The 114495-nt window shown below is 63.0% G+C and carries 109 protein-coding genes, 1 pseudogene and 1 riboswitch (1 of these 111 only partly in view); of the genes and pseudogenes, 72 read left to right on the top strand and 38 right to left on the bottom strand.

Annotated features, from left to right (window positions below; genetic code table 11):
• From HHL24_RS19030 to rpsU, 4 genes are all read left to right on the top strand, one after another.
• Positions 1-732, top strand: partial view of an ATP-grasp domain-containing protein gene (locus HHL24_RS19030; RefSeq protein WP_169486970.1) — the 3' portion only. The gene continues 510 nt to the left of window position 1, outside the view; 732 of the gene's 1242 nt are visible here — the last part of the coding sequence; the start codon falls outside the window, past its left edge; the stop codon is at positions 730-732.
• A 26-nt stretch (positions 733-758) separates the two neighbouring features.
• A complete protein-coding gene (locus HHL24_RS19025) occupies positions 759-1853 on the top strand; it encodes a phosphoserine transaminase (RefSeq protein ID WP_169486969.1) in 1095 nt (364 codons plus the stop codon).
• A gap of 343 nt (positions 1854-2196) precedes the next feature.
• Positions 2197-3138: an aldo/keto reductase gene (locus tag HHL24_RS19020; protein ID WP_169486968.1), complete on the top strand. Its 942-nt coding sequence runs from the start codon at positions 2197-2199 to the stop codon at positions 3136-3138.
• Between the two features lie 369 nt (positions 3139-3507).
• Positions 3508-3720 (top strand): 30S ribosomal protein S21, encoded by a 213-nt coding sequence (gene rpsU, locus HHL24_RS19015; protein WP_006050883.1) that lies wholly within the window; start codon positions 3508-3510, stop codon positions 3718-3720.
• A gap of 225 nt (positions 3721-3945) precedes the next feature.
• Here rpsU and HHL24_RS19010 read toward each other — a convergent pair whose 3' ends face one another.
• Entirely contained in the window at positions 3946-4545 is a 600-nt protein-coding gene (locus HHL24_RS19010) for a DNA-3-methyladenine glycosylase I (RefSeq protein WP_169486967.1), read from the bottom strand.
• A 140-nt stretch (positions 4546-4685) separates the two neighbouring features.
• Between HHL24_RS19010 and HHL24_RS19005 the strand changes: the two genes are divergently transcribed.
• Together HHL24_RS19005 and HHL24_RS19000 are read left to right on the top strand one after the other, a co-directional pair.
• Positions 4686-5567 carry a BadF/BadG/BcrA/BcrD ATPase family protein gene (locus HHL24_RS19005; RefSeq protein WP_169486966.1) on the top strand — a complete coding sequence of 294 codons (882 nt, stop codon included), beginning with the start codon at positions 4686-4688 and terminating at the stop codon, positions 5565-5567.
• Between the two features lie 87 nt (positions 5568-5654).
• Complete coding sequence (locus HHL24_RS19000) at positions 5655-6476, top strand: Cof-type HAD-IIB family hydrolase (protein WP_169486965.1); 822 nt, start codon at positions 5655-5657, stop codon at positions 6474-6476.
• Between the two features lie 49 nt (positions 6477-6525).
• Here the strand turns inward: HHL24_RS19000 and HHL24_RS18995 are convergent, their stop codons facing one another.
• The 3 genes from HHL24_RS18995 to aqpZ form a co-directional block, all read right to left on the bottom strand.
• On the bottom strand, positions 6526-6816 hold the full coding sequence (locus tag HHL24_RS18995; protein ID WP_169486964.1) for a PXPV repeat protein: 291 nt from the start codon (positions 6814-6816) through the stop codon (positions 6526-6528).
• Between the two features lie 285 nt (positions 6817-7101).
• Positions 7102-7797, bottom strand: a complete 696-nt coding sequence (locus HHL24_RS18990; protein WP_169486963.1) for a histidine phosphatase family protein — start codon at positions 7795-7797, stop codon at positions 7102-7104.
• Positions 7798-7942: 145 nt separating this feature from the next.
• Entirely contained in the window at positions 7943-8683 is a 741-nt protein-coding gene (aqpZ, locus tag HHL24_RS18985; RefSeq protein ID WP_169486962.1) for an aquaporin Z, read from the bottom strand.
• 290 nt (positions 8684-8973) lie between these two features.
• Here aqpZ and HHL24_RS18980 point away from each other — a divergent pair, with 290 nt between their 5' ends.
• Positions 8974-9276 (top strand): H-NS histone family protein, encoded by a 303-nt coding sequence (locus HHL24_RS18980; protein ID WP_093640787.1) that lies wholly within the window; start codon positions 8974-8976, stop codon positions 9274-9276.
• Positions 9277-9567: 291 nt separating this feature from the next.
• On the opposite strand, the gene HHL24_RS18975 is transcribed toward HHL24_RS18980, so the two are convergent.
• Positions 9568-10632, bottom strand: a complete 1065-nt coding sequence (locus HHL24_RS18975) for a glycosyltransferase family 4 protein (RefSeq protein WP_169486961.1) — start codon at positions 10630-10632, stop codon at positions 9568-9570.
• A gap of 706 nt (positions 10633-11338) precedes the next feature.
• Here HHL24_RS18975 and flhD point away from each other — a divergent pair.
• The 20 genes and pseudogenes from flhD to HHL24_RS18875 all read left to right on the top strand — a co-directional run bounded on the left by flhD (position 11339) and on the right by HHL24_RS18875 (position 33468).
• Positions 11339-11659: a flagellar transcriptional regulator FlhD gene (gene flhD, locus HHL24_RS18970; RefSeq protein WP_268966725.1), complete on the top strand. Its 321-nt coding sequence runs from the start codon at positions 11339-11341 to the stop codon at positions 11657-11659.
• Between the two features lie 51 nt (positions 11660-11710).
• Positions 11711-12022, top strand: a pseudogene (locus HHL24_RS18965) (FlhC family transcriptional regulator); the annotation flags it as partial.
• Between the two features lie 183 nt (positions 12023-12205).
• Positions 12206-13066, top strand: coding sequence for a flagellar motor stator protein MotA (gene motA / locus HHL24_RS18960; protein WP_073427790.1), 861 nt, complete (start codon positions 12206-12208; stop codon positions 13064-13066).
• A gap of 21 nt (positions 13067-13087) precedes the next feature.
• Positions 13088-14095, top strand: coding sequence for a flagellar motor protein MotB (motB, locus tag HHL24_RS18955; RefSeq protein ID WP_169486959.1), 1008 nt, complete (start codon positions 13088-13090; stop codon positions 14093-14095).
• A gap of 83 nt (positions 14096-14178) precedes the next feature.
• Positions 14179-14556: a response regulator gene (locus tag HHL24_RS18950; protein WP_169486958.1), complete on the top strand. Its 378-nt coding sequence runs from the start codon at positions 14179-14181 to the stop codon at positions 14554-14556.
• 98 nt (positions 14557-14654) lie between these two features.
• The gene (cheA, locus tag HHL24_RS18945; RefSeq protein WP_169486957.1) at positions 14655-16979 is read left to right on the top strand and encodes a chemotaxis protein CheA; all 2325 of its coding nucleotides are present in this window, start codon (positions 14655-14657) and stop codon (positions 16977-16979) included.
• Between the two features lie 81 nt (positions 16980-17060).
• Complete coding sequence (locus HHL24_RS18940) at positions 17061-17591, top strand: chemotaxis protein CheW (protein WP_028198487.1); 531 nt, start codon at positions 17061-17063, stop codon at positions 17589-17591.
• Between the two features lie 48 nt (positions 17592-17639).
• Complete coding sequence (locus HHL24_RS18935) at positions 17640-19517, top strand: methyl-accepting chemotaxis protein (protein ID WP_169486956.1); 1878 nt, start codon at positions 17640-17642, stop codon at positions 19515-19517.
• A gap of 204 nt (positions 19518-19721) precedes the next feature.
• Complete coding sequence (locus HHL24_RS18930; RefSeq protein WP_169486955.1) at positions 19722-20690, top strand: CheR family methyltransferase; 969 nt, start codon at positions 19722-19724, stop codon at positions 20688-20690.
• Positions 20687-21457 (top strand): chemoreceptor glutamine deamidase CheD, encoded by a 771-nt coding sequence (gene cheD / locus HHL24_RS18925; RefSeq protein WP_169486954.1) that lies wholly within the window; start codon positions 20687-20689, stop codon positions 21455-21457. The genes HHL24_RS18930 and cheD overlap by 4 nt, the downstream gene beginning before the upstream one ends.
• A 5-nt stretch (positions 21458-21462) precedes the next feature.
• Positions 21463-22551, top strand: a complete 1089-nt coding sequence (locus tag HHL24_RS18920) for a protein-glutamate methylesterase/protein-glutamine glutaminase (protein WP_169487014.1) — start codon at positions 21463-21465, stop codon at positions 22549-22551.
• A gap of 64 nt (positions 22552-22615) precedes the next feature.
• On the top strand, positions 22616-23011 hold the full coding sequence (cheY, locus tag HHL24_RS18915) for a chemotaxis response regulator CheY (RefSeq protein WP_007179968.1): 396 nt from the start codon (positions 22616-22618) through the stop codon (positions 23009-23011).
• A gap of 1 nt (position 23012) precedes the next feature.
• Positions 23013-23723, top strand: a complete 711-nt coding sequence (gene cheZ / locus HHL24_RS18910) for a protein phosphatase CheZ (protein WP_169486953.1) — start codon at positions 23013-23015, stop codon at positions 23721-23723.
• Positions 23724-24008: 285 nt separating this feature from the next.
• Positions 24009-24554, top strand: a complete 546-nt coding sequence (locus tag HHL24_RS18905) for a DUF2844 domain-containing protein (RefSeq protein ID WP_169486952.1) — start codon at positions 24009-24011, stop codon at positions 24552-24554.
• 15 nt (positions 24555-24569) lie between these two features.
• Entirely contained in the window at positions 24570-25868 is a 1299-nt protein-coding gene (locus HHL24_RS18900; protein WP_169486951.1) for a DUF3443 domain-containing protein, read from the top strand.
• Between the two features lie 325 nt (positions 25869-26193).
• Positions 26194-27417 (top strand): flagellar biosynthesis protein FlhB, encoded by a 1224-nt coding sequence (flhB, locus tag HHL24_RS18895; RefSeq protein WP_169486950.1) that lies wholly within the window; start codon positions 26194-26196, stop codon positions 27415-27417.
• Positions 27414-29516: a flagellar biosynthesis protein FlhA gene (flhA, locus tag HHL24_RS18890; RefSeq protein ID WP_169486949.1), complete on the top strand. Its 2103-nt coding sequence runs from the start codon at positions 27414-27416 to the stop codon at positions 29514-29516. The genes flhB and flhA overlap by 4 nt, the downstream gene beginning before the upstream one ends.
• Positions 29517-29866: 350 nt before the next feature.
• Entirely contained in the window at positions 29867-31843 is a 1977-nt protein-coding gene (gene flhF / locus HHL24_RS18885) for a flagellar biosynthesis protein FlhF (protein WP_169486948.1), read from the top strand.
• The gene (locus HHL24_RS18880) at positions 31836-32705 is read left to right on the top strand and encodes a nucleotide-binding protein (protein WP_169486947.1); all 870 of its coding nucleotides are present in this window, start codon (positions 31836-31838) and stop codon (positions 32703-32705) included. The genes flhF and HHL24_RS18880 overlap by 8 nt, the downstream gene beginning before the upstream one ends.
• A 28-nt stretch (positions 32706-32733) precedes the next feature.
• Positions 32734-33468: an RNA polymerase sigma factor FliA gene (locus HHL24_RS18875; RefSeq protein WP_063497637.1), complete on the top strand. Its 735-nt coding sequence runs from the start codon at positions 32734-32736 to the stop codon at positions 33466-33468.
• Positions 33469-33519: 51 nt separating this feature from the next.
• Here the strand turns inward: HHL24_RS18875 and HHL24_RS18870 are convergent, their stop codons facing one another.
• From HHL24_RS18870 to flgA, 5 genes are all read right to left on the bottom strand, one after another.
• The gene (locus tag HHL24_RS18870) at positions 33520-33930 is read right to left on the bottom strand and encodes a type II toxin-antitoxin system HicB family antitoxin (protein WP_169486946.1); all 411 of its coding nucleotides are present in this window, start codon (positions 33928-33930) and stop codon (positions 33520-33522) included.
• A complete protein-coding gene (locus HHL24_RS18865) occupies positions 33927-34109 on the bottom strand; it encodes a type II toxin-antitoxin system HicA family toxin (RefSeq protein ID WP_169486945.1) in 183 nt (60 codons plus the stop codon). The genes HHL24_RS18870 and HHL24_RS18865 overlap by 4 nt, the downstream gene beginning before the upstream one ends.
• Positions 34110-34468: 359 nt before the next feature.
• Positions 34469-34915 (bottom strand): flagella synthesis protein FlgN, encoded by a 447-nt coding sequence (locus HHL24_RS18860; RefSeq protein WP_169486944.1) that lies wholly within the window; start codon positions 34913-34915, stop codon positions 34469-34471.
• Positions 34916-35009: 94 nt separating this feature from the next.
• Entirely contained in the window at positions 35010-35363 is a 354-nt protein-coding gene (flgM, locus tag HHL24_RS18855; RefSeq protein ID WP_169486943.1) for a flagellar biosynthesis anti-sigma factor FlgM, read from the bottom strand.
• Between the two features lie 213 nt (positions 35364-35576).
• Positions 35577-37016, bottom strand: a complete 1440-nt coding sequence (gene flgA, locus HHL24_RS18850; RefSeq protein WP_169486942.1) for a flagellar basal body P-ring formation chaperone FlgA — start codon at positions 37014-37016, stop codon at positions 35577-35579.
• 217 nt (positions 37017-37233) lie between these two features.
• On the opposite strand from flgA, the gene flgB reads away from it, so the two are divergent.
• From flgB to flgL, 12 genes are all read left to right on the top strand, one after another.
• Positions 37234-37728 carry a flagellar basal body rod protein FlgB gene (gene flgB, locus HHL24_RS18845; RefSeq protein ID WP_169486941.1) on the top strand — a complete coding sequence of 165 codons (495 nt, stop codon included), beginning with the start codon at positions 37234-37236 and terminating at the stop codon, positions 37726-37728.
• 299 nt (positions 37729-38027) lie between these two features.
• On the top strand, positions 38028-38453 hold the full coding sequence (flgC, locus tag HHL24_RS18840; protein ID WP_169486940.1) for a flagellar basal body rod protein FlgC: 426 nt from the start codon (positions 38028-38030) through the stop codon (positions 38451-38453).
• Positions 38454-38520: 67 nt separating this feature from the next.
• Positions 38521-39189: a flagellar hook assembly protein FlgD gene (locus HHL24_RS18835; RefSeq protein WP_230417510.1), complete on the top strand. Its 669-nt coding sequence runs from the start codon at positions 38521-38523 to the stop codon at positions 39187-39189.
• A gap of 49 nt (positions 39190-39238) precedes the next feature.
• Entirely contained in the window at positions 39239-40774 is a 1536-nt protein-coding gene (locus HHL24_RS18830) for a flagellar hook protein FlgE (protein WP_169486938.1), read from the top strand.
• A 19-nt stretch (positions 40775-40793) separates the two neighbouring features.
• Complete coding sequence (gene flgF / locus HHL24_RS18825; RefSeq protein ID WP_169486937.1) at positions 40794-41552, top strand: flagellar basal-body rod protein FlgF; 759 nt, start codon at positions 40794-40796, stop codon at positions 41550-41552.
• A 43-nt stretch (positions 41553-41595) separates the two neighbouring features.
• Positions 41596-42384, top strand: a complete 789-nt coding sequence (flgG, locus tag HHL24_RS18820; RefSeq protein WP_169486936.1) for a flagellar basal-body rod protein FlgG — start codon at positions 41596-41598, stop codon at positions 42382-42384.
• Between the two features lie 116 nt (positions 42385-42500).
• Entirely contained in the window at positions 42501-43199 is a 699-nt protein-coding gene (flgH, locus tag HHL24_RS18815; protein WP_169486935.1) for a flagellar basal body L-ring protein FlgH, read from the top strand.
• Between the two features lie 2 nt (positions 43200-43201).
• On the top strand, positions 43202-44407 hold the full coding sequence (locus tag HHL24_RS18810; RefSeq protein ID WP_169486934.1) for a flagellar basal body P-ring protein FlgI: 1206 nt from the start codon (positions 43202-43204) through the stop codon (positions 44405-44407).
• A gap of 12 nt (positions 44408-44419) precedes the next feature.
• The gene (gene flgJ, locus HHL24_RS18805; protein WP_169486933.1) at positions 44420-45418 is read left to right on the top strand and encodes a flagellar assembly peptidoglycan hydrolase FlgJ; all 999 of its coding nucleotides are present in this window, start codon (positions 44420-44422) and stop codon (positions 45416-45418) included.
• A 412-nt stretch (positions 45419-45830) separates the two neighbouring features.
• The gene (locus tag HHL24_RS18800; protein WP_206002924.1) at positions 45831-46604 is read left to right on the top strand and encodes a flagellar brake protein; all 774 of its coding nucleotides are present in this window, start codon (positions 45831-45833) and stop codon (positions 46602-46604) included.
• Positions 46605-46760: 156 nt separating this feature from the next.
• Positions 46761-48743: a flagellar hook-associated protein FlgK gene (gene flgK, locus HHL24_RS18795; RefSeq protein ID WP_169486932.1), complete on the top strand. Its 1983-nt coding sequence runs from the start codon at positions 46761-46763 to the stop codon at positions 48741-48743.
• Between the two features lie 10 nt (positions 48744-48753).
• Positions 48754-49983: a flagellar hook-associated protein FlgL gene (gene flgL, locus HHL24_RS18790; protein ID WP_169486931.1), complete on the top strand. Its 1230-nt coding sequence runs from the start codon at positions 48754-48756 to the stop codon at positions 49981-49983.
• Positions 49984-50148: 165 nt separating this feature from the next.
• On the opposite strand, the gene fliR is transcribed toward flgL, so the two are convergent.
• From fliR to fliF, 13 genes are all read right to left on the bottom strand, one after another.
• Positions 50149-50931, bottom strand: a complete 783-nt coding sequence (gene fliR, locus HHL24_RS18785; RefSeq protein WP_169486930.1) for a flagellar biosynthetic protein FliR — start codon at positions 50929-50931, stop codon at positions 50149-50151.
• A gap of 46 nt (positions 50932-50977) precedes the next feature.
• Positions 50978-51247 carry a flagellar biosynthesis protein FliQ gene (gene fliQ / locus HHL24_RS18780; RefSeq protein ID WP_169486929.1) on the bottom strand — a complete coding sequence of 90 codons (270 nt, stop codon included), beginning with the start codon at positions 51245-51247 and terminating at the stop codon, positions 50978-50980.
• 77 nt (positions 51248-51324) lie between these two features.
• Entirely contained in the window at positions 51325-52104 is a 780-nt protein-coding gene (gene fliP, locus HHL24_RS18775) for a flagellar type III secretion system pore protein FliP (RefSeq protein ID WP_169486928.1), read from the bottom strand.
• Between the two features lie 53 nt (positions 52105-52157).
• Complete coding sequence (fliO, locus tag HHL24_RS18770; RefSeq protein ID WP_169487012.1) at positions 52158-52703, bottom strand: flagellar biosynthetic protein FliO; 546 nt, start codon at positions 52701-52703, stop codon at positions 52158-52160.
• A gap of 122 nt (positions 52704-52825) precedes the next feature.
• Positions 52826-53269 carry a flagellar motor switch protein FliN gene (fliN, locus tag HHL24_RS18765; protein WP_169486927.1) on the bottom strand — a complete coding sequence of 148 codons (444 nt, stop codon included), beginning with the start codon at positions 53267-53269 and terminating at the stop codon, positions 52826-52828.
• Entirely contained in the window at positions 53262-54260 is a 999-nt protein-coding gene (gene fliM, locus HHL24_RS18760) for a flagellar motor switch protein FliM (protein ID WP_169486926.1), read from the bottom strand. Before fliM ends, fliN begins: the two co-directional genes overlap by 8 nt.
• A 50-nt stretch (positions 54261-54310) precedes the next feature.
• Positions 54311-54817, bottom strand: coding sequence for a flagellar basal body-associated protein FliL (fliL, locus tag HHL24_RS18755; protein ID WP_169486925.1), 507 nt, complete (start codon positions 54815-54817; stop codon positions 54311-54313).
• 1216 nt (positions 54818-56033) lie between these two features.
• On the bottom strand, positions 56034-57569 hold the full coding sequence (locus tag HHL24_RS18750) for a flagellar hook-length control protein FliK (RefSeq protein WP_169486924.1): 1536 nt from the start codon (positions 57567-57569) through the stop codon (positions 56034-56036).
• Positions 57570-57630: 61 nt separating this feature from the next.
• Positions 57631-58080: a flagellar export protein FliJ gene (gene fliJ, locus HHL24_RS18745; RefSeq protein WP_169486923.1), complete on the bottom strand. Its 450-nt coding sequence runs from the start codon at positions 58078-58080 to the stop codon at positions 57631-57633.
• A gap of 11 nt (positions 58081-58091) precedes the next feature.
• Positions 58092-59813 (bottom strand): flagellar protein export ATPase FliI, encoded by a 1722-nt coding sequence (gene fliI, locus HHL24_RS18740; RefSeq protein WP_169486922.1) that lies wholly within the window; start codon positions 59811-59813, stop codon positions 58092-58094.
• Entirely contained in the window at positions 59807-60496 is a 690-nt protein-coding gene (fliH, locus tag HHL24_RS18735) for a flagellar assembly protein FliH (RefSeq protein ID WP_206002922.1), read from the bottom strand. Before fliH ends, fliI begins: the two co-directional genes overlap by 7 nt.
• Positions 60483-61478 (bottom strand): flagellar motor switch protein FliG, encoded by a 996-nt coding sequence (gene fliG / locus HHL24_RS18730; protein WP_169486920.1) that lies wholly within the window; start codon positions 61476-61478, stop codon positions 60483-60485. The genes fliH and fliG overlap by 14 nt, the downstream gene beginning before the upstream one ends.
• Positions 61468-63264, bottom strand: coding sequence for a flagellar basal-body MS-ring/collar protein FliF (fliF, locus tag HHL24_RS18725; protein WP_169486919.1), 1797 nt, complete (start codon positions 63262-63264; stop codon positions 61468-61470). The genes fliG and fliF overlap by 11 nt, the downstream gene beginning before the upstream one ends.
• 237 nt (positions 63265-63501) lie before the next feature.
• Between fliF and fliE the strand changes: the two genes are divergently transcribed.
• The 5 genes from fliE (at position 63502) to HHL24_RS18700 (ending at position 66744) form a co-directional block, all read left to right on the top strand.
• Positions 63502-63837, top strand: a complete 336-nt coding sequence (fliE, locus tag HHL24_RS18720) for a flagellar hook-basal body complex protein FliE (RefSeq protein ID WP_169486918.1) — start codon at positions 63502-63504, stop codon at positions 63835-63837.
• Between the two features lie 296 nt (positions 63838-64133).
• Positions 64134-64568 carry a flagellar export chaperone FliS gene (fliS, locus tag HHL24_RS18715; protein ID WP_169486917.1) on the top strand — a complete coding sequence of 145 codons (435 nt, stop codon included), beginning with the start codon at positions 64134-64136 and terminating at the stop codon, positions 64566-64568.
• A complete protein-coding gene (locus tag HHL24_RS18710) occupies positions 64565-64891 on the top strand; it encodes a flagellar protein FliT (RefSeq protein WP_169486916.1) in 327 nt (108 codons plus the stop codon). The genes fliS and HHL24_RS18710 overlap by 4 nt, the downstream gene beginning before the upstream one ends.
• Before the next feature lie 81 nt (positions 64892-64972).
• Positions 64973-66379, top strand: a complete 1407-nt coding sequence (gene fliK, locus HHL24_RS18705; protein WP_169486915.1) for a flagellar hook-length control protein FliK — start codon at positions 64973-64975, stop codon at positions 66377-66379.
• Complete coding sequence (locus HHL24_RS18700; RefSeq protein ID WP_169486914.1) at positions 66379-66744, top strand: EscU/YscU/HrcU family type III secretion system export apparatus switch protein; 366 nt, start codon at positions 66379-66381, stop codon at positions 66742-66744. The genes fliK and HHL24_RS18700 overlap by 1 nt, the downstream gene beginning before the upstream one ends.
• A gap of 201 nt (positions 66745-66945) precedes the next feature.
• Here the strand turns inward: HHL24_RS18700 and HHL24_RS18695 are convergent, their stop codons facing one another.
• Together HHL24_RS18695 and HHL24_RS18690 are read right to left on the bottom strand one after the other, a co-directional pair.
• The gene (locus tag HHL24_RS18695) at positions 66946-68364 is read right to left on the bottom strand and encodes a coniferyl aldehyde dehydrogenase (protein ID WP_169486913.1); all 1419 of its coding nucleotides are present in this window, start codon (positions 68362-68364) and stop codon (positions 66946-66948) included.
• 159 nt (positions 68365-68523) lie between these two features.
• Positions 68524-70209: an isovaleryl-CoA dehydrogenase gene (locus tag HHL24_RS18690; protein ID WP_169486912.1), complete on the bottom strand. Its 1686-nt coding sequence runs from the start codon at positions 70207-70209 to the stop codon at positions 68524-68526.
• A 308-nt stretch (positions 70210-70517) separates the two neighbouring features.
• Between HHL24_RS18690 and HHL24_RS18685 the strand changes: the two genes are divergently transcribed.
• Entirely contained in the window at positions 70518-72167 is a 1650-nt protein-coding gene (locus HHL24_RS18685) for a GMC family oxidoreductase (RefSeq protein WP_169486911.1), read from the top strand.
• Between the two features lie 261 nt (positions 72168-72428).
• Positions 72429-74189, top strand: coding sequence for an OmpA family protein (locus HHL24_RS18680; protein ID WP_169486910.1), 1761 nt, complete (start codon positions 72429-72431; stop codon positions 74187-74189).
• A gap of 163 nt (positions 74190-74352) precedes the next feature.
• Here HHL24_RS18680 and HHL24_RS18675 read toward each other — a convergent pair whose 3' ends face one another.
• On the bottom strand, positions 74353-75312 hold the full coding sequence (locus HHL24_RS18675) for a LysR family transcriptional regulator (RefSeq protein ID WP_169486909.1): 960 nt from the start codon (positions 75310-75312) through the stop codon (positions 74353-74355).
• Between the two features lie 222 nt (positions 75313-75534).
• On the opposite strand from HHL24_RS18675, the gene HHL24_RS18670 reads away from it, so the two are divergent.
• From HHL24_RS18670 to HHL24_RS18610, 13 genes are all read left to right on the top strand, one after another.
• Positions 75535-76332: a glycosyltransferase family 2 protein gene (locus HHL24_RS18670; protein WP_169486908.1), complete on the top strand. Its 798-nt coding sequence runs from the start codon at positions 75535-75537 to the stop codon at positions 76330-76332.
• 76 nt (positions 76333-76408) lie between these two features.
• A riboswitch (S-adenosyl-L-homocysteine riboswitch) is annotated at positions 76409-76545 on the top strand.
• Positions 76546-76578: 33 nt separating this feature from the next.
• Positions 76579-77994: an adenosylhomocysteinase gene (gene ahcY / locus HHL24_RS18665; RefSeq protein WP_169486907.1), complete on the top strand. Its 1416-nt coding sequence runs from the start codon at positions 76579-76581 to the stop codon at positions 77992-77994.
• Positions 77995-78123: 129 nt separating this feature from the next.
• A complete protein-coding gene (locus HHL24_RS18660; RefSeq protein ID WP_028198543.1) occupies positions 78124-78477 on the top strand; it encodes a phage holin family protein in 354 nt (117 codons plus the stop codon).
• Positions 78478-78488: 11 nt separating this feature from the next.
• A complete protein-coding gene (gene metF / locus HHL24_RS18655) occupies positions 78489-79319 on the top strand; it encodes a methylenetetrahydrofolate reductase [NAD(P)H] (RefSeq protein WP_169486906.1) in 831 nt (276 codons plus the stop codon).
• Positions 79320-79649: 330 nt separating this feature from the next.
• On the top strand, positions 79650-81293 hold the full coding sequence (locus tag HHL24_RS18650; protein ID WP_169486905.1) for an ABC transporter substrate-binding protein: 1644 nt from the start codon (positions 79650-79652) through the stop codon (positions 81291-81293).
• A gap of 206 nt (positions 81294-81499) precedes the next feature.
• The gene (locus HHL24_RS18645; protein WP_169486904.1) at positions 81500-83128 is read left to right on the top strand and encodes an ABC transporter substrate-binding protein; all 1629 of its coding nucleotides are present in this window, start codon (positions 81500-81502) and stop codon (positions 83126-83128) included.
• 132 nt (positions 83129-83260) lie between these two features.
• Positions 83261-84271, top strand: a complete 1011-nt coding sequence (locus HHL24_RS18640) for an ABC transporter permease subunit (protein WP_169486903.1) — start codon at positions 83261-83263, stop codon at positions 84269-84271.
• Positions 84272-84278: 7 nt separating this feature from the next.
• Positions 84279-85196 (top strand): ABC transporter permease subunit, encoded by a 918-nt coding sequence (locus HHL24_RS18635; RefSeq protein WP_169486902.1) that lies wholly within the window; start codon positions 84279-84281, stop codon positions 85194-85196.
• A gap of 94 nt (positions 85197-85290) precedes the next feature.
• Complete coding sequence (locus tag HHL24_RS18630; protein WP_206002926.1) at positions 85291-86283, top strand: ABC transporter ATP-binding protein; 993 nt, start codon at positions 85291-85293, stop codon at positions 86281-86283.
• Complete coding sequence (locus HHL24_RS18625; RefSeq protein WP_169486901.1) at positions 86280-87299, top strand: peptide ABC transporter ATP-binding protein; 1020 nt, start codon at positions 86280-86282, stop codon at positions 87297-87299. Before HHL24_RS18630 ends, HHL24_RS18625 begins: the two co-directional genes overlap by 4 nt.
• Positions 87292-88443 carry a TraB/GumN family protein gene (locus tag HHL24_RS18620; protein WP_169486900.1) on the top strand — a complete coding sequence of 384 codons (1152 nt, stop codon included), beginning with the start codon at positions 87292-87294 and terminating at the stop codon, positions 88441-88443. Before HHL24_RS18625 ends, HHL24_RS18620 begins: the two co-directional genes overlap by 8 nt.
• A gap of 200 nt (positions 88444-88643) precedes the next feature.
• A complete protein-coding gene (locus tag HHL24_RS18615; RefSeq protein ID WP_169486899.1) occupies positions 88644-88922 on the top strand; it encodes a BrnT family toxin in 279 nt (92 codons plus the stop codon).
• Positions 88923-88964: 42 nt separating this feature from the next.
• Positions 88965-89222: a BrnA antitoxin family protein gene (locus HHL24_RS18610; RefSeq protein ID WP_169486898.1), complete on the top strand. Its 258-nt coding sequence runs from the start codon at positions 88965-88967 to the stop codon at positions 89220-89222.
• An 86-nt stretch (positions 89223-89308) separates the two neighbouring features.
• Here the strand turns inward: HHL24_RS18610 and HHL24_RS18605 are convergent, their stop codons facing one another.
• The 6 genes from HHL24_RS18605 to pxpB all read right to left on the bottom strand — a co-directional run bounded on the left by HHL24_RS18605 (position 89309) and on the right by pxpB (position 95874).
• Entirely contained in the window at positions 89309-91114 is a 1806-nt protein-coding gene (locus tag HHL24_RS18605; protein WP_169486897.1) for a tetratricopeptide repeat protein, read from the bottom strand.
• 218 nt (positions 91115-91332) lie between these two features.
• Positions 91333-92289 carry a DUF979 domain-containing protein gene (locus HHL24_RS18600; RefSeq protein ID WP_169486896.1) on the bottom strand — a complete coding sequence of 319 codons (957 nt, stop codon included), beginning with the start codon at positions 92287-92289 and terminating at the stop codon, positions 91333-91335.
• Positions 92286-93035, bottom strand: a complete 750-nt coding sequence (locus HHL24_RS18595) for a DUF969 domain-containing protein (protein ID WP_169486895.1) — start codon at positions 93033-93035, stop codon at positions 92286-92288. The genes HHL24_RS18600 and HHL24_RS18595 overlap by 4 nt, the downstream gene beginning before the upstream one ends.
• 259 nt (positions 93036-93294) lie before the next feature.
• On the bottom strand, positions 93295-94047 hold the full coding sequence (gene pxpA, locus HHL24_RS18590; RefSeq protein WP_169486894.1) for a 5-oxoprolinase subunit PxpA: 753 nt from the start codon (positions 94045-94047) through the stop codon (positions 93295-93297).
• A gap of 124 nt (positions 94048-94171) precedes the next feature.
• Positions 94172-95224, bottom strand: a complete 1053-nt coding sequence (locus HHL24_RS18585; RefSeq protein ID WP_169486893.1) for a 5-oxoprolinase subunit C family protein — start codon at positions 95222-95224, stop codon at positions 94172-94174.
• Complete coding sequence (pxpB, locus tag HHL24_RS18580; RefSeq protein ID WP_169486892.1) at positions 95221-95874, bottom strand: 5-oxoprolinase subunit PxpB; 654 nt, start codon at positions 95872-95874, stop codon at positions 95221-95223. Before pxpB ends, HHL24_RS18585 begins: the two co-directional genes overlap by 4 nt.
• A gap of 207 nt (positions 95875-96081) precedes the next feature.
• Between pxpB and HHL24_RS18575 the strand changes: the two genes are divergently transcribed.
• The gene (locus tag HHL24_RS18575; RefSeq protein WP_169486891.1) at positions 96082-96594 is read left to right on the top strand and encodes a winged helix DNA-binding protein; all 513 of its coding nucleotides are present in this window, start codon (positions 96082-96084) and stop codon (positions 96592-96594) included.
• 58 nt (positions 96595-96652) lie between these two features.
• Here HHL24_RS18575 and HHL24_RS18570 read toward each other — a convergent pair whose 3' ends face one another.
• Positions 96653-97195: a 5-formyltetrahydrofolate cyclo-ligase gene (locus tag HHL24_RS18570; protein ID WP_230417508.1), complete on the bottom strand. Its 543-nt coding sequence runs from the start codon at positions 97193-97195 to the stop codon at positions 96653-96655.
• A gap of 77 nt (positions 97196-97272) precedes the next feature.
• Between HHL24_RS18570 and HHL24_RS18565 the strand changes: the two genes are divergently transcribed.
• The 4 genes from HHL24_RS18565 to HHL24_RS18550 all read left to right on the top strand — a co-directional run bounded on the left by HHL24_RS18565 (position 97273) and on the right by HHL24_RS18550 (position 102188).
• Positions 97273-99240 carry a lytic transglycosylase domain-containing protein gene (locus HHL24_RS18565; RefSeq protein WP_169486890.1) on the top strand — a complete coding sequence of 656 codons (1968 nt, stop codon included), beginning with the start codon at positions 97273-97275 and terminating at the stop codon, positions 99238-99240.
• A gap of 81 nt (positions 99241-99321) precedes the next feature.
• Positions 99322-100275 carry a complex I NDUFA9 subunit family protein gene (locus HHL24_RS18560; protein WP_169486889.1) on the top strand — a complete coding sequence of 318 codons (954 nt, stop codon included), beginning with the start codon at positions 99322-99324 and terminating at the stop codon, positions 100273-100275.
• Positions 100276-100305: 30 nt separating this feature from the next.
• On the top strand, positions 100306-100959 hold the full coding sequence (locus tag HHL24_RS18555; protein ID WP_169486888.1) for a glutathione S-transferase family protein: 654 nt from the start codon (positions 100306-100308) through the stop codon (positions 100957-100959).
• A complete protein-coding gene (locus tag HHL24_RS18550) occupies positions 100956-102188 on the top strand; it encodes a multifunctional CCA addition/repair protein (protein WP_169486887.1) in 1233 nt (410 codons plus the stop codon). The genes HHL24_RS18555 and HHL24_RS18550 overlap by 4 nt, the downstream gene beginning before the upstream one ends.
• 69 nt (positions 102189-102257) lie before the next feature.
• On the opposite strand, the gene HHL24_RS18545 is transcribed toward HHL24_RS18550, so the two are convergent.
• Together HHL24_RS18545 and HHL24_RS18540 are read right to left on the bottom strand one after the other, a co-directional pair.
• On the bottom strand, positions 102258-102452 hold the full coding sequence (locus HHL24_RS18545) for a DUF2905 domain-containing protein (RefSeq protein WP_169486886.1): 195 nt from the start codon (positions 102450-102452) through the stop codon (positions 102258-102260).
• A gap of 22 nt (positions 102453-102474) precedes the next feature.
• Positions 102475-103665, bottom strand: a complete 1191-nt coding sequence (locus HHL24_RS18540) for a class I SAM-dependent methyltransferase (RefSeq protein ID WP_169486885.1) — start codon at positions 103663-103665, stop codon at positions 102475-102477.
• A gap of 13 nt (positions 103666-103678) precedes the next feature.
• Here HHL24_RS18540 and HHL24_RS18535 point away from each other — a divergent pair, with 13 nt between their 5' ends.
• The 5 genes from HHL24_RS18535 (at position 103679) to glmS (ending at position 109373) form a co-directional block, all read left to right on the top strand.
• Entirely contained in the window at positions 103679-104494 is an 816-nt protein-coding gene (locus HHL24_RS18535; RefSeq protein WP_169486884.1) for an SDR family oxidoreductase, read from the top strand.
• Between the two features lie 88 nt (positions 104495-104582).
• A complete protein-coding gene (locus HHL24_RS18530) occupies positions 104583-104978 on the top strand; it encodes a dihydroneopterin aldolase (RefSeq protein WP_063497570.1) in 396 nt (131 codons plus the stop codon).
• A 3-nt stretch (positions 104979-104981) separates the two neighbouring features.
• Positions 104982-105980, top strand: coding sequence for a tRNA 2-thiocytidine(32) synthetase TtcA (gene ttcA, locus HHL24_RS18525; protein ID WP_169486883.1), 999 nt, complete (start codon positions 104982-104984; stop codon positions 105978-105980).
• A 153-nt stretch (positions 105981-106133) separates the two neighbouring features.
• A complete protein-coding gene (glmU, locus tag HHL24_RS18520) occupies positions 106134-107495 on the top strand; it encodes a bifunctional UDP-N-acetylglucosamine diphosphorylase/glucosamine-1-phosphate N-acetyltransferase GlmU (protein ID WP_169486882.1) in 1362 nt (453 codons plus the stop codon).
• A 60-nt stretch (positions 107496-107555) separates the two neighbouring features.
• Positions 107556-109373 carry a glutamine--fructose-6-phosphate transaminase (isomerizing) gene (glmS, locus tag HHL24_RS18515; RefSeq protein ID WP_169486881.1) on the top strand — a complete coding sequence of 606 codons (1818 nt, stop codon included), beginning with the start codon at positions 107556-107558 and terminating at the stop codon, positions 109371-109373.
• Between the two features lie 169 nt (positions 109374-109542).
• Here glmS and HHL24_RS18510 read toward each other — a convergent pair whose 3' ends face one another.
• The 3 genes from HHL24_RS18510 to HHL24_RS18500 all read right to left on the bottom strand — a co-directional run bounded on the left by HHL24_RS18510 (position 109543) and on the right by HHL24_RS18500 (position 111338).
• A complete protein-coding gene (locus HHL24_RS18510) occupies positions 109543-110133 on the bottom strand; it encodes a hypothetical protein (protein ID WP_169486880.1) in 591 nt (196 codons plus the stop codon).
• A gap of 98 nt (positions 110134-110231) precedes the next feature.
• Positions 110232-110492, bottom strand: a complete 261-nt coding sequence (locus HHL24_RS18505) for a DUF6723 family protein (protein WP_093641155.1) — start codon at positions 110490-110492, stop codon at positions 110232-110234.
• Between the two features lie 195 nt (positions 110493-110687).
• A complete protein-coding gene (locus tag HHL24_RS18500) occupies positions 110688-111338 on the bottom strand; it encodes a glutathione S-transferase family protein (RefSeq protein WP_169486879.1) in 651 nt (216 codons plus the stop codon).
• 101 nt (positions 111339-111439) lie between these two features.
• Between HHL24_RS18500 and HHL24_RS18495 the strand changes: the two genes are divergently transcribed.
• The 3 genes from HHL24_RS18495 to HHL24_RS18485 all read left to right on the top strand — a co-directional run.
• Positions 111440-112423 (top strand): helix-turn-helix transcriptional regulator, encoded by a 984-nt coding sequence (locus tag HHL24_RS18495; protein WP_230417507.1) that lies wholly within the window; start codon positions 111440-111442, stop codon positions 112421-112423.
• 148 nt (positions 112424-112571) lie between these two features.
• Positions 112572-113801, top strand: a complete 1230-nt coding sequence (locus HHL24_RS18490; RefSeq protein ID WP_169486878.1) for an alkaline phosphatase family protein — start codon at positions 112572-112574, stop codon at positions 113799-113801.
• An 8-nt stretch (positions 113802-113809) separates the two neighbouring features.
• Positions 113810-114495: cytochrome-c peroxidase (locus HHL24_RS18485; protein ID WP_206002920.1), on the top strand; the 686-nt coding region annotated here is incomplete at its 3' end.

The following is a 114495-nucleotide window of genomic DNA, read 5'->3' as shown; positions in this document are numbered from 1 at the left end:
GCTGATTGCCGTGTGCTGAACCGGCCCGAGCGCATTTCGCACACAACGCGTGACGCTGCCTATGCGCTGCTGGGCAAGGTTCCCGGGATTTGCATGGCGCACACCGTGCGGCTGTCCCGCGAGCGGATTCTCGAAGCCGCGTCAGGTACGTTCGATCTGTCCGATGTGCTAGACGGACACTACCCGTTCATTGTGAGGCCAGTGGGCTCGCACGCCGGACAAGGGTTGGTGAAAGTGTCTGACGGGCTTGACCTTGCACGTTATGTGAACGGCACGGACGTTCAGGAATATTACGTCGCGCCTTTTATCGACTACAGCAGCGCGGACGGCTTGTTCCGTAAGTACCGGATCGTGATGATTGAGGGGGCGCCTTTCGTGTGCCATATGGGGATTTCGCGCGAATGGATGGTCCACTACCCGTACGTCGAGATGATTGCGCACCCTGAGCGCAGGGAGGAGGAGGCGAACCTGATGGCAAGCTTCGATTCCGACTTTGCTGTGCGTCACCGCGAAGCGCTTCGCATGATTGCTGAAACGACTGATCTGGACTACGTAGGATTCGACTGCGCTGAAACGAGCGATGGCCGTCTGCTCATCTTCGAGATTGCCACCGCGATGGTCGTGCATGACATGGACGATCCAGACACGTTTCCTTATAAGGCCTCGCAAATGCGTCGGGTCTTCGACGCATTTCACCAGATGCTGCGCCGCGCGGCAGCGGGCTCATGTTAATTCAACCGAAGGCTTGTCCACGAACCATGAAATCCAACACATTGAATTTTTCCGGTGGTCCCGGTGCGCTTCCGGAAACCGTGCTGGAGCAAACCCGTGAGGCCGTTGCGCGTCTGCCGGAGACGGGCATATCGGTGCTCGGCATGAGCCATCGATCGGACTGGTTCCTGTCGATACTGAATGAAGTAGAACAGAACCTGCGCAGCCTGCTCGGCATTTCCGATGACTACGCGGTCACATTTCTGCAGGGTGGCAGCAGTCTGCAGTTCGCGATGATTCCAATGAATTTCGCTACGCAGGCCAGCGCACCGCCAGAATACGTGACGTCCGGCTATTGGAGCGGTCGGGCGACCTCGGAAGCGGCCAAAGTGACCGCGAGAAAGGTCGCGTGGGATGGTCGCGCGACGGGCTATCGGCAACTGCCTGACCTCCAGGCGCTGGATGTGTCGAGGTCGGCTGCTTATCTGCACTACGTGTCGAACGAGACCGTGGAGGGCTTGCAATTTCCTAATTGTGAAGATGAGATGCCCGTGCCGCTTATTGCGGATATGTCGTCCGATTTTCTGTCGAAGCCGTTCCGGCCAGATTTATTCTCGATGATGTATGCCCATGCCCAGAAGAACCTGGGTCCTGCAGGGGTGACGGTCGCGATCATCAAACGGTCTCTTCTCGAACGGATTCCGGATGGTCTGCCGGCCATTCTTGACCTTCGCACGCACGTGTCACATGGCTCAAACTACAACACGCCGCCCGTATTCGCGATCTATGTCATGACGTTGATTACGCGTTGGCTGCGCTTCGAGATTGGCGGTTTGCATTCGATGCAAAGCATCAACGAAAGAAAGGCGAAGCGGTTATACGAAACACTGGACGCTTTGGGCGATGCGGTGACGATCCACGCGGATCGCCCGTGGCGCTCGCAGATGAACGTGGCGTTTACGTTTGGCGATGCGCGACTCGACGATGCATTTGTCGAGACGGCGCGGGAACAAGGGATCGTTGGACTGGAGGGCCATCGTTCGATTGGAGGGTTGCGGGCGTCGCTATATAACGCCGTTACGGAGGAGGCGGTCGATATCCTCACGAATGCCCTGACGGAATTTAGTCTGCAACGCGTGTGAGCGCCAACAAGGGGCGGCTGGCAGTCGTGTCTCCCCAGGTTCGTCGCACGCTGCAATTCCGGATTTCAATCGTCTACGACCTGATCAGGACGCTCGACGAGTTAGTGGCTTGACGGGAATCTTGGCAGGCACACCGTCCGGTTGCTGCGGGAACAGCCCGTCGCAGCGAACGGGCGCACGAGCCCGGCCGACTGTACAACGAGGCGGTGCGGCGGCCGGCCGACTGGCTTTCGAGTTGAGGCTCTTCGCCGAAAAGCCGTAGGATTGTCCTGGCGTCGCGCTGCAGGGACTAGCGAGACGGCGTATTCTCTGTTTCTCTCTGGCAAAAAACCGTGGAGGAATTGTGCAAAAGCGCCGTATTGGTCATTCGGAATTACAGGTTGCGCCGCTGATGTTCGGCGGCAATGTATTTGGCTGGACCGCCGATGAGGCGACCTCGTTTGCGATCCTCGATGCGTTCGTCGACGCGGGTCTCGACTTCATCGACACAGCGGATGTGTATTCAGCATGGGTGCCGGGCAATCAGGGCGGCGAATCGGAAACCATCCTCGGCAAGTGGTTCCGCCGCAGCGGCAAACGCGACAGGATTGTGCTCGCCACCAAAGTCGCCAAGCATCCGCAGCGCAAGGGACTGTCAGCGGCCAACATTCAGGCAGCGGTCGAAGACTCGCTGCGACGCCTGCAAACTGATTACATCGACGTCTATTTTTCCCACGACGACGACACCGAAACGCCGCTGGCCGAAACCCTCGGCGCATATCAGAAGCTGATCGAGGCAGGCAAGGTGCGGGTGATCGGCGCGTCGAACTACAGTGGCGTGCGCGTCGAGGAGGCGCTCGCCGTGTCCCGTCAGCACGGGCTGCCCGAATATCAATTGCTGCAGCCGGAGTACAACTTGTACGACCGCGCGGAGTATGAGCGTGACATCGAACCGGTGGCGCTCGCCAATCAGCTCGGCGTGGTGGTGTATTACAGTCTTGCAAGCGGCTTTCTGTCCGGCAAATACCGCTCACGAGCGGATCTGGCCAACAAGGCGCGCGGCAGCCGGGTCGAGAAGTATCTGAACGAGCGCGGATTGCGGATTCTGGACGCGCTCGACCGGGTCGCCGAGCGGCACGGCAGCACGCCGGCCACCGTCGCACTGGCATGGTTGATTGCTCGTCCGAGTGTAACGGCCCCAATTGCCAGCGCGACCTCGGTCGACCAGCTCAAGAGCTTGGCCGCCGCCGTCCACCTGATGTTGACCGGCGACGATATCCGCGAACTGGATGAGGCGAGCGCCTGATCGCGCAGGAGACCTGGCGCGGTCGCTAAACCCCTGGTAGGATGGAGAGTTTCCTGATATCATCGGGAGTGAATTGAGATCTTTGCCTGTTTCGTCAATGTTTTTCATTGATGAAAGGTTGGCGAAATGGCAACAGACGCGGCTTCGGCATTACGTCTGTCCGCGTTCCGCGGTGAACTCCCCACCTCTCTTTTCCGGCCTCCGTGGCCGTTATGCCTCTCGTTTCATTCGTGGTTTGGCCGGGTTCTGCCCGCGTTTGCCTGTTACTGGCCATGAATCGAAACGACCGGAGGGCCGGCGCGTGAGCGGTACCAAAAGCGGTAACCGCCACGCAATTTACCCCTATCAAGTGATTGAGTTAGGAATTACATGACGACGATTCTTCTGAAAGAAAATGAGCCGTTCGAAGTGGCGATTCGCCGCTTTCGTCGGGCAATCGAAAAGAATGGCCTGATCGCTGAACTGCGTGAGCGTCAATCGTACGAAAAGCCGACCACGGCACGTAAGCGCAAGAAGGCTGCTGCTGTGAAGCGCCTGCACAAGCGCCTGCGCAGCCAGATGCTGCCGAAAAAGCTGCACTAAGCACGCTTTTCCGCGCTGCATTTCGCGCATTGCACGCCGAACGGCGGTGTGAGCTTCGAAAGAAGCCACATCGCCGTTTTGCTTTGGGGCGGGGGTTTGCGTTGGGCTGCGGTGGGTTTCTGCGGTTGAGTCGTCGGCTTGCTTCTGCCGTCACGCGGGGTGTGCCACGGTGTGACGCGCGCGTGGCTGGCTGAGCCTTCTGCCATTTCCCTTCAGGTGGCCGCCTCAACCCGCTTTACGATTGCGTCCCTTCTTGCCGAGCGCCGCGCATCGCGCGCGGCACATGCAACTCGCCTCATGGTCGTTCACCATGCCGACTGCCTGCATGAACGCGTAGCAGATCGTCGAGCCGACGAACTTGCAGCCGTAGCGCTTCAATCCCTTGCTGAGCGCGTCCGAAATCTCGGTGGATGCCGGCGCTTGTTTATATGATGCCCAATCGTTCTGGATCGGCGTCTGATCGACGAACGACCATACGAAGTTGGCGAGCGAGCCGTGTTCGGCCTGAATTTGCTGCACGGCGCGAGCGTTGGTAATGGCCGACTCGATCTTGCCGCGATGGCGCACGATACTTTCGTCCAGCACCAGCGCATCGATGTGTTTGGGCGTAAAGCGCGATACCTTGTCGATGTTGAAGTCGGCGAATGCGCGACGATAGCCGGTTCGTTTGTTGAGAATCGTCGACCATGACAAACCCGCCTGCGCGCCTTCCAGCACAAGCAGTTCGAACAAATGCTGATCGTCGCGCGAGGGCACGCCCCATTCGGTGTCGTGGTAGTGTGCGAGCGCTTCGCTCGATACCCAGTTGCATCGCTGCTGTGTCACTGTCGCGCTCCCGCGTTGTCATGTCGCCCGTCAGCATAGCGGAAGCCGTGCGTGCTGCAAGCTGGCCATTCGGCCGATTGCCGGATTGAAACTGACCTGCCACGCTATGCCTTATTCACCACCTGAACTCACTCGATTCGATGAATAAAGACCTCTTTCTGATCGGCATTGACGGCGGCGGCAGCGGTACGCGCGTCGTACTCGGCGACGCGCAGGGCCGCGAACTGGCGCAGGCGGCGAGCGGGCCCTCGGGTCTGGGTCTCGGCGTGGAGCGCGCGTGGCAGGCCATCGAGGCCGGCTGCGCCGATGCGTTTGCACGCGCCGGCGTGCCGCTGGACTGGGCGCGCTGCGTACTCGGTTGCGGGTTGGCAGGGGTTAATAATCGCGACTGGTTGGCCGCGTTTCGCGCGCAGGCGCCAGCGGTAGCAGGGCTCGCGGTGGAAAGCGATGTGTACACCACCTTGCTTGGTGCGCATGGCGGGGCGCACGGCGTGGTCGTCGCGCTTGGCACCGGCAGTCAGGCGGCCGCGTTTGACGGCAATGGCGAGTACCGAGTCGCTGGCGGCTTCGGCTACCCGTCGGGCGACGAAGCGAGCGGCGCCTGGCTCGGGCTGCGGGGCATCGTGCACGCGCAGCAGGCGCTCGACGGGCGTGCGCCCAACGACGATCTCGCGCAGGCGCTGCTTGCCCACACTGGTGCGCATGACCGCGACAGCCTGGTGGTCTGGCTGTGCGAAGCCAATCAGACCACTTATGCGAGGCTCGCACCGATCGTCATCGCGCATCGCACGCATCCGTTCGCTGCGCGTCTGCTCGGCGAGGCCGGCGTGGACGTGGGCAAGATGATTGCCGCGCTCGACCCTTCGGCGACCTTGCCGGTCGCGCTGTGCGGCGGTCTCGGCGCACCCTTGCGCGAGTACGTGCCGCAGATTTATCAGGCCCGTTTGCGCGAGCCGTTGGCGGACTCCGCACACGGCGGTTTGCAGTTGGCGCAGCGCGAAGCGGTTCGCATCGCCGGTTGAGAATCGCCCCGCGCGCGGAGTGCGATCTCACCGAGACGGCGCGCAACGGTAAAATGCGATCTTTGACGCTGCCCGGCTGCTCACACTATGTACAAAGTCATTGCCACTGATCTCGACGGTACGCTGCTCAACGCCGATCACCAGGTGGACCCGTTCACGATCGCCACCGTGCGTAAGCTCGAAAGCGATGGGCTGCACTTCGTGATCGCGACGGGCCGCCACTACTGCGACGTTGCGGGCATTCGCGACCTGCTGGGCATCAACCCGTATCTGATCACGTCGAACGGCGCTCGCATTCACGCGCCGGACAACACAGTGATCCACGCCGATGACCTGCCTCCGGCCATCGTGCAGCGGCTGGTGCAGCCGGAAATCGCCGGCGCGCACGGCCGCGTGATCGTCAACCTGTTCGCCGACCAGGCGTGGTTGATCGACCGGGATGCACCGGACCTGCTGAAATTCCATCAGGATTCCGGCTTCACCTACGAGGTAACCGATCTGCCGAAGCACGACGGCGTCGACATCGCGAAGGTCCTTTACATCGGTGAGCCCGCCGATCTCGCGCACGTCTCGGCCAACCTGGCGCGCGAATTCGGCGACGCACTGTACGTCACTTATTCGCTGCCAGACTGTCTGGAGGTGATGACGTCGAACGTATCGAAGGGGCGTGCGTTGCAAATCGTGCTCGAGCGCCTTGGCGTCGCCGCCTCGCAATGCGTGGCGTTCGGCGACAACATGAACGATATCGATCTGCTGGAGACAGCCGGCCATCCGTTCATGATGAACAACGCCAATCCCGATCTCATCACGCGTCTGCCGAATGTGCCGCGCATCGGCAACAACTTCGAAGCGGGCGTCGCGCACCATCTGCGCAAACTTTTCTCGCTCGACGACGAACTGATGTCCTGAAAACGGGCCGGTTCTTCGCGACCCTACGCGACGCTACCCAACGCTACGATCAGCCGTGCCACCCGCCACGGCGATCGCCACGGTCATCGTGGCCGTTGTGATTCCAGCCGCGGTTATCCCGGTGGTCGTCGCGATAGTAGCCGCCACGGTCGTAGCGATGGTCCCAGCCGCCGTTGCCGTAGTACACCGGCTGAGGCGCTGCATAGACCGGTGCAGGCTGGGCATAAACCGGTGCGCCGAGCGACAGGCCGATGTTCAGATCCGTATGCGCTTGCGCGACACCGCATGCGCCCGCCGCGAGGCCGGCAGCAACCAGCAAGTGAGTGACGATGCGTTTCATGTTGTTCTCCTGTGAGGCGACGTATGTTTGTCGCACAGGACCAATCTACGCATTCCGGGCGTTGGTGACTGCGACGAGATGTTACGGACTGCAAGCATCGTCGCAGGGTTTGAAAGGCTGTAGAAGGAACATTCGACCGCAACACGCGGGATGGGCCTTCGGCTCGAAGCGCCGTCATATAAGGCTTCGCGGCTCCTTGGAACGGATCGGCGCCCAGTTGTCGCCGCCACCTGCAGAAAGCGGACAGCCGCGCCCGTAATCGCGGCTTACATCTGTATTACCCGATTAATCAGCTGAGCCCGCGGAAGCACCCGCCGCAGTAGCAGAAGGGGCGCCCGGCAGCGCCGCGCATGGGCAATCCGCAGCGCGGCCGTTCAGCCCTTGGTGGTCAAGCTTAAAACTCGCGTGGGCCGTGCCGTTTTGCCAGTCGAGGCGAACAATATAGATACTGTCGAAGTCGTCGCTTTGCCAGTTGGGGACATCGGCCGCATTGCCGCCATGCGTGCTCATCATCTGGCGCAGCAACTTCACGATCAGCTTGTGCTCCCACGCAACGACAATCAGCTTGTTGCGATTGGACGGATTGACGAGCGCCGTGCCGAGTTGATCGATCTGGGCAAAGCCGTATGGCGTTTGCACCGGCATCTGGAATTGGATGGCGGTCGGCTCGATGGTCGCAAGCGGCCGAATATAGTAGTAGGAGCGGCCGCTGTCCTCCTTTTGCTGGCCGGGATCGGGCGCGTAGATCGCATCCGGTTTGCCGAACTTGGCGGCGATCACTGCCGGCAAGGCCAGCGCACGGTTGAGCCCCTGGCAATTGAGCTGGCCGTATCCCTTGGCGGGCTTTTCACCGTGGCGCACGAATACGAGCGTTTCGGTATTGCCGTCCGCGGCATGGGCCGCGGGTAGCGCCAGTACGCCTGCACATAAACCGCCGATGGAGAATGCGACGCCTTGCAGGAATCCGCGGAAACGGGTCATCGGTAGCACCTGTGCGAGCTTGGGAAGTCGCACGATTCTAGCAGCGGGCCATTGGCGGGCCACGGGGCCGCTTGCATTCGTGCGCACAAAACAAAGCGGGCGCCGTAGCGCCCGCTTTGACTGCCTCGATACGTGCACTCGCTGATCAGTCGAGCGCCAGTTCCTGTGAATTGCCGCGACGGCTTTCGGCGATGACCGGGTACAGCACGCCTGCGATCACCGCGCCGATAATCGGCGCAACCCAGAACATCCACAGCTGATCCACCGCTGCGCCGCCGACGAATAGCGCCGGGCCAGTGGAGCGGGCCGGGTTGACCGACGTGTTGGTGACCGGAATCGAGATCAGGTGAATCAGCGTCAGGCACAGGCCAATGGCGATTGGCGCGAAACCGGCCGGCGCGCGTCTGTCGGTCGCGCCGAGGATGACGAACAGGAAGAAGCCGGTCATTACCACTTCGCAAATGAAAGCGGCCGCGAGCGAGTAATGGCCCGGCGAGCGCTCACCGTAGCCGTTACTGGCGAAACCACTGGCGACGAGGTCGAAACCCGGTTTGCCCGATGCGATCAACGACAGCACCAACGCACCCAGCACCGCGCCGATCACTTGCGCGACGATGTACGGCAACAGGTCGCGAGCCGGAAAGCGGCCGGCGACGGTCAGGCCGACGCTCACCGCCGGATTCAGGTGGCAGCCGGAGATGTGGCCGATCGCATAAGCCATTGTCAGGACAGTGAGACCGAATGCGAGCGAAACGCCCACGAAGCCGATGCCCAGACCGTGGACCGGGCCGGCGAAGTTAGCGGCGAGGACGGCGCTGCCGCAGCCCCCGAGCACGAGCCAGAAGGTGCCGAACAGCTCGGCAGCAAGGCGTTTTGACAACTGCATGATTGGTAATCCTAAAATGTTTGACGCTTGGAGTGGCATGAATGCTAGGCGCAGGTACATGCCATTGAGCGCGCAATTCTAGGGAAAGACAGCCAGATTAGGTGTCAAGAATTGTCAATGTGGAGTCGCCTTTACCTATTATTTCCAGATAAGGCTCTCGTTTTACAATTCATCGACGCTTAATAATTATCAGATGATTTCTTCCTAAATCGGTATTATTGTCCATTGCGAATTTTTATAATTGCAGCTAGTCTGCGAGCGAATGAGTTCTAAAAAAGGGGAGAACCGAAATGTCTCAATATGCAGACCTCAAGGCGCAGATCGCCAAATTGCAGGCACAGGCAGACGAAGCCCGGCGTACTGAAGTCGATAACGTTGTCGCCGACATCCGCCAAAAGATCGCTGAATACGGTCTAACCGCCCAAGACCTTGGCTTTGCGGTTGCCGCCAAGCGCGGACGCCCGCCGAAGAAGGCGCCACTGCCGGCCAAATACCAGGATCCGAAATCGGGCAATACTTGGAGCGGGCGCGGTAAACCGCCAAAGTGGATTGTCGGTAAGAATCGCGAACGCTTTCTGATTGGTGCGGCTTGAATGCCCTGCCGGTGCCGGCGAAAGCCAACTGAAGGTTGATCGGTGCGCGGTTGTTTATTGCGTTGCGCTAATCCGGGATGGAAGCGCATCCACTCTTGTATTAAAAAAGCCGCCCTTTGGGGGCGGCTTTTCGGTAGTAGAAGCCGGTTAACTCCTGCTAACCGCTCGCGCAAACGATTCACCAGGCAAATTTACTGATGATTGGCTTGCGAATCGAAAAAATGGCATAAGCGGCAGAAGCACGGCTTAAGCGGCTGAGCGCATAAAACGTCAGTTGCTTAAGCACGTTGCTCAACCCACCGCTACCCGGCGCAGCACCGGGCGGCGCGTCGCTTCGATCAGTGCCGAATAGCCGTCAACGTAATTCTGCGCCATCGTTTTCGAGCTGAAGCGGCGTTCGAACTGCGCGCGAATCTCGGAGCGCGACAATTCGTCCAGACGCTGCAGTGCCGCCACCGCGCCTTGCACGTCCTCGACAATGTAGCCGGTCACGCCGTGGTCGATCACTTCCGGTACCGAACCGCGGTTGAACGCGATCACCGGCGTGCCGCAGGCCATGGATTCGATCATCACGAGACCGAACGGCTCCGACCAGTCGATCGGGAACAGCAGTGCCTTGGCGCCTGACAGGAACTCGGGCTTCTGCGCCTCGTTGATTTCGCCGACGAACTCCACGTGCGCCATGGAAAGCAGCGGTTCGATTTCCTTCTTGAAGTATTCCTGGTCGACCTTGTCCACCTTGGCGGCGATCTTCAGCGGCAAACCGCTTTGTGCAGCGATCTTGATAGCCGTATCGACGCGCTTCTCCGGACAGATACGGCCGAGGAACGCCAGGTATTCCGGCTTTTTGTGTGTCTGCGGTGTGAGCAACTGCTCCGGCAGGCCGTGGTAAATCGTGTTCAGCCAGTTGGCCTGCGGCAGCGGCGAGCGCTGCGAATCCGAAATCGACACCACCGGCACGTTCGAGAATGCGTCGAACACCGGTTGCAGTTCCGGCAAGTCCAGACGGCCGTGGAGCGTGGTCACGAACGGCGTGTCCATGGTGGTGAAGAGCGGGAACGGCATGTAGTCGAGGTGAAAGTGCAGCACGTCGAACTCATGCGCGACCTTGCGCACCTTTTCCATCATCAGGACATGCGGAGCCAGCGCATCGCGGATCGTCGGGTCGAGGCGCAGCGCACGCGGCCAGCAGGCATCGAGGTTCGCGGAGGTGACCGAGTCGCCGCTCGCAAACAGAGTGACGTCGTGGCCGAGGTCGACCAGCGCTTCGGTCAGATACGAGACGACACGTTCGGTGCCGCCGTAGAGTTTCGGCGGGACAGCTTCATATAGCGGCGCAATTTGTGCGATTCGCATGCGTTTCTCCTGTTCAAAACGGCTTCGCACAGCGGCGCTCGAGTCGAGCGAGGAGCGAATGCCTGACGGACGGTTGGGCGCGGTAAGCCGCCGCCCGGGGGTGCTCCGAACTTACATCGGGTAATCCCTTAGCTTCATTATCGGGATCGGCCGCGCTAATTCGAGTTATTTTTCAAACGCTTAATGTTGTTACAGCGCGAAACATGATGCGTTACAGGTCGGCAGGAGGCTTGTCCCGATAGTCGGGAGGCACGACTGGGAGGACATCCAAACGCTTGGGAACATGCGCAAGGGACGTTCCCGGGACTGGAGCGCGGCTCCTGGACCCCGTGCGTTGCGCAGAAGTGAAAACGTCTTATAATTCTTTCTCACCGCAGCAAGGTGCGGACCGTGAGCCACTCAGGACTCACCATTTGGTTCATATTTCTGCTGAAGAATCATTCAAAGCGCATCGCGAGTCTTAAGCTGCGCGCCGTTTCGCCTGCTACAGCCTTCTTTCTGGCGCCCGCTTTGTAGGAAAAATTCCTACACGAATGACGGATTAATCCGTCACACAGGCTGGGTGTCTGTCCGATTTTCGTCCGCTCCCCCTTTCGACACAATGCTGGCAAGACCAGAAACGAGCCGATTCGTGCGGTTTAAGCGCGCGCGTTCGAGCAAACGTTTCCGTAACGGCCTGACCAGCCAGATACACCCCGGGGGAATCATGAGCGCGACAAGCGAAATGCTCAATGAGATCAGAGAAATCAACCTGTCTTATCTCCTGCTCGCGCAGCGTCTGCTGCGTGAAGACAAGCCGATGGGCATGTTTCGCATGGGGATTTCGGACCAGTTGGCCGATGTGCTAGCCAATCTGTCTTTGGCGCAGACCGTGAAGCTGGCGGCGTCCAATCAGGTGTTGTGCCGTTTCCGTTTTGATGACCATGCCGTGCTGTCCGCCCTTGCGGACAAAGGCAAAGCCAGCGCCGTGGCTCAGGCGCATTCCGCGATCCTGATGGCAAGCCAGCCAGTCGAGCAACTCGGCTGATGGCAGCTTGTAGTTCAAATAAAGCGATCAGGACGGCGGAAATGCAAGCGGATGGCATATAAAAGTGTTGTGCAGGAAGTCAGGGAAATTACCCTGGCCACCGAGCTGATCGAACTTGGTGCGCGGTTGCAATTGCTGGAAGCTGAAACCAGTCTGTCGCGCGACCGGCTTATCAGGCTGTACAAGGAACTGAAAGGGGTGTCGCCGCCCAAGGGCATGTTGCCGTTTTCGACCGACTGGTTCATGACCTGGCAGCCGAACTTTCACTCATCGCTGTTCTACAACATCTACCGTTTCATGGCCGGCCACGGCGGCGGTCTGACGATCCAGTCGATCGTGAAGAGCTACCGGCTCTATCTGGAGTCTGCAAGCGACATTCGGCGGGCCTTCCGCCCCGATCGGCCGGTACCGGGCCCGGCCTGCCCGGTTTAACCCGCCTCTGGTTTACACCGGAGCGCCGAGCCGCTTTTCCGTCAAAGTTTTCTGCTCCGTTGCCGTAAACCAGATTAACGACGGTCACCGTCGCTTCTTTGTGAGGGCTCGGCAGTGCTGATTTTCGTGGGAACACTCGTGACGCTCTTGTCCGTTTTCGGCGGTTACGCGCTGGAAGGCGGCCATCTCGGCGCGCTGCTGCAGCCTGTCGAAGTGCTGATGATTGTCGGCGCCGGCGTTGGCGCGTTCATTCTCGGTAACGGGATGAAGACGATCAAGGCGACGCTGCGCGTCATTCCAACCCTGTTCAAGGGCGCGAAGTACAACAAGGATGTCTACATGGAGCTGATGGCGCTCCTGTACGTCCTGCTGGCCAAGGCACGCAAGGAAGGCACGCTGACGCTGGAAGCCGACATCGACGACCCGTCGAAGAGCCCGATCTTCACCCAGTATCCGAAGATCCTCGCTGACAAGCACATCATCGAGTTCCTGACCGATTACCTGCGTTTGATGGTCGGCGGCAACATGAACGCGTTCGAGATCGAAAGCCTGATGGACGAGGAGATCGAGACGCATCACCAGGAAGGCGAGGCGCCCGCGCACGCCCTGAACAAGGTCGGCGACGCCATGCCGGCGTTCGGGATTGTGGCCGCGGTGATGGGCGTGGTGCACACCATGGCCTCCGCCGACAAGCCGCCCGCGGTGCTCGGCGAGATGATCGCTCAGGCGCTGGTCGGCACCTTCCTCGGGATTCTGCTTTCGTACGGGCTGATCGGGCCGCTCGCGAGCGTCGCCGAACAGCGCGTGACCGAGTCGACCAAGATGTTCCAGTGCATCAAGGTGACGATTCTCGCCAGCCTGAACGGCTACGCGCCGGCTATTGCCGTCGAATTTGGCCGCAAGGTGCTCTTCTCGACTGAACGCCCGTCGTTCGCCGAGCTGGAAGAGCACGTGCGCCGCGTCAAAGCCAAGTAACGGGCGCCGGGAACCGATTCGATGAGCAAGGATAAAGATCGCGCCATTGTCGTCAAGCGCGCCGCGCCGAAGAAGGCCGGCCACCATGGCGGCGCGTGGAAGCTCGCCTACGCGGACTTCATGACCGCGATGATGGCGTTCTTCCTGCTGATGTGGCTGCTGAGTTCGGCCTCCACCGTGCAGTTGAGAGGCATCGCCGATTACTTCAACCAGCCGCTGAAGATCACGCTGTGGGGCGGCGATCGCAGCGCCGAGGACACGAGCATTCTGAAGGGCGGCGGCCGAGACATTTCGACCGACGCGCAAGGCGTCACACGTTCCACCGATGGTTCGAATAACCGCTCCGAGCGCAGTGTTTCGCATAGCAACGACGACTCGGAAAAGCAGTCGCAGGGCGAGTTGGAACGCCGCGAACAGGTCCGCCTGCACGATCTGCAGGTCAAGCTGATGGCCGCGATCGAAGCGAACCCGGTGCTGCGCCAGTTCAAGCAGCAGATCCGCATCGACTCGACGCTGACCGGCTTGCGTATCGAAATCGTCGACTCGCAGAAGCGGCCGATGTTCGCGACCGCAAGAGACGTGGTTGAACCGTACATGCGCGACATCCTGCGCGAAATCGGTCACACGCTGAACGACGTGCCGAACCGCATCATCGTGCAGGGCCACACCGACGCCGTGCAGTATGCGGGCGGCGAGAAGGGCTACAGCAATTGGGAACTGTCGGCGGACCGCGCCAACGCGTCGCGCCGTGAGCTGGTCGCCGGCGGCATGGACGAAGCGAAGGTGATGCGCGTGCTCGGCCTCGCGTCGACGCAGAACCTGAACAAGGCGGACCCGATGGACCCGGAAAACCGCCGCATCAGCATCATCGTGCTGAACAGGAAGTCGGAGGAGGCGCTTGACCATGACGACTCCACCACGACCACCTTGTCGGACGACGCAGCCGGCTCCAAGCCGCTGCTGCAAAGACTTGCGCAACCGGTGACGGTTGCACCGAAGGTGCCGGCGGTAGCGCCGGCATCCCAGTAACAGATAGCGATCGGCTGGCTGTTCCATGCGCTCGGGTAGCGCGGACGGCCAGCCGGTCCATAGCGTAGTGCAGCGAGGTTTTCATGATCAGGCACATCCTGGCAATCGACGATTCGGCATCGATGCGGCAAATCCTCGCCGCAACGCTGACGACGGCCGGCTACGAAGTGACGCTCGCGGCGGACGGCAATGAAGGGCTCGAAAACGCGCTCGCCATGTCGTTCGACCTCGTGCTGACGGACCAGCACATGCCGGGCAAGACCGGCCTTGATCTGATCACCGCGCTGCGCGGCAATCCGGCCTACCAGGCGACGCCCATCCTCGTCCTCACGACGGAATCGGGCGAGCCGTTCAAGGCGGCGGCGCGGGCCGCGGGGGCGACCGGCTGGATCGAAAAGCCGCTTGACCCCGACTTGCTGACCGAACTGGTGGCGGCGTTAGCCGAACCAGATCAGGCATGAGCGGCCCTTAAGCACCACCTTTACACAAGTTATAGAAGCTCTCGACGCGGCGGCACGGCAGCCCAAGCCTAGACAGGAACTCTCGCGGTGACCCAGGCATGACACTCGACATCACTCAGTTCTATCAGACGTTCTTCGACGAAGCGGACGAACTGCTCGCGCAGATGGAGCAGTTGCTGCTCAATCTGGATATCGCGCACCCGGATCCCGAAGACCTCGCGGCGATTTTCCGCGCGGCGCATTCGATTAAGGGCGGCGCGGCGACGTTCGGCTTTACCGCGCTGACGGAAACGACTCACATCCTCGAATCGCTGCTCGACCGCGCACGCAATAACGAACTCGTGCTGCGCAAGGACATGATCGACACGTTCCTCGAAACCAAGGACGTGTTGTCGGGCCAGCTCGCGGACTACCGTGCGAGCGCCGAGCCGGATGCGGCAGTCGCCAAGGCGATCTGCGCGAAGCTCGAACAGCTGCATCATGAAAGCCTCTTCGACGAAACGCAGGCGGCGACGGCCGCCGAAACAGCAGTAGCGGGCCAAATAACAAAACAGGCAGCAAAACAGGCAGCAGAACAGGGAGTAGAAGAGGGACCCCCGCCTGCGCACGTCGTCGAACAGGCGGTGCAGGTGGCGGGTGAAGAATGGACTGACGGCGAACCGGCACAGACCGGGCAAGCCGCGGGCGCCGGTGAAGAAGCCGGCCCCCATCTGAAAATTACGCTACGGGGCGTAGGTGAGAAGGACCAGGAACTGCTGGCCGAAGAGCTCGGCAACCTGGGCAACATTGTCGGAAAGGTCAAAAGCGGCGGCGAACTGACGCTGTGGCTCCAGACCGATGTGACCTCCGACGACATCATCGCCGTGTGCTGTTTCGTGATCGACGAAAGTCAGATCTCGATCGGCCGCGGCACCGCACCGGCGGACGAGACGCAGCAAGGCGAACCTGGAACGCCGGACGCTGCCGATTCGACCCCGGCGCATGCAACACAGGCGGCACAAGCAACACGAGCGGAGCAGGCAGCATCGTCGGCACCGGCGGCCCACACCGCTGCGCCCGCTCAAGCTGCCGCCACGCACGGACTGTTCGACGTCTCGGCGTCGCAAGCGAATACCCCGGCGCCCGCCGCCGCGAGCAGCGCACCAGCGGCAAGCGTGGCAACCAGCGCGGCGGGGAACAACGCACCGGCCGAACAGGACCGCAAGGCTCGTCCGGCTGCGGCGGCAGGCGGCGCGGAAGGCAGCTCGATTCGCGTCGGCGTCGAGAAGGTCGATCAGCTGATCAACCTGGTCGGCGAACTGGTGATCACCCAGGCGATGTTGGCCGAGACCACCAGCACGTTCGATCCGGCCTTGCACGACCGGCTCTTCAACGGCATGGCGCAGCTCGAGCGCAACGCGCGTGATCTGCAGGAAGCGGTGATGTCGATCCGCATGATGCCGATGGATTACGTGTTCAGCCGCTTCCCGCGTCTGGTGCGCGATCTGGCGGCGAAACTCGGCAAGGAAGTGGAGCTTGTCACCTTCGGTCAGGCGACCGAACTCGACAAGAGCCTCATCGAACGGATCATCGATCCGTTGACTCACCTCGTGCGCAACAGTCTCGACCACGGTATCGAAACCATGGAAGCGCGGCGTGCGGCAGGCAAGGATGCGACTGGCCAGCTGGTGCTGTCGGCCGCGCATCACGGCGGCAACATCGTCATCGAAGTGAGCGACGACGGCGCCGGTTTGCGCCGCGACAAGATTCTCGCGAAGGCCGCGAAGCAGGGCATGCAGGTCAGCGAAACGATGTCCGACGAAGAAGTCTGGAACCTGATTTTCCTGCCGGGTTTCTCGACGGCGGAGCAGGTCACGGACGTCTCGGGCCGTGGCGTCGGCATGGACGTGGTGAAGCGGAACATCCAGTCGATGGGTGGTCACGTGGAAATCACCTCACATGCGGGCAAGGGCAGCACCACGCGCATCGTTCTGCCGCTCACGCTGGCCATTCTCGACGGCATGTCGGTCAAGGTCGGCAACGAGATCTTCATTCTGCCGCTCAACTTCGTGATGGAGTCGCTCCAACCGCGTGCCGAAGACATCTACACGGTGGCCAACGGCGAACGCGTGGTGCGCGTGCGCGGCGAATATCTGCCGCTTGTCGCGCTGCACGAAGTATTCAACGTCGAAGAGGCCAAGCAGGAACCGACGCAGGGCATCGTCACCATCATGCAAACCGAAGGGCGCCGCTTTGCGATGCTGATCGACGAGCTGGTGGGGCAGCAGCAGGTGGTCGTGAAGAATCTGGAAACGAATTACCGCAAGGTGCATGGCATTTCCGCCGCAACCATTCTCGGCGACGGCAGTGTCGCGCTGATCGTGGACGTGGCGGCGCTGAATCGCGAAACGCGCCATGCGCACGGCGCGATGAGCCTCGCATGACGTTCGTAACGGCCTCCGTAACGCACGCAGTTTTCGCAACACTCACTCAATCAATTTCATCCCAACCGTTTGGGGGCTAACGTGGCAGAAGTCCAATCCATCAATTCGAGCGTCGCGAACGCGACGAATGGTCGCCGCGACGCGCAGCAGGCAGACGCCGGCGGTCAGGAGTTCCTCGTCTTCACGCTCGGCGCCGAAGAGTACGGCATCGACATTCTCAAGGTGCAGGAAATCCGCGGCTACGACAACGTGACGCGTATCGCCAATGCCCCTGAGTTCATCAAAGGCGTGATCAATCTGCGCGGCATCATCGTGCCGATCGTGGACATGCGCATCAAGTTTCATCTGGGCCGCGTCGAGTACGACCACCAGACCGTCGTGATCATCCTGAACGTCGCGCACCGCGTGGTCGGGATGGTGGTGGACGGTGTGTCGGACGTGCTGACGCTCGCCACCGACCAGATCATGCCGGCGCCGGAATTTGGCGCGACGCTGACGACCGAGTACCTGACGGGGCTGGGCACCGTCGACGGCCGCATGCTGATCCTGATGGACATCGAGAAGCTGATGACCAGCCGCGAAATGGCGCTGATCGAAACGCTCGGCGCCTGAACGTCAGTACGCGTCGGTACGAAAGATAGATCGAACAGGGAGCACGAGATGCTGAGCAGGTGGTCGATTCGCACATCGCTGACGATGGTGGGGATCATTCTGGTTGCGCTGACCGTCGTGGTCGGCGCGCTTGGTCTAACTGCGCTGAACGGCGCGAGCCAGTCGCTCGACCGTATCGCGCGCGGCGATCTGGTCGCCATTCACGCGCTCGACGATGCGTCGTCTTACCTGTTGCGTTCACGTCTCGCGGTGGACCGCTTCAACACGCTGTCGGCCGCGGGTAACGCGGACGAAGCGAAGAAAGCGATCGACCGTGCGCAGGAACTGCTGAGCAAAGGCAATCAGAGCTGGCAGATCTATCTCGATGCGCCGAAGAAAGGCATCGATCAGGCGCTCCTCGACGATGTCCTCGCCAAGCGCACGAGCGTGATGCGCGACGGCGTCGATCCGGTGTTCGCAGCGCTGAACGCGAACGACATGGCCGCTTATCACGCGATCGCCGATACGAAGATCAGCCCGATGTTCATCGCCTACGACGGCGCAGCGTCGGCAGTGATCAAGGCATTGCAGCAAAGTGCCGTGGACCAGCAGGCAAGCGCGCAATCGGACATCTCGCTGATGACGACGCTGATCATTGGCGTCACCGCAATTGCGCTGCTAATGGTGGTGGGCATCCGCTTCGCGCTGCGTGGCCTGATCGTGCAGCCGCTGAACGATGCGACCGCGTGTTTCGAACGGATCGCCTCGGGTGATCTGTCCGAGACCATCGAAGTATTCAGCCGTAATGAAATCGGCCGCCTCTTCGCCGGCATCAAGCGGATGCAGGACAGTATGTCGACGATGGTAAAGGCGGTTCACAGCAGCACTGAATCGATCGACACCGGCGCGCGCGAAATCGCGATGGGCAACACCGATCTGTCGCAACGCACCGAGCAGCAGGCCGCGTCGCTGCAGGAAACGGCTTCGAGCATGGAGCAACTGACCGGCACTGTGCGCCAGAACGCCGAGAACGCGCGCCAGGCGAGCCAGTTGGCTGTCAATGCGTCCGATATCGCGACGCGCGGTGGCGATGTGGTGAGCCAGGTCGTCACGACGATGCAGGGCATCGCGACCAGTTCGAACAAGGTCGTTGACATCATCGGCGTGATCGAAGGCATTGCATTCCAGACCAATATTCTCGCGCTGAACGCGGCGGTCGAAGCCGCGCGGGCAGGCGAACAGGGCCGCGGTTTCGCGGTGGTCGCAGGCGAAGTGCGCAGCCTCGCGCAGCGCAGCGCCAGCGCCGCGAAGGAAATCAAGGAACTGATCGGCGACTCGGTCGACAAGGTGCAAAGCGGTTCGGCGCTGGTGGGCCGGGCGGGCACCACGATGGACGAGATCGTGCAGGCGGTGCGCCGTGTGACCGACATCATGGGCGAAATCAGCGCGGCTTCCGAAGAGCAGTCGGGCGGCATCGAACAGGTGAATCGCGCGGTCGTGCAGATGGACGAGGTGACGCAGCAGAACGCCGCGCTGGTCGAACAGGCGGCGGCTGCAGCGGCGTCGCTCGAAGAGCAGACGCGTCAATTGCAAGCGGTGGTGAACGGCTGGAAGGTGGCCGGCGGTGAGGCGCGCAGCAGTGTGACGGCGGCCCGTCCGCAAGCTGCGGCACGCTGGAACGGCAGCAAGAGCGGCAGCCAGCAAGTGAAGTCGGCAAAGGCAGCGCCGCAAGCACCCGCGCACACCGCAGCGCACCCGGCAGCAGGCAAGGCGGCCAGCACGGCAACACATGCAGCATCGGCTTCGGCCACCCAGGGGGCCGACACCATACGTGTCGAACCGGCTCTCAAACCGAAGACGGCTCGCGCCGCATCCGAATCCGCAGCACGTCCGGCCCCAGTAGGCGCCAAGACGGCAGGATCGGACGCGGACTGGGAAACGTTCTAGGAAGTGGCACAAAGACATGCGGTCATTCGGCATCTCGCTCCATGAGGGGCGAATCATCGAAGCACGCTTACAAAGCGTGTCGCGGGCCGACTGCGTGTTGGCAAAACTCGCGGGCGGGCGCGACCCCGCGAACACAATTCCTTCCGCCAACGGACACTCCTGCGGCGGAAAGCGGAATGGCTCGTATTGCAGGCAGGAACTCTCATGATGGCAACGCGCGCACAGCAACGTCCGCAACCGGCAGGTCCCGAGCGGGCGGAACCGGTTAGATCCGGCGAGCAAGGACGGGATTTCGAATTCACGTCGGCGGATTTCGCTCGCATTCGCGACCTGATTCATCGCAGCGCGGGCATTTCGCTGTCGGATCACAAGCGCGACATGGCGTACAGCCGGCTGGCGCGCCGGCTGCGTGCCCGTGGCCTCGAGACCTTCAAACAGTACCTCGATCTGCTCGAAGCGGAAAACGATCCGGCCGAGTGGGAAGCGTTCACCAATGCGCTGACCACCAACCTGACCGCGTTCTTCCGCGAAGCCCATCATTTTCCGATCCTCGCCGAGTTCGTACCGCGCCGCGCGCAGCCGGTTTCGGTGTGGTGCTCGGCGGCCTCGACCGGTGAGGAGCCGTATTCGATCGCGATGACGCTGATCGAAGCGCTCGGCGATAGCGGCGCGCGTCAGGCCACCGTGCTCGCCACCGACATCGACACGCAAGTGCTGGCGAAAGCCGAAGCCGGGATGTATCAGTTCGACCAGGTGAAGCATTTGTCGCCCGAGCGGCTCAAGCGCTTCTTCCTGAAAGGCACTGGCGCGCACGCCGGCATGGTCAAGGTGCGCCCGGAAGTGCGCGCGATGGTGCGCTTCGAACAACTGAATCTGACCGATCGCGATTACCAGTTGCGCTCGCAGTTCGACGCGATCTTCTGCCGCAACGTGATGATCTACTTCGACAAGCCGACGCAGGCGCAGGTACTCGCGCGCTTCGAGCCGCTGATGAAATCGGGTGGCTTGCTGTTTGCCGGCCACTCGGAAAACTTCACCTATGTGACGCAGGCGTTCAAGCTGCGCGGCCAGACCGTCTATGAGCTGACGCGTGACGCAGGCGCCGCCGCACGCACGCCGGCACGCGCCACGAGCCATGCCGGCAACGCTACGACCAGCGGGGTGACCGTATGAGCAGCAGCCTGCCGATCGCCACCAACCTGTATTTCGACAACCACTTCCAGCGCCCCGGCGTGAAGCTGTTGCCGAACGAGTTTTACACGACCCAGGAAGACATGGTGCTCGTCACCGTGCTCGGTTCGTGTGTTGCGGCCTGCATCCAGGATCGCACGGCCGGCATCGGTGGCATGAATCATTTCATGCTGCCCGACGACGGCGCGGACGCCGGTCAGCCCGCGTCGGATTCGATGCGCTATGGCGCGTATGCGATGGAAGTGCTGATCAACGAATTGATCAAGGCCGGCGGCCGGCGCGAGCGCTTCGAAGCCAAGGTGTTCGGCGGCGGCGCGGTGCTGGCCGGCATGACGACGATGAACATCGGCGATCGCAATTCGGAATTTGTGCGCCGCTATCTGGCGCTCGAAAAGATCCGCATCGTCGCCGAGGATTTGCAGGGAAATCATCCACGCAAGGTCGCCTTCATGCCGCGCACCGGCCAGGTGATGGTGAAGAAGTTGCGTCTGCAGCAGGAAGCGGGCGTGGCTGAGCGCGAACAGGCGCTGGTGCGGCAAAGTGCTGAAGCGCGTGCCGAGCGGCTCGCGGCGGCGCGCAAACGGGTCGAATTGTTCTCGACGCCGGCTGCCACGCGGCCGAAGGTCGAACTGTTCGGTGCGGCAGGCGGCAGTGCGGGCGCGGGCACATCGAAGCCGCGCATCGAACTGTTCGGCGCAAGCCCGCGCCCGATTAATTCAAACAACGCCAGAACTACAGAGGAGGCGTGAGCGCTGTGCAAAAGATCAAAGTACTGTGCGTCGACGATTCGGCGCTGATCCGCAGCCTGATGACGGAAATCATCAACGGCCAGCCGGACATGATCGTCGTGGCGACTGCACCCGACCCGCTGGTCGCGCGCGATCTCATCAAGCAGCACAATCCGGACGTGCTGACGCTCGACGTCGAAATGCCGCGCATGGACGGTCTCGACTTCCTCGAGAAGCTGATGCGTCTGCGGCCGATGCCGGTTGTGATGGTGTCGTCGCTGACCGAGCGCGGCAATGAAATCACGCTGCGCGCGCTGGAGCTGGGTGCGGTCGACTTCGTCACCAAGCCGAAGGTCGGCATTCGCGACGGCATGCTCGACTACTCGGAAAAGCTCGCCGACAAGATTCGCGCTGCGGCTCGCGCACGGGTGCGCCAGGCCGCGCCGGTGCAGCACGCGGCCACGCATGCCGCGCATGCGCCTGCCGCCGCCGCGCCGCTCTTCAACAATCCGCTACTCAGTACCGAGAAGCTGATCATCGTCGGCGCATCGACGGGCGGCACCGAAGCGATCCGCGAAGTGCTGGTGCCGCTGCCGCCAGATGCGCCCGCCGTGCTGATCGCGCAGCATATGCCGCCGGGTTTCACAAAATCTTTTGCGCAACGCCTTAATGGTTTGTGCCGGATTACCGTTAAAGAGGCAGAGCACGGCGAACGCGTGCTGCCGGGGCATGCGTATATCGCGCCTGGCCACGCTCACCTGTTGCTGGCCCGCAGCGGCGCGAACTATATTGCCCATCTGTCGGACGAGCCGCCGGTCAACCGGCATCGGCCGTCGGTCGACGTGCTGTTCCGTTCGGCCGCGCAGCACGCGGGCAAGAATGCGGTCGGTGTGATTCTGACCGGAATGGGGCGCGACGGGGCCGCCGGACTGCTGGAGATGAAAAAAGCGGGGGCGTACACCCTCGCGCAGGACGAAGCGAGCTGTATCGTGTTCGGCATGCCGCGCGAAGCCATTGCGCTCGGCGCCGCGGACGAAATTGTGTCGCTGCCGGAGATGAGCCGTCGCGTGATGGCGCGTCTGTCGTCAATGGGGGACCGCGTACAGCGGGTATGATGCGCGCCGGGTGAATTTAACTGGCGGTCATGCGCCGCATCATGGATCAAGCAAAGGGAATGAAATGGATAAGGGAATGAAGATTCTGGTGGTTGACGACTTTCCGACGATGCGTCGGATCGTTCGCAACCTGCTCAAAGAGCTCGGCTACTCGAACGTCGACGAAGCGGAAGACGGTCAGGCCGGCCTCGCGCGCTTGCGCGGCGGTACGTATGACTTCGTGATCTCCGACTGGAACATGCCGAACCTCGACGGTCTGGCCATGCTCAAGGAAATCCGCGCCGACGCCAACCTGACGCATCTGCCGGTGCTGATGGTGACGGCCGAGTCGAAGAAGGAAAACATCATCGCGGCGGCACAAGCCGGCGCGAGCGGTTATGTCGTCAAGCCGTTCACGGCCGCGACGCTCGACGAGAAGCTCAACAAGATTCTCGAGAAGATGGCGAAAGCCGGGAGCTGATGTGAATTTGCCGACCAACGCGCAAGGCGCCGAAGCGGTGAGCGAGAGCGGTGACTTCGCGTCCGACCGCATCCTCGCCCGTATCGGACAACTGACGCGCACGCTGCGCGACTCGATGCGTGAGCTCGGGCTCGACAAGCATGTCGAGCGTGCGGCGGAAGCCGTGCCCGATGCTCGCGACCGTCTGAAGTACATCGCGGACATGACCGAGCAGGCCGCCGAGCGCGTGCTGTCCGCGATCGACGTCGCCAAGCCGATCCAGACGCAATTGCAGCAGGACGCGGGTGAACTCGACGCGCGCTGGGAGCAATGGTACGCAGCGCCGATCGAGCGCGAAGAAGTGCGGGCGTTGATGAACGACACGCGGACCTTTCTGCGCGGCGTGCCGGAAGCAACGAGCGCGACCAACGCGCAGCTGATGGAGATCATGCTGGCGCAGGACTTCCAGGATCTGACCGGCCAGGTGATCAAGAAGATCACGGATGTCGTGTACCTGATCGAGCAGCAGTTGCTCGGCGTGCTGGTCGAGAACATCGCGCTCGAGCGGCGCGAGCAGTTCGCGGCGAATGCGGCGGCACTGGCGGCCGAGCCGTCGTCCACCGGCAGCCCCGAACATCTGCTGAATGGTCCGCAGATCAATCCGGAAGGCAAGACGGACGTGATGCAGGACCAGTCGCAGGTCGACGATCTGCTGGCGAGTCTCGGCTTCTGACCAGCCGCCCGCCCGCAAGGGCGCGGGGCCGGATCGCCGGATCGCCGGATCGATATGGGTGGCAGGCCACGCTCCCGCGTGCGCTTGCTGTCTGCCGACACAAACCACAGGCATACTACGAGCTCAAGCAGCGGCACGGCTTTCTGTGAGAAATAGTCACCGGTCGGTAGCGCGGTAAGGCATGCTTTCAGAGTGCGACCGCAGCGGTGCCGTATGATCTGCATACATGCTGCCGGTTCGCACGAGGTGCGAGCCGAGCCGCAGCAGCTCGGGAGGAGCCTTGTCATGTGGAGTCTTGTACGTCGCGCCGGGTTCGTTATGGCGCTAGCATTACCCTGTTCGCTGTCAGCCCTGCAGTCCGCCCATGCGGCACTTGGCGGCGCCCCGATGACGCCCCCTACGGATGCGTCGGTCTCTTCCCGCACCGTGCAGCCCGGCACCAGTTCGGCAACGGCGGCTCAAAGCGTGATGCGTTCCGCATCCAGCGCTGCCTCTTCCAGCTCAGCTACCGCGTCCTACACCGTGCGTGAAACTACGCTCGGCAACGGCACGGTGGTGCGCGAATACCTCGCTGCGGACGGCTCGGTCTTCGGCATTGCGTGGCGCGGTCCGCAAATGCCGGATCTCAACGATCTGCTCGGCAGCTATTTCCCGCAGTACGTCGCCGGCGTAAAAGCCGTGCGCGCGGCGCGCGGAGGCGCTCGTGGACCCGTTGCGGTCGATCAGAGCAGCCTCGTGGTCCGCTCTGGCGGCCACATGGGCGCGTTCAACGGTCAGGCCTGGCTGCCGCCGGCGTTGCCCGCCGGCGTCAGCGGTTCCGACATCCAGTAAGGGCGGGGACGAACGATGCGAACCATGCAAAGTGCTATGAAGCTCAAGGGCTGGATGCAGGCCGTCGTGGCCGTGGCGTTGGTGGCGGTGGTGGCCGCATGCGGCGGTGGCGGCGGCTCCAGTTCCAGTAATAATTCGTCGACCACGCTGAACGGCGGCTCGCTGCCGGCCAGCCCGACCCAGCAACCGATCGCCGCGACCGCGGCCAACACCGTGCCGATCACGGTCGGACAGGGTGTGAACGGCGTCATCAATATTCCGACGGTTAGCGTGACTGTATGCGCGCCGGGTTCTACATCCAATTGTCAGACCATTAACAACATCCAGGTCGATACCGGGTCGTTCGGGCTGCGTGTGGTTAGCTCGGTGCTGAAAACTTCGTTGCTGCAGGCGTTGCCGGTCAGTACCGTGGCCAGCGGCGCGCAAATCGCCGAGTGCGCGGCCTTCGCCGATGGTTACACGTGGGGCACGGTGCGCACCGCGACGGTGGCGATCGGCGGGGAGACGACGACCGGGGGTATTCCGTTGCAGATCATCGGCGATTTAGCCGCGAGTACGGTGCCGGCGAAAGGCTGCGGCAGCGGCTCGGCGGAAAACACGGTCACCGATCTCGGCGCCAACGGCATTCTCGGCATCGGCACGGCGCCCACCGATTGCGGCGCAACCTGCGCGAACGCGTCGACTGCCGCCACCTACAGCAATTATTTTGCCTGTCCGGGGGGCACCTCGTGCGCCCGTACCGCGGTGCCGCTCAATCAGCAGGTCGCTAATCCGGTCGCCAATTTCCCGGTCGACAATAACGGCGTGATCGTGCAGATGCAGCCGGTGTCGAACACCGGTGCACCGTCGGCCACCGGCACGCTGGTGTTCGGGATCCGCACGCAGTCGAACAATCCGCTGGCGGCCGCGCAGACCTTCGCCACTGACGCCTACGGCGACATGAACAACAGCGTGTACAACGGCACGACGGTGCAGGCGTTCTTCGATTCGGGTTCGAACGCGTACTTCTTCGCCGACAACTCGCTCGCGCTGTGCCCCAGTAATTACGCCGGGTTCTATTGCCCGTCGGCCGCGCAAACCCGGTCGATCACCCTGGCCGGCGTGAATAGCACGAAAGCCAGCGTCAGCATCGGCATCCTGAGCGCGAGCACGCTATTCGGCAACAGCAGCAACTATGCGTTCAACGATCTGGCCGGACAGATCAGCGGCAACAGCAGCTTCGATCTCGGTTTGCCGTTCTTTTATGGCCGTTACGTGTATTACGGCTTCGATCAGACGTTGACCACCGGTCAGGCGCCTTACGTCGGCTTTTGAACCGTATGGCGAAAACGTAAGAACCTGTCGGGCACCTGCGTGAAGACGCGTGGGTGTCCGGTCGACCGTAGCCTAACTGGCATCCGTAGCAAACCACGCTTGGCTAACTGGTCCCCAGTTAGCCGCCCGTAGCCCACGCCCCATCACGCGGACGTGAACCGCAGCGGCCCGGCCAGCAAGCCGCACCGCGCCGCTTGCCGGCTGTTCCATCCCTCGAAATACCCCCCTTTCTCCGCCCTTATCCGCCGATCATCGCTTGCGTCGAGCGGGAATAATCGCTCTCACTGGAAAGAGGCGCCGTGCCTCGGCCGACTGGAGAGCGTTTGTGGCAGAGGATAGCGACCTCGAAAAAACCGAATCAGCCACTCCCCGGCGCCTGCAAAAGGCGCGCGAGGAAGGGCAGATCGTGCGTTCGCGGGAGCTGTCGACGTTTGCGCTGCTGGCAGCGGGATTCTTCGGCGTATGGGGTATGTCCAGCAGTATCGGCCAGCGTTTGCAGGACATGCTGCGGGCGTCCTTCACGTTCGATCACGCCACGGTGTTCGAAACCCGCCGCATGATGATCGGCGCGGGCGCTGCGAGCCGCGAAGGCCTGTACGCGCTGCTGCCGGTTCTCGCCTTCACCGGCGCCGCCGCCCTGCTCGCGCCAATGGCGCTGGGCGGCTGGCAGTTGTCTTCGAAAGGCCTTGAACCCAAGTTCAACCGGCTCAATCCGATCGAAGGGCTCGGCAAGATGTTCTCGATCAACGGGCCGATCCAGCTCGGCATGTCGCTCGCGAAGACGCTCGTGGTGGGCGGCATTGGCGGCTCGGCGATCTGGAATCGCCGCGAGGAAATTCTCGCGCTGGCGACCCAGCCGTTGCAACTGGCGCTCGCCAACACCGTGCATCTGATCGCGGTGTGCTGCGGCATGACGGTGGCGGGCATGTTCGTCGTGGCCGCGCTCGATGTCCCGTATCAACTCTGGCAGTTCCACAAGAAACTGCGCATGACGAAGGAAGAAGTGAAGCGCGAACACCGCGAAAGCGAAGGCGATCCGCACGTCAAAGGCCGGATTCGCCAGCAACAGCGCGCCATTGCCCGCCGCCGCATGATGACCCAGGTGCCGAAGGCCGACGTGGTGGTGACCAACCCGACGCACTTCGCCGTCGCGCTGCAATACACCGACGGCGAGATGCGCGCGCCAAAGGTGGTCGCCAAGGGCGTGAACCTGGTGGCCGCGCGGATCCGCGAAATCGCCGCCGAAAACAACGTGCCGCTGCTGGAAGCGCCGCCGCTCGCGCGTGCGCTGTATCACAACGTCGAACTGAACCGCGAGATTCCCGGCCCCCTCTACGGTGCGGTCGCCGAAGTGCTCGCGTGGGTGTATCAGTTGCGGCGTTTCAACACCGAAGGCGGTGTCGCGCCGGTCGCACCGACCGAGTTCGACGTGCCGGCGGAGCTCGACAAGGGCGGCGTGCCGGACGATGAAGCCGAGCAGGAAGCCGCCGACACGCTTAACTCTGCCAATACGCCAGATAACGACGACGCTTCAGGAGCCTCCGCATGAACGCTCGCGCCGGATTCCTGTCCCGACGGCCGGATGCCTTGAGCGGCACCAATTTGCGCGCCCTCGCCGGGCCGGTGCTGATCTGCATGATCCTCGGCATGATGATTCTGCCGTTGCCGCCGTTTCTGCTGGATCTGCTGTTCACCTTCAATATCGCGCTTTCCGTGATGGTGCTGCTCGTCAGCATGTACACGATGAAACCGCTCGACTTCGCCGCTTTCCCAAGCGTGCTGCTGTTTTCGACCTTGCTGCGCCTGTCGCTGAACGTCGCGTCCACGCGCGTCGTGTTGCTCGAAGGCCATACCGGCCCGGACGCAGCGGGCCAGGTGATCGAGTCGTTCGGCCACTTCCTCGTGGGCGGCAACTTCGCGGTCGGTATCGTCGTCTTTGTCATTTTGATGGTCATCAACTTCATGGTGATCACCAAGGGTGCGGGGCGGATCGCGGAAGTGTCCGCGCGCTTCACGCTCGATGCGATGCCCGGCAAGCAGATGGCGATCGACGCCGATCTGAACGCCGGCCTCATCAACGAAGATCAGGCTCGCAAGCGCCGTCTGGAAGTCTCGCAGGAAGCCGAGTTCTACGGTTCGATGGACGGTGCCAGCAAGTTCGTGCGCGGCGATGCGATCGCCGGCTTGCTGATCATGGTGATCAACATCGTCGGCGGGCTGATCGTCGGGATGGTACAGCACGGCATGGACTTCGCGTCCGCGGGCAAGACCTACACGCTGCTGACGATCGGTGACGGCCTCGTCGCACAGATCCCGTCGCTGGTGATTTCGACGGCGGCCGGTGTGATCGTCTCGCGCGTCGCGACCAACGAAGACATCGGCACGCAGCTGACCGGCCAGCTCTTCACGAACCCGCGCGTGCTGGTGATCACCGGCTGCATTCTCGTGCTGATGGGCATGATTCCGGGCATGCCGCACTTCGCGTTTCTGCTGCTCGGCGGCGGTCTGATTCAACTCGGCCGTACGATGAAAAAGCGCAGCGAGGACCGCAAGACCAGCGCGACGCTGGTCGACGTCGCACCGGCCGCGATGGCCCCGGTGGAAAACACCGAAGCCAGCTGGGACGACGTAACGATGATCGACATGCTCGGTCTCGAAGTCGGCTACCGGCTGATTCCGCTCGTCGACAATAACTCGGACGGCGAGCTGCTCAAACGGATCAAGAGCATCCGCAAGAAGTTCGCGCAGGAGATCGGTTTCCTGCCGCCGGTGATCCATATCCGCGACAACCTCGAATTACGGCCGAACGGTTACCGGATCGCGCTGAAGGGCGTCGAAGTGGGCGTCGGCGAAGCGTATCCGGGGCAGTGGCTGGCGATCAATCCGGGGCAGGTGTCCGCCGCGCTGCCGGGCACACCGACCCAAGATCCGGCGTTCGGCTTGCCGGCCATCTGGATCGATACGAATCTGCGCGAACAGGCGCAGGTGTACGGCTACACGGTGGTCGATTCGAGCACGGTGGTGGCGACGCACCTGAATCACCTGGTGGTCACGCATGCGTCCGAACTGCTCGGCCGCCGCGAAGTGCAGGCGCTGGTGGAGCGGATGCAGAAGGACACGCCGTCGCTGGTCGAGGATCTGGTGCCGAAGTCGCTGTCGCTCACCACCCTGCAAAAGGTGCTGCAAAACCTGCTGGAAGAAGGTGTACCGATCCGCGACATGCGCACGATTCTCGAAGCGCTGTCCGAACACGCGCCGAAGGTCACCGACGCGCACGATCTCACCGCCGCTGTGCGGCTCGCGCTGGGCCGCGCGATTACGCAGCAGTGGTTCCCGGGCGTGGGCGATATGCAGGTGATGGGCCTCGATCCAAATCTGGAGCGGGTGTTGTCGCAGGCGCTTTCTACAGGCACCAACCCGGGCCTCGAACCGGGCCTCGCGCATACGCTGCTGAACGAAACGCAGAAGGCGATGACGCGTCAGCAGAACCTTGGGCTCGCGCCGGTGCTGCTGGTGCAGCATGCGTTACGGCCCATGCTTGCGCGGTTCCTGCGCCGCAGCCTGCCGCAGTTGAAGGTGCTGTCGTACGCGGAAGTGCCGGATACGCGCAATATCAAAGTGGTGAATCTGATCGGAACGCATGGCTAAACCCAGCGCGGTTATACCTGACAGTTAGCCGCAGTTGTTCCAGACCGATGGTTTCCGCCGGCGCTCCTCGAGCGCCGGTTTTCATTTCGGCGCCTGACTTTTCGTGTCGCAAGCAGGTGGCGGAGATCATGCTGCGTCCGCGAAAGCGCCGTCGGACGCCAACGAGGCGCCTGTTTCAAACCGTCGTGCGTGTGAATCGAAGTGCGTTTCCATCGCCCGAATTGCCCACCTTTAACGGTCTTTATCCATCGATCGTCACTCGACGGGTTTCGCAATAATGATCTCAATGGGAAGCGGTATGTTGCCGGTCCGTTAGTCCGTAAGTCCGTTTAGCACATCGGGGGTCCAGCTTGAACATTCGTAAATTTGTCGGCGCTACCAGTCGCGATGCTCTGCGTCTTGTGCGCGAAGCCTTGGGCCCGGATGCCGTCGTTTTGTCCAATCGCACGATGGACGACGGCAGCGTCGAGATCGTCGCGCTGGCCGACAGCGACCTCGCCGCCATCACGCCGAAGGCGCCGCGCGGCAGCGCAGGCGCAGCGTTGGCCGCGCCGATGAATGCAATGGCCGCACAGCAGCCCGCGCTCGCCGCACCGCGTGCTAAACCGACGATGCAAGCGAATCCGTATGCGAGTGGCATGCCCGACGTGTTCTCGTCCGTGTTCGGCGCAAGCCCGGAAGCGGGCGCCGAGAACATGACGCCGAACGTCGCGAACGCCGCGAACGCCGCGAACGCCGGTAGTGCGGCTTCAGGCTCAGCCGCGAAGCCCGCAGTCCCCGCAGCGCCGAAGGCCGCGCTGCCGAACGCGCCTAAAGCAACGCTGGCCGCACCCGCCGCACCCGCCGCAGCGTCGCTGTCCCAAGCAATCAGCATCGAGCAACCCAGCGCTCGTGCTGCGGCGACGCGTCTCACCGAAGACATCCGTGCGGATCTGCTCAAAGCCGCCGGTGTGCCGGCAGCGTCCGCCGCGCCTGCGGCTGATGTGTCGCGCACGATGGCCGAATCGAATCCCTGGCTGATCGATCACGCGCGCCGCATCGCGGCCGACCAGCAGCAGCAAGGCGCGTACAGCGCGCGCCCCGCCGCGATGACACCGGCCGCCGCAATGGCCAAGGGCCTCGGCGCCACAGTCGAACCCGCCGCACAAGCGGCCTCGCAGACCTCGCAACAGGCCGCCGCCCAACCGGCCGTGCCGCACACCGATACGCCCGAGTGGGCCCGCGAAGCCGCGCAACTCGCTGCGCGCCGCGCCGCTCAGAAAGTTGCACCGCCGCTGCCCACCGGCGACGACGCCCGCACCCCTGCTTCGGTCGCCGAAGCGATCAAGGCGCGCATGGAGCAGGTCGTCAACGACACCGTGATGAGCGAATTGTCGTCGATGCGTGGAATGATGGAAGAACACTTCGCCGGCCTGTTGTGGGGCGATCGCCAGCGCCGCAGCCCGGCGCGCGCCGCGCTCACCAAGCACCTGTTCGCCGCCGGTTTCTCCGCGCAACTCGTGCAGATGATGGTCGACAACCTGCCCGACGACGTCGACAACATGGAAGGCGGCATGGAGTGGGTGCGTTCGGTGCTCGAATCGAACCTGCCGGTGATGGAAGACGAAGACGCGTTGATGGAGCGCGGCGGCGTGTTCGCGCTGATGGGCCCGACGGGCGTGGGCAAGACCACGACCACCGCCAAGCTCGCCGCGCGCTGCGTGATGCGCTTCGGCGCCAGCAAGGTGGCGCTCCTCACCACCGACAGCTACCGGATCGGCGGCCACGAACAACTGCGCATCTTCGGCAAGATTCTCGGCGTGTCGGTTCACGCGGTGAAAGACGGCGCCGATTTGCAGCTCGCGCTCTCCGAACTGCGCAACAAGCACATCGTGTTGATCGACACGATCGGCATGAGCCAGCGCGACCGCCTCGTCTCCGACCAGATCGCGATGCTGTGCCGCGCCGGCCAGCCGGTGCAGCGTCTCTTGCTGCTCAACGCGACGAGCCACGGCGATACGCTGAACGAAGTGGTGCAGGCCTATCAACGCGCACCGGATCAACAGCCGCTCGCCGGCTGCATCCTGACCAAGCTCGACGAAGCCACCAATCTGGGCGGCGTGCTCGATACGGTGATTCGCTACAAGCTGCCGGTGCACTACGTGTCGACCGGTCAGAAGGTGCCGGAAAACCTGTACGTCGGAACGAAGAAATTCCTGATCAAGAGCGCGTTCTGCATTCCGCGCGACAACTCTCCGTTCGTGCCGCACGACGACGACATTCCGGCGTTGCTGTCCGCGCTGTCCGCACGGTCGACGGCTGAACTGCACGAGGTCCGCTTTGGATAAATTCTTCTCGGATCAGGCCGAAGGATTGCGGCGCTTGTTGGCGAGAAGCGGCTCGCGCGTGATTGCCGTGACCGGCGGATCGGCCGGCGTCGGCGCTACGACGACAGTGGTGAACCTCGCCGCGGCGCTCGCGCAGCAGGGCAAGGACGTGCTGGTGATCGACGAGTGTCTCGGCGGGAAATCGGTGAGCGCGATGCTCGGCGGTATGCGCGGCGCGGGCAATTTTGCGGCGGTGATGCGCGGCGAGATGACGCTCGACGACGCCGCCGCGCGCCACGCGCTTGGCTTCTCCGTGCTGGCCGCCTCAAGCAACAACCGCGAAGGTCACGCGCCCGCTGAGCTCGGCGTGGTGTTGCGCGGCTCCGCCGACATCGTGCTGATCGACGCGCAACTCGACCAGCACGGCCACCTGTCGCCCCTCGCGATGCAGGCGCACGACCTGATGATCGTCACGCGGGTGGCCGCGCAGGCGATCACCGACGCGTATGCATGCATGAAGCGTTTGCACTACGCACACGCCACCGCGCAGTTTCGCGTGCTGGTGAATCACGTACAGAGCGTCGAAGACGCGCGCACCGCCTTTGCCAACCTGGCCGGCGTGGCAGGTCGCTACCTGACGGTGGCGCTGGAAGACGCCGGTTGCATTGCCGCCGATGCGCGGATGGCGCGCGCCCTGGAGTTGTCGCGGTGTGTCGTCGATGCCTTCCCGTCGACACCGGCTGCGCGCGACTTCCGGCATCTTGCCGCCGAATTGCAGTACTGGCCGATGCGGCCAGCGATGTCGTCGCAAGCGCCCTGGATGGCGCCTGCGACAGTTACAGCGGCGCAACACGCCGACCAACCGTCCGCGCAGCACGCCTAAGAGGCGTCACGAGGACAAGGGGAGCACGATGTATAACGCTCAGGGAAAGATTTCCCAAGCCGATGTTTTGACGAAGTACGCGCCCCTGGTGCGTCGCCTCGGCTTGCAGCTCGTTGCCAAGATGCCGGCGAGCGTCGATCTCGACGACCTGATCCAGGCCGGCATGATCGGACTGCTGGACGCGGCGAGCCGCTACAAGGAAGACCAGGGCGCGCAGTTCGAGACCTATGCCAGTCAGCGGATTCGCGGCGCGATGCTTGACGAATTGCGCAGCAACGACTGGTTGCCGCGCAGCTTGCGGCGCACGTCGCGCGAAGTCGAATCCGCCGTGCACAAGGTTGAACAGAATCTGGGCCGCTCGGCGAGCGAAACGGAGATCGCCGAACATCTGCAAATGCCGCTCGACGAGTACCAGTCGATGCTCCAGGACCTGCACGGCAGCCAACTGATCTATTACGAAGACTTCGACCGTTCCGCTGACGACGAACCGTTTCTTGACCGTTACTGCGTCGATCATTCGGACCCGCTGTCGGCGCTGCTGGACGACAGCCTGCGCTCGGCGTTGATCGAGGCGATCGACCGCCTGCCGGAGCGCGAGAAGCTGCTGATGTCGCTGTACTACGAGCGCGGCATGAACCTGCGCGAAATTGGCGCGGTAATGGAAGTCAGTGAATCGCGGGTGTGCCAGTTGCACAGCCAGGCCGTGGCGCGTTTGCGCACGCGCCTGCGCGAGATGGCTTGGGCGAACGCCGAGGCGACTTGAGTTTGATCGATTGATGTTTGACCGGCGGTGCGCGAAAACGTCCGCCTTCTCTTACGCGTCCGCCATCTCATGCTCCGCGGCCAGCGCGAGAAACGCTGAGCGCGACATGCCGCGCGCCTGGGCATACGCGTCAATATCGTGAACCAGCGCTTCGGGCAGCGAGATATTGATGCGCACCGCTTTTTTCAGCGCCGGAATATTCCGTGTGGTGACAAAACCCCAAGTAAAACCCGCGTAGTCCGGATTACGCCGATGCTCATCCAGCGTCAGCCGCTCGGGAATCGGTAACCCTTCGTCGAGCAGTGTATCCAGATGCGCCTCGATCGCTTCTTTCGCGTTCGCGTAGGCTTCTTCCAGCGAATCTCCCGCCGAATGACAACCCGGAATGTCGGGGACGACCACGCCGAACGCATGGTGCGTGTCACCAGGCTCGATCGCGATCGGGAAAATCAGGTTCTTCATTTCAGGCCTGCCTGTTTCAAGATGCTGTTCAGTGTGCCGGGCGGAAGATCTTTCTTCGGATGCGGGATGGTCACGAGACCGGCTTTTACCGCGTGCCGAAAATGATGGTGGCTGCCCGATATTCGGATCAGCCGCCAGCCATCCGCTTGAATCACTTTGACGATCTCGGCACTGTTCATATTGCACTCCTCGGATCATACACACGATTACACAACCTCGCTAGTGGATAACGCTCCGCCTGACTCGTCTGAGGCAGCGTCGAAAAGCTGCACGTGACGGCGGAGAACCTTAGTGGGGGAACCCGTGATTTCAACGTGACGGAGGATTCCGCGCTACCTGGCCGGATGGCCAACGCGCGTTGGAGGAGGGCTTAGGCGCCTGTGCGGTGCGGGAGGGAAAAACAAAAAGGGCTCGTCGAAGACGAGCCCCAGACTGCTGACCAACCCACGTTTTCGGAGCGTGGGGCTTTATTTTTTCTTGTTCAAAGCGATCTATTCAACTGCGTCAGCGCGCGAAACGCGCCGCGCGAGTGAAATCTTCAAACTGCCGGACGCGTCGGAATCCGCCCATCCGGTCCGTAGAAACCGACCTTCTGCGGCACGGCTACCTGCAGCGCCGTCAGCGCGCGCTGGTTGTAGTCCATCCGCACGCGAATCAGTTCACCGTTGCTCGTATTGAAGCGCCGCGCCCGCTCGGCGGCTTTTTGCAGCAGCGCCCATTGCTCGGCGAGCCGCGTATCCGCGCTGGCCGCGAGTTCCATGCCGGGCCAGCCGGCCGGAAAGCCCATTTCCGCGAGCAGTGCGTCGCGCTGGGCTTCGAGCCTGGCGAGCGTGCCGATCAGTTCGGTTTTCTTCTCGACGATCGGCGGCAGCAGCTCCAGCGGCGACAAGGCGGTCAGTGCCTTGGTCTCGAGCGTCAGAATCGAGGCGAACGCCTCGACGGCCGAATATTCTTCGATGAGGGTGGCAAGCAGGGCGTCTTTCATCTCAACAACTCGCTGAACACGACGGCTCGCGCATGATTCGCGAGCCGGGTTTGTCGAATGCCGCCCGGCAATTCACCGTACTTCGATGCGTCGATTAGTTGCCGGTCGACGAGGTTTTGCTTTGCAACAGGTCGCGCGCGGTATTCAGCACGCCGTCGGCGATCTTGCTCGAATCGATCGTCAACGAGCCGTTCTTGATGGCCGTTTTGATCGACTCGACATGGGCCGTGTCGATATCGGCCGAACCGGACGCCGCGAGGCTGCGCAGATGCTGCGACAGACCCGACAGGCTGACGCTGGCGTCGCCCGCACTGCTGGAGGTGGTCTGCGAGGTCGTGCCCGCACTCTGCGCGTTGCTGTTCGCGGTCGTCGCGTCGCCTTGCTGCGAGCGGGACGCGGCGTCTGTCAACGTCGGCAGATTCGAATTGGTTGTGGAATCGACTTTCACGATTGGCTTCCTGAACGATTTGATCCTGATAACGGCAACCCATGATCAAAACTTTAGCGCAATCGCTCCAGGTTTTGCCTTGTCTTTCAAGGCGATCCGGCCCCACGAGGGGTTCAATACCCGCTGCACCCGCTGCACCCGCTACACCCGCTGCACCCGCTACACCGGCCGTCGCGTCTGAATCCACACCGACGCGCATGCTGCCGCGCCGCTTCACAACTGAATCTCCACCGTCGAGCCGTCCTTGACGATGCCGGAGATGATCTGGCCGTTGGCCGTCTTCACCCGTACCTGCTGGCCCGGCGACGCGTTGTTCATCGCGCTGCCTTCGGCCGAAATCGCGAAACCTTCGCCGGCTGCGACGACCCGCACCGTTTGCCCGATCGACACCGCCGACGCGCTTTTCAGCATGTCGCGGCGCAGCGGCATGCCGCCGGCGATGCGCACGAGCGACACCGAGCCGACTGCCTGCGAGGGGTCCGTGACGATCGCCTGGGGCAAACCGGTCAGGTCGCCGTCGCGCGCGACGAGGTCGGCGGCAGTGAGCACTTCGCCCGGCGCCATCGCGCGGGCGGCGAGATAGTAGGTGGCGCGCAGTGAAATGCGCGCTTGCAGGTAGAGGGTCCACGGCCGTTCGCCGGCGCAGCGCACGCCGACGGTCATGCGACCCCACAGGCGCGCGCCGCTGGGCATGAAGGGCTCGAGCGTCGTGCAGGCCGCGAGCCCGCGTGGAAACGCCGGCGCGACGATAATTTCAACCTTGCCGGGCAAGCCTGCCGATTGCTGCTGCAAGAAGGCGAGTGCGGCACCGCGAATCGCCTCGGCGTCTTGCTGGCCGGCGAGCGGCGCGGGCTGCGCCACGACTGCGGGACGCAGATCCTGTTGCGCGACAGCCGGCGCCACCTGGCGCATCGACGGCGTGCGGGCGATGGTGGCGGGCGGTGTCGGCATCGGTGCGGGTGTCGGCGCCGGCTTCGCTGCGACTGCGGGGGTCACGACGGGTTTGCCGTTCGCGCCCAACTGAGGCGGCTCGCCCCGCGACGCGAGGCTGTCGAAGGTGGCGGACGACGCGCTGGTCGGCGCGTTATTGAGCGCGCTTTCGATACCCCTGCTGGGCGCGTTCGCCGCTGCTGTAGCCGCCGCATTGGTGTTCCCGGGCGCGGGAATCGTCACGACCCCGTTCGCGTCGGGCCTGAAACTGGTACGGATCATCTGCGGCGCGGCAGGCGGCTCGCCCGCGCCCGGAATGACGATCGAGCCGCTCGCGTTGGCGGCTCGCGTGAATGGATCGGCGTCGCGCGCGACCGGACCCGGCGTCAACGACTGCGCGGTAGCGGCGGCGAGCGTCGCCGCGGACCCCGTGCGTTTCGCGGGCATTGCCTGCATCTGCGCGGCCAGATCGGCGAGGGCGGCAGGATTCTTTTCGCCCGGGCCAGGAATCACGATGGGGCCACCGGCGTCCTGAGCCTGCTGAGCCTGAGTATTGGCCGGCAGCAGCACGATGCCACCGGCGACCCATACCGCCAGGTTCACGACGAGGCGAGTCAGGAGACGGGATGCCCCGCGCGAAGCACGCCGGACCGCGCCCGCACCCACGCGATGCGCCGCCACGCAGCTTGCGCGGTGCGTCAGATCGAAGGTGGGCTGGTCCATCGTGTTTCTCCATCGAATGCATCGGTACGCCTTGCATTCTAGTGAGCGCCCCCATTGCGCAAACGTTGAATAGAAGCCCCCTTTCCCGGTTATTCGTCCGATTGCCACTTGCGTTCGGCCCATAAGATGCACTTCATGCAAAAAGGTCTTCCCGGCCGACGCAGGTCTCATGCGAGGCAAGCACGGGAAGCCTCGGGAACGTTCTCCGGAGATTTCTATGCTGGACAAACTCGATGCCGAATTCGCCTTTGGCCGTCAGGCGCTTGATGTGCGCGCTTACCGGCAGGAGCTGTTGTCGTCGAATATCGCTAACGCCGATACCCCCGGGTACAAGGCGCGCGATGTCGACTTCGCTTCGTCGCTGGCCGGCGCGCTGAAGAAGGCCGACGGTGGTACGGGCACGGGCGCCTCGAACAACTCGACGCTCGCGATGACGCAGCCCGCAGGGGTGACGAGCGGCATGTCGATGGTGTCGACCGCGCCGGGCCACATGTCCGGCAACGCGACGCTGACGCCGACTGGCGGCACGCCTGACGACTACGGCAATCTGCAGTACCGCATTCCGGCGCAACCGGCGCTCGACGGCAACACGGTCGACATCGACACGGAGCGGGTGCAGTTCGCGGACAACTCGTTGCACTTCGAATCGGGCATGACGGTGCTGTCGAACCAGATCAAGACGATGCTTTCGGCGATCACGTCGGGCTCGTAAATAACAGGCACCGCAAAAAGATACAGCAGTACGCAGGAACAATCGCTACGGGATTTAACTTGAAGCCGGGTCGAACCGTGCAACTGCGGTGCACGGGACCAGAGTAAGTGCTGAAGCGCTAACTCCTATCGACAGCGGTGCATGGGATCGGAGTAAGCGCTGAAGCACTAACTCCGATCGACCGCGTTGCATGGGATAGGAGTAAGCGCTAAAGCGCTAACTCCTATCGACAGCGGTGCATGGGATCGGAGTAAGCGCTAAAGCACTAACTCCGATCGACACAGAAGAGGTGAGGAAACATGCCATCTTTAATGAACATTTTTGGTGTTGCAGGCTCCGCGATGTCAGCGCAGTCGCAGCGGCTCAACGTGACGGCGTCGAATCTCGCCAACGCGGACAGCACGACCGGCCCGGACGGCCAGCCGTACAAGGCCAAGCAGGTCGTGTTCGCGGTCAGCCCGATCGGCGGCGCGCGCACGGGCTCCGGCCAGCAGATCGGCGGCGTGCAGGTCACCGGCGTGGTGGACGACCCGACGCCGATGAAGACCGCCTACGACCCCGGCAACCCGGCGGCCAATTCGGACGGTTACGTCACGCTGCCCAACGTCGACCCGGTGCAGGAAATGGTCAACATGATCTCGGCCTCACGCTCGTACCAGGCCAACGTCGAAACCCTGAACACCGCCAAGGCACTGATGCTGAAAACGCTCACGATCGGAACCTGAGGAGAATTTCTTGACCACCACCATCGGCAACAACGGCCCGACCGTGTCGCAAACGCTGCTCGATACGATGAACGGCACGAACAGTGCCTCGAGCGCAAGCAGTTCCACCAGTTCGACTGGCAGCACGACGGGCACCTCGGCGACCGATCTGCAGAACACATTCCTGCAACTGCTCGTCGCGCAGTTGAAGAACCAGGATCCGACCAATCCGATGGACAGCTCGCAGATGACCTCGCAGCTGGCGCAGATCAACACGGTGTCGGGCATCAGCCAGCTGAATACGACGCTCAGCTCGCTCGCCACGCAGATGTCGGCAGGCCAGCAGTCGCAAGCCGCGCTGCTGATCGGCTCGACCGTGCTCGCGCCGGGCAGCTCGGTGCAGGTCGCGAGCGGCAAGGCCAGCTCGTTCGGCGTGCAGCTCGCCAACTCGGTGGGCGATCTGCAGGTGGTCGTGAAGAACTCGGCGGGCACGATCGTCAACACGATCGACCTCGGCCAGCAGTCGGCCGGCACGATTCCGGTGGGCTGGACGCCGACCGACACGGCCGGCAATACGCTGCCCGACGGCACCTACACGATCAGCGCGGTCGGCACGATCAACGGCCAGCAGGCTACGGCCACGACGCTCACGGGCGCGACGGTGCAAAGCGTCGTCTCGCAGAGCAACGGTACGCCGGGCCTCGTGCTGTCGAACGGCACGACCGTGGGGCTGACCGGCGTCGCCGCCATCCTCTGATTCAGATCCAGATTCAGTCAGTTACGACTTTCCAGATACGGAGACCGTCATGGGTTACCAGCAAGGTTTGAGTGGTTTGTCGGCAGCGTCGAGCGATCTCGACGTGATCGGCAACAACATCGCTAACGCGAATACGACCGGCTTCAAGAGCGGCGCGGCGCAGTTCGCGGACATGTATGCCAATTCCGTTGCGACCGCGGTGAACAACCAGGTCGGCATCGGCACCCAACTGTCCGAAGTGCAGCAGCAGTTCTCGCAGGGCACGATCACCAGCACCAATCAGGCGCTCGACGTCGCGATCAACGGCAACGGCTTCTTCCAGATGTCGAACAACGGCTCGCTGGTGTACTCGCGCAACGGCGTGTTCCAGCTCGACAAGAACGGCTACGTCACCAACGCGCAAGGCCTGCAACTGATGGGCTACGCCGCTAACAGCTCGGGGGTCATCAACACCGCGCAGACCGTGCCGATCAGCGTGCCGACCGCGAATATCGCGCCGCAAGCCACCACCACCATCGCCGCCGGTTTGAACCTGAACGCGCAGGACCCGTTGATGCTCGGCACGCCGACCGTGGCGACCGTCAGCAGCACGGGCACGCTCTCCACCACCGGCGCGACCATCACGAATACGGCTTCGGGTACGAACAACGACAACTACACTGTCGCGTTCCCCACCGCGACCACGTACACGGTCACCGACAACACGCTCGGTACGTCGACCAGCGGCACGTACACCGCCGGTACGGCAATTACGCTCGGCAACGGCCAGAGCATTACCTTCAACGGCGTGCCGGCCGCCGCCGGCACTGACAGCTACACCGTCAGGCCGACCGCCATCGCGTTCAACCAGAACAGCTCGTCGACGTACAACTACTCGACCAGCACGACGGTCTACGATTCGCTCGGCGGCTCGCAGACCGTCAACATGTACTTTGCCAAGACCTCGGCCGGTACGTGGAACGTGTATGCGGGAACGTCCACCGGCACGGCGAACCTGGTCGGCCAGGCGAACTTCAATTCGTCGGGCACGTTGCTCGGCACGACCCAGCCTGCCGTCCCTGCCACCACGCCCGCCACGTTCGTCGCCACCGCCACGCCGTTCGTGTTCAACTTCGGCATTCCGACCACCGACGGTTCGTCGACGCCGCAGAACCTCACGCTGAACATTGGCGGCACGACGCAGTACGGCGGCAAGGACGGCGTGAACTCGCTGCAACCCGACGGCTACGCAGCCGGCACGCTGACGAGCTTCACGATCGGCGCCGACGGCACGCTGACCGGCAACTACTCGAACCAGCAAACTGCTGCGCTCGGCCAGATCGTGCTCGCGAACTTCTCGAACCAGAACGGTCTCGTGGACCTCGGCAACAACGAGTTCCAGCAAACCTCCCAATCGGGCGTCGCGCAGATTTCGGCGCCGGGCTCGACCAACCACGGTGTGCTGCAAGGCGGCGCGCTGGAAAACTCGAACGTCGACCTGACGAGCGAACTGGTGAACCTGATCACCGCGCAGCGCAACTATCAAGCGAACGCGCAGACGATCAAGACCCAGCAGACCGTCGACCAGACCCTGATCAACCTGTAAGCGACCGGGACTTCCCATCATGGATCGGCTGATCTACACCGCGATGTCGGGCAGCACGCAAGCGCTCGAACAGCAGGCTATCGTTGCCAACAACCTGGCGAACGCCTCGACCACCGGCTTTCGCGCGCAGCTTGCGACTTTCCGCGCCGTGCCGATGGGGTTCGGCGACGGCAGTTCGATCAACGACGACACCACGCGCACCTTCGTGTTGTCGTCGACGCCGGGCGCCGACTATACGCCGGGGCCGATCCAGCAGACCGGCAATCCGCTCGACGTGGCGATTCAGGGTCCGGGCTGGCTGACGGTGCAAACCGCCGATGGCAACGAGGCTTACACGCGCGCCGGCAATCTGCACGTCGACGAGAACGGCCAGCTGGTGAACGCCATGAACCAGACGGTAGTCGGCAACGGCGGACCGGTGTCCGTGCCGCCGGGCGCGGAAATCACCATCGGCAAGGACGGCACGGTGTCCGCGCTGACGCCAGGCGATCCGCCGACCGCGGTGGTGACGGTCGATCAGCTGAAGCTGGTGAATCCGGATCCGCAAACCATGACGCGTGGTGACGACGGCCTCTTTCGCACCGCCGACGGCAACGACGCCGACGCCGATCCGGCCGTCACGCTGGCGCCGGCTTCGCTCGAAGGCAGCAACGTGAATCCGGTCAGCGCGATGGTCGCGATGATCACCAATGCGCGCCAGTTCCAGATGCAGACCCAGCTGCTGGAAAGCGCGGACAAGAACGATCAGTCCGCCAACCAGCTGCTCACCTTTAGCTAACGGGGCACCCCCGAGGGGGTATCCCGGCACAAGGAGAAGAATTGTGAATCGCTCGCTCTACATCGCCGCTACCGGCATGAATGCGCAACAGTCGCAGATGGACGTGATTTCGAACAACCTCGCGAACGTCAGCACCAACGGCTTCAAGGGCTCGCGCGCGGTGTTCGAGGATCTGCTGTATCAGACCATTCGCCAGCCGGGTGCGAACTCGACGCAAAACACCGAACTGCCGTCCGGAATCCAGCTCGGCACCGGTGTGCAACAGGTCGCGACCGAACGTCTCTACACGCAGGGCAACCTGCAGCAGACCGGCAACTCGAAAGACGTCGCCATCAACGGTCAAGGCTTTTTCCAGGTGCAGATGCCCGACGGCACGACCGCCTACACGCGTGACGGTTCGTTCCAGACCAACGCCCAAGGCCAGCTCGTTACGTCAAGCGGCTACCAGGTGATTCCCGCGATCACGATTCCGAACAACGCGACCTCGATGACCATCGGCAGCGACGGCGTGGTGTCGATCACCGTTGCCGGCTCGACCAACAGCCAGCAGCTCGGCTCGATGCAGATCGCCACCTTCATCAACCCGGCCGGTCTGGATGCGAAGGGTGAAAACCTGTTCGCGGAAACCGCGTCGTCGGGTGCACCGAACGTCGCGCAACCGGGCCTGAACGGCGCCGGCACGCTCAATCAGGGTTACGTGGAAGCATCGAACGTGAACGTGGTGCAGGAACTGGTGAACATGATCCAGACGCAGCGTGCTTACGAAATCAACAGCAAGGCCGTGACGACGTCCGACCAGATGCTGCAGACCCTCAGCCAGATGCAGGTTTAAGACTTCAGGGACTGAGAATTAATAGCGCCCCCGACCCTGTCGCTTCGCGCCACCCCCCCGAAGGGGGCGGAAAACTTGGGACGGCCCGGCGTTTTCTCGAAAGGCAGTAATCAAAGATGTCGCACTTCACTCGTAATCCGGTTCATTCGCGCACCGCTCAGGCGCTCGTGCAGCTCACGCTGCTCGCGGCGCTGGGTGGCTGCGGCCTCGTGCCAAAGCAGCCGATCACCCAGCAGCCGATGACGGCCGTCCCGCCGATGCCGCCGCAAGCGCAGTCGCCGGGCTCGATCTTCAACCCGGGTTACGCGGGCCGGCCGTTGTTCGAAGACCAGCGGCCGCGCAATGTCGGCGACATCCTGACGATCGTGATTCAGGAAAACGTCAACGCGACGAAGTCGTCGGGCGCCAACGCGAATCGCTCGGGCACGACCAACTTCAGCGTTCCGACGGCGGGTTTCCTGGGTGGACTGTTTGGCAAGACCAACCTGAGCGCCAACGGTTCGAACGTGTTCGCCGGCACCGGCGGAGCCAATGCATCCAATACGTTTAACGGCACCATCACCGTGACGGTGACCGGCGTGCTGCCGAACGGCAACCTGATGGTGAGCGGCGAAAAGCAGATGCTGATCAACCAGGGCGATGAGTTCGTGCGCTTCTCCGGCGTGGTGAATCCGAACACGATCTCCAACCTGAATGCCGTGTACTCGACCCAGGTGGCCGACGCGAAAATCGAATACTCCGCGAAGGGCTATCTCAACGAAGCCGAGAACATGGGCTGGTTGCAGCGGTTCTTCCTCAACGTGTCGCCGTGGTGATCATGCGTACCGTCTTCTTTCGCCTTGGCCGCGTCGCGCAGCTTACCCAGTTCGGCCGCATTGGCCTGGCAGGCCGCGTCCTCGCTTTCGTCGCGCTCGCTTGCGCAGCGCTGCCGGCCGCCACGCCCGCGCACGCCGAGCGTCTGAAGGACCTCGTGCAGATCCAGGGCGTGCGTGACAACCCGTTGATCGGCTACGGCCTCGTTGTCGGTCTCGACGGCACGGGCGACCAGACCACGCAGACGCCGTTCACCACGCAGACACTCGCCAACATGCTGGCGAACCTCGGCATCTCGATCAACAACCAGGCGGCGGGCTCGACCAACCAGCAGTCGTCGCTGTCGAACATCCAGTTGAAGAACGTCGCCGCGGTGATGGTGACGGCGGTGTTGCCGCCGTTTGCACGTCCCGGCGAAGCGATCGACGTGACGGTGTCCTCGCTTGGTAACGCCAAGAGCCTGCGCGGCGGCACGTTGCTGCTTACGCCGCTCAAGGGCGCCGACGGTCAGGTGTATGCGCTTGGCCAGGGCAACCTCGCGGTCGGCGGCGCCGGCGCGAGTGCGAACGGCAGCAAGGTGCAGGTGAATACGCTGGCCGCGGGGCGCATCACTGGCGGTGCGATTGTCGAACGCGCGGTGCCCACCTCGGTATCGCAAGCGGGCACGATGCAACTCGACCTGAACGAGATGGACTACGACACGACGCAGCGCGTGGTGTCAGCGGTCAACAACGCTTTCGGCAGCGGCACCGCCATGGCGCTCGACGGCCGCACGATTCAACTGCGCGCGCCGTCCGACCCGGAGCAGCAGGTCGCCTTCATGGCGCAATTGCAGAACCTCGACGTCAAGCCGGCGCAAGCCGCCGCGAAGGTGATCCTGAACGCGCGCACCGGCTCGATCGTGATGAACCAGATGGTCACGCTGCAAAACTGCGCGGTGGCGCACGGCAATCTGTCGGTGGTGATCAATACGCAGCCGGTGGTGAGTCAGCCGGGCGCATTCTCGAACGGTCAGACGGTGTCGGCCAAGCAGTCGCAGATTCAGATGAAGCAGGACAACGGCGCACTGAAGATGGTGACCGCCGGCGCCAACCTCGCCGAAGTGGTGAAGGCGCTCAACGCACTGGGTGCGACGCCCGCGGATCTGATGTCGATCCTGCAGGCCATGAAAGCGGCGGGCGCTCTGCGCGCCGACCTGGAAATCATCTAAGGAAGACACAGGATGAATTCGGATACGACCAATTCCGCCAACGCGGCGAACGACCTGACCCAGCGCTTCGCGCTCGACGTGCAGGGCTTCGGCAAATTGAGTGCGCAGGCCAAGGCTTCGCCGCAGGCCGGCATGAAGATGGCCGCGCAGCAGTTCGATGCGGTGTTCACGCAGATGATGCTGAAGAGTATGCGCGATGCGACGCCACAGGATGGTCCGTTCGATTCGCACGACAGCGCCACCTTCACGTCGATGATGGATCAGCAGTTGTCGCAACAGCTGTCGCAGAAGGGCATCGGCGTGGCAGACGCGATGCTCAAGCAGATGATGCGCAATCAGGGCATGCAGGTGGGCGGCGCGAGCGGCACAGGCGGTGGTCTTCCCGGCATGGCCAATGCGTTGGGTGGCGGCAGCGGCGGCGACGAAGGCCAGACCGCGGCGCTGAACGCGCTTGCCAAGGCCTACGGCAATGCGCAGGCCAACGGCCAACTGGCGATGGGCAGGGGCTACTCGGCCAACAGCGCGCTGACTCCGCCGATCAAAGGCGACGGCAGCTCGCCGAAGGTCGACGCTTTCGTCGACAAGCTCGCCGAGCCGGCACAAGCCGCCAGCGCGGCAACCGGCATTCCGGCGCGCTTCATCATCGGCCAGGCCGCGCTCGAATCGGGCTGGGGCAAGAGCGAAATCAAGAAGTCGGACGGTTCGACCAGCCACAACGTGTTCGGCATCAAGGCGACCAAGGACTGGACCGGCAAGACTGTCTCGACGGTCACGACCGAATATGTGAACGGCAAGCCGCAGCGTACCGTCGAAAAATTCCGTGCGTACGACTCGTACCAGGAAGCGATGACCGACTACGCAAGCATGCTCAAGGGCAACCCGCGTTATGCGCAGGTGATCAATTCCGCGCATGACGTGAATGGCTTTGCCAATGGCATGCAGCGCGCGGGCTACGCGACCGATCCGCATTACGCGAAAAAGCTGATGTCCATCATGCAGAAAATGGGCTGACCTGCCGTTAATGCAGGTGTGCGGTTGCACTTGACTGCGCAGCCGATCAGTTTAAGCAGTTTGATTTTCTCGAATAAAGCATGCACGCGACGGGGCCAGGTGCATAACAAGACGGACGAGGCCGGCCGCCTACGGGCGGCCGGTCCACCCGCATAACCGGCGTGATTGTCGCCTGTATTCGATGCACCGGGATTCCACTGGTGGCATATTGGCGTTTTAACGTTTGCGGCAAATATTTCATTACACGCCCCTAAATTTTGGCTGAATGCTGCCGCTAATCAGTTAGACCCCATACCGGAAAGCGTTGTAATGTCCGGTTGAATGCGCGTGCAGCGGCTTCGATGAAGACCGCGCGAAAGCCCCGGCAGGAGCCTTGGCACGCGCCCGCAAGAACATGCATACCGGCAAGCCCATGGATACTACCCAGTCGCACGGCCAGACTGACGCACCCGGCCAGTCGCACGCCCAGCTAAACGAAAGCGCCCCCGATTTCGGCCGTCGCAATCCGCTGGAGATCGGCGTTCAGTTACGCAACCTCGTCAATCGAGGCGATTTCCTCACCGTTGAATATGCGGGCGGTCAACTCGTGACGCGCCTGCTCGATGTCGACGTGCGCGGGCGCACCTTCACTTTCGATTGGGGCGCGCTCTCCGATCAGAACAAAGGCTTATTGGGCGCGCCTCGCTGCCAGTTCCACGCATCGCCTGACGGCGTGCGCGTCGAATTTGCGACCGCCACGCCACGCGAAACCCGCTACGAAGGACTGCCCGCATTCGAGGCCAACTTCCCCGAAGTGCTGTTTTACGTTCAGCGCCGCGAGTATTTCCGCGTCGATGCGCCAATTCTCGATCCGTATATGTGCACCGGCCGTTTGCCCGAAGGCGACACGTTCCGCTTCGAAGTGCACGATCTGTCGCTCGGCGGCGTCGGCATGCGCACCACGGATGAACGCGTGGCCGAATTGCCGATGGGTACGCGGCTGCTGGATTGCGAACTATCGCTTGGCTCGCTCGGCCGGCTTTCGCTGGATCTGCAACTGGTGTCGCACCGCTCCACCGCGTTGCCGAACGGCACGCAGCGCTATCAACTCGGCTTCCGTTTTGTGACGCTGCCGGGCAGCGCCGAAAACACGCTGCAACGCCTGATTACGCAGCTCGAAATGAAGCGTCGCTCGCTGGTGCGCTGACGAGCGACAAAGCCTTGCCGCACGCGCCTCGCAAACGTTGGAACAAACGTCGAACAAGCATCGGAAAGGCCCTCAATTTTTCCTCGTGAGGGCCGTTAAACAGGATGTTCAAGTAACGCGGCGGCATGTGGTCGGTGTCGCCCTTCAGGATGACGCATGTCAGATCTCATCAGTATCGGCCTTAGCGGACTGAACGCAGCCCAGTGGGGGCTCACGTCGACCGGCCAGAACATCAGCAACGCGTCCACGCCGGGCTACACGATCGAAACGCCGGTCTACGCGGAAAGCGGTGGCCAGTACACGGGCTCCGGCTATCTGCCGCAGGGCGTCTCGACGGTCACGGTGACGCGCCAGTACAGCCAGTATCTGACCACCGAGCTGAACAACGCGCAGAGCTCGGGCAGCTCGCTGTCGGCGTACAGCACGATGATCTCGCAGCTGAACAATCTGATCGGCAGCCCGACCGCCGGTATTGCCAGCGCGATCACCGGCTATTTCACCGGTTTGCAGAACGTCTCGAACAGCGCCTCCACGCTGTCCACCCGCCAGACCGCGATGAGCGGCGCGCAGACGCTCGTCAACCAGATCAACGCCGCGGGTCAGCAATACGACTCGCTGCGTCAGAGCGTCAACACGCAACTCACCAGCACCGTTTCGCAGATCAACGGCTACACGCAGCAGATCGCGCAGTTGAACGGACAGATCGCCGCGGCCAGCACACAAGGCCAGCCGCCGAACCAGCTGATGGATCAACGCGATCAAGCCGTGTCGAGTCTGTCGCAACTGATTGGCGTAAACGTCGTGACCAGCAGCAACGGCAACTACAGCGTGTTCATGGGCAATGGCCAACCGCTCGTATCCGCTGGCAACAGCTACAACCTCGGCACGGCACCTTCGACGGGCGACACCAGCGAACTCTCGGTTCAGTACCTCGGCCAGGTCGGCGCGAACCCGGCCGCCGCACCGCAAAGCCTGCCCGACAGCAGCGTCACGGGCGGCACGCTTGGCGGTCTCGCTGCGTTCCGAAGCCAGACGCTCGATCCGGCCGAAGCGCAACTCGGCGCGATTGCAGTGAGCTTCGCCTCGCAGGTCAACGCGCAGAACGCGCTCGGCATTACGCTCACCGGCGCCCAAGGCGGCGCGCTGTTCTCGGTGGGCAGTCCGACGGTCTACGCGAACTCGCAGAACACGGGCAATGCGTCGCTGAGCGTGTCCTTCGCGAATCCCTCGCAGCCGACCACCGGCGACTACACGCTCGCCTATAACGGCACCTCCTACACGCTGACCGACAATTCGAGCGGCGCCGTAGTGGGCTCGGCGACCAACCTGAGCCAGCCGATCAACGGCTTGAATTTCTCGACCACCGGCACGATGAACCCCGGTGACTCGTTCACGGTGGAACCGACCCGCGGCGCGCTGAACAGCTTCACTACCGCGACTACGGCCGCTTCGGCGATTGCGGCCGCGTCCCCGGTGCTTGGCTCGGCTGCGGCGACCAACACCGGCACCGGTACGATTTCGTCGGGTACGGTGACGACGGGCTATACCATGCCCAACGCGACCACCAAGCTGACGTACGACGGCACGGGACTGTCCGGATTCCCGACCGGCTCGATGGTGACGGTGACGGCTGGCACGCCGCCGACCTCAACCACCTACGACACCGCCACTACGCCCGATGTGCCCTATTCGGCAGCCTCCGGCGCGACGCTGACGATCAACAACGCTACCGCCGGCAGTATGAACGGCGTGACAGTGACAATCAGCGGTGCACCGGCCGCCGGCGATACATTTTCCATCGGCCCAAACACCGGCGCGACTAACGACGGCAGCAACGCGCTCGCGTTGTCGAATCTGTCTAACGTGAAGTCGATGTCGGGCGGCACGCTCACGCTGGTGGGCGCGTATGCGAACTACGTCAACCAGGTCGGCAACCAGACCAACCAGATTCAGACTTCGAGCACAGCCCAGACCGCGGTGGTGACGCAGATCACCACTGCGCAGCAGTCGGTCTCCGGCGTGAACCTCAACGAGGAAGCCGCTAATCTGCTTCAGTATCAGCAGCTCTATCAGGCCAACAGCAAGGTCATTCAGACCGCGCAGACCCTGTTTCAGACGTTGATCGGCATCTTCCAGTGAGGCATTGAACATGCGTATCTCCAGTTCACAGTACTTCAACATGAATGTGGCGACGATGAGCGATGAGCAAACTCAGTTGTCGCAGTTGTATGCCGAGATTTCGAGTGGCGTGAGCCTCTCCACGCCGTCGGACAATCCGCTCGGCGCAGCGCAGGCGGTGCAGCTGAGCTCGACTGCGACAACCTTGTCGCAATACACGACCAACCAGACGACCGCGCTCTCGTCGCTGCAACAGGAAGACTCCACGCTCGGCAGCGTCAATACCGTGTTGCAGAGCATTCACACGCTGATACTGCAAGCCGGCGACGCTTCGCTGAACAACAGCAACCGCGGCGCAATTGCCACGCAGTTGCAGGGGTTGAGCAGTCAATTGATGACACTGGCCAACACGACCGACCCGCAGGGCAACTACCTGTTCGCTGGCTTTCAAAGCACCGCGCAGCCGTACAGCACCAATGCGGCCGGCGTCGTGACTTATTCGGGCGACACCGGCACGCGCACCGTGCAGGTCACCGGCTCGAGCACGGTCCAGACGGCCGACAACGGCCTCTCGATCTTCGGCAGCGTCGCGCCGATCGGCACGAGCGCGGTACCGGCTGCGACGCCCGGCAACCAGGGCAGTGGCGTGATCAGTAGCGTGAGCCTGACGAATCCGACCGATCCGACCAATGCGGACACCTACACCATCAATTTCTTGTCGCCGACCACCTACACGGTGAGCCAGACCAGTCCGGCAACGCCGGGCACGCCAGGCACGCCGGGTCCGGTGCAGACCTTCACGGCAGGCTCGGCCATCACGCTCGGCGGCCAGTCGGTGAGCATCACCGGCACGCCGAGCACAGGTGACAGCTTCACGGTAACGCCGGCCACGCAAGGCAACATGGACGTGTTCGCGAATCTGAACCAGTTGATTGCCACGCTGCAATCGCCGGTCGCGGGTACGGCTTCGACGGCCAGTTTGCAAAATGCGCTGACCACCAGCGCGACCCAGCTCGAGAACACGATCAACAACGTGGTCACCGCGCGGGCGAACGTAGGTGGTCGCGAACAGGAAGTGCAGGCGTTGCAGACGGTCACGCAGGCCAACACGTTGCAGACGTCGACCAACCTGACGAATCTGACGCAAACCAACATGGTCCAGACGATCGCCCAGTACACGATGACGCAAACCACACTGCAAGCAGCGCAGCTGGCGTTTTCGAAGATTCAGAGCGTGTCGCTGTTCCAGTACCTGAACTAAGCGGGCGAGCAGTCTGAAATGCGAAAGGGCGGATGCCGGTGTGAGCCGGCTCCGCCCTTTCGCGTTCTGAGTTGAACGATGCATGGCCAGCATCGCCCAAGTGCGTCAGCGATGCAGGCGTGAGATGGGGCCCACCCGAAGCCAGTCGCCGGCCTGGAAGTCGCGCTATTTGAACCCTGCCGCCACGCGCCCCATCTGATCGATGCCGACATCGAACAGGCGCATGAAGAACGGAATCATGTTCGGGATCATCAGCTGCAGGAGCAGCATGCCGATCAGCATCGTCAGCGGAAAGCCGATCTGGAATACGCCGATTTGCGGCGCGGCGCGGTTCAGAATGCCGAGCGAGATATTGGTGATCAGGAGCGCGACGACCACCGGCAGCGACAGCAGCAGACCCGCCGAAAACACTGTGCTGCCGAAATTCGCCAGCGTGCGCCAACCGGGCGCACCCAGAATGTTCGCCGACACCGGCACTGACTGGAACGTGGTCAAGAGCGCGCTGATCATCTGCAGATGGCCGTCGATCACCAGAAACACCAGCATCGCGATGGTGGTCATATAGCTCGACAGCACCTGGCTGGAACTGCTCGCCTGCGCGTCGAAGAATGTCGCGAAACCGAGACCCATGCCCAGACCGACAAAGTCGCCGGTGGCGCCGATCGCCTGAAACACGATCTGCATTGTCATGCCGAGCGCGATGCCGATCAGGAACTGGTTGACGATGATCCACACGCCTTCAGCGGAAAACACCGTCACCTGCGGCAGCGCGCCGAGCGTGGGCGCGACGATGATTGTGATGAACGCCGCGAGGCCGATCTTCACGCGCATTGGCAGCGAGGCGTTGCCGAGCACCGGCGCGGTCGCCACCAGTGCGAGAATCCGCACGAAAGGCCACAGGAACGCCGTGAGCCAGGCATTCAGTTGTGCGTAGGTGACGGAAAACATGGCGGTAGGGAAGGGCGCAAGCGCTGAGCGGAGGCCGGGGCCGCGCTCAGTTGACGAGCGAAGGGATGTTGGTGAGCGTTTCGCGCAGGTAGTCGAGCATGATGGTCAACATCCACGGACCGGCGATCACCATTGTGATGGCGATCGCGAGCAGCTTCGGAATGAACGACAGCGTGGTTTCGTTGATCTGCGTAGCGGCCTGGAACAGGCTCACCACCAGACCGACCACCAGCGCGACCAGCAGCAACGGCGCGGCGAGCAGCAGGCCGATATACATGGCCTGGTGCGCGAGCGTCATGACGGATTCCTGATTCATGGCGTAGTACCGGAAGCGTGAAGGGTTGGGTGACGCAGCTAAGTGCCGTAGCTAAGTGCCGTAACTAAGCGACCCGGTTAAACAAAGCTCTGCGCGAGCGAGCCGAGCAGCAACTGCCAACCGTCGACCAGCACGAACAGCATCAGCTTGAACGGCAGCGAGATGGTGGCGGGCGACACCATCATCATCCCCATCGACATCAGCACGCTCGCCACCACCATGTCGATGATCAGAAACGGGATGAAAATCGTGAAGCCGATCTGGAAGCCCGTCTTCAGTTCACTCGTCACGAACGACGGTACCAGCAGCGACAGCGGTACGTCTTCCGGTCCTTGCATCGGCGCGGCGTGCGAGATGCGGGCGAACAGCGCGAGATCGCTTTCGCGGGTCTGGCGCAGCATGAACGTCTTGAACGGTGCGAGGCCGCGGGTGACCGCCGTCTCCATCGGCATCGAGCCATCGGAGAACGGTTTGTAGCCGTCGTTATAGGCCTTGTCTAGCACCGGCGACATCACGAACAGCGTGAGGAACAGCGCGAGACCGACCAGCACCTGGTTAGGCGGCGTGGTGGTCGTGCCGAGCGCCTGGCGCAGCAGCGACAACACAATGATGATGCGTGTGAAGCTCGTCATCATCAGCACCATTGCCGGCAGGAACGACAGCATCGTGAGCAGCAGCATCGTCTGCACGCTCAGCGAGTAGGTCGTGCCGCCGTTCGGACCCGGGCTCGTATTGAAGGCCGGCAAGCCGGCGGTTTGTGCGAACGACAGCGTCGGCAGCGCGAGCATCAGTGCCGGCAACACGACCGGTGCGACACGGCGCAGGACGGGAATGACTTTCGAGGCGGCGCAAGACATGCGAGTGGCGTGCGCATGACGCACCGATTGCGCTGATTGAAGACTGAACTGCATTACCGATCCCCGCCGCCTTGCCCATTGAAACGTTTGCCCACTTCGCCTTTTAAAGCGTCTCGAAAGCGTTGGCCGAAAGTGCCGGGCAACGCTGCGCGCGCGCTCGAAACATTCGATGCGCCTGGTGCGGCCGGTTGCATACCGGCGACCGGATCGACCGCGGCTGAACCGGCGGGCATCGTGTGCAGCAGACGCACATTGCCTGGCGCCGTGCCGAGCACGAGCCACGTATCGCCGATCTCCACCACGGCGACCCGCTCCTTGCCGCCGAGCGAGGCACCGCCGATTGTCTTCACGAGGCCGCCGCGATTGGCCGGCTGCAAGCCGAAACGGCGCGCGAGCCATGCACAGGCGAACACCAGGCCGATCACCACCAGCAGGCCGACGATGGTTTGCAGCACCGCGCCGACGCCGAGCGCCGGAACGGCCGTGCCCGCACCCACACCGGGCGCGATTTTCGCGGCGTTGTTGACTGCGTTCATGTCGGCTGCGTGCGCGGCCGACGGTGCGAAGGCCGCCACTGAAGCCAGTGCGACCATCAACATCGACGTAGCCGCTGTCGTTGCCACGGTCGCCGCGAGGCCTGCGCGATGGAGATCATTGCGCGCCGCATGTGACTCAAGTGAACCATGCGACCTACGCAACGCGGCGCGACTGGCAACGCATTTCATCGATTCAACTTCCGGATGCGTTCGGACGGCGTGATGATGTCGGTCAGACGGATACCGAACTTGTCGTTCACGACCACCACTTCGCCCTGGGCGATCAGGCAGCCGTTGACCAGCACGTCCATCGGTTCACCCGCCATGCCGTCCAGTTCCACGACCGAGCCCTGCGCGAGTTGCAGCAGGTTGCGGATCGCGATCTTGGTGCGGCCGAGTTCGACGGTCATCTGGACGGGAATGTCCAGGATCATGTCGATATCGTTGCGCGTCGAGGTCGGTTCGACCTTCGAGAGCGGCTGGAACACGCCGGCCGTGGTCGCGCTGACTTCCGTGTTGTCGTTCTGCTCGGCCAGCGCGCTGGCCCAGTCGGCCATCGCCGCGTCGTCTTCGGCGCTGGCTGCGTCGGCGGCCAGCTCTGCCTCAGTCTTTGCGTTCAGGTCACTCATATCCACCATCCTTCATCGTTTCGGCTGCGCTGATCATTTTCTGGACCCGCAACGCGTACTGACCATTGAAAATTCCGTAGCCGCATTCCATCACCGGCACGCCATCGACTTTCGCCGTGATGTGTTCGGGGATGTTGATCGGCAGAACATCGCCCTTGCGCATGTTCAGGATCTGCTCGAACGTGACCGGCACCTGTGCGAGGTCGGCGCTCAGCTCCACTTCCGCTGCCTGCACCTGCTGCGACAGCACGCGGACCCAGCGACGGTCGACTTCCAGCGCCTCGCCCTGGATCGGCGACGAGAGAATGTCGCGGATCGGTTCGATCATCGAATACGGCATGCAGATGTGCAGCGTGCCGCCCGTCGTGCCGAACTCGATCGAGAACTGCGTGACGATGACGATTTCGTTCGGCGTCGCCACGTTGGCGAACTGCGTGTGCATTTCCGAGCGAACGTATTCGAACTGCAGCGGGCGCACGCTTTTCCACGAGGCCGTGTAGTTGTCGAACACCAGGTTGAGCAGCTTGTTGATGATGCGCTGCTCGGTCTGCGTGAAATCGCGGCCTTCGACGCGGGTATGGAAACGCCCGTCACCGCCGAACAGGTTATCGACCACGAAGAACACCAGATTCGGGTCGAACACGAACAGCGACGTGCCGCGCAACGGCTTCACGTGGACCAGGTTCAGGTTGGTCGGGATCGGCAGATTGCGGGTGAACTCGCTGTACTTCAGCACCTTCACTGGACCGACGGAGATTTCCGCCGAGCGCCGCATGAAGTTGAAGATACCGACGCGCAACAGACGCGCGAAACGGTCGTTGATGATTTCAAGACCGGGCATCCGGCCGCGGACGATGCGTTCCTGCGTCGCGATGTTGTACGGGCGTACGCCTGAGCGGTCAGTCTGCTCGGCTTCCGAGTCGGACTCGCCGGTGACGCCCTTGAGGAGGGCATCGACCTCCTCCTGGGACATGAACTCTTCGTGGCCCATTCCTTATTCCTCGTGCGTCCGGCGGTTAGTGATGGCAGCGTGAAACAGGTTCACTGCACGACGAATTCGGTGAACAGCACGTCCTGGACGTGGATGGGTGCGGCGCCCTTATCGGTCGGCTGTTCGATCAGCGTTTGGAGTTCGGTGGCCAGCGCGCGTTTGCCTTCGAGCGGCGCGAGTTCTTCCGGGTGTTTGTTCGACAGTGCGAGGAGGATGCGGCTGCGCACTTCCGGCATATGGTCGGTGAGTTCCTGCTGGGTTTTCGGGTCGTTGAGCTTGAGCGTCAGGCCGATACGCAGGAAGTGTTGCTGACCGTCGTCCGATTGCAGGTTGACCGTCATGGATTCGAGCGGGAAGAAGAGCGGCACGGCCAGTGGCGCCGGCGCGCTGGCGATTCCCACTGAGGCGGGGGCCGGGCTGCGCTGGGACATGAAGAACCACACACCCGCGCCGGCAGCGCCTGCGGCGATGATCGCGATGAGGACGATCAGGATGATGCGCTTCAAGGGGCCCGGGGAAGCGGGCGCGGCTTGCTGGTTTGCGGTCGTGGTTGCCATGAGGTTTGCTTTGCTTGCCTTTAGTGCTGGTGATGGTGATTGTTGTTGATTTGCCTGCGGCGCGATGGGTCGAAAAGAAGGGTTATTGAGGGCTATCTCTGGTTTTTGCCTTTCAGGCGGGTGGCGCCTGTCGGCGTGGGTTTTGGGTTTTTTGTCTTCAGTGGGGGTGGGGGTTGGTTGCCTTCGCGGTGTTTTTTTTTCTGTATGCCTGTGGCGTTGGCTTTTCCTTAATTTGTTTTGCCTGCGTCGTGCTTTTTTGTCTGTGCGCTTGCGGTGTTGGCCTTTCCTTGATTTGTTTGTGGTCTATTAGCGTTCGCCCCTGTGCGGGGCAGGCACTTACTTTCTTTGCCGCCGCAAAGAAAGTAAGCAAAGAAAGCGGCTCAAACCGCTCATGCTAAGTGGGCACCCTTGCTGGGACAGGGTAGTGGCTCCGTAGAGTCCGTGTTCGTGCACCTGCATGCGCTAGTGACAAGGGCGTCATACTTCCGGCGGCGCTGCGCGCGCCGAAGAGCACTTCATAAAACCACCCGCTACGTTTCAACTCTCCCCCGTCTCTCGGAACCACCGTTTGCCATCGCATATCCACAGGCACAGGCACAGGCACAGGCACAGGCACAGGCACAGGCACAGCTATGGCAACGGCAAGGGCAAGGGCAAGGGCAAGGGCAACGGCTACAGCTAGCTCGACAGCTATGAGCGTTGCAACACACGACATTTCATTAGAAGGGTTTGCTGCATGACAGCGGAGGTGCCTCGCCGAGGCGAAGCCGACGGCTCCCGCTGCGCAAAACCGAAGCCCCTGGTTTCCCTGGCAGACCCGTCCGCGACGCACGCAGTGCGGAGTGGGAGCTGATGATGGCTTTGTCACTAACGCTCGAAGGTGCGAGAGCGCGGATTCCACGGAGCCACTACCCTGTCCCAGCAAGGGTGCCCCCTTAGCATGAGCGGTTTGAGCCGCTTTCTTTGCTTACTTTCTTTGCGGCGGCAAAGAAAGTAAGTGCCTGCCCCGCACAGGGGCGAACGCTAATAGACCACTAACAATTCAAGGAAAGGCCAAAGAATCCAGATCAAGGAAAGCCAAAAAAATCCAGATCAAGGAAAACCCAACGCCACAGGCAACCAGACAAAAACCGCCGAGCAGGCAATAAAAACCCCAACCAAACCCAAACACCGCAGGCAAACAAACGACCAAGCGCCGCAAAGGCAAAAAAAGCCGTCAAGCAAACGTATCCACCAACCCCACACTCCGCCGCACGGCAACACTAGCCACGTCATCAACAGAACCAGAATCAGCGCCACCGGCAAAAGCACCCGCGCTGCCCCCGCGCGCCCCTGAGCGCCCCGAATCAGCACTCTGCTGCTGCCCGCCCTGCCGGGCAAACCCATCGCTAACACTAGCGCTCCCCAGCCCAATCCCATTGGACTCCATCGCCTCGCGAAGCTTCGGCAACGCTGCCTCGACAGCCTCCCGCACCTGCTGGTGCTGCGAAACAAACAACGCATGTGCATGGTTATCGGCAACCTGCAACACAACCTGTAGCGGTCCCAAATCCTTCGGGTTCAACGTCAGCTCGGCGCTCTGCGAATGCGCATTCGACAAAAACACCACCTTCTGACTCAACGCGTCTTCCCAGTCCGTCGTGCCCACCGGCGGCGACAACGCATTCGCCACGTCCGCAGCACCAGCGTTGCCCGTCGTTTGCACAGCCGCCGTCGTACTCGCGGCGCTCGCCGCGGCCTGACTGGCTGCCAGCGCCGCCGTCGCGGCATCGGCCGCACTCTTGAAGGACGCTATATCGTCAGCCTGTGCACCATTGGCAGCCGTCGCGGTCAGCGCGTCAGCCGCGGCCTTTGCTGCCGCCGATTGATCCGCAATCGTCGCGGTGGCCGCCGCCGTCAATGCGGCCTTGCCGGCGCTCGACCCCTTGCCGTCGCCGAACAAACCGGCCGCAAACGTCTTGCCGTCCGCCGATTCGTTGAGTCCGTTGCCCGCGCCAGTACCCAGACCGCTTGCGGCCGTCGCAGCATTCGCCGCCGCGCCGCTCGCCAGCGCCTGCGCCGGAACCGCGCCCTGGCCGCTCGCCAGTGCGGCCAGCGCCGCCTGCAAGGCGTCCTGCGCCGACTTCGAATCGGTCGCGCCCGTCTTTTTGCCCGTGGCGCCGCCTGTCGGAGTGTCTGTGCCGGACTGCGTGGTCGCGGTGTCAGTCAGCGCCGCGGCAGGGTCAGCGATCGCCGGGTCGGTGGCGTCATTCGCATTGGCCTGAGCCTGGGCTTGAGCCTGCGCGGCGGCTGCCGCTGCTGCCGTGCCCGCGTCAGTCTGCGTGGCTGTGTTGGCGGACTTCGGCGGCGTCGCGTTGGTCCTGTCGGTCGAGGCCTGCTGCGTGTTGGATGACGAAGCGGACGACGAAGCGGTCGACGAAGCGGACGATGAGGCCGGCGACGAGCCGGATGAAGAAGCGCTCGCCGAGTTGCTGCTCGCGGAATCCGGGCTCTTCGTCGAAGGATCGGGCGGCGGCGCATCATGCACGCTCGACGAAGATGCCGAGGACGAGGAAGCAGACGAAGCAGACGAAGCAGACGACGAAGCCGGCGGCTTGCTCGCACTCTGCGCGGCCGCGTTGTTTTGCAGATCAATGCTCTGCTGCAGGGTCTGCGAGAACGGCGTGGCGTTCGCCGCGGCGGCCAGGGCCGCGTTGGTGGACGTGCTGCTGGCAGAGCCGAGCAGTGAGCCGATCTGTGAAAGAGGCGACATAGGGAATCCTGTCAATCCGTCAAACGGAGTGTTCGATCAATCGAGGCGGCGCCTGGGCGCGTCAAACGCCCTCGGCACGCATCCTCAGAATGCGGGCGGCGTGTTCGTCGGCATCGCGCTGATCGCGCCGCGCCGCGGTTTTCGCTTCGGCAGCTTCGCCACGCGCCTGCAGCACTTCATACGAGCCGAGCTTCTGCTTCTGGCGCTGCCAGTCGGGCTTGGCAGCTTCGACGCGCGCATTGGCCGTTACCAGCAGGTTGCGCTGCTGTTCGATGGCGGCGTCGAGTGTGTCGATGAACGCCTGGAAATTGCGCATGTTGCCGGCGGGCATGCCGGTCTGGGCGGTTGCCGTGAAGCGCGCGTGATATTCGTCGCGGTACTGCACCAGCGAGTCAAATTGCGACTGCACGTCGTTGCGCTCGCGCTGCGCGCGGCCCAGACGTTGTGCGGCGGCATCCACATCGTCCTGGGCCAGGCCGATGAGTGTCTTGATCGGAAAGTGTTTCGCCATCGTCAGCCTCCTTAGGCAAACAGAGCGTCCAGCATCTTGAGACTCGGTTCAAAGGTCGCGCATTCGCGAAAACCTTGTTGCAAAAACGCTTCCATCCGCGGATACAGCGCGATCGCACGGTCGAGCAGCGCGTCGCGCCCGCTCGAATAGGCGCCGACGTTGATCAGATCGCGGTTGCGCTGATAGCGCGACAGCATCTGCTTGAACATACGCGTCTTCTCGAGATGGTTATCGTCGATCAGCGCGGTCATTGCCCGGCTAATCGACGCTTCGATGTCAATCGCCGGATAGTGGCCGGCCTCGGCGAGCGAGCGCGACAGCACGATGTGGCCGTCGAGAATCGCGCGCGCGGAGTCGGCGATCGGATCCTGCTGGTCGTCGCCTTCGGTCAGCACGGTATAGAACGCGGTGATCGAACCGCCGCCCGCCGCACCGTTGCCGGTGCGCTCGACGAGCGCCGGCAGCTTGGCGAACACCGAAGGCGGATAGCCCTTGGTGGCAGGCGGCTCGCCCACGGCTAGCGCAATCTCGCGCTGCGCCATCGCGTAGCGGGTCAGCGAATCCATCAGCAGCAGCACGTGCTTGCCCTGATCGCGGAAATACTCGGCGAGCGAGGTCGAGTACGACGCGGCCTGCATCCGCAAGAGCGGCGAGACGTCGGCCGGCGCGGCGATGACGACCGAGCGCGCGAGGCCTTCCTCGCCGAGAATCTGTTCGATGAATTCCTTCACTTCGCGGCCGCGTTCGCCGATCAGGCCGATCACGATCACCTCGGCGCTGGTGTAGCGCGCCATCGTGCCGAGCAGCACCGATTTACCGACGCCCGAACCGGCGAACAGGCCCATGCGCTGGCCGCGGCCCACGGTCAGGAGCGCGTTGATCGCGCGCACGCCGACGTCGAGCACCTTGTGAATCGGCTCGCGGTTCAGCGGGTTGATGACCGGCGAGGACAGCGGCGCATCGGCATGCGTGCCGAGCGGGCCGAGGCCGTCGAGCGGGCGGCCGGACGCGTCCAGCACGCGGCCGAGCAATTCCCAGCCGACCGGCAAGCGCTTTGCGCCCGCCATCGGATCGGCGATCGGCGCGCTTTCGAGCGGATAGACGCGCGCGCCGGGCAGCAGGCCGATCACTTCGGTGGTCGGCATCAGAAACAGTTTGTCGCCGGAGAAACCGACTACTTCGGCTTCGGCCATCGCCAGAGAACTACCGAATGGCAGTTCGATCATCACTTCGGCGCCCACCGACAGGCGCAGGCCGACTGCTTCGAGCACGAGGCCGGCGGCGCGCGTCAGGCGTCCGCAAGCACGCATCGGCTTGGCGATCGCATTGCGTGCGCGCAGTGCGTCGAGCCTGCCGCGCCAGGCTTGCATGTGCGGATTGCTGTCGAGTGCGGGATCGTACGGGGCAGCGGCGGCGGGGTTTGAAGCGGGGCTCGAAGTGGGCGACTCATGGCTCGCGGCAGCGGACTCGTGGCTCGCCGCCGCGTCCTTCGCCGGATGCCCGTGAGCTGGACGCCCAGCGCCTGGATGCCCGACGCCTGGATGCCCAGCGCCTGGATGCCCGACGCCTGGATCGCGCAGTGCGGCGTCGATGGCTGCGACTGCGGCCGCAGCGGGGGTCACCGCAGCCGGCACATCCGCCAGCGCCTCGGCGCCGAACGACGCCAGTGCCAGCTCGCGTTCGAGCGGCGTCAGATCGCTGGCGCGGATCTCTTCGAGCGTCGGCTTCACCATGTGCTCACCTTGCCGAGTGCGGCGGCGACGCGCTCCCAGCGCGTGTCGATGCCGGCTTCGACTTCACCGGTGCCGGATTGCGCGCGGCAGCCGCCGCGTTCGACCGACGGATCGGTACGCACGGTCCAGCCGCGCGTTTGCAGTTCTTCCATCAAATAGGCTTCGACGACCGGCAGGTCGGCGGGGCTGACGATTAGCGCCGGCGCGCCGACCAGCGCCGGTTCGGTGGCCAGCACCTCACGGGCGGCGGCAATCAGAGCGGTCGGATCGTGCTGCACATGCTGGCGCACCACCTGTTGGGCGATGTCCAGCGCCAACGCGACCAGCGTCTCTGAGATCGCGCCTTGCGCGCCGTCGAGTGCCGCCTTGAAGGTCTCGGCCAGCGCGGCGAGGCGTGCCGCTTCTTCGCGCGCTTCGCTCTGGCCCTGCTCGAAACCTTGAGCGTGGCCTTGCTCGTAACCGGCCTGATAACCAAGCGCCTGCCCGGCCACGTGACCCGTCGCGATGCCTTGCGCATGCGCGGCGTCGCGCAGACGTTCGAGTTCAGCTTCGAACGCGCCGTCGTCGACTTCGGGTTCGGGTTCGGGCGGCGCCGGCGGCACCGGATCGAACGAGGCCATCTCCCAGCGCTGGTAGGCCGAGAGGCGCTCCTTCGCCGCGGAGTTCTGATCAGACATATGCATCTTCCGCCTTGCCGCCTAGAACGATCTGGCCGCTTTCCGCCAGATTGCGCACGATCTGCAGGATGCGGCGCTGCTGCGTCTCGACTTCGGAGACGCGAACCGGGCCGCGCGCATCGAGGTCTTCGGCGAGCAGTTCGGCAGCACGCTGCGACATGTTCGACAGGAACTTCTGGCGCAGCGCGGCCGGCGCGCCCTTCAGCGAGATGATCAACGCCTCGGACTCGACTTCCTTCAGCAACAGCTGGATCGCGCGGTCTTCCAGATCGAGCAGGTTCTCGAACACAAACATCTGATCAATGATCTTCTGCGCGAGTTCCGCGTCGTATTGGCGAACGTTCTCGATGACGCCTTCTTCATGGTTGCTCGACATGAAGTTGAGAATTTCGGCCGCCGTGCGGATGCCGCCCATCGGGCTGCGCTTGAGGTTGTCGCTGCCGGACAGCAGGCCGGTGAGCACGTCGTCGAGTTCGCGCAGCGCGGCCGGCTGGATGCCGTCGAGCGTGGCGATCCGCAACAGCACGTCGTTGCGCAGACGCTCGCTGAAGCAGGCGACAATTTCCGAAGCCTGATCGCGGTCCAGGTGAACGAGGATGGTCGCGATGATCTGCGGATGTTCGTTCTTGATCAGCTCGGCCACCGCCGCGGAGTCCATCCACTTGAGGCCCTCGATACCGCTGGTATCGCTGCCCTGCAGAATCCGGTCGATGATCGCGCCAGCCTTGTCGTCGCCGAGCGCCTTGGTCAGCACCGAGCGGATGTACTCGTTCGAATCGAGCGACATGCCGGTGTGCGTTTCCGCCTCGCGGACGAACTCCTGCAAGACCTCATCGACCTGCTCACGTGTCACGCTTTTCAACGCGGCCATGGCGACGCCGATCTTCTGAACCTCACGCGGCCCGAGGAACTTGAACACCTGCGCGGCTTCTTCCTCGCCGATCGACATCAGCAGGAGCGCGCTCTTCATTACGCCTTCAGCGCTCATCGGTCACCCAATTTTTCACGACGGTTGCAACGATCCTCGGATCCTGGCGGGCGATGTTGCGCGCGAACTCCAGGTTCCGTTCGTATTTGTGCTTCGAGCTCTCCAGTGCGAGCAATTCGCTGTCGCTTTCCAGTTCGGCGACGGTGCTCGCGCCCGCACGCTCTGCGGCGGGGATGCCGTCCAGCAGGACCGGCTCGTCCGGCGACGACAGCGCTGCGACGACCGGTTCGGGCGGCGGGAAAGCGCGGCGCAGCGCCGGCTTCACCATCACGAAGTAGAGGAACAGGGCGACTGCGCCGATCCCGAGGTAAGTGGCGATCTGCTTGTAGAGCGCGATCATGTCCGGCGTGCGCCACCACGGCAGGTCGACGTCCGGGTCGACGTCGGCGGTGAACGGGCTGTTGACCACGTTGACCGAGTCGCCGCGCGTGGCGTCGAAGCCCATTGCGTCCTTCACCAGCTGATTGACCTGCGCGAGCTTGTCGGCGGTAACCGGCTGCATCGTCGCGTGGCCCTTGGCGTCGACCACCCGCAGATAGTTGACCACCACGGCCACTGACAGACGCTTGATGCCGCCCATCGGCTGCTCCAGATGCTGCACCGTCTTGTTGAGTTCGTAGTTGGTGGTCGAATCCTTGCGGTCGCTGACCGGCGTGGTTGTCACGCCAGGCGTGCCGTTGCCCGCCGTGATCGGCGCGGAAGCCGGCTGCGGCGGCTGGTTCGACAGTGCGCCAGGTACGCCTGAGGCCCCAGCTTGCGACATTTCGGTGGCGGTGCTCGATTGCTGGCTGCGGATCGCCGCCTGCTGAGGGGTGCCGTTCGGACCGTAGTTTTCCGAGGTCTGCTCGCTGCGCGAGAAATCGATATCGGCGCTGACCTGCGAGTGCGCGTTGCCGGAACCGAACAGCGGCGACAGGATCGCGTCGATGCGTTGCTGGGTGTTGCGCTCGATCTGTTGGCGGTACTTGAGTTGCGAAGCATCCAGACCGCTGCCGGTGGACGGCTGCGTCAGCAGGTTGCCGTCCTGATCGAGGATGGTCACGCCCTTCACCGGCATATCCGGCACCGCCGACGACACCATATGGGTGATCGCCGACACCTGGCCTTCGTCGAGCGCGCGGCCCGGGTAGAGGTTGACCAGCACGGAAGCCGACGGCGCTTCCTTGTCGCGCACGAACACGGAAGGCTTCGGAATGGCCAGATGCACGCGCGCCGACTTCACCGACGAAATCGACTCGATCGTGCGCTCCAGTTCGCCTTCCAGTGCGCGCTGGTAATTGATCTGCTCGGCGAACTGGCTGATGCCGAACTTCTGGTTGTCCATCAGTTCGAAGCCGACCGAGCCGCTCTTGGGCAGACCTTGCGAAGCCAGACGCAGACGCATTTCATGCACCTGCTCGGCCGGCACGAGGATCGCGCCACCGGAGTCGGAGAACTTGTAGGGGATGTTGGCCGCCTGCAGCGCGGTAATGATGGCGCCGCCGTCGCGATCCGACAGGTTGCTGTAGAGCACCTTGTAGTCCGGCGCGCGTGACCACAGGAACAGACCCGCGACGATGGCGACCAGCAGCGCGACCGCGAAAATCAGCGGGGCGCGCGGGTTGCCGCGCATTTGCGCGAGACCCGACAGGCGCTGGCCGAAGTTGCCGCCCAGGTTGCTCCCCAGGCCGCCGAGGTCCGCAGCTCCGCCGGCCTGGCCGGTGCCGGCAGGACCGGCGCCCGGCTGCGCGCCGGCGAGGCCCATGCGGGCGTCGGGGTTGATCAAAGAGTTGGCTGACGAATCCATGCGTCGGGTATCTCCGGGATGCCTTTGCGTTCTGTCGCTTGAGCGCACCGAGGGTCGGCGGGCGTGCGGACAGAGACTTTCACCATTGAAATTATCCGCAGCGCCGCTCAACCCGATTGCTTGAACAGAGCGGGGTTTCCCCCCTAGTTTCGGGGCTTTCCCGGATGGCCCACTGCTATGCTTTCGTCCAGATCGGTACGGTTTCTGGCATGCCGGTCATCATTCCCTGGAGAGAACATGACATTGCCCGTGAACGCGCTCTCGTCGGCGCTGCAACAGATGCAGTCGATGGCGGCGCAAGCGACCGGCAGCAACACACCGGTGGCCGACCAGTCCGGTGCGGCGACGGCCGGCGGTTTCGCCTCGGCGCTGAAGGCCTCGTTGGACAAGATCAGCGGCGATCAGACCAAGGCGGTCGGCGAATCGCAGGCGTTTGAACTCGGCGCGTCCAACGTTTCGCTGAACGACGTGATGGTCGATATGCAGAAGGCCAACGTCGGCTTCCAGTTCGGCCTGCAGGTGCGCAACAAACTGGTGTCGGCCTATAACGACATCATGCAGATGTCGGTGTGAGTGCGACTCGGGCGGCAGGGCGTTCCGCCCGCCGGAACGCATTTGCCCAGATGCAACGCTGTGTGGTTGCACGGCAGGACTGCCCGCCCGGCGCGCTCTTGAGGCGCTTCGTGGCAGGCGGCCTTGCCGCGCTCAGCGCGATATTGCCCCTATCGGCCCCTTAATCCTCCTTACATCGGCCTAAAGCTTTTCCGCTGCCTATCCGATAACCAGGTACAGGCAGAAATCCGGATGCGGCAACGTGCCCGGATGAGGGGGGCCACGACCAACCGCAGTGCAAGAGAGGAGGAGCGCCGATGTTTTCCCCAGGAAACTCTGGAGCCAATGCGTACGAGCGCGTCGGCGTCGAGACAGGGGTGATGGGCGCGAGTCCGCATCGTCTGATCGTGCTGTTGTATCAGGGGGCCCGGCAAGCGATTGTGCAAGCACGCATGCATCTGCAGCAAGGCAATGTGCCGGCTCGTGATGAGGCGATCGGCAAGGCGATTCGGATCGTCGAAAGCGGGCTGCAATCGTCGCTGAACCTTGAGGTGGGCGGCGAGATTGCAGAGCGGTTGGATGCGCTATATAGCTATATGTCGCGCCGGCTGCTCGAAGCCAACATAAAACAGAGCGAGGCGATGCTGGTCGAGGTTGATGGCCTGCTGGCGACGCTCGAAGAGGCATGGATCGGGATTGCCCCGGAGATCGCGCGGATGGCAGCCCAGCCGGCCGCGGAAAGCATGAGATGACATCGAACGCAGAATATTTCGCCCGCTACGAGGCGATTGCAGCGATTTCCCGCCGCATGCTGATGGCTGCCCGGCGCGCCCTGTGGAACGATCTGGTCCACTTGCAGGAGGAATATCGGAGTCTGGTGGACGCGTTGAAAGACGCGGAAACCGACGTCAGACTGGACGATGCGGAGCGCCTGCGCAAGTACGCGCTGATCCGTCAGATCCTGGCCGACGACGCTGCGATCCGCGATCTGGCGAATCCGCGTATGGCCAATCTGTCGGCGCTATTCGCCGGACGGCCGACTCGCGTGCTCAAGGAACTGTACGGGGCGCGCTGAGTTTGCCCGCGGGCAAAACGCTCTACGAGTCTGCCTGACTGTATTTGAGCGCGTCGCTGCCAATGTGACCAAGGAATCGGTATGAACGGAATCGACACGGTCGTCACTTCGCTGCTCGCGAACCGTGTCGACGGTCTGCTCAATCTCGCGCCGGGTAGTGCGACGGCCTCGCAGACTGGCGCGGCGGGCGTCGATACCGAGATTCTCAATACCACCCCCGTCACGCCGCCCGCGACACCGCCGGCTTCTGCGCAAACCGCGCTGTCCGCCGTTGCGCTGACGCTCAATGCGATCTTGAACTCAGGCGCGGAGGCGACCCCGGCGGTGCTCGGCCAGACGCCGATCTGGCCGATTGCTCCGGCGCTCGAGGTCGAGGCCGGCGGCTTGCCGCTCTTCGATACCACTGCCGCGCCCGCTGCTTCATCTGCGAATCCGAATACTGCCGCCACCGCGGCCACCGCTAATGTGGCGGCGGCTCAGGTGCCGGTCACGGCCCTCGCGGCCGCGCTCGAACAGACGGTGGGCGAGAGCGGCCTGTTCTACGAATCCCATCTCGCGCAATGGCTGGCTGGCCAGCGCCCGCCCGCCACACTGGCCGACGAGGCGCAAAACAAGCTGGTGGCCGCCGCGCAATTGCCGCTCGACTGGGCGAGCGACGCCGATCAAGCCTCTTCCTCCAATGCGACACCCCGGCAGGGCATCGGCGCGGCGCCCAACGGTCCGGCCAACGGCGCGCCGGACGGCAACGCGGCAACCCGCGCGATGCCGTCGATCCAGACGGCGCAGGCCGCGCGCTTCGTAGCGGGCGAGGTGCTGGCGAGTTCTGTGTCCGACCTGAATGGCCAGCCGGCGCACTCGAGCTTGAGCAGCGCCGCGGCGCAACTGGCCGATGGCGGGTCGTCGCAAAACTCGCAATCGATGGCGGCCGCGGTTCATCCTGCGACTGTTCCTTTGGTGCGTCAGCAACTCGATCTGCTCGCCACCGGACAGTTTCGCTGGACCGGCGAAGCATGGCCAGGCGCCAAGCTCGACTGGACCATTGAGCAGGAAGGCGACGAATGGGACCGCAGCGGCGGTGGCATGGCGAGCGAGGACGATCAACCGTGGCGTACGCGACTGACGCTGTCGCTGCCGACGCTCGGCACCATCGATGCGGACCTGACGCTGACCGGCTCGCGGCTGGTCGTGCGTGTGCAGGCGAGTCCGGTCGGCGCGGCACGGTTGGCGATACAGGGTGAGAGCTTTCGTCAGCGGCTCGCGGCAGCGGGCATCGAACTGAATGGACTGACGATTCGCGAGATCGGCGGCGGCATGCCGGCTACCGCGGCGGGTGCTGCGGCCGCCGGGCAGGCTGCGGCGGCGTATGCGCGCTCGGCGTCGGCGGCCTCGGCGGCCTCGGCGGCTGACAAGGCGCCGGCGGGGCGCCGCGCGATGGGTGTTGCCCATCCGGGAGCCGCTCCGCTCGACAATTTCGATTGGGATATGTGATGAGCCGCAAACATCGCCGCAGCGCGGCTGCGCTCGTCTACGACGCACAAGGCAGCGATCCCGCACCTCGCGTGATCGCCAAAGGCTACGGCATGCTGGCCGAGATGATCGTGCAGCGCGCCAAGGAGGCCGGCCTGTATGTGCACGAAGCGCCGGAAATGGTTTCGTTGCTGATGCAGGTCGATCTCGATACGCGGATTCCACCGCAGCTTTATCAGGCGGTGGCGGAGTTGCTCGCGTGGTTGCATCGGCTGGAAAGTGGCGCCGAGGATGTGTCCGAGAGCGGCGCGACCGATGTTCACGACGTCACCGATGTGGTCGCGACGGACATCGCGGATGTTGCTGGTGGGGCGCCTGGACGCTGAACGCGTCCGTTGTGTCAGCGGCTTATCATGCAGTCGCAGTCGCAGTCGCAGTCGCAGTCGCAGTCGCAGTCGCAGTCGCAGTACGCGGTCCCGTTGCAGTTGGTCGTCCCACCGATGCACGCTGCGCGGATGCCCGCCCCACGGCCGGCCGCCCCACGGATGCCCGCCGCACGGCCGGCCGCCCCACGGATGGCCGCCCCATCAAAACCGCATCATCAGCTTCAGCAGCGCATTCACCCGCTTGCCGTACGGCGGCGAGATCCATCCGCGCGCATTCAGCCGCGCCTGCGTCAGCACGGGTTTCATCTTCGAGAAGGTCACGAAACCTTCGTAACCGTGATACGCCCCCATCCCGCTCGCGCCGACGCCGCCGAACGGCAGGCTTTCGCACGCCAGATGCATCAGCGTTTCGTTGATCGCCATGCCGCCGGCGATGGTGTCGCGCGTGACGCGCTTGATGGTCGCGGTGTCGTCGGCGTAGAGATACAGCGCGAGTGGACGAGGACGCGCGTTGATCCACGCGATCGCGTCATCGAGCGTGTCGTAGGAGACGATCGGCAGCAGCGGGCCGAAGATTTCCTCCTGCATCAGCGCGCTTTCTTCCGGCGCATTCGTGACGGCGATCAGCGGGAAGCGGCGGCTTGCCGCGTCCGGCGTGCTGTCGGTGAGCATGTGCAGTTGCGCGCCGACGGCCTGCGCTTCGTCGACAAGACGTTGCAGCCGCGCGAAGTGCCGCTCCGAGATGATCGACGTGTAATCGAGGTTGTGCGCAAAGTCGGGGTACATCTTCGCCATCCGCGCGCGCGCCCGTTCGATGAACGCCTGTTCCTTGCCGCGCGGCACCAGCACATAGTCCGGCGCGACGCAGGTTTGGCCCGCGTTGAGCGTCTTGCCGGCGATGAGGTTATCCACCGCGTTGTCGAAGCGCGCATGCTGACCGATGATCGCCGGCGACTTGCCGCCGAGTTCCAGCGTGACCGGCGTCAGATGTTCGGCGGCGGCGCGCATCACTTCATGGCCGACCTTGGTCGAGCCGGTGAATAGCAGATGGTCGAACGGTTGGGCGCTGAACGCGGCGGCGAGTGCGGCGTCGCCGTTCACCACTGCGACGTGATCGCGTGCGAAGGTCTGGCCGATCAACTGCTCGAATAGCGCCGAGGTGCGCGGCGTCAATTCCGACATCTTGATAATGGCGCGGTTGCCGGCCGTCAGCGCACTGATCAGCGGACCGGCGGCGAGCAGCACCGGATAATTCCACGGCACGATGATGCCGACCACGCCGAGCGGCTGCGGCACGACTTTCGCGCGCGCCGGCATTAGCCATTTGTTGGTGCTGCGGCGCTGCGCTTTCATCCAGCGTTTGCCGTGCCTGAGCGCTGCGTCGATCTCACCCTTGATCAGCAGGAATTCGGCGAGCAGCACTTCCTGTTTCGCGCGATTGCCGAAGTCAGCGTTCATCGCGTCGGCGAGTGCGTCGCGGTTGTCGAGCATGACTTTGCGCAGTGCTTTCAGATGTCCGGCGCGTGTCTCCCACGACGGATACGGCGTCCGCAGGTAAGCATGGCGTTGATCGCGCAGCAGCGCTTCGAGCGCGGCGACTTCTGGCAAATCGTTCTTCATAGGTGTCCACTCCCTGATGGATGACGTGCGCTTTGAGTCGCGCTTATTGGTGTGTTGTTCTGTTGTGCGGCGGTCTTGCGAAAGCCTTTGAAAAGCGCGGACTGGTTCGTCCGCTTCGAACGGGAAACGCTGAATCCCGGTCGACCCGTCCACTTCGCTTCAAGCGGGAAATGCCCGCTCGATGATCGCCGCGTGGTCGAACGTGACCGGCAGCGTGCCGTACACGCGGCCGCTCTCGCCGCAGCCGTCGGCGAGGCGCGTCGCGATAAAGGCTTCGGCGACTTCCGGCGGCGCGTGCTTCAGGAGCAAGGTGGCTTGCGCGATCAACACGATCTGCTGCGCAATCCGTCGAGCGGATGCTTCGCGATGTTCGGCGGGTCCGTTGAGTGTGGCGGCGAGCTTGCCGAGTGCGGCGCTCAAAGCCGGGTGCCCTTGCGCATCCGCTTGCCATGCGGCGAACAAGGCCTGCGCAGCGTCGGGCTCGCGCTCCATGGCGCGCAGCACGTCGAGGCACATCACGTTGCCCGAGCCTTCCCAGATCGAATTGACGGGCGCTTCACGATAGAAGCGCGCCATCGGAGCGGTTTCGACATAACCGTTGCCGCCCCACACTTCCATCGCCTCGCCGGTGAATTCCAGCGTGCGCTTGCAGACCCAGTACTTCGCCGCCGGCGTGACGATCCGGCGCCATGCACGTTCGGCGGGCGCGGCCGACGACACATCGGCCGAATTTTCGAAAGCGCGCGCGAGCCGCATGAACAGCACCGTCGCGGCTTCCGATTCCAGCGCCAGGTCGGCGAGCACATTGCGCATCAGCGGCTGATCGGCCAGGTGCCGGCCGAAGGCGCTGCGGTGCCGTGCATGGTGAATCGCCTGCACCAGCGCCGCACGCATCAAGGCCGCGCTGCCGATCACGCAATCGAGCCGCGTGTAGTTCGCCATTTCGATGATGGTCGGCACGCCCCGGCCTTCGTCGCCGATCATGATGCCGAACGCATCGAAGAATTCGACCTCGCTGCTGGCATTCGAGCGGTTACCGAGCTTGTCTTTCAGACGCTGGATCTGCACGGCGTTCTTGCTGCCGTCCGGCGCGAAGCGCGGCACGAAGAAGCATGAGAGGCCCTCGTGATCGTCGGTGCGGGCGAGCACCAGATGCGCGTCGCATTGCGGCGCTGAGAAAAACCATTTGTGGCCGACAAGACGGTATTCCGCGCCACGACCGCTGCCGCGCGTGGCATAAGCGCGGGTCTGGTTGCTGCGCACGTCCGAGCCGCCTTGTTTCTCGGTCATGCCCATGCCGATCATCGCCGAGGTCTTTTGCGTGAGCGGCAGGTCGCGTGGATCGTGTTCGCGGGCATAGAGATTGTCGCGCAACGTGTCGAACAACGCGGGCTCGCGTTGCAACACCGGGATGCTCGCGAAGGTCATCGTCAGCGGGCAGAGGGAACCGGATTCCAGTTGCGCGTGCAGGAAGTAGCCAGCGCAACGCGCGACCATGGCGCCGCGCTGCGGGTTCGAAAACGGCAACGCGTGCAGGCCTTCGCGGCGCAACAGCGACAGCAGCGTATGCCATGAAGGATGAAACTCGAGCGCGTCGATGCGTTCGCCGCGCGGGCTGTGCGTGAAAAGCTCGGGTGTGTGGCGGTTCGCCAGTTCGGCGAGCGCGAGTGTCTCCGGCGTGGTGAGCGCCGCGCCGTGGCGCTGCAACGCCTCGCGATGCCACGCGGCCCCTTCGCGCTCGAGGGCGGCCGACAACGCTGCGTCGCTCGAAAACAGGTTGTAGTCCGCGAGCGGAGGCACCTGATTTGTCACGTCGTGGGTGTGGCCGAAGCTGTGCCGTTCCATCTGCTGTCTCCGTTCACCGGATGCGCACCGTCGCTGATCGACGGTGTACTGTTTTATCGTGGCGTGTCGTGCCGCACGCTCAGAGGACGGCGCACCGGGCGCCGTGTTTGATTGCCGTGCGCGGCGGCCTGGCGGGCGCATGCGCGTCTTTCATCATAGGGTCGCGGGAGGGCTTTCGTTTAGAGGGATCGCTCTGACATGAACCCGCCGTCGCGTCCGAACGCTCCCTACAATGCCGATGAAACACACGTAGACAAGTGTGCACGTGACAGGGTCTGCGAGCAACGCGGCCCCAATTGGAGGAGCGGATGCAATACGACTACATCATCGTCGGTGCAGGCTCAGGCGGCTGCTCGCTCGCGAGCCGTCTGGCGGATAGCTGCCCCGACGCAACGATCGCCCTGATCGAAGCCGGCCCGCATACAGACCGTAATCTGTTCGTGAACATGCCGGTGGGCGTGGCGGCCGTCGTGCCGCACAAACTCAAGACCAATTATGGCTATCTGACCACACCGCAGCCGGGGCTCGGCGGACGCCAGGGCTATCAGCCGCGCGGGCGGGGCTTCGGCGGGTCGAGCGCGATCAACGCGATGATCTACACGCGCGGCCATCCGCTCGATTACGACGAATGGGCACAGCTCGGCTGCGAAGGCTGGTCGTGGGCCGAGGTGCTGCCGTATTTCCGCCGCGCCGAAGGCAACGAACGCGGCGCCGATGCATGGCACGGCGCGGACGGCCCGCTGACGGTGTCCGATTTGCGCTACCGCAATCCGTTTTCGAAGCGTTTCGTGCAGGCCGCGACCGAAGCCGGTTACAAACCGAACAGCGACTTCAACGGCGCGGATCAGGAAGGCGTCGGCTTCTATCAGGTGACGCAGCGCGACGGACTGCGCTGCAGCGTCGCGCGCGCCTATATCTACGACCGCGAGCGCCCCAATCTCCATACGATCGCCGATGCGACAGTGCTGCGCGTGACCTTCGACGGCAAGCGCGCGAGCGGCGTCGAGATCGTGCGCGGTGGCCGCACCGAAACGCTCGAAGCGCGCGCCGAGGTGGTACTGGCAGCGGGCGCGTTCAATTCACCGCAACTGCTGATGTGCTCGGGCATCGGGCCGGCGGCGCATCTGCAGTCACTGGGTATTGCCGTGCTGCACGATGCACCGGAGGTCGGCCAGAACCTGATCGACCATGTCGACTTCACGATCAACAAACGGGTGTCGTCGATCGAGCCGACCGGCTTTTCGATTCGCGGCATCGCGCGGATGCTGCCGCAGTTTGTGACCTTCATGCGGCATGGGCAGGGCATGCTGTCGAGCAACGTAGCCGAAGCGGGCGGCTTTCTGAAGAGCCGGCCGACGCTCGAGCGCCCGGACCTGCAACTGCATTTCTGCGCCGCGATCGTCGACGACCACAACCGCCATATGCACTGGGGCCACGGCTATTCGCTGCACGTGTGCGTGTTGCGGCCGCATAGCCGCGGTACGGTGACGCTCGCGAGCGCCGACGCGCGCACCGCACCGGTGATCGATCCGCGGTTTTTCAGCGACTCGCGCGATCTCGATCTGCTGGTCGAAGGCGCGCAGATGGCGCGACGCATTCTCGACGCGCCTTCGCTGGCGCTGCATGGCGGCAAGGAGTTGTACACGCATTCCGGCCAGACCGAGGAGCAATTGCGTCGGACCATCGCCGAGCATGCCGACACGATCTATCACCCGGTGGCGACTTGCCGGATGGGTGGCGATGCGCAATCGGTGGTCGATCCGCAGTTGCGGGTGCGCGGCGTGACGGGGCTGCGGATCGTCGATGCCTCCGTGATGCCGACGCTGATTGGCGGCAACACGAATTCGCCGACGGTGATGATCGGCGAGCGCGCGGCCGAACTGATCGCGGCGAGCCGGCGCGAGGGGCAAACGGCGCCGGCGATGGCGCGGGCAAGCGTCACCGCGAATATCGCCTGAGGCGGGCGCCGCCCGCCTCCTGAGCAGCGTGCGTCATTGGTCGTGGCGCGCCGTCGACCGGCTGTCATTCGCCCCTGCAGGCCGGATGGCAGCACTTCAATCTTCCTAATCTGGCTTGCAAATATAAGAATATTTAGGCGAACGTCGGTTAATTCGTCATAAATTGTGCCACTTCGTTTATGAGATTTCCCCAAACCTATAATCGCGCCGCGAAAAAGAGCGCGTCAGGTGGCGCGTTCGGGAACTCAAGGAAGCGAAGCGATGAGTATCAATGTGATTCAGCTGATTCAGTCCGCGGTGACGGACGGTGTCGTGCGACAGCTGGCGGCCCGCTTCGGGCTACCGCCGGACGCGACCCAGAAGGTGCTTGCAACAACCGGCCCGGCGCTCGTCGCCGGCCTGATGCAGAAGGGCGCGACGCTCGACGGCGCGCGCTCGCTGTTCGCGACGATCCTCTCGCCCGAGGTGAACGGCCACATCGCTGAGCAGTTGCCGCAACTGCTCAGCAGCACCACTGGCGTGAGCCAGCTGGAAGGCGTGGGGCGCCAGTTACTCGAGCGCGCACTCGATCGCCGCGTCGATACGCTTAGCGACGAAGTCGCCACCCAAACCGGCGTGCCGGCGCATGCAACACATGCCATGACGGGTATCGTCGGCGCAACGCTGCTGGGCCTGCTGAAGCGGCATTTTCTCGAAGGTCAGGGCAACGTCGGCCAGTTGCCGACACTGCTGGGCCATCAACTGCCGGCCATTGCGCCCTTCCTGAACGACCGCCTGATGGCCGGCCTTGGCCTGAGCGGACTCGGCGCATTCACCGGCAATATTCTGTCGCAGCTGAAAGCGGTCTCGGCGCATATCGACCATCCGACGCCTGCCGCCAAGCCGGTGGCCGAGGCTCTGTCGAGCATCCGCGTGCCGGCCGACGCGGTGGTGCGCGAAGAGCGCCGTTCGCGCAAGTGGCTGTGGTGGCTGCTCGCGGCGATCGCCGCGGTGCTGGCTTTCCTGTTCCTGCGCGGTTGCCATAGCGAGCAACGAGGCGAACAAAGCAGCGAGCGCAGTAGCGCGGAAGCCGCGGCAACTGCGCAGCCCGCCTCCGCACCGGCTGAAGCCTCGGCCGCCGCGGCTGCAGCGCCTGCGGCCAGCGAGGTCGCAGCTTCGACGCCCGCCACCAGCGCTGTAGCAGCAAGCGCCGCCAGCGAAGCGCAACAACCGGCCGCCGCGCCCGCGCCGACCAAAGACAGCGCGCTTAGCTTCACGGTCGACCCTGCCGGCAAGCCGACGCTCACCGCGACGGTCGGTAGCGAAGCCGAAAAGACCCAGCTGATCGACGCGCTGACCAAGCGCTTCGGCGCTGACCGTTTCGTCGCGAACGTCACGGTCGATCAGGACACCAAGCCGGCCGACTGGCTCGCTCATCTGGACGGTCTGCTGCCGCTGATGGCATTGCCGGGCGCGGAAGTGAAAGTGGACGGTGCGCACATCGAACTGAGCGGCAGCGCGGCAAACGCGAAGCTCGGCTGGCTCGATAAACTGAAGTCGCTGTTCGGCGCGTCGTATCAGATCGGTTCGTTCAACGTCGAACAGGCGGTCGCCAACGCAACCGAGAACTTCCGCGGCGCGATCAAGGGCCTGCTCACACCGGACAGTTCGTGCGCGGCAGCGGACGTGGTCAAGGTGCTGAACCTGCAGGTGATCAACTTCACGAGCGCCAGCGCTCGCGTGCCGGCCTCGGCGATGGAAGATCTGAACCAGTCGGCGCAAGTGCTGAATGCCTGCGCGCGCAACGGCAAGACGGCCAAGCTCGAAGTGGCCGGCTATTCGGACAATGTCGGCGGCGCACAAGCCAATCTGCAACTGTCGAAGAAGCGCGCCGAAGCGGTCCGCGCGTATCTCGTCAAGACGGGCGTGCCGGCGGAGTCGCTGGTCGCGCAAGGTTACGGCGACGCGCGTCCGGTCGCGAGCAACGACACGGCGAGCGGCCGCTTTGCCAATCGCCGCATCGAGTTTGTCACGCAGCAATAATGACGGTGCTCAGTGAGCGTCCGAGGTGAACCGTTGAGGTGAACCTAAAAAACATGCCGCCCGGTTCGCGCCGGGCGGCATGTTGTCATTTGGCTGGCCGCATTTGCGGCGGCCATATTCGAGGCGGCCGCGTTTGCGGTGGCCACATTCGCGACGGCCGCACTTACGGCGGCGGTATCTGAACAGGTGCCGTGATACCGGTCATGCCGATGCCCGGTCCCAGCATGAAATCGTCGACGGCCTGCCCCGGCAGCGTCTCGCGGGCCACCTCCAGCCATGCGCGCGCCGCGTGCGACAGATAGCCGTTGCGGCGCCAGCCAATCGCCATTTCCCACGGAATCTCCGGTTCCACCACGGGGCGGCAGGTGAACTGCGCCGCGTCGAGCCGTCGGCAATACGGCGCCGGCAACAGCGCGATGCCGACGCCGGCCAGCACCAGCGCGGCCATGAAATCCCAGTGCCCGCTGCGCCCGACGATGGTCGGCGCAAAGCCGGCGGTGCGGCACGCATTTAGCACGACATCGTTGAGCGCGAGGCTCTCGCCGTAGAACACGAACGGCTCGTTGGCGAGCTCGGCGAGCGGCACTTCGTGCAGATCGTCCCAGCGTGAGCCGGTGCGCGCGACCAGCCATAGCAATTGCCGCGTCATCGGCAGGACTTCGATGTTTTCCGGGTCGACCGGTTGCAGCACGCCACCTAACTCCAGCTCGCCATGGATCAGCGCGGCTTCGATCGCGCGCGAACCCTGCTCGAACAGCTTCAATTCGATTTTCGGGTAGCGCTGGCGGAAAGCGGCAATCGCGGGCGTGAAGAGTGTGCCGCCCATTGGCGGAATGCCGATGGTGAGCTCGCCACGGCCGAGCGTGTCCAGATCGTTCAGCTCGGCCTGCAACCGCGCGTGCGCCGCCAGCACGTCCTGACCGCGCTGGTAGACGATCCGGCCGGCGTCGGTCAACACCATCTGGCGCCCGTCGCGCAACAGCAGCGGCGAGCCGATTTCGTCTTCTAGCGACTTGACCATCTTGCTGATGGTCGGCTGCGTGACGAACATCTGCTCGGCGGCGACGGTGAAGCTCTGTTGACGCACCACTTCGACGAAATACCGCAGCGCACGTAGTTCCACGATCTCAGGCTCCAGAATTCCAATTTGGAATGATTTGAGCGATTGTAAGTCATCGTATTTATGTTGCGGTCCCACCTGATAACGCGCTTCGTTTCGGCGCTGTTCACGCGCAGCGCGTTGTTCGGCGCGGTCGCGCACATCGCTTTTCCAGGATGGACGCCGCCGGAAGCGGGATAACATCGACGGTTCTCTACTGTCGGCCCGCAGCGCCCGTATCAAGTCATGACGCCCATCTCGATCATCATTCCCTGCTACAACGGCGCGGCGACGCTCGCCCGTGCACTCCAAAGTTGCCTGATTCAGCCGGAAGCCGCGCAGATCATCGTGGTGGACGACGGTTCGACCGATGCCTCCGCCGAGCTCGTTGCGTATTGCGGAACCCTCGACGAACGCGTGGGCCTGCTGCGGATGCCCGTCAACGGCGGCGCGGCGCGAGCGCGCAACTGGGGCGCGATGCATGCGTCGCACGGCCTGCTGGCCTTCCTTGATGCTGACGACGAATATCTGCCCGGCGCCTTGGCCGCGGCGAGTACGTTCCTCGCGCAGAACCCCAGGGAAGTGTCCGTGCGGCTCGACGTCGACTACACGGATTTTCCGGCCGACATCATCGGTCATGCCGATTTCGGCAAGCACGCTGCAACGCTCAGCAACACGGTGCCGAGCAGCCTGATCATCCGTCGCGCGGTATATGCCGCACTCGGCGGCTTCCCGATGGATGAAGCGTTCCGCCGCATCGGTGGAGAGGACGGGGCGTTTTCGTGGGCTCTGCGCGAGATTTTCGGCAACCGGCGCCTCGACGATGTGAAGCGCGTGCGTATGCATTACCACTCGGGCATTCACGCCGAACGCTATTTCCGCATCGCGCTCGGTATGCGGAAGCCGGATCCCGTCGACCTGAATGACGCATTTCGTTTTTCCAGGCAGTTCCTCGAAACCGCACGGGCGGGTATCGAGCAATTGCGCACGGCAAGCGTCGCTGCCGAGGCAGCCGCATCTGCGCTCCCGAATCACGCTGCGTAATCACCAAGCCGGCGCCAACCCGATCCACACCCGATCCACACCCCGAAGCCATCTCGATTTGCTACAATCGCCGTTCGTCTTCGAGGAGCGTTGCGACGGGTACCGCGAATCAGCATATTCGCCGGCCGCCCGCCAGGCTCGGAGGCTTCAATCGGAGGGCTCGGATGCGCATAGCGCTTTCCTATCCACCGCATCGAACCGCGCTCACGTCAAATTTCTAGTCAATTTCTTAGAAAGGAGGGCGTGATGAACGCCGTAGTTCTCGATTCAAAGCAAGACTTTCTCGTCGCCGATATGTCGCTTGCAGCCTGGGGCCGCAAGGAACTGAATATCGCGGAAACCGAAATGCCCGGCCTCATGCAGACGCGCGAGGAATACAAGAGCTCGCAGCCGCTGAAGGGCGCGCGCATCGCGGGTTCGCTGCACATGACGATTCAAACCGGCGTGCTGATCGAAACCTTGACGGCACTCGGCGCGGACGTGCGCTGGGCATCGTGCAATATTTTCTCGACGCAGGATCATGCAGCCGCCGCGATTGCGCAAGGCGGCGTGCCGGTGTTCGCATTCAAGGGCGAATCGCTCGACGAATACTGGGAATTCTCGCACCGCATTTTCGAATGGCCGAATGGCGAATTCGCCAACATGATCCTCGACGACGGCGGCGACGCCACGTTGCTGCTGATCCTCGGCTCGAAGGCAGAGAAAGACCGTTCGGTGATCTCGAAGCCGGAAAACGAAGAAGAAGTGGCGCTGTACAAGTCGATTGCCAAGCACCTCGACGCTGACCCGGTGTGGTACTCCACGCGTCTCGCGCACATTAAGGGCGTGACCGAAGAAACCACGACCGGCGTGCATCGTCTGTACCAGATGGAAAAGGAAGGGCGCCTACCGTTCCCGGCCATCAACGTGAACGATTCGGTCACGAAGTCGAAGTTCGACAATCTGTATGGCTGCCGCGAGTCGCTGGTCGACGGTATCAAGCGCGCAACCGACGTGATGATCGCCGGCAAGATCGCAGTCGTGGCCGGTTACGGCGACGTGGGCAAGGGCTGCGCACAATCGCTGCGCGGTCTGGGCGCCACGGTGTGGGTCACGGAAATCGACCCGATCTGCGCATTGCAGGCAGCGATGGAAGGCTACCGCGTCGTGACGATGGAATACGCCGCCGACAAGGCTGACATTTTCGTGACGGCAACGGGCAACTTCCACGTGATCGGCCACGATCACATGGCTGCCATGCGCAACAACGCAATTGTTTGCAACATCGGTCACTTCGATTCGGAAATCGACGTTGCATCGACGCGCAAGTACACGTGGGAAAACATCAAGCCGCAAGTCGACCACATCATTTTCCCGGACGGCAAGCGCGTCATCCTGCTGGCTGAAGGGCGCCTGGTGAATCTGGGTTGCGCGACGGGCCACCCGTCGTTCGTGATGTCGGCATCGTTCACGAACCAGACGATCGCGCAGATCGAGCTGTTCGTTCACGGCGACAAGTACGAAAACAAGGTCTACGTGTTGCCGAAGCACCTTGATGAAAAGGTGGCGCGCCTGCATCTGGGCCGTATCGGCGCGGAACTGACGGTGCTGTCGGACTATCAGGCGAGCTATATCAGCGTCGACAAGAACGGTCCGTTCAAGCCGAATCACTACCGCTACTAAGTAATATTAAGCACGCGGGCGGTTTAAACGCATGACAGTTTGACGACAAAGCGGCGCGTAATGCGCCGCTTTGTTCGCCATGCCCGCCGCGTTCCGTTCAAACGGACATCCTGCCTAAAGGAGCTCTACATGACCGTGCTGCTGACCTGGCTGATCAACGCGCTTGCGCTTCTGATCATCACGTACCTCGTACCGTCGATTCATATCCGTAGCTTCGGCACCGCCTTGATCGTCGCGGTGGTGCTCGGGTTGATCAATACGATCCTGCGTCCGGTGCTGATCCTGTTGACGCTGCCCGTCACGATCGTCACGCTCGGACTCTTCATTCTGGTGGTCAATGCGCTGTGCTTCTGGCTGTGCGCGTCGCTGCTGAAGGGATTCGAAGTGTCGGGTTTCTGGTCAGCGTTCTTCGGCTCGATTCTGTACAGCATCGTTTCGTGGCTGCTGTCCGCGCTTATTTTCGGCAACCGCAGCATCGGTTGATCTACTGAACCATGAATCCGATCGAACTTTCATTCGAATTCTTCCCGCCGAAAACGCAGGAAGGCGTCGACAAGCTGCGCGCCACCCGCGCACAGCTCGCACCGCTCAAGCCCAAGTTCGTGTCCGTCACGTTCGGCGCCGGCGGCTCGACGCAACAGGGCACGCTCGATACCGTCGTCGATATGGCGAAGGAAGGGCTCGAAGCGGCGCCGCACGTGTCGTGCATCGGCTCGTCGAAAGAGAGCCTGCGCGCGATCCTCAACGAGTACCGCGCGCATGGCATTCGCCATATCGTCGCGCTGCGCGGCGATCTGCCGTCCGGCATGGGCGAAGTCGGCGAACTGCGCTACGCGTCGGAACTGGTGAGCTTTATCCGCGCCGAGTTCGGCGACTGGTTCTGGATCGAGGTGGCCGGCTACCCGGAGTACCACCCGCAGTCGCGCTCGCCGCGTCACGATCTGGAAAACTTCGCCAATAAAGTGAAGGCCGGCGCCAATTCGGCGATCACGCAGTATTTCTTCAACGCGGACGCGTACTTCCGTTTCGTCGACGACGCGAGGAAGCTCGGCGTCGACGTGCCGATCGTGCCGGGCATCATGCCGATCACGAACTTCTCGCAGCTGATGCGTTTCTCGGAGATGTGCGGCGCGGAAGTGCCGCGCTGGGTCGCGCGCCGACTGGAAAGCTTCGGCGACGACCGCGAGTCGATTCGCGCCTTCGGGCTGGATGTGGTGACGGACCTGTGCCAGCGTCTCATCGACGCGAAGGTGCCGGGCCTGCACTTCTACACGCTCAATGGCGCGGCGGCGACCAAGGCGATCTGCGAACGGCTGGGCGCTTAAGCGCGGGCTAGCCTTTGCACAAAACCGCGCGGCTTATCCAGCCGCGCGGTTTTTTTTCGCCGGGAGTCTGGCGTTTGGGCGGCATGGGGCTTGTGCCGGCACACCAGCGCTTGAATCGTTCGTCGCAACGCCCGTTGTACCTCGGCGCCCTGTATCCAATATCGCGCACAGAAAATCCAGTTCAGGAATTCAACGCGTCAAGTCGCTGCTGCGCTGCAGCAATCACTCCCACCAGGCATTTCCCTGCGGCGTGTAAGCCCGCATTGAACCCGATTTTTGCGCTGTCTATGATCGAAGCGCAGCTGACTTGGCTGCTGTGCGGAGAACGTGATGACAGTATCCCGATTGCTGTTTGCAGTTCGCCATACCTGCCTGCCAGTCTTGAGCGCCTGCGCGGTCCTGGCTGCCGGCCTCGCGCCCGCCGCAGCCGACGCGGCCACCTTGCCCGACAAAACCCTCGTGTTCTGCTCCGAAGGCAGTCCGGCGGGCTTCGATTCCGCGCAGTACACCACCAGCGTCGAATTCACCGCCGCCTCGTACACGGTCTATAACCGCCTTGTGGAGTTCGCACGCGGCAGCACAGATATCGAGCCGGGCCTCGCCGAGAAGTGGGATGTGTCGCAGGACGGCCTGCAATACACGTTCTACCTGCGGCACGGTGTGAAGTTTCAGACCACCTCGTTCTTCAAGCCGACCCGCGAATTCAATGCGGACGACGTCGTCTTCACTTACCAGCGGATGCTGGATCCCGACCAGCCGTTCCGTAAGGCCTACCCGGTGCCGTTTCCCTATTTCGTCGATCTCGGACTGGCAAAGAACATCGCCAAGATCGAGAAGGTGGACCCGTACACGGTGCGGTTCACGCTAAAAGAGGTCGATGCACCGTTCCTACAGCAGATTGCGATGCCGTTCGCGTCGATTCTGTCGGCGGAGTACACGGATCAACTGCTGAAAGCCGGTAAGGCTTCCGATATCAACCAATACCCGGTTGGCACCGGGCCGTTCATTTTCCGCAGCTACACCAAGGACGACACGATCCGCTTCGACGGCAATCCCGACTACTGGAAACCGGGCGTCGTGAAGATCGGCAAGCTCCTCTTTTCGATCACTTTGGATCCCGCGGTGCGCCTGCAGAAATTGAAACGCGGAGAATGTCAGGTGATGAGCTACCCGCGTCCGGCGGATATTCCGCAGATCAAGGCCGACTCGTCGCTGGCGCTGCCGAGCGAGGTCGGGTTCAATCTGGGCATCCTCGGCTACAACACGACGAAAAAACCGCTCGACAACGTGCTGGTGCGACGCGCGCTGGATATGTCGATCAATAAGAAAGCGATTATCGAGTCGGTGTATCAGGGCGCCGGGCAAATCGCGACGAATCCCATGCCGCCGACCCAATGGGGCTACGACAAGAACCTGAAAGACGCGCCTTACGACGTTGACAAGGCCAAGGCGCTGCTGAAGGAGGCCGGCTACCCGGACGGTTTTGACCTTACCCTGTGGGCCATGCCGGTGCAGCGACCCTACAACCCGAATGCCCGGCTGATGGCTGAAATGCTACAGGCCGACTGGGCGAAGATTGGCGTCAAGACGACGATTGCCACGTACGAGTGGGGCGAGTACATCCGGCGCGCCCATGCAGGCGAACACGAGGCGATCCTGATCGGCTGGACGGGAGACTACGGCGATCCTGACAATTGGCTTGGCGTGTTGCTCGGCTGCGATGCGGTGAAGGGCAGCAATTTCTCCAAATGGTGCTACAAACCTTTCGACGACCTGATCAGGAAAGGTCGCGGCACCACCGATCTCGCCGAGCGAACCAAGGCCTATATGGAAGCGCAGGAAATCTTCAAGCAGCAGGTTCCGTTCACGCCGATTGCCCATTCCACCGTCTACCAACCGATCAGCAAAGACGTCACGGGCTTCAAAATCGACCCGTTCGGTCCGACGCAATTCATGAACGTCGGCCTGAAATAGCCGGCCAGTAACGACCCGTGGGCCACTTTTTGCTGACCCCCACCTCCAGCGCCGCACGTTCCGGCCAGCGCCGGCGTGCGGCCGGCCTTATGCCCCAACTGTTTCCGATCGTCAACGGGGGTATTTTCCTCCGCTTGTTGGTGCGAGCCAAGCTCAAGTAATATCGCGCTACGCCGGCGGAAGCCGGCCCCGAACCTGGAGGAAACATGAAGCAAAACAACCTGTTGCGCGCCGCGCGTGTTACCACGCTCGTCGCAGCTGCAGCGGCATCGATGCTGGGCGCTACGAGCGCCCACGCCGAGATTCCGAACAAAACACTCGTTTACTGCTCAGAAGGCAGTCCAGCGGGTTTCGACCCGGCCCAGTACACGACTGGCGTCGACTTCACGGCCAACACGTTCACCGTTTATAACCGCCTCGTCGAATTCGAACGCGGCGGCACGAAAGTCGAGCCGGGCCTGGCAGAAAAGTGGGACGTCTCGCCGGACGGCAAGACCTACACGTTCCATTTGCGCCACGGCGTGAAGTTCCAGACCACCTCGTTCTTCAAGCCGACGCGCGAATTCAACGCGGACGACGTCGTGTTCACGTTCCAGCGCATGCTGGACACGAACCAGCCGTTCCGTAAGGCTTACCCGGTCCAATTCCCGTACTTCACGGACATGGGCCTCGACAAGCTGATCACCGGCGTCGAAAAGGTCGACCCGTACACGGTCAAGTTCACGCTGAAGGAAGTCAACGCACCGTTCATCCAGAATCTGGCGATGGAATACGCGTCGATCCTCTCGGGTGAATACGCGGACCAGCTGCTGAAGGCCGGCAAAGCTGCCGATATCAACCAGTATCCGGTCGGCACGGGCCCGTTCATCTTCCGCAGCTATACGAAGGACGCGACGATCCGCTTCGACGGCAATCCGGATTACTGGAAGCCGAACGCAGTGAAGATCTCGAAGCTGATCTTCTCGATCACGCCGGACGCCGGTGTGCGCGTGCAGAAGATCAAGCGCGACGAATGTCAGGTGATGAGCTATCCGCGTCCGGCCGACATCGCGCCGCTGAAGGCTGAAGCGAACATCGACATGCCGTCGCAACCGGGCTTCAACCTTGGCTACCTCGCGTACAACGTGACGCACAAGCCGGTCGACAAGGTCGAAGTGCGTCAGGCGCTCGACATGGCGATCAACAAGAAGGCGATCATCGAGTCGGTGTATCAAGGCGCAGGCCAGGCCGCGACGAATCCGATGCCGCCGACCCAATGGTCTTACGACAAGAACCTGAAGAGCGCATCGTACGATACGGACAAGGCCAAGGCTTTGCTGGCCAAGGCTGGTTATCCGAACGGCTTCGACATCACGCTGTGGGCGATGCCGGTGCAACGTGCGTATAACCCGAACGCCCGTCTGATGGCGGAAATGATCCAGGCCGACTGGGCCAAGATCGGCGTGAAGGCGAAGATCGTCACGTATGAATGGGGTGAGTACATCAAGCGCGCTCACGCCGGTGAAGACGACACGATGCTGATCGGCTGGACCGGCGACAACGGCGATCCGGACAACTGGCTCGGTACGCTGCTCGGCTGCGAAGCGGTGAATGGCAACAACTTCTCGAAGTGGTGCTACAAGCCGTTCGACGATCTGATCCAGAAGGGCCGTGTGTCGTCCGATCAGGGCGCACGCACGACGGCGTACATGCAGGCGCAGCAGATCTTCGCGCAGCAACTGCCGTTCTCGCCGATCGCTCACTCGACTGTGTACCAGCCTGTCAGCAAGAAGGTGGTCGACATGCGTATCGAGCCGCTCGGTTATGCGCGCTTCGACGGCGTCAGCGTCAAGTAAAAGTAATACAGTCAAGCTTACGCAGTAGCTTTTCGCACGGTTAGAAAACTGGTCGAAATGGTCCGGCGACCGGGGTCACAAGCCCTCGTCGCCGGTTGCGTTTTTTCTTCATCAAGACCATAGGGACGAACCATGTTCCGCTTCGTTTTGCGCCGCATCGGCATGGTGATACCGACGTTCATCGGCATCACGATCCTCGCGTTTGCGCTGATTCACCTGATCCCGGGCGACCCCATCGAAGTGATGATGGGCGAGCGCGGCGTCGATCCGGCGATGCATGCAGCCGCACTGCATCGCCTCGGACTCGACGAGTCATTGCCGATGCAGTACGTCCACTATGTTGGCCGCGCTGTGCACGGCGACCTCGGCACCTCGATCATCACCAATACCAGCGTGATGGGCGAATTCCTCGCACGTTTTCCCGCCACCGTTGAACTGGGGTTCTGCGCGATGCTGTTCGCGCTGATCGTCGGCTTGCCGGCGGGCGTGTTCGCAGCGCTCAGGCGCGGCACGGTGGTTGATCACGGCGTGATGGGCACGGCCTTGACCGGCTACTCGATGCCGATCTTCTGGTGGGGCTTGATCCTCATCATGGTGTTTTCCGTGAAGCTCGGCTGGACGCCGGTTTCAGGCCGCATCGCGGTCGAATACGACATTCCGCACGTGACCGGCTTCATGCTGATCGACGCGATGATGTCCACCGACGAAGGCGCGTTCAAATCCGCGCTGAGCCATCTGATTCTGCCGGCCATTGTGCTCGGTACGATTCCGCTGGCGGTGGTCGCGCGGATGACGCGTTCGTCGATGCTCGAAGTTCTGCGCGAGGACTACATCCGCACGGCGCGTGCGAAGGGCTTGTCGCCTGCGCGCGTGATCGTCGTGCATGCATTGCGTAACGCGCTGATTCCGGTCGTGACCGTGATCGGCTTGCAGGTCGGCACGTTGCTGGCCGGCGCGGTGCTGACCGAGACGCTGTTTTCGTGGCCGGGTATCGGCAAGTGGCTGATCGACGCGATCGGCCGGCGCGACTATCCGGTGGTGCAGGGCGGTATCCTGATGATCGCTACGCTGGTGATCGTCGTGAACCTCGTCGTCGATCTGTTGTACGGCGTGCTGAATCCGCGCATTCGCCATACGAGGTAAGCTGAAAATGGCAGACATCCAAAATACAGTCCCCACAGCGGTGACACCGCCCAGCGGCCGTGCCATCGCCGCCCGTGAATTCTGGGCGAATTTCTCACGTAACCGTGGTGCGGTTGGCGCCGGCATCGTCGTGCTGGTGTTGGTCTTCATCGCGATCTTCGCGCCGTTGATCGCGCCGCATAGTCCGATCGAACAGTATCGCGATTCGGTGAAGATTCCGCCCGCATGGCTCGACGGCGGCAACTGGAAGTTCATTCTCGGCACCGACGAAGCAGGCCGCGACATCCTCTCGCGGTTGATGTACGGCGCACGGTTGTCGTTCTGGATCGGCTTCGTTTCGGTGGTGCTCGCGCTGATTCCGGGCATCGTGCTCGGTTTGATCGCGGCGTTCTTCGAGAAATGGGCCGACACGCCGATCATGCGCATCATGGACGTGCTGCTCGCACTGCCCTCGCTGCTGCTCGCAGTTGCGGTGGTCGCGATCATCGGTCCGGGTCTTGTCAACACGATGCTGGCGATTGCGATCGTCGCGTTGCCGGGCTATGTGCGTTTGACGCGGGCTTCAGCACAAGGCGAATTGCAGAAAGAGTATGTGACGGCTTCGCGCGTTGCTGGCGCGAGTACGCTGCGCTTGATGTTTTCGCAAGTGCTGCCTAACTGCACCGCACCGTTGATCGTGCAGGCTACGTTGGGCTTTTCGTCGGCGATTCTCGATGCCGCGGCGCTCGGCTTCCTCGGTCTCGGCGTGCAGCCGCCGTCGGCGGAGTGGGGCGCGATGCTGGCCTCGGCGCGTGACTATATCGACAGCGCCTGGTGGATCGTCACGATGCCGGGTCTCTCCATCCTGATCTCTGTGCTCGCGATCAATCTGCTCGGCGACGGGCTGCGCGACGCACTCGATCCCAAACTGAAACGGATGGCCTGACATGGAACAATCCCCACGCTCACAACATTCGCTGCCCCCCGAAGGGGCGGGTCAGCACGTTTCGGGCGGCCGTGCGCGTACTGACAGCACCTTATTGACCATCCGCAATCTCGCGGTGAACTTCAACGGCCTGCCCGCTGTCGATCGGATTAACCTCGATGTCGCGCCGGGCGAAGTGATCGGCGTGGTCGGCGAATCGGGTTCGGGCAAGAGCGTGACGATGATGGCGCTGATGGGCCTGATCGACGCGCCGGGCATAGTCACCGCGGATGAGATCACCTTCAACGGCAAGAATTTGCTGAAGGCATCGGCAAGAGAGCGCCGCAAGATCATCGGCAAAGACATCGCGATGGTGTTCCAGGACGCGCTCACCAGTCTGAATCCGAGCTACACGGTCGGCTATCAGATCAAGGAAGTGCTGAAGCTGCACGAAGGCCTGCGCGGCAGCGCTTTGGACAAGCGCGCGCTGGAGTTGCTCGACCAGGTCGGTATTCCGGACGCGAAGAGCCGCATCACGTCGTTCCCGCATCAGATGTCGGGCGGCATGAACCAGCGCGTAATGATCGCGATGGCGATCGCCTGCAACCCGAAGCTGCTGATTGCCGACGAACCGACCACCGCGCTCGACGTGACGATCCAGGCGCAGATCATGGAGCTGCTGATCAAGCTGCAGAAGGAACGCGGCATGGCGCTCGTGCTGATCTCGCACGATCTGGCGGTGGTGTCCGAGGTCGCGCAGCGCGTGGCGGTCATGTACGCTGGCGAAGTGATTGAAACCAACCGCGTGCCGGACATCTTCGCCGCGCCGCATCATCCGTACACGGAGGCGTTGCTAGCGGCGATTCCTGAGCACAATGTCGGAGCGGTGCGGCTCGCTGCACTGCCGGGCATGGTGCCGGGGCGCGACGACCGGCCCAAAGGGTGTCTCTTCGCACCGCGCTGCAAATACGTGGTCGACGACTGCATGAAAGCGCGCCCAGCACTGGCGCCCATGCAAGGTCACGCTGAAGTGGCGCGCGTGCGCTGCATCAAACCGCTGAACCTGAGCGGCGACGCCAACGTTCACACACATGGAGGCGCACGATGAACGCAGTATTCGAACCGCGGCGCCAGTCGGACCATGCGGGCGATCACGTGCTGGTTGCCGACAAGCTTGCGCGTTACTACACGGTGAAGCGCGGCATGTTCAGCCAGGGCACGGTCAAGGCGCTGAACGGCGTGTCGTTTGCGCTCGAACGCGGCAAGACCCTGGCGGTGGTGGGTGAATCCGGTTGCGGAAAATCCACCCTCGCACGGCAACTGACCATGATTGAAGCGCCCAGCGCGGGCCGCCTGTTGATCGACGGTGAAGACGTGGCCGGCGCCGATCACGCGAAGATCGCCGCGCTACGGCGGCGCGTGCAGATGGTGTTTCAGAATCCGTTTGCTTCGCTGAATCCGCGTAAGACCGTCGAGCAGACGCTCGGTGAACCGCTCGCGATTAACACGCAACTGAGTACGACCGAACGCGCCGAACGGATCGCGCAGATGATGCGCACTGTCGGCCTGCGTCCGGAGCATGCAAAGCGCTATCCGCACATGTTCTCGGGCGGTCAGCGTCAGCGCGTGGCGATTGCGCGCGCGATGATCCTCGATCCGCAGATCGTGGTCGCCGATGAACCGGTGTCCGCGCTCGACGTGTCGATCCAGGCGCAGATTCTCAATCTGTTCATGGATCTGCAGGAGCAGTTCAAGACGAGCTACGTGTTCATCTCGCACAACCTGTCGGTGGTGGAGCACATCGCCGACGATGTAATGGTGATGTACTTCGGTGGCGTGGCGGAGCTCGGCGACAAGAAGCGGATTTTCTCGAATCCGCGTCATCCGTACACGCGTGCGCTGATGTCGGCAACGCCTTCGATCTTCGAAGCTGATCGCACCATCAAGATCAAGCTGCAAGGTGAAATGCCGTCGCCGCTGAATCCGCCGCCGGGCTGTACGTTCCATCAGCGCTGCCCGTACGTGATCGACCGGTGCCGCAGCGAAGAGCCGAAGTTGCGCGAAGTGGATGGCCGTCAGGTATCGTGTCACCGCGCCGAGGAGGTGGGGGACGTGGATGCCTGATGCAGTGGCGGCGCGTCGTCTTACGCGCCGCTCGCGTGATGGTGGCCGCCGCGCTGCTTTCGCGCGGCGCTGGGGAGTGCGTGCACTGACCGGTGCTGCGCTCCTCGGCGTTTGTTCTGTTTTTCACCTGGGCGCGGGGCCGATCGGCGTCGCGCACGCCGCTGGGGCGGCCGCCAATACGCCCGCTCAGGCGGGTCGGCCGGCGATGCCGGTGCCCAATCTGCCGGCGCCGCCACGCGCCACCTTGCCGGGCTTCAATCCGCCACCTTCCACGCCGGGCACTACGGCGAGCGGCCCGGTGCGCGCGCAGCCTGCGCGCATGCCGTTCTATGTCGCGACACGCGGCACCACGACCATCTACGTGCTCGGTACGTTGCACGTCGGCGACCCCGCCGACTATCCGTCCGGGCAACCGTTCCGCGCGCCGATCCTTGGCGCACTGGCGGCCTCGCCGACGCTGGCGCTCGAGCTCTCACCCGACGAACTGCTGGTCTCGCAAGACGACGTGTCGAAGTACGGCGTATGCCGCCGTGATTGTCTGCCGGGCCTGCTATCCGAGCCTTTGTGGCGCAAGCTGGCCTTGCGCCTGCGCGGCAATCCCGCGGCGCTGGATGAAATCAAGAAGATGCGGCCGTGGCTCGCGTCCCTGGTGGTCGAAACCTACGATTCGTTGAGTGCCGGCTTGCAGACCGAGTACGGCACGGAAGCACAGTTGCAAAACGTGTATATCAGGACGCGCGGCAAGATCGTCGGCCTCGAGACCCTGCCGCAGCAGATGCGCGCGTTCACCGGACTCACGCTCGCGCAGCAGCGCGAAATGCTCGCGCAGGACCTGGTGCAGACGCCCGCGGAAAACGTCGACGATGTGAAGACGTTGCACCGACTGTGGCGGGTGGGGGATGCCGATGCGATTGCGGCCTGGCAGGCGGCGAAGTCCGAAAAGCTGGCGCGCGACAAGCGCATCTCCGCTTCGATCGACAACAGGATCGTGTACGAACGCAACCGACGCTTCGTGTCGCGGATGCTGCTGATCGCCGGGCCGAACAAGCCAGTGTTCGTGGCGATCGGCGCATTGCATCTGGGCGGCCGCAAGGGTGTGCTGCAGCTTTTGCGGCAGCACGGGTTCGTGGTGGATGCGGGGTGAGATGCGGCCCAGCCTTACGCGAAACGTGCTTGGTGGCCGACCACAGTCCTAGCCACGGTAGGCCGTTCGGCCAGAATAGGAACCGGTATTTCGACAGCCAGTCCGATGCTCACGTGCGCTGCAAACTGCTCGCGGCTCACGCGGCCATAGCGCGTCCATGCGTGCTATGATGTATGTACAAACGTCAATACAGGTGTTGTGTGCGTTTTGAGTGGGACGAAATCAAGAATCAAATCAACATCCGTAGGCATGGCATCGACTTTAGAGATGCCATCGACGTGTTCGAGCATCCGGTGCTGACGGCGATAGACCAGCGGGAAGATTACGGGGAAGACCGCTGGATCGCACTAGGTTGGATGGCCGCCATCGTAGGTGTGGTGGTGTACGTCGAACGCAGTTCGGATGTGATCCGTATCATTTCGGCCCGCAAGGCGACGAAGCGCGAGGTCAAACGCTACAAGCACAGCGTCTGGAATTGACGGTCACCGTGGCAATGGCAGGAAACGAGCAGAGGCGAAATTATGGGTAAAACATCGGGAACCGACTGGAAGCGACTCGCAAAGACAGACGACGCGCAAATCGATACGAGCGACGTGCCTGAATTGGGCGCCGACTTTTTTGACCGCGCTGAGCTGCATGTTCCGCCGAAACAGGCTGTGACGATGCGCCTGGATGCGGATGTGCTGAACTGGTTCAAGGAACAGGGGGCGGGCTATCAGACGCGCATCAACAAGTTGTTGCGCGCCTACATGCTGGCGCAGCAGCGTCGTCGTCCTTAAGGTGCGGCGCCGCTTTATTCTGTCTGCGGCTGAAAAGCTTGAGAAGGCACTGCGCAGAAACGCCTGATGTCTGCGCAGCGTAGCTTTTATAGACTGCTGCCGCGTAATTCTTCAGATACACGTTTGACCACCGGCGCCCAATCGCCCAAGCTCGTCTGCCGGAACAATTTCATCGCTGGATACCACGGCGAATCGCTGCGCTCTTCGAGCCAGCGCCAATCCGAGTTGGCGGGCAGCAGCACCCATACCGGTTTTCCAAGCGCGGCAGCCAGGTGCGCCACGCCGGTGTCCACGGCAATCACCAGATCGAGATTCATGATGAGCGCGGCAGTATCGTCGAAGTTGTGCAGATCAGCGGTGAAATCGTGGGCACGGAAAGTTTCAGGCGCGTCAGCCAACTGATCGTGCGCGGGGCCTTTCTGCAGCGCGTACCACGCGATGTCTTTCAGCTCGCTTAGCGTACTCAGTTCGGCCAATGTCATCGAGCGATAACGATCATTGCCAAACGTCGGGCTGCCGGACCACACGAGACCCACTTTGCGTTTTGCTTTGCCGGCTGCGTCTATCCGCTTGCGCCATGTCTTGATCTTTGCCTTGTCGGCAAACATATACGGCACGTCCGCGGGAATGGTCGACAGTTCGGTGCCGACGCACGACGGCACGCTCATCATCGGCACCCAGAAATCGTACTGGCCGTCAGGTGTACCGCTGAACGCGCGATGCACGCCCGGGATGCGCCCGACCAGCGGCAGCAGCGGCTCGCGCACACAGATATCGACCGTGGCGCCGAGTTGCTCGAGCACAGGCGCATAGCGCAGAAACTGGAAGTGGTCGCCGAAACCCTGTTCGCCGACCAGCAACAGACGGCGCCTGTCGAGCGGTTCGCCATGCCACTCGGCAACATCCGGCACGGCGGTTGCCTCGTAATCGCTCCTGCGCCAGCGCTTCGCAAATTCCGGCCAACCCTGCTTGTAATCGCCGCGCTTGAGCAACAGCCACGCGAGGTTCTGATGCGCGTCCGCGTAGTTGGGGTCGAGCGCCAGCGCATGGCGGTAGAAGCCTTCCTCTTCATCCAGGCGGCCTTGCGCGCCGAGCGATCCGCCAAGGCAAACCAGATTCGTTGGGTTCGGCTTGAGTGCGACTGCACGCCGATACTGCGATTCGGCGCCGGCGTAGTCACCGAGCTTGCCGATCAGGCTGCCCAGGTTGACGTGCGCCTCGGCATAGTCGCCACGCAGTGCCAGTGCCCGTTCGAAACTGGCGACGGCTGCGGCGTGATCGCCTTGCGCATTGTGCGCATTCCCCGCGTTGAAGTGCGTTTCCGCCGATTTCGGATCGAGCGACAGCGCGTTTTGATAGCAGGCCAGCGCCTCGTTATAGCGACCGAGCTTGCTCAGCGCCGTGCCGAGGTTCAGATGCGCGTCGACCAGCGACGGATTCACCGACAACGCCAGGCGATACTGCCCGATCGCTTCTTCGAGCGAGTCTTGCGCTTGCAGCGCGACACCAAAGTTGTTGCGCGCGTCGGCGAAATCCGGCTGCAACTGCAGCGCCTGGTCATAGCAGATCATCGCCTCGTCGAGATGGCCGAGCGCGGCGGCGACAAGGCCACGGTTGCTCCAGCAGGCGGCGTCGGTGCGATCGAGTTTGAGCGCTTCGCTCATCAACTCGGCGGCGAAACCATGGTCGCCTCGCTGATGTTGAAGCACGCCGAAGTAATGGAGCGCCTTGGCATGCCTTGGGTCGAGTACGAGGGCTTCGCGGTAAAAAGGCTCGGCGGCATCGAGGCGGCCGGCCTGGTGTGCTTCGAGCGCGGCTTCGATCAGCGAGGTAAGGTAAGCGGAGGGCGGCGCGTTGGTGCGCGTGGTGTCAGGGTGGGATTGATGTTCCATGCGGGACCTGCTGGAAAGCGCTGACGGCGCGCGTTGCGCGCGTCGCCAGCGCATGTGGATGGGGGAGACCATCCACCAGCTTATGTTCCGGCCCCTTTCCTGGCGATCGGACACCTCCGAATTCGGCGGCGTCCATTTGTCACGGCTGATGCGACTCGCCGCCCAGCGCGACAGGTCGGCGCGATGCCGGTATCTGCCACGCGGCGTGGCCACCGGCTCTACAAGAACATCAGGAAATTCAGCAGCAAGATGTTCACGATCAGCAAGGTCAGCGCGGTCGGCACCTGTACCTTGATCACCGCGTTCTTATCCGGCAATTCCAGCAGCGCCGCCGGCACCATGTTGAAGTTCGCGGCCATCGGCGTCATCAGGGTGCCGCAGTAACCCGAGAACATGCCGATCGCGACCATCACCGCCGGGTTGCCATGAAACACGCCGACCAGAATCGGCACGCCGACGCCGCCCGTCATCACCGGGAACGCGGCGAAGCCGTTGCCCATCACCATCGTAAAGAGCGCCATGCCGATGCAGTACACGGCCACTGCGACAAACCGGTAGTCGAGGCTGATGTAGGCCGTGGTGACGTGAGCGACCGCCTTGCCGACGCCGGCGTCCGAGAACACGAGGCCGAGCATGCCGAGCATCTGCGGCAGCACTGCGGCCCATGACAGCGCATCGACCAGCCGGCGCGCTTCCTTCATCGATTGGCCGACGGTATCACGCGTCATCACGCAGGCAATCGCAAGTGCGATCACGCAGCCGATGCCGAAGCCGATCAACGTCACGTTGGCCTTCTCGAACAGCGGAATGCCGCCGAAGATCAGATGGCTGGCCGACAGCGTAATGATTACGGTGACGACCGGAATCGTCAGCGCGGGCACGAACAGCTTGTTGCCCAGACGCGCGGCGCTCGCCTTGCGCGCTTCGAGCGACAACAGTTTCGGCTTGCCCGCGGTCACGCCACCGAAGCCCGCAATCAGCGCCATCACGATCACCAGCACGCCGACCACCGAGGGCGGCAGCTTGTCGCCGATCAGGAAGATCAGCGCGTAAAGGATCCAGAAACCGCCGGCGGTGAAACGGCGCGGGTGTTCCTTGTCCGTGACGATCATGCCGCCTATGACGAGCAGGACCACGCCGAGCAGCCAGAACAGATAGGTAATCGTGAACGTCATGCTTTGTCTCCTGCGGCGGGTTGCGTCGGCGAAACGGAGGCGGTGTTCGCTGCGGCATTACCGCGCAGTTCGCGTTCGAGCCTGCGGTCGAGCAAATAGAGGCGGAAGCCGTGAACGATGAACGCGCAAATTGCGGTCGGGATACCCCAGACGGCCACGTGAATCGGCTCGACGACGATGCCGGCTTCTTTCAGGAAGGTCGTCATCAGCACGATTGCGCCGAACGCGACGAAGATGTCTTCGCCGAAGAACAGGCCGACGTTGTCGGTCGCCGCGGAGAAGGCGCGCAGCTTGAAGCGAACCGCGTCGCTGATCTTGCCGAAGCGCGCTTCAGTCGCGCCTTCGGCCATCGGCGCGATCAGCGGACGCACCATCTGCGGATGGCCGCCGAGACCGGTCAGGCCGACAGCGGCGGTCAGTTCGCGCACCAGCAGATAGACGATCAGCAAACGCCCCGCGGTCGCGGCCTTGATGCCGCCGATCCACGCTTGTGCGCGCTCACGCAGGCCGTGCCGTTCCAGCAGGCCGATCACGGCCAGCGGCAGCAGAATGATCAGCGGGATATTTCGGGTCTTGATGAAGCCGGTGCCGATTTCGGCGAGGATTTTTTCCGGCGGGAAGTGCGCGGCCAGACCCGTGATGATCGCGGCAACCGCCACGATCAGCATCGGATTGAACCGTAATAAAAAGCCGACGATGATGACGGCCACGCCAATGAGCGGCCATAGACTGACTGTTGTCTGCATCTGGATCTCCAAACAGGGTTGCAACCTTGCCGCTTGTGACGGCTAACGTGGGCCGGCGCCAGGGGAACCCGCGCCATCTTGTTGCCACGGCTCTTGCTGGCCGCGTTGCTTCGACTACACCTGCACCTGCACCTGCTTCTACTCACTGCGGGTACTGCAATACGTCCCGCACCTGGCAAACGCCCCGCATGGAGCGGGGCGTTTGGGGTGGGGCAACAGTTGAATCGCGCTGTCTGGCTCGCGTTGGCCGATGCGCGGATCAGACGCTCGCGGCGCCGGCCGCGTGAACTTCAATGCCGGCGTCCTGTAACGCGCGGCGGATGCGCCGTGCGAACGCCAGCGCGTGCGGGCCGTCGCCGTGCAGGCAGATGGTCTGCGCGTTGAGCGGCACCCAGTGTCCGTCCACGGCCTGCACGCGGCGCTCGCGCACCATGGCGAGCGTGCGCTCCAGCACCACGTCTTCGTCGTCGAGCAGCGCGCCCGGCTCCTTGCGCGGCACCAGCGAGCCGTCGGCACGATAGCCGCGGTCGGCGAATACTTCTTCGACGGCAGTCAGGCCCGCCTCGCGTGCGGCTGTCACGAGCCCGCTGTTGGCGAGCGCGAACACCGCTACCGACGGGTCGAAATCATGGACCGCGGAGACGATCGCGTCGGCGATCTTCGCGTCGCGCGCGGCCTGGTTGTACAGCGCGCCATGCGGCTTGACGTGCGCGATGCGCCCACCTTCGGCCTGCGCGATCGCCGACAGCGCGCCGAGCTGATACAGCACGCCCGCATAGATGTCGTTGGCCGGCAGGTCCATTTCCTTACGACCAAAATTCTCAGGATCGTTAAAGCTGGGATGCGCGCCAATCGACACGCCTTTTTGCACCGCCCATCGCACGCAGTCGCGCATGGCGTTGGCGCCGCCCGCGTGCCAGCCGCACGCGATGTTGGCCGAGCTGACGAGGTCGAGCAGCGCCTCGTCGGAGCCGCAGCCTTCGCCGAGATCGGCGTTCAAATCGATTTCCATGGTGTTCCTCTGCTCTCAAGAAAACGCCGGACCGCCCCAAGTTTTTCGCACCGCAGGAAGTCCCCTTGAGGGATTGTCCCCTCGGGGGCCTGCTGCGAAGCGCCAGGTTTGGTGGCGTTCAGTATTACAGCGCTACGACCGCCGACTGGCGCGCGCAGCGTTCTTCGTGCATTGCAATCGCGGCGTCGATCTGCCGCAAATACGTGCGTTCTTCCAGTAAGGCCTGACGCGCCTCATAGGGCGTCGTCGGGATGAAACGGATGGCGGCGTTCAGGCGAACCTGCGCGAGCTTCCATAGATCGGCCTGGATCACGACGCCGATCTTCGGATAGCCGCCGGTGGTCTGCGCATCGCTCATCAGCACGATCGGCTGGCCATTCGGTGGGACCTGAATCGTGCCAGGCAACACCGCGTGTGAAAGCAGATCGCTTTTCTGGGTGCGCTTCAGTTCCGCGCCAGCGAGGCGGTAGCCCATGCGGTTGCTGTTCGGTGTGACCAACCATTCATCGGACCAGAACGATTCGTGCGCTTCTTCAGTGAAGCCGTCGTATTCAGGGCCTTGCAGTACGCGGATCGGCACGGCCCACGGCACGCCGGACGGATGCCGGCCGCGCCGCAACGGCTCATGAACCAGCACGAACTTGCACCAGGCGGGCGCCTTCACGCCGAACTCCGGCGCTTCGGGGGTGAAGCCGAGGTGGCCGCGTTGCGGCGGCGCACCGACCGGCAGGCGATCGCCGTCGCGCAGCGCCCGGCCGCCAAGTCCGCCGAAATGGCCTGCGAGATCAGTGCTGCGCGAGCCGAGCATCGGCAAAACGTCGACGCCGCCCGCGATGCAGACATAGCCGCGCATGCCGCGTTTGGCAGCTTGCAGAACCAGTTCCTGGCCAGCCTGCACCGGCAGGCTCCACCATGAATAGACCGGCTTGCCGTCGAGCGTCGCGCCGAATTCGGTGCCGGTGATGGCCACGCGTGTGGCGCGCAGAAAGCGCAGCACGGTCGGCCCGAAGGTAATTTCCAGGCCAGCCGCATCGGGGCGGTTGCCGACCAGCCGGTTGCCGACTTCGAGCGACAGACGGTCGAGCGCGCCACCCATCGCGACGCCGAGGTGCCGGTAGCCGTGGCGGCCGAGATCCTGAATCGTCGTCAGGAGACCCGCGCGAATCACATCGATCATGCGTGTATCCCCGCGACGGTAAAGCGCACCCGGTCGCCCGGTTGCAACAGCGTGGGTGGGCGGCGAGCCGGATCGAATAGCGGCAGTTCGGTGCGGCCGATCAACTGCCAGCCGCCGGGCGAGGTCGCCGGATAAATGCCGGTCTGCTCACCGCCAATGCCGACGGAACCGGCCGGCACTTCCAGTCGTGGCGACGAGCGGCGCGGCGTGTGCAGCGCTGCGTCAAGCCCACCCATATAGGCGAAGCCCGGCTGGAAGCCGAGGAAAAACACCACGTACTCGCCTTGGGCATGACGTTGCACGACTTCGCGAACGCTCAGGCCGGTGTGATTGGCGACCACTTGCAGGTCAGGCCCGAACTCGCCGCCGTATTGCACCGGGATTTCGACTTCACGGCCGGCTGCGGGCACGTCGCTCACCGCGTTCCAGGCCGCTTTCAGATGGCTTACCAGCGCTTCGCGATCGGCTTCGAGCGAATCGAATACGAGCGTCAGATTGTTCATGCCCGGTACGACCTCCAGCACATGCGGCCAGTCGCGCGCGGCCTCGGCCGCAGCCCACACGCGCCGCTGGCATTCCAGCGTGGCAGGCGGCGGCGCCTCACAGACTAGCGCGGCATCGCCGAGCGGAAAGATTCTTGGTTGGCTCATCGCTTAATGGCCCTGGTCGAGTCGGAAATGTCGAGCATATCGGACCCTATGAATATTTATCGGCATAGGGTCCGCGATGTTTGTAGCGTACATTATCAATAAAATATCAACAAATTCTCAATAAGCGTTTTCGCCAGGCTCCCGGGAATGGGCTGGTCGTCGTACACTCCCGACACCTTCCCAACCTGTTTCTCGAGAATTTTCACCATGTCGCGCCACCCCACCAAGATTGTCTCCTCGGAACATCTCGTGTCTGACACAAGCGCGGAGCTGTCCGAGCTGGAGTACGCACTCATCATGGCGGGCAACGCGTTCAACCGGTGGATGGTGCGCTGCATGTCGGCAGCCGGTGAAAAGGACATGACCGCAATCGAAGTCTCGTTGCTGCACCACGTCAGTCATCGCGAGCGGCGCAAGAAGCTGGCCGACATCTGCTTCGTGCTGAACATCGAAGATACGCATGTCGCCACCTATGCGTTGAAGAAGCTGGTAGCTAGAGGGTATGTAAAAAGCGAAAAGACCGGCAAGGAAGTGTTCTTCTCGGCGACCGATGCGGGCCGTGACCTCTGTCTGAAGTACCGCGAGGTGCGCGAGAGCTGCCTGATTTCGACGCTGAAGGAAAGCGGCCTGACCAACGAACAGATTGGCGAGGCGGCGCAATTGATGCGCAACGCGTCCGGACTGTATGACACGGCCGCGCGGGCGGCGGCGTCTTTATAAGAGGGTTCGGCCTCAGCGGTTGGTGACGGATGCGCCTTGCACGGCGCTCTTCAAGCGCTTAATCCGCCGGGTGTGGGTAGAGGCCCGCTTCCGTCACGATCAGATCGAGCGGGATGTCGTGGGCTTCGCGCCGCAGCGCGTCCGTGCGGCACGCTTCATAGGCGATGCCGACCGTGACCGGCTTCTTCGAGCCCGGCCAGGCGGCGAGCGTGCGATCGTAGTAGCCGCCGCCGTAACCGAGCCGGTAGCCGTCGGCGTCAAAGCCGACGCACGGCACGAACAACAGATCAGGCATGACGACGCGCCCCGAAGTGGGCTCGGCGATCTTGTGATGGCCGATCTTCATCGGCGTATCTGGCGCCCATGCGTGAAATTCGAGCGGTACGCCGCGTTCCTTGACGATCGGCAAACTCGCCTCGCGTTGCGAGCCGGCCGCGAGCCAGATCGCAATCGCGGCGCGTGCGTCGAACTCGCCCGCCAGCGGCCAATAGAAACCCACGCTGCTCACGCCGTAGTGCTTCAACGCATCGAGAATGCGGCGGTCGAGCACGGCATTGTGCGCCGGCTCGGAAGCCGCTTGTAGCCTTGCTTCCAATAGCATTCGACGCAGCGCCTTTTTCGATTCCGCGACGGGGTTGCATGCTATGCTTGGGTTCAATTCGCGCTCCAGAAACAACGATGTCAAAACGCCTCTATCGAGTATATCGCGCGGCCGGTCTGGCGCTTGCCGCTGCGGCACTCGTCGCGTGCAGCACGGCTTCCGCCGTCAAGCCTATTCCCCTTTCTCAACTCACGAACGACGACCAGACCTTCGTCCAGCTTCGCGAAGCCGCCCGCAATAATGACGCGGCGCGTGCAGCGCAACTGGCGAGCATGATCCCGAACTATCCGGCGCCTTCGTATCTGGAGTACTTCCAGCTCAAGCCGCAGTTGTTCGATTCCAGCGGCCATGCGCGCATCGACGCGCCGGATGCGCCGGTGCTGGCGTTCCTGCAGAAGTACGACGGCCAGGCGATTGCCGACCGCCTGCGCAACGACTACCTCACGGTGCTCGGCGCGCGTCACGACTGGCGCAACTTCGACCAGCAATACGCGCGCTTCGTGCTGAACGACGACACGCAGGTGAAGTGCTACGCGCTCGAATCGCGCGCCGCGCGCGGTGAAAACGTCGCCGACGCGGCGCGTGCGCTGCTGGTCGATCCTAAGTGGTACGGCGACGGCTGCGTCGATCTGATTACCTCGCTGGCGGTCAACCAGCAATTCAGTTCCGACGACGTGTGGCAACAGATCCGTCTCGCGTACGAACAGAACTACACGAACACCGGCAGCAAGCTGGTCGACGCGCTCGGCAACCAGCCGCCCGATCCGGTGCTGTTCGGCCAGGCCACGAATACGCCGCCGTTGCTGCTGGCGCGCGGCGTCGGTCCGGATACGCAATCGCACCAACTCGCGTTGCTCGCGATCACACGCATGGCGCGTAACGACCCGGCCATGGCCGCGGCCACGTTCGCCTCGGTGGCGCCGTCGCTGAGCTCGCCCGAGCGTGCAATCGGCTGGGGCACGATTGCCTATCAGGCCGCGGCCAAGCAGATGCCGAGCGCGGTCGACTGGTATCGGCTCTCGGTGAATGCGCCGCTGTCGACCCCGGCGTACGAATGGCGCACCCGCACCGCGCTGCTCGCAGGCGACTGGACGATGGTGCGCTGGTCGATTGAACAGATGCCGGCGGCGCTGCGTAATCAGCCATCGTGGGTGTACTGGCATGCCCGTGCGCTCAAGCAAGCCGGCGACACGACTACAGCCAACCAGGAATTCGAGTCGATCTCACAGGGCTTCAACTTCTACGGCCAGCTGGCTGCGGAAGAGCTCGGCCAGAAGATCAGCGTGCCGCCGAAAACCACGGTGAGCGACGCCGAAGTCCAGCAGGCCGGCAACACGCCGGGCTTCGATCTGGCGCAGCGGTTCTATGCGTTGAATTTGCGGCTCGAAGGCAATCGCGAATGGAACTGGCCGCTTCGTAATATGAGCGATCGGCAATTGATCGCCACCGCGGAATACGCGCGCCGCATCGAGTTGTATGACCGCACGGTCAACACGGCGGACCGCACGAAGAGCGAGCACGATTTCTCACTGCGCTATCTGTCGCCGTTCAAGGATATCGTGGAGCGCGATGCGCAGTCGAATGGGCTGGATGTGGAATGGGCGTACGGGCTGATTCGCCAGGAATCGCGCTTCATCATGAACGCGCGCTCGGAAGTGGGCGCGAGCGGTCTGATGCAGCTGATGCCGGGCACCGCGCAACTGGTGGCGAAGAAGATCGGCCTCGGCCCGATTTCGCGCGAGCAGATGAACGACATCAACACCAACATCCTGCTCGGCACGAACTATCTGTCGATGATCTACAATCAGTTCGACGGGTCCGCCGTGCTGGCTACTGCGGGTTACAACGCGGGCCCAGGCCGTCCGCGCAACTGGCGGCAATCGTTGCAGCATCCGGTTGAAGGCGCGATCTTTGCCGAAGCGATTCCGTTCCAGGAAACGCGCGACTACGTGAAGAATGTGTTGTCCAACACGGTCTACTACGCGGCATTGTTCGAAGGCCGTCCGCAATCGCTGAAGGCGCGTCTGGGTTATATCGCACCGTAAGCGCCGTGCCGCCGCCGCGTCACTCTGATGCGGCGGTGCGCCACGCCAGCCGTTGCCGCGGCTTCCACCAGGGAGTCGAAAATGCGACATCAAGCCATTGCGATCATCGGCGGTTCCGGTTTTATCGGCAGCTATCTCGTCAACGCCCTCGTTGAAATGGGCAAAGACGTGCGCATCGCCACCCGGCGCCGCTACAACGCACGCCATCTCACCCTGCTCCCCATCGACGTGATCGAAGCCGACGTGTTCGATCCGGTGCAGCTCGCGCGTTTCGTTGAAGGCGCCGATTGCGTGGTCAACCTGGTTGCCACGCTGCATGGCAAACGCGGCAAGCCCTATGGCCCGGAGTTCGCGCGCACGCACGTCGAATTGCCGACCAAAATCGTTGCAGCTTGCGAAGGCAAGGGTGTGCACCGGTTGATTCATATCAGTGCGCTTGGCGCCGACTCGAACGGGCCGAGCATGTATTCGCGCTCGAAGGGTGACGGCGAAAAGGCCGTGCACGCGGCGAATCTGGCATGGACGGTTTTCCGACCTTCTGTGGTGTTCGGTCCCGAAGACCAGTTCCTCAACAAGTTCGCGTTCCTGCAGCGGATGTTCCCGGTGATTCCGCTTGCCATGCCGGATGCGAAATTCCAGCCGGTGTACGTCGGTGACGTGGCGAAAGCGATCTGCAATGTGCTCGATCTCGATGCAGCCAGCGGCCATACTTATGAACTGGGCGGCCCGACCGTCTATACGCTCGAAGACCTCGTCAAGTATTGCGGCGATGTGATTGGCCGGCATGCGCGGATCATTCGCCTGCCGGACGCATTGGCGCGTTTGCAGGCGTTGACGTTCGAAATGGCACCGGGCGAACCGGTGATCTCGCGCGACAATCTCGATTCGATGAAAGTCGACAACGTGTTGAGCGGACCGCTTGCGCCTGAACTCGGCATCGAACCCGCCAGCATCGAAACGATCGCCCCCGTGTATCTGACCGGCGCGTCGACGCGTTCGCGCTTCGACACGTTTCGCGCCAGTGCGGGGCGCTGAACCTTTTTATCTTTTCCTTTTATACCAGGCATGAAACTGCTTATCGGTGACAAGAACTATTCGTCATGGTCGATGCGTCCATGGCTGCTGTTCAAACATTTCGGTATCCCATTTGAGGAAGTGTTGATCCACTTGCGTGAGGCCGGCACGAAGGCCGCGATTCTGTCTCACGCGCCGGCGAGCGCGGGCAAGATGCCGACGCTAGTTGCCGGCGACGGCCTCGTCGTATGGGATTCGCTCGCGATCGCCGAGACGCTGGCTGAGCGCTTCCCGCAGCATGCGCTGTGGCCGCGTGATCCTGTGGCGCGCGGGCTCGCGCGAAGCGTCAGTGCCGAGATGCATTCGGGCTTCGGCGCGTTGCGTTCGAACATGTGGATGAACATTCGCGCATCGTTTCCGGGCAAGAACGCCACGCCCGAGGCGCTGGCCGATATTGCGCGCATCGACGCAATCTGGCGCGAGTGTCTTGATACATACGGCGGCCCTTTCCTGTTCGGCGAGTTCGGCATTGCGGACGCGATGTACGCGCCGGTTGTGATGCGCTTCAATACGTGGCAGCCGGCGCTGTCCGAGGCCGCTGCGGCTTATGTTCGTCGCGTGACGGCCTTGCCGGCGGTGAAGGCATGGATCGACGACGCGCTGCGCGAAACGCACACACTTCCTGACCAAGACGTATGCCCATGAATATCTACGCGGTCGGCGGGGCGATTCGCGACGAGTTATTGGGCGTGCCCGTGCAGGACCGCGACTACGTGGTGGTTGGCGCGACGCCCGAGCAGATGGTGGCGCAGGGCTATCGTCCGGTGGGCAAGGATTTCCCGGTGTTCCTGCACCCGCAAACGCACGAGGAATACGCGCTCGCGCGCACCGAGCGCAAGACGGCGGCGGGCTACCACGGTTTCCAGTTCTTCTACGCACCGGACGTCACGCTCGAAGAGGATCTCGCTCGCCGCGATCTGACGATCAACGCCATGGCGCGCGAAATGCGCCCGGACGGGGAACTGACCGGCCCGGTGATCGACCCGTTCAACGGCCAGGGCGATTTGCAGGCGCGGCTGTTCCGTCACGTCAGCGATGCGTTTCTCGAAGACCCCGTGCGGATTTTGCGGATTGCGCGGTTCGCGGCGCGCTTCGTCGATTTCACGGTGGCGCCGGAGACGATGGCGCTGATGCGCAAGATGGTGGGCGACGGTGAGGTGGATGCGCTGGTGGCCGAGCGCGTGTGGCAGGAGGTGTCGCGCGGATTGATGGAGAAGAAGCCCTCCCGGATGTTCGAGGTGCTGCGGGAATGTGGCGCGTTGGCGCGGATTCTGCCGGAGATCGACGCGTTGTTCGGCGTGCCGCAGCGGGCTGACTATCACCCCGAAGTGGATACGGGCGTGCATGTGATGATGGTGATCGACCATGCTGCGCAGCAGGGTTACGCGTTGCCGGTTCGGTTCGCGGCTATGACGCATGACTTGGGCAAAGCGACGACACCGGACGATATCTTGCCGCGGCATATCGGGCATGAGGGGCGCAGCGTGGATTTGCTGAAGCCTTTATGCGAGCGGCTGCGGGTGCCGAATGAATGCCGCGATCTCGCGACGCTGGTCGCGCGGGAGCACGGGAATATTCATCGCGTGATGGAGATGGGGGCTGCGGCGTTGGTGAGGCTGCTCGAGCGCAGCGATGCCATCCGGAAACCGGCGCGCTTTGCTGAAGCTTTGCAGGCTTGTGAGGCGGATGCTCGTGGGCGGCTTGGGTTTGAGATGCAGCAGTATCCGCAGGCTGAGCGTCTACGGATTGCGCTTGTCGCCGCGCGAGGTGTGGATGCCGGCGCTGTGGCGAAGCGGCTTGCCGACGCGCCTGCTGGAATCAAGGACGCCGTGCATCAGGAAAGAGTCCGGGCCGTGGAGACGGCAATCGGCTAATTTGCCTTTGCTTTTGGCGGCGCGGCAAACGGGCAGCTCATGCCGTGCCGCCGCCCAAGGCAAACCAACCTACAAGACCCTGGCAATAAGCGACAACAGCATCGACAGCACCAGCGTCGACATAAACGGAAACGGATACTCCCGCCCGAAGAGCCGCAACGTCACATCACCGGGCATCCGCCCAATCCCGATCTTCCTGAGCCACGGCCAGCAGGCCGACAACACCGCCACCGCAACAAACGTAGTCAACAGCCAGCGGATCATTGCAAATCCCTAAGCCAAAAAATCACAGCGTATGTGACCGGTCGCCGCTGGAAAACGCCTGCAGCGTGTCATCCAGTCCGCGCGAAAACGCGATCACCTTGAACAGCTCGCCCATCTCCGCCTCGGACAACAACTTCTGCACCGCATTCGCCGCAGGCAAAAACTTCATCGTGTCCGAAGGATCGAGCGCCGATAACGCCTCGGTAATCCCCGCATTCAACAAGAACCGCGCTTGCGAAGTGAACCCCAGTAAGTCCGCGCCAGCCTCGACTCCGGCTTCGGCAATGCCGGTAAATTCCACGTGCGCAGTAATGTCCTGCAATCCCGGATAAACAAACGGATCGCCATGCGCGCGGTGCCGGTAATGACACATCAACGTGCCCTGCGCACGCTGCTCATGGTAGTACTCGTGACGCGGAAAACCATAATCGATAAAGATCGCCGCGCCACGCGTGAGCATCGTGCAAACGGTCCGCGTGAATGCACGGGCGGCGTCGTGTGTCTCGGTCACGTAGTCGTCGGCGACAGTTTCGATCTCCGCCAGAAAGGCAATGTCCGCAGCCGCGGACACAGGGCGGTCGTCGAACGCAAAAGCCTCGTCTCGGCACATCACGCCGCGCTCGTGCCAGGCGCCGCCCGTATAGGCGAAAAGCCGCACTGGCATCGCGTCCAACACCTCGTTGCCGATCACCACGCCTTCGAATCGCTCCGGCAACGCGTCCAGCCAGCGCACCTTCGCGGCCAGCGCCGGTGCCGCAGCTTCGATCGTCTCGCGTTGGCGCTCGCGCAACTCGCCCGACAAATCCACGACCGAGTAGCTGTCGAATTCGACGCCCAACGTGTCCAGCGCGTTCAGCAAGCCGGCGGCGAGTTTACCTGTACCGGCCCCGAATTCCATCACGTTACGTGTGCCGCTTGCCTGCAAGGCCTCGGCGAGCGGGCGCGCCAGCGTGGTTGCGAAGAGCGGCGACATTTCCGGCGCCGTCACGAAGTCGCTGCCGTCGTCGCCGCGCAGGCCGAATTTGCGGGCGCCGCCGCTGTAATAGCCGAGTCCCGGCGCGTAAAGCGCGCGTTCCATGTAGCGGTCGAATGGCAGCCAGCCGCCTGCTGCTTCGAGCTCCGCGCGGATCTGCGCGACCAGCGCTTCGGACTGCGCAAGCGCGCTCGGGCCGGGAGCAGGTAAACTATCGGGTTGGTGAGCTTTCGGATTCATCCCCGCATTGTAAATGACCGCCTCTTTGGACACCGCCGCCCGCGCGCCTGAAACGCCGCGCATCGTGCTGATTACCGGCGCCGCCCGCCGCATTGGGCGCTCGCTTGCGTTCGGCTTCGCCGCGCGTGGCTGGGACGTGGCGGTCCATTACGGCGCGTCGCGGGAGGAGGCTGACGATGTGGTCGCCGAAATCGTCGCCTTGGGCCGCCGGGCGGTGGCTTTGCATGCAGAATTGGGTGACGAGGCTCAGGTCGGGCAGCTTTTGCCTGCCTGTATTGCAGCGCTGGGCCGCCCGTCGTGTATTGTCAACAACGCGTCGCGCTTCGAAGAAGACACGGCACTGAACGTTGGTTACGACCTCCTGCTGAAGCTGACCGCGATGAATCTGGGCGCGCCGCTCGTGCTGGCGCGTATGCTGTTCGAGGCCACGCCCGAGGCGGCGCGCTCCGACGAGAGCCTGCGCGGGGTCGTGATCAATGTGCTGGATCAGAAGCTGTACAACATGAATCCGGATTACCTGTCCTACACGCTGTCGAAGGCGGCGTTGCAGACGGCGACGGTCGCGTTGGCGCAGGCATTGGCGCCGAAAGTGCGCGTGGTAGGTCTCGCGCCCGGTCTGACGATGCAATCCGGCGATCAAACGCCGGCAGGTTTTGAAGAAGCTCACCGTGCTACGCCTCTGGGCCGCGCGTCGCGGCCGGAGGATATTGTCGCCGCCGCGCTGTATCTCGCCGATGCAGCGGGCGTTACCGGAACGACGCTGGTGGTCGACGGCGGGCAGCATCTCGTGCCGCTGCCGCGCGACGTAATGTTTTTGACGGGCGCCTGAAGCGCGCACGGTCTGCCGATATCGGCGGTCGCCGCGCTGTGAAGCGTCCCCTTGCGTGCCCCGCACGCTTTTTTCGACTGGAACGAACATGTTTGCCGCTCTTTCGCATCCCCGGCTCGCCGATTGCCGCCGGCTCTTTCTGCGCAATTACGAAGTGCACATCAACATCGGTGTGCACGACTTCGAAAAGCGCGGCGAACAGCGCGTCGTGATCAACGTCGAACTGTTCGTGCCGCTCGCGCTGTCCACGCCGGTTCAGGACAAATTGAACGAAGTCGTCGATTACGACTTCATGCGCTCGACCATCGCGCGCCGCGTCGAACAAGGACATATTCACCTGCAGGAAACCCTCTGCGACGACCTCGTCAAGGCACTGCTCGATCATCCGCAGGTGCGCGCTGTGTGCGTGTCGACCGAAAAACCGGACGTTTATCCTGACTGCGACGCGGTAGGCGTTGAAGTCTTTCGTATCAAAGAGGATTGAGCCATGAATGCTCAGGAAATCCTGAACGGCACCGCGGCCCTTGAGACGGCCCAAGCCGCGCACGCCCCTACGGGCAAAGCGCCGCTCACGCGCCGCGAGCAGAAAGAAGCCTACGAGAACAATAAGCTGTTCAAGCGGCTTGCGCGCCAGGTCGGCGAGGCGATCGGCGACTTCAACATGATCGAGGAAGGCGACAAGGTGATGGTCTGCCTGTCGGGCGGCAAGGATAGTTACGCGATGCTCGAAATCCTGATGCGGCTGCGCGAACGCGCGCCGATCAACTTCGACATCGTGGCGGTGAATCTCGACCAGAAGCAGCCGGGCTTCCCCGAGCATGTGCTGCCCGAGTACCTGAAGCAACTCGACATTCCGTTTCACATCGAGAACCAGGACACGTACAGCATCGTTAAGCGGCTGGTGCCGGAGGGCAAGACCACCTGCTCGCTGTGCTCGCGGCTGCGTCGCGGCATTCTGTATCGCGTGGCGGGCGAGCTCGGCGCGACCAAGATCGCGCTCGGTCATCATCGCGACGACATCCTGCAAACGCTGCTGCTGAACATGTTCTACGGTGGCAAGCTGAAGGGCATGCCACCCAAGCTGCAATCGGACGACGGCAAGAACATCGTGATCCGCCCGCTCGCCTACGTGAAGGAAACCGATCTGGAGAAGTACGCGGAACTGCGCGAATTCCCGATCATTCCGTGCAATCTGTGCGGCAGCCAGCCGAACCTGAAACGCGCAGAAATGAAGGCGCTGATTCGCGATTGGGAGAAACGCTTCCCGGGCCGCATCGAGAACATGTTCAATGCGTTGTCGAACATCGTGCCGTCGCATCTGATGGACCATAAGCTGTTCCCGTTCGCCGGCCTGCGCGCAACGGGCGAGGCCGATCCGCAAGGCGATATCGCCTTCGACGAAGAGCCGTGTTCGACCGATACCGGCGACAGCACGCTGCTCACTGGATCGAAACCGATCTCGATCGTCCAGTTCGACGATATGTAAGCGGCGCGGAAACACGCGCAAAACGTGTGGGAAGCGTGCGGGGAACGCCCGATTTCCCGCATTTCTGCCCGCGGTGAGGCCGCGTAGCGGCCTTTGCCGTCATAGGCTGCATGATAGAATCGTCGGCTCCAAACTCGTCTTTTCGCCGACGCCATGAACATCGTCATTTTGGCGGCAGGCACCGGTAAGCGCATGCGGTCCGCGCTTCCCAAGGTGCTCCATCCCCTGGCTGGCCGGCCGCTCCTCGCTCATGTCATCGACACTGCACGTGCGCTCAAGCCCACGCGTCTGGTCGTAGTGGTCGGTCAAGGCGCCGAAGCCGTGCGTCAAGCGGTAGCGGCGCCGGACGTCCAGTTCGCGGCGCAAGAGCAGCAACTCGGCACGGGCCACGCGGTGCAGCAGGCGCTGCCGCTGCTCGATCCGTCCGAACCCACGCTGGTGCTGTACGGCGACGTGCCGCTCACGCGCGCCAGCACGCTGCAAGCGTTGACCGATCGCGCGGGACAAGGCGGCTACGGCGTTCTCACCGTCACGCTCGACAACCCCAGCGGCTATGGCCGCATCGTGCGCGATCAGCACGGCAAGGTGTCGCGCATCGTCGAACAGAAAGACGCAACGCCCGAGCAACTCAAGATCGCCGAGATCAACACCGGCATCATCGTCGCGCCGACCGAGCGCCTTGGCGGCTGGCTCGCGGCGCTGAAGAACGACAACGCCCAAGGCGAGTTTTACCTGACCGACGCGGTCGAGATGGCGATCGAAGCGGGACTCGAAGTCGTCACCACCCAGCCGGACGAAGAGTGGGAAACGCTCGGCGTGAATAGCAAGCAGCAGCTTGCCGAACTCGAACGGATTCATCAGCACAATGTCGCCGAGGCGCTGCTGGTTGCGGGCGTGACGCTTGCCGACCCGGCTCGCCTCGACGTGCGCGGCACGCTCGAATGCGGCCGCGACGTCTCGATCGACGTGAACTGCGTGTTCGAAGGCCGCGTCACGCTGGCCGACAACGTGACGGTCGGGCCGAACTGCGTGATCCGTAACGCGACGATCGGCGCCGGTACGCGCATCGACGCGTTCACGCATATCGAAGGCGCTGAAGTCGGGGCGAACGTCGTGCTTGGCCCCTATGCGCGGCTGCGCCCGGGCGCGTCGTTGCAGGACGAGTCGCACGTCGGCAACTTCGTCGAGGTGAAGAACGCGGTGCTCGGTCATGGCTCGAAAGCGAACCACCTCACGTATATCGGCGACGCGGATATCGGGGCGCGCGTGAATATCGGCGCGGGTACCATCACCTGTAACTACGACGGTGCGAACAAATTCCGCACGATCATCGAAGACGACGTGTTTGTCGGCTCCGACACGCAACTCGTGGCGCCTGTGCGCGTGAAGCGTGGCGTGACGATCGCGGCGGGCACAACGGTCTGGAAGGATGTTGAAGAAGACATGCTGGTCCTGAACGATAAGACTCAAACAAGCAAGCCGGGCTATGCACGCCCGGTCAAGAAGAAAAGTTGATGGGCGTGACGCGCGCGCGGAGCGCGCTCCCTGAAACCCAGCACTGAAAAGGAATAAGCCATGTGTGGGATTGTCGGCGCGGTTGCGCAACGTAATATCGTTCCCGTCCTGATCGAAGGACTGCGTCGCCTCGAGTATCGCGGCTACGATTCCTGTGGCGTGGCCGTTCTCGGCGACAGCGGGCCGCGTCGTGCTCGCAGCGTCGCGCGCGTGGCTGATCTGGACGAGCAGGTGCGTGAGAGCCACCTCGAAGGCGTCACGGGTATCGCGCATACGCGCTGGGCGACGCACGGCGCGCCGGTGACCGACAACGCCCACCCGATCTTCTCGAAAGATACACTCGCGTTGGTACACAACGGCATCATCGAGAACTACGAGTCGCTGCGTGAAATGCTGCGTGGCAAGGGTTACACGTTTGTCTCGCAGACCGATACAGAGGTTATCGCTCATCTGATTCACAGCCTGTATCGCGGCGACCTGTTCGCGGCGGTGCGTGAAGCCGCCGGGCAATTGCACGGCGCGTACGCGATCGCGGTGCTGCATAAGGATCAGCCGCATACGGTGGTCGGCGCGCGGCAAGGTTCGCCGCTGGTGGTGGGACTCGGCAACGGTGAGAACTTCCTCGCTTCGGATGCATTGGCGCTTGCCGGTAGCACCGAACGCTTCATCTTCCTCGAGGAAGGCGACGTCTGCGAACTGTCGCTTGAGGGCGTGCGTATCGCCGATCGTGACGGCTACGAAGCGCAGCGCGAAGTGCGCCAGGTCGCGGCGTATGGCGGCGCGGTCGAACTCGGCCCGTATCGTCACTTCATGCAAAAGGAAATTTTCGAACAACCGCGTGCGATTACCGACACCATCCCGCAAGCCGATTCGTTCGACGCGTCGATATTCGGCGCAGGCGCCGACAAGGTGTTCGCGGACATCGACAGCGTGCTGATTCTCGCGTGCGGCACGAGCTACTACTCGGGGCTGACCGCGAAGTATTGGCTCGAATCGGTCGCGAAGATCCCGACCCAGGTGGAAATTGCCAGCGAGTATCGCTATCGCGAGTCGGTGCCGAATCCGAAGTCGCTGGTGGTGGTGATCTCGCAGTCGGGCGAAACGGCCGACACCTTGGCGGCACTCAAGCATGCGCAGTCACTGGGGCATAAACACACGCTGTCGGTGTGCAATGTCGCTACGAGCGCGATGGTGCGCCAGACGGAATTGTCGTTCCTGACACATGCGGGCCGCGAGATCGGCGTAGCGTCGACGAAGGCGTTCACGACGCAACTGGTTGCGCTATTCGTGCTGGCCGCGACGCTTGGGAAGCTGCGTGGGCAGGTGAGCACGGAGCAGGAAGCTGAGTATCTGAAACTGCTGCGGCACTTGCCGGCGGCGCTGAATAGCGTGCTGGCGCTGGAGCCGCAGATCATCGCGTGGTCGGAAGAGTTCTCGCGCAAGGAACATGCGTTGTTCCTCGGGCGCGGCCTGCATTACCCGATCGCGCTCGAGGGCGCGCTGAAGCTCAAGGAAATTTCCTATATCCACGCGGAAGCGTATCCGGCTGGCGAGCTGAAGCACGGGCCGCTGGCGCTGGTGACTGAAGCGATGCCAGTGGTAACGGTGGCGCCGAATGACGCGCTGCTCGAGAAGCTGAAGTCGAATATTCAGGAAGTGCGTGCGCGGGGCGGTGAGCTTTATGTATTCGCGGACGCGGATACCAAGATCGTGAACGACGAAGGTCTGCGTGTGATCCGGATGCCGGAGCACTACGGCTTGCTGTCGCCGATTCTGCACGTGGTGCCGCTGCAGTTGCTGGCGTATCACACGGCTTGTGCGCGTGGAACGGATGTGGATAAGCCAAGAAATCTGGCGAAGTCGGTCACGGTGGAGTGAGGGTGGTGCGCAGCGATTACTGCTGCTAGTTTCACGCTGAAAAACGGTCGCCTGCGGGCGGCCGTTTTTTTGCGTCGGCGGCAATCGTTTACCCAGCAGATCACATAGGAAAGCTTGCTTCCATGCTCACGTCAGGTGTGCCCGTAGGCAACCGCATACAACACCCCGCTCACTCCCTCACCAATTCCACCGCAGCCGCCGAAATAAACTCCGCCCGCACGCTATCCCCGACTCTCAACTCATTGAGAGGAATGCCGCTCGCAGCCCTCAGCACCTGCCGATGCTTCGGCCCTCGCAACGTCACCATCCGGCTCTTACGGTCGATCTTCAGCACGGTCGCCACCACCTGCACTCTATGCGCCGACGACGCGTATCCCGCTGAAGCCGGTATCGCCGCTGTCGTCTCGATGCGCTCGCGAACACCTCTGGTCGTGACCTTGTCGACTTGAAGCAGCAGTGCCTGCTGGTAGGCGACATTCAGCTTGTCGCCGACCCGCAGTTTCCTGACGTCGGCCAGCTTGGGATTGACGTCGACATCCGCCAGGTTGCCGCGCGGACCACGCAGCGTAACGCTGTTGGTGGCCGGGTAGATCGCGACAACGTGAACCTGAGCGTGAATGACCTCAGCTTGTCCGAGTGCCTTCTGACCGGCATCGGCGTCTGCGTCCTGAGCGAAGCCGGATTGACAGCATGCGGCCGTCAGTACAACCGCGCTCCACATGACCGCGGCCGATGAGCCCAGTTTGCGTAGACGAGTCATCCGTTGCTCCCGAAGTGACCACCTCAAATGAAGATCCCGAATGACTAACTCAGGCAACCGACCTGAATGACTTCAGGACCTTAACGACGCTCCCGCGCTTACAGCTCCGGACGCGCCAGGTCACTGGTCACGATGTGCTCGCCATACACCTGCGCCGCCGCGACGGCTTCCAGCTTGGTTGCGTAAGGGCCGAGTTCTGGCGCGCCGTCGAACGGGAACAGCACGCGGCCGTCGGTGGTTCGAACCACTTTCAACACGCCGAAAAAACGCCGGTAGCCGGCCAGTTTCGACGTCGCCGACACTTCAAAATCTTCCTCCGACGTCGCGGGGACGCTGGGAATGAATACGGTCTTGCTCATACCTGAAAACATCTCTTGTTCAATGGGTCGGCACCTGTTGGAAAGGCCAAGGCACGCCCGGTTGTCCCGGGAAGACATTCACCGGCGGCCCCCATTGTCTCAAATCCCGGCGCATTGAGCCGGATGCCCGATCAACCAGCAGGCCAGCGCCTGCATACCGCGTCCTCGACTACAGCAGCAGCCCGGCAACCAGCATCATCCTGCGGCTTTGACCGACGCCTCATGCTCGGCCGCCAGCGCAACATCCCGCTCGCTCACCTTAACGAAGCTCGGCCGCGAGCAGACGCGCTGGGCATACTCGAGCACGACCGGCGTCTCAGGCACCAGCTTGAACATCATCCCCCAATGCAACGCGATGCCCCACAAGATATCCGCGGCCGACATCCTGTCCCCGAGCAGATAAGGTGACCCCTGCAACTGGCTCGTCACCGTCCCGAGCATCGAATCGAAATCGCCGTAGGGTGACGTAGCAAGCGGTGCCGGCTCGCGCTTCATTGCCTTGTCGACCAGCGCCGGTTCGTAACATGCCGCGTAGTACACCAGCCAACGCAGATACGGCCCGCGCGACGGATCGTCGAGCGCTGGCGCCAGTCCCGCTTCGGGAAACAGATCGGCCAGATAGATAAAGATGGCGACCTGTTCGGTAACCAGCGCGTCGCCGTGAAGGATCGCCGGCACTTTGCCAAGCGGATTGATCGCGAGATACGGCGCTTTGCGCTGCTCACCGGCCTTCATGTTCAGCACCTTCAGCTGATACGGGGCGCGGAGTTCTTCAAGTAGCGTGAGTGCGCTCACAGAGCGGCATTGCGGTGAGTGGAACAGCGTGATCGTGCGGTCGGTGGTCATGGCGGGAGCCTTCTGAATGAGCGTCTTGTTGGAAAAGCCAGCGCCCATCTGGCGCCGGATGTCCCATCCTAAGCGCCTATACCTGTCAGTTTGTGTCAGGTATGACTACACTTGTCCGCATGAGAGCCAGCCGCCTCCTTTCTATTCTGATGACCTTGCAAGCGCGTGGACGCGTGACCGCGCAGTCGCTCGCTGACGAATGCGCGGTCTCGCTGCGCACGATCTATCGCGACATCGACGCCTTAAGCGCCGCGGGCGTCCCCGTCCAGAGCGAACGTGGCGCGGAAGGCGGCTATCGTCTGCTCGACGGATACCGTACGCGTCTGAACGGCCTGTCGTCGCAGGAGGCAGAGGCGCTATTCCTCGCAGGCTTGCCGGGACCGGTGCAGGCACTCGGTCTCAGCGCCGTGATGGCCGGCGCGCAAACCAAGTTGCTTGCCGCGCTGCCGGTCGAATTGCGCTCGACCGCGGAGCGCATGCGCTCGCGTTTTCACCTCGACGCCCCGGCCTGGTTCGCCGATGCGGACGAGCCTGCAAATCTGCCGTTGATTGCCAGTGCGGTGTGGGAACAGCACCCGTTGCAGATTCGCTATCAGAGTTGGAAAGCCGAAAAGTTTCGCCGGATCGAGCCGCTCGGCATCGTGCTGAAAAGCGGAGCCTGGTATGTGGTTGGGCGTGTCGGCACGGACATCCGCATCTATCGCATTTCGCGCATTCTCGAATTGAGCATGCTGGACGAGACTTTCGAGCGGCCACCGGCCTTCGATCTGGCGGCTTACTGGCAGGACAGCACGCAACGTCTGTCCGAAGAGATGCATGCGAGCGAGGCAACGTTGCGCCTGTCGCCGTGGGGCATGCAGATGCTCGAAGTCTTTACCTCGCCGTTCGCACGCTCCGCCGCGAAAATCAGCGAGCCGGATCCGGCCGACGGCTGGCGCACGGTCACACTGCCGGTCGGCTCGATAAGGCAGGCATGCGCGGAACTGTTGCGCTTCGGTACCGAGGCCGATGTGCTGGCGCCGCCCGAGTTGCGCGCGCGTTTCGCCGAGGTGGCGGCAGCCTTGCATCGCCGCTACGCGCAATGAGGGCGATGGTTCGCAGCTAGCGTAACCACCCTTATATGTTGCGTCGGATGACCGATATATTGCCGGAGTGTGGCGTGATTCACGCCGATGTCATACGTGCTGCATAGAGTTTGCCCGCGAATAAAACTCCAATCCCCAAGGGCAAAACATGTCACAGCGCAGCGGGTTGCGTGCATTCTTCATGGTCGTTTGCGCGGCCTTAGTCGGTATTATCGTCGCCGCGTGCGGCTCGTCGTCCTCGTCACTCAATGTGACCGGGCAACAGCAGATCCGGCACGTCTTCGTCATCACACTCGAAAACGAAAACTACGCGACCACCTTCGGCGCAAACAGCAAGGCGCCGTATCTGTCGCAGACGCTGGCTTCACAAGGCGCGATGGTGCAGCAGTACTACGGCACGGGGCACGTGAGCCTCGACAACTACATCTCGATGATCAGCGGCCAGGCGCCGACGCCTGAAACGGACAACGACTGCATCACCTATCAGGACTACAAGCTCACCGGCACGACGTCGGACGGCCAGGCGATCGGCTCGGGTTGCGTGTATCCCGCCAGCATCAAGACGCTGCCGGACCAGCTGAAGGCCGCTGGCTACACCTGGAAGGGCTATGAAGGCGACATGGGCAACGACCCGACGCGCGAAGCCGCCACGTGCGGCCACCCGACGCTCAACACGACCGACCTGACCCAATCGGCCGAAGCGCCGAGCGCGGCGGTGCCGCTGGGCGACCAGTACGCGACGCGTCACAACCCGTTCATGTACTTCCACTCGATCATCGATTCGTCGGACTGCGGCCAGCACGTCGTGAATCTGAACACGCTCACAACCGATCTGCAATCGATCTCGACCACCGCCAACTTCAACCTGATTACGCCGAACCTGTGCGACGACGGCCACGACGCGCCGTGCGTGAATGGCCAGCCGGGCGGACTGACGAGCGCGAACACGTTCCTGCAGAAGTGGGTGCCGATTATCACGGCCTCGCCGGCGTTCCAGAAGGACGGTCTGTTGATCATCAACTTCGACGAAAGCAGTTACGCCACCGTCACGCAGTCTGCATCCGGTGAGGATCTGATCTTCTCCGGCGCGACCTGCTGCAGCCAGCAGCCGGGTCCGAATCTGCCGGCGTTCCCGCAGACTTCGTCGCTGTCGTACAAGGGCACGACGATCAACCTGACCAAGCAGAGCTTTGGCGGCGACCAGACCGGTGCGGTGATGATCTCGAAGTTCATCAAACCGGGCACGGTGTCAACGGTGCAGTACAACCACTACTCGATGCTCAAGAGCATTGAGGACATCTTCCAGTTGGACCATCTCGGCTACGCGGGGCAGGCCGGTCTCGTCGGGTTCGGCAACGACATCTTCACGAACCTGTAAGCGATCAGATGCCGTTTTTTGCAACGCGATTCACCGAGCGCACTGCCACGCGATTGGCGGCGCTCGCAGCGCTGGTCAGTGCCGCATTGTTGCCGTTCGCGGCAGCGGCGGCACCTGCGGCAGCTCCAGCGCCGGCCGACGCGAAGCCCGTCTATAGCGACGCCGCGGCGCTCGGCAAGCTGATGTTCTTCGATGCGTCGTTGTCGGCGTCGGGCAAGATGTCGTGCGCGAGCTGTCATAGCCCGTCGCACGCGTACGGGCCGCCCAATGGGCTGGCCGCGCAGTTGGGTGGGCCCGACATGCGCTCGCAAGGCACGCGCGCTGTGCCAAGCCTGCGCTACGTGCTGAACCGCACACCGATGTGGAGTCATGCGCAGGCGGCCAGCATGTCCGAGCGCCTGAGCGAGACGGACAACGCGCCGGTGGGCGGTTTCGGTTGGGACGGGCGCTTCAACCGTCTGCACGATCAGGCGAGTTTCCCACTGCTCAATCCGAACGAGATGGCTAACAAGGATCCGGCGGCAGTACTCGCGAAACTGGAGCACGCACCTTACGCGGCGCGTTTCAAGGAAGTGTTCGGCCAGAACATCTTCACCGATCCCAACAAGGCGTTCACGCAGGCGATGTACGCCATCGAGCGCTTCGAACTCGAAGACCCGAGTTTTCATCCGTACACCAGCAAGTTCGACTACTA

The sequence above is a fragment of the Paraburkholderia polaris genome (genome assembly GCF_012927345.1).
GTDB classification, from domain to species: domain Bacteria; phylum Pseudomonadota; class Gammaproteobacteria; order Burkholderiales; family Burkholderiaceae; genus Paraburkholderia; species Paraburkholderia polaris.
Note: the sequence above shows the minus strand (reverse complement) of the source record. Positions and strands in the feature narration are given on the sequence as shown.

What these genes read in the sequence shown, in the direction of transcription:
- HHL24_RS19025 (WP_169486969.1), top strand. Translation starts at nt 759, where the DNA reads ATGAAATCCAACACATTGAATTTTTCCGGTGGTCCCGGTGCGCTTCCG.
- rpsU (WP_006050883.1), top strand. Translation starts at nt 3,508, where the DNA reads ATGACGACGATTCTTCTGAAAGAAAATGAGCCGTTCGAAGTGGCGATT.
- HHL24_RS19005 (WP_169486966.1), top strand. Translation starts at nt 4,686, where the DNA reads ATGAATAAAGACCTCTTTCTGATCGGCATTGACGGCGGCGGCAGCGGT.
- HHL24_RS19000 (WP_169486965.1), top strand. Translation starts at nt 5,655, where the DNA reads ATGTACAAAGTCATTGCCACTGATCTCGACGGTACGCTGCTCAACGCC.
- HHL24_RS18995 (WP_169486964.1), bottom strand. Translation starts at nt 6,816, where the DNA reads ATGAAACGCATCGTCACTCACTTGCTGGTTGCTGCCGGCCTCGCGGCG.
- HHL24_RS18990 (WP_169486963.1), bottom strand. Translation starts at nt 7,797, where the DNA reads ATGACCCGTTTCCGCGGATTCCTGCAAGGCGTCGCATTCTCCATCGGC.
- aqpZ (WP_169486962.1), bottom strand. Translation starts at nt 8,683, where the DNA reads ATGCAGTTGTCAAAACGCCTTGCTGCCGAGCTGTTCGGCACCTTCTGG.
- HHL24_RS18980 (WP_093640787.1), top strand. Translation starts at nt 8,974, where the DNA reads ATGTCTCAATATGCAGACCTCAAGGCGCAGATCGCCAAATTGCAGGCA.
- HHL24_RS18975 (WP_169486961.1), bottom strand. Translation starts at nt 10,632, where the DNA reads ATGCGAATCGCACAAATTGCGCCGCTATATGAAGCTGTCCCGCCGAAA.
- flhD (WP_268966725.1), top strand. Translation starts at nt 11,339, where the DNA reads ATGAGCGCGACAAGCGAAATGCTCAATGAGATCAGAGAAATCAACCTG.
- motB (WP_169486959.1), top strand. Translation starts at nt 13,088, where the DNA reads ATGAGCAAGGATAAAGATCGCGCCATTGTCGTCAAGCGCGCCGCGCCG.
- HHL24_RS18950 (WP_169486958.1), top strand. Translation starts at nt 14,179, where the DNA reads ATGATCAGGCACATCCTGGCAATCGACGATTCGGCATCGATGCGGCAA.
- cheA (WP_169486957.1), top strand. Translation starts at nt 14,655, where the DNA reads ATGACACTCGACATCACTCAGTTCTATCAGACGTTCTTCGACGAAGCG.
- HHL24_RS18935 (WP_169486956.1), top strand. Translation starts at nt 17,640, where the DNA reads ATGCTGAGCAGGTGGTCGATTCGCACATCGCTGACGATGGTGGGGATC.
- HHL24_RS18930 (WP_169486955.1), top strand. Translation starts at nt 19,722, where the DNA reads ATGATGGCAACGCGCGCACAGCAACGTCCGCAACCGGCAGGTCCCGAG.
- cheD (WP_169486954.1), top strand. Translation starts at nt 20,687, where the DNA reads ATGAGCAGCAGCCTGCCGATCGCCACCAACCTGTATTTCGACAACCAC.
- cheY (WP_007179968.1), top strand. Translation starts at nt 22,616, where the DNA reads ATGGATAAGGGAATGAAGATTCTGGTGGTTGACGACTTTCCGACGATG.
- HHL24_RS18905 (WP_169486952.1), top strand. Translation starts at nt 24,009, where the DNA reads ATGTGGAGTCTTGTACGTCGCGCCGGGTTCGTTATGGCGCTAGCATTA.
- HHL24_RS18900 (WP_169486951.1), top strand. Translation starts at nt 24,570, where the DNA reads ATGCGAACCATGCAAAGTGCTATGAAGCTCAAGGGCTGGATGCAGGCC.
- flhA (WP_169486949.1), top strand. Translation starts at nt 27,414, where the DNA reads ATGAACGCTCGCGCCGGATTCCTGTCCCGACGGCCGGATGCCTTGAGC.
- HHL24_RS18875 (WP_063497637.1), top strand. Translation starts at nt 32,734, where the DNA reads ATGTATAACGCTCAGGGAAAGATTTCCCAAGCCGATGTTTTGACGAAG.
- HHL24_RS18870 (WP_169486946.1), bottom strand. Translation starts at nt 33,930, where the DNA reads ATGAAGAACCTGATTTTCCCGATCGCGATCGAGCCTGGTGACACGCAC.
- HHL24_RS18865 (WP_169486945.1), bottom strand. Translation starts at nt 34,109, where the DNA reads ATGAACAGTGCCGAGATCGTCAAAGTGATTCAAGCGGATGGCTGGCGG.
- HHL24_RS18860 (WP_169486944.1), bottom strand. Translation starts at nt 34,915, where the DNA reads ATGAAAGACGCCCTGCTTGCCACCCTCATCGAAGAATATTCGGCCGTC.
- flgA (WP_169486942.1), bottom strand. Translation starts at nt 37,016, where the DNA reads ATGGACCAGCCCACCTTCGATCTGACGCACCGCGCAAGCTGCGTGGCG.
- flgB (WP_169486941.1), top strand. Translation starts at nt 37,234, where the DNA reads ATGCTGGACAAACTCGATGCCGAATTCGCCTTTGGCCGTCAGGCGCTT.
- flgC (WP_169486940.1), top strand. Translation starts at nt 38,028, where the DNA reads ATGCCATCTTTAATGAACATTTTTGGTGTTGCAGGCTCCGCGATGTCA.
- HHL24_RS18835 (WP_230417510.1), top strand. Translation starts at nt 38,521, where the DNA reads ATGAACGGCACGAACAGTGCCTCGAGCGCAAGCAGTTCCACCAGTTCG.
- HHL24_RS18830 (WP_169486938.1), top strand. Translation starts at nt 39,239, where the DNA reads ATGGGTTACCAGCAAGGTTTGAGTGGTTTGTCGGCAGCGTCGAGCGAT.
- flgF (WP_169486937.1), top strand. Translation starts at nt 40,794, where the DNA reads ATGGATCGGCTGATCTACACCGCGATGTCGGGCAGCACGCAAGCGCTC.
- flgH (WP_169486935.1), top strand. Translation starts at nt 42,501, where the DNA reads ATGTCGCACTTCACTCGTAATCCGGTTCATTCGCGCACCGCTCAGGCG.
- HHL24_RS18810 (WP_169486934.1), top strand. Translation starts at nt 43,202, where the DNA reads ATGCGTACCGTCTTCTTTCGCCTTGGCCGCGTCGCGCAGCTTACCCAG.
- flgJ (WP_169486933.1), top strand. Translation starts at nt 44,420, where the DNA reads ATGAATTCGGATACGACCAATTCCGCCAACGCGGCGAACGACCTGACC.
- HHL24_RS18800 (WP_206002924.1), top strand. Translation starts at nt 45,831, where the DNA reads ATGGATACTACCCAGTCGCACGGCCAGACTGACGCACCCGGCCAGTCG.
- flgK (WP_169486932.1), top strand. Translation starts at nt 46,761, where the DNA reads ATGTCAGATCTCATCAGTATCGGCCTTAGCGGACTGAACGCAGCCCAG.
- flgL (WP_169486931.1), top strand. Translation starts at nt 48,754, where the DNA reads ATGCGTATCTCCAGTTCACAGTACTTCAACATGAATGTGGCGACGATG.
- fliR (WP_169486930.1), bottom strand. Translation starts at nt 50,931, where the DNA reads ATGTTTTCCGTCACCTACGCACAACTGAATGCCTGGCTCACGGCGTTC.
- fliQ (WP_169486929.1), bottom strand. Translation starts at nt 51,247, where the DNA reads ATGAATCAGGAATCCGTCATGACGCTCGCGCACCAGGCCATGTATATC.
- fliP (WP_169486928.1), bottom strand. Translation starts at nt 52,104, where the DNA reads ATGTCTTGCGCCGCCTCGAAAGTCATTCCCGTCCTGCGCCGTGTCGCA.
- fliO (WP_169487012.1), bottom strand. Translation starts at nt 52,703, where the DNA reads ATGTTGATGGTCGCACTGGCTTCAGTGGCGGCCTTCGCACCGTCGGCC.
- fliN (WP_169486927.1), bottom strand. Translation starts at nt 53,269, where the DNA reads ATGAGTGACCTGAACGCAAAGACTGAGGCAGAGCTGGCCGCCGACGCA.
- fliM (WP_169486926.1), bottom strand. Translation starts at nt 54,260, where the DNA reads ATGGGCCACGAAGAGTTCATGTCCCAGGAGGAGGTCGATGCCCTCCTC.
- fliL (WP_169486925.1), bottom strand. Translation starts at nt 54,817, where the DNA reads ATGGCAACCACGACCGCAAACCAGCAAGCCGCGCCCGCTTCCCCGGGC.
- HHL24_RS18750 (WP_169486924.1), bottom strand. Translation starts at nt 57,569, where the DNA reads ATGTCGCCTCTTTCACAGATCGGCTCACTGCTCGGCTCTGCCAGCAGC.
- fliJ (WP_169486923.1), bottom strand. Translation starts at nt 58,080, where the DNA reads ATGGCGAAACACTTTCCGATCAAGACACTCATCGGCCTGGCCCAGGAC.
- fliI (WP_169486922.1), bottom strand. Translation starts at nt 59,813, where the DNA reads ATGGTGAAGCCGACGCTCGAAGAGATCCGCGCCAGCGATCTGACGCCG.
- fliH (WP_206002922.1), bottom strand. Translation starts at nt 60,496, where the DNA reads ATGCATATGTCTGATCAGAACTCCGCGGCGAAGGAGCGCCTCTCGGCC.
- fliG (WP_169486920.1), bottom strand. Translation starts at nt 61,478, where the DNA reads ATGAGCGCTGAAGGCGTAATGAAGAGCGCGCTCCTGCTGATGTCGATC.
- fliF (WP_169486919.1), bottom strand. Translation starts at nt 63,264, where the DNA reads ATGGATTCGTCAGCCAACTCTTTGATCAACCCCGACGCCCGCATGGGC.
- fliE (WP_169486918.1), top strand. Translation starts at nt 63,502, where the DNA reads ATGACATTGCCCGTGAACGCGCTCTCGTCGGCGCTGCAACAGATGCAG.
- fliS (WP_169486917.1), top strand. Translation starts at nt 64,134, where the DNA reads ATGTTTTCCCCAGGAAACTCTGGAGCCAATGCGTACGAGCGCGTCGGC.
- HHL24_RS18710 (WP_169486916.1), top strand. Translation starts at nt 64,565, where the DNA reads ATGACATCGAACGCAGAATATTTCGCCCGCTACGAGGCGATTGCAGCG.
- fliK (WP_169486915.1), top strand. Translation starts at nt 64,973, where the DNA reads ATGAACGGAATCGACACGGTCGTCACTTCGCTGCTCGCGAACCGTGTC.
- HHL24_RS18700 (WP_169486914.1), top strand. Translation starts at nt 66,379, where the DNA reads ATGAGCCGCAAACATCGCCGCAGCGCGGCTGCGCTCGTCTACGACGCA.
- HHL24_RS18695 (WP_169486913.1), bottom strand. Translation starts at nt 68,364, where the DNA reads ATGAAGAACGATTTGCCAGAAGTCGCCGCGCTCGAAGCGCTGCTGCGC.
- HHL24_RS18690 (WP_169486912.1), bottom strand. Translation starts at nt 70,209, where the DNA reads ATGGAACGGCACAGCTTCGGCCACACCCACGACGTGACAAATCAGGTG.
- HHL24_RS18685 (WP_169486911.1), top strand. Translation starts at nt 70,518, where the DNA reads ATGCAATACGACTACATCATCGTCGGTGCAGGCTCAGGCGGCTGCTCG.
- HHL24_RS18680 (WP_169486910.1), top strand. Translation starts at nt 72,429, where the DNA reads ATGAGTATCAATGTGATTCAGCTGATTCAGTCCGCGGTGACGGACGGT.
- HHL24_RS18670 (WP_169486908.1), top strand. Translation starts at nt 75,535, where the DNA reads ATGACGCCCATCTCGATCATCATTCCCTGCTACAACGGCGCGGCGACG.
- ahcY (WP_169486907.1), top strand. Translation starts at nt 76,579, where the DNA reads ATGAACGCCGTAGTTCTCGATTCAAAGCAAGACTTTCTCGTCGCCGAT.
- HHL24_RS18660 (WP_028198543.1), top strand. Translation starts at nt 78,124, where the DNA reads ATGACCGTGCTGCTGACCTGGCTGATCAACGCGCTTGCGCTTCTGATC.
- metF (WP_169486906.1), top strand. Translation starts at nt 78,489, where the DNA reads ATGAATCCGATCGAACTTTCATTCGAATTCTTCCCGCCGAAAACGCAG.
- HHL24_RS18650 (WP_169486905.1), top strand. Translation starts at nt 79,650, where the DNA reads ATGACAGTATCCCGATTGCTGTTTGCAGTTCGCCATACCTGCCTGCCA.
- HHL24_RS18645 (WP_169486904.1), top strand. Translation starts at nt 81,500, where the DNA reads ATGAAGCAAAACAACCTGTTGCGCGCCGCGCGTGTTACCACGCTCGTC.
- HHL24_RS18640 (WP_169486903.1), top strand. Translation starts at nt 83,261, where the DNA reads ATGTTCCGCTTCGTTTTGCGCCGCATCGGCATGGTGATACCGACGTTC.
- HHL24_RS18635 (WP_169486902.1), top strand. Translation starts at nt 84,279, where the DNA reads ATGGCAGACATCCAAAATACAGTCCCCACAGCGGTGACACCGCCCAGC.
- HHL24_RS18625 (WP_169486901.1), top strand. Translation starts at nt 86,280, where the DNA reads ATGAACGCAGTATTCGAACCGCGGCGCCAGTCGGACCATGCGGGCGAT.
- HHL24_RS18620 (WP_169486900.1), top strand. Translation starts at nt 87,292, where the DNA reads ATGCCTGATGCAGTGGCGGCGCGTCGTCTTACGCGCCGCTCGCGTGAT.
- HHL24_RS18610 (WP_169486898.1), top strand. Translation starts at nt 88,965, where the DNA reads ATGGGTAAAACATCGGGAACCGACTGGAAGCGACTCGCAAAGACAGAC.
- HHL24_RS18605 (WP_169486897.1), bottom strand. Translation starts at nt 91,114, where the DNA reads ATGGAACATCAATCCCACCCTGACACCACGCGCACCAACGCGCCGCCC.
- HHL24_RS18600 (WP_169486896.1), bottom strand. Translation starts at nt 92,289, where the DNA reads ATGACGTTCACGATTACCTATCTGTTCTGGCTGCTCGGCGTGGTCCTG.
- HHL24_RS18595 (WP_169486895.1), bottom strand. Translation starts at nt 93,035, where the DNA reads ATGCAGACAACAGTCAGTCTATGGCCGCTCATTGGCGTGGCCGTCATC.
- pxpA (WP_169486894.1), bottom strand. Translation starts at nt 94,047, where the DNA reads ATGGAAATCGATTTGAACGCCGATCTCGGCGAAGGCTGCGGCTCCGAC.
- HHL24_RS18585 (WP_169486893.1), bottom strand. Translation starts at nt 95,224, where the DNA reads ATGATCGATGTGATTCGCGCGGGTCTCCTGACGACGATTCAGGATCTC.
- pxpB (WP_169486892.1), bottom strand. Translation starts at nt 95,874, where the DNA reads ATGAGCCAACCAAGAATCTTTCCGCTCGGCGATGCCGCGCTAGTCTGT.
- HHL24_RS18575 (WP_169486891.1), top strand. Translation starts at nt 96,082, where the DNA reads ATGTCGCGCCACCCCACCAAGATTGTCTCCTCGGAACATCTCGTGTCT.
- HHL24_RS18570 (WP_230417508.1), bottom strand. Translation starts at nt 97,195, where the DNA reads ATGCTATTGGAAGCAAGGCTACAAGCGGCTTCCGAGCCGGCGCACAAT.
- HHL24_RS18565 (WP_169486890.1), top strand. Translation starts at nt 97,273, where the DNA reads ATGTCAAAACGCCTCTATCGAGTATATCGCGCGGCCGGTCTGGCGCTT.
- HHL24_RS18560 (WP_169486889.1), top strand. Translation starts at nt 99,322, where the DNA reads ATGCGACATCAAGCCATTGCGATCATCGGCGGTTCCGGTTTTATCGGC.
- HHL24_RS18555 (WP_169486888.1), top strand. Translation starts at nt 100,306, where the DNA reads ATGAAACTGCTTATCGGTGACAAGAACTATTCGTCATGGTCGATGCGT.
- HHL24_RS18550 (WP_169486887.1), top strand. Translation starts at nt 100,956, where the DNA reads ATGAATATCTACGCGGTCGGCGGGGCGATTCGCGACGAGTTATTGGGC.
- HHL24_RS18545 (WP_169486886.1), bottom strand. Translation starts at nt 102,452, where the DNA reads ATGATCCGCTGGCTGTTGACTACGTTTGTTGCGGTGGCGGTGTTGTCG.
- HHL24_RS18540 (WP_169486885.1), bottom strand. Translation starts at nt 103,665, where the DNA reads ATGAATCCGAAAGCTCACCAACCCGATAGTTTACCTGCTCCCGGCCCG.
- HHL24_RS18535 (WP_169486884.1), top strand. Translation starts at nt 103,679, where the DNA reads ATGACCGCCTCTTTGGACACCGCCGCCCGCGCGCCTGAAACGCCGCGC.
- HHL24_RS18530 (WP_063497570.1), top strand. Translation starts at nt 104,583, where the DNA reads ATGTTTGCCGCTCTTTCGCATCCCCGGCTCGCCGATTGCCGCCGGCTC.
- ttcA (WP_169486883.1), top strand. Translation starts at nt 104,982, where the DNA reads ATGAATGCTCAGGAAATCCTGAACGGCACCGCGGCCCTTGAGACGGCC.
- glmU (WP_169486882.1), top strand. Translation starts at nt 106,134, where the DNA reads ATGAACATCGTCATTTTGGCGGCAGGCACCGGTAAGCGCATGCGGTCC.
- glmS (WP_169486881.1), top strand. Translation starts at nt 107,556, where the DNA reads ATGTGTGGGATTGTCGGCGCGGTTGCGCAACGTAATATCGTTCCCGTC.
- HHL24_RS18510 (WP_169486880.1), bottom strand. Translation starts at nt 110,133, where the DNA reads ATGACTCGTCTACGCAAACTGGGCTCATCGGCCGCGGTCATGTGGAGC.
- HHL24_RS18505 (WP_093641155.1), bottom strand. Translation starts at nt 110,492, where the DNA reads ATGAGCAAGACCGTATTCATTCCCAGCGTCCCCGCGACGTCGGAGGAA.
- HHL24_RS18500 (WP_169486879.1), bottom strand. Translation starts at nt 111,338, where the DNA reads ATGACCACCGACCGCACGATCACGCTGTTCCACTCACCGCAATGCCGC.
- HHL24_RS18495 (WP_230417507.1), top strand. Translation starts at nt 111,440, where the DNA reads ATGACTACACTTGTCCGCATGAGAGCCAGCCGCCTCCTTTCTATTCTG.
- HHL24_RS18490 (WP_169486878.1), top strand. Translation starts at nt 112,572, where the DNA reads ATGTCACAGCGCAGCGGGTTGCGTGCATTCTTCATGGTCGTTTGCGCG.